A 115343-nucleotide genomic window follows, 5' to 3' on the forward strand; every position below is an offset into this window, starting at 1 on the left:
ACCTACCAATTGCGCTAAGACGCATCGTTAATGCTACGAGAGGATATATCAATGGAACGTAGAAGTTTTTTAAAAGCCAGCGCCGCATTAAGCTGCGCAGCAACGGTAACTGGTTGTAAAACCAGTTCAGATGATGCCAATGTGACCCCAACACCGCCACCTGTTGATGAGAAAATAGATTGGTCTTGCTGCACTTGTAACTGTGGCCATAACTGTCCATTAAAAGTTATTACCGTTGACGGTAAAATTACTCGTGTTGAAACCGATGATGTCGGTGGTGATGAGTTTGGTACGCACCAAGTGAGAGCCTGTTTAAAAGGTCGCTCAAGCCGTAAAAAAGTTTACTCTCCAGACCGACTTAACGGTCCGATGAAACGTGTTGGCCCACGTGGTCATACGAGCAGTTTCGTTCCTTGTTCATGGGATGAAGCTTTCAGCACCATCGCTGAAAACCTTCAAAAAGTGTACAACGAAGCGGGCCCTTCAGCGGTATATCCTCATTACGGAACCGGCCGCCTATACGCTAATTATTCTGGCGGTGACTGGCGCTGGGCAGGTCAATGGGGCGCTAAATTATTATGTGAGATGGGCGGCTACTTAAGCCACTACGGTACTTATAGTTCATCACAACAATTAGCTGCTATGTCGCATACTTATGGTGGGAATGCTTCAAGTACTTACACTGAAATGTTCCACAGTGATTTAGTGGTCGCATTTGGTTTTAACCCTGCTGAAACTCGTATGAGTGGCGGTGGCGGTACTTATGATTGGAGTACTTGTACAAAGGGTAAAAAGGTCATCATGATCGACCCTCGCTACTCTGACTCATCTTTGGGAAAAGAAGACAAATGGCTGGCGATTCGTCCAGGTACTGATGCAGCGCTATGTGAAGCTGTTGCCTATGAGATTATTAACCAGGGCAAAGCTGATAAAGCCTTCTTAGACAAATACAGCATCGGTTTTGATAGCGATACCTTACCTGCAACTGCAAAAGCTGGGAGCGATTATAAGTCACACATCCTAGGTTTAGGTGAAGATGGTATTGCGAAAACCCCACTTTGGGCTGAAAAAATTACCGGTATTGCAGCTAGTGATATAGAAGATCTAGCACGAGATTTGATGAATGCATCAACCCCATTTATCTGCCAAGGCTTAGGTCCACAACGCCATGCTATTGGTGAGCAAAGCGTACGTTCAATTGTAATGCTACCTCTACTACTAGGTAAGGTGGGCATTCAAGGTACAAACTCTGGTACCTGGCCTGGTCACGGAAGAAGTTCAATTAGCCTTTCTCCTAAAGGTAATAATCCTTACCCTGGCAGCATTTCGTTCTTCACTTGGAGTGATGCTATTGAGCGTGGTACTGAGTTCACGCCTGAGAAAGATGGCTTAAAAGGCGTTGATAAACTTGATAGTAATATCAAATTCATTTGGAACTATGCAGGCAACGCACTGATAAATCAGCATTCAGATTCATTTGCAACACATGAGCTTTTAGCTAGCAGAGAAACGGATGAGCTATTTATTTTAGTACACGATGTCTTTATGACACCAAGTGCAAAATACGCCGATATCCTGTTACCTGATTTCACTGATTTAGAACATACCGATGTCAGTGCATTTGGTGGGACTAACCAAGAGACGGTTATTCCTATGACTACTTCTGTAGACAGCCCTGTAGATGCTAAAGGCTGCTTTGAAGTGACCTATGAAATAGCGAAACGCTTGGGTAAAGAAGGCGCTGTATTTGAGGGTAAAGATTACAACCAATGGTTAACTGAGCTTTATCAGCGCGATCAAGCTAACAATACCAAACTACCAGATTATAAAGATCTTGTAGAAGGCGGTTTATATAAAATAGCCAACCCTGAATTTAAAAACATCGCATTTAGTGCATTCTTCTCGGATCCAGATGCAAATAAATTAAACACGCCAAGCGGTAAAGTTGAAATTTACTCAGAAACATTAGCTGAAATGTCAACGAGTTGGGATCTACCTGAAGGTGACTCTATTCCAGCTATCCCTATGTATCATAAAACTTGGGAAAGCTACGAAGACACTGAAACACGTGAGCAATACCCGCTACAGCTAATTGGTCATCATACCAAAAGTCGCACTCATTCTAGTTTCCATAATATTAAATGGCTTCAAGAGTCCTATGAAGATGCCGTGTGGATCAACCCTAAAGATGCAGCTGAACGCGGTATCACTGATGGCGCTAAAGTTGAAATTAAAAATAGTCGAGGCAGTGTCATTATTGCCGCTAAAGTCACTCCATTGATCATGCCAGGTGTCACCTCGCTGGCTCAAGGTGCTTGGTTAAATAGCGATAACTTGACTGGCAAAGTCGACATTGGTGGCAACGTTAACTCATTAACCAAATATCACCCAACACCTATTGGTAAATGTAACCCACAACACACTAACTTAGTTGAAATCCGCCTAGCATAACTGACGGTAACGAGAAGATATTATGAATAATTCTACCCAATATGGTTTTCATATAGATACACAAAAATGTAGTGGTTGTAAGACATGTCAAATTAGCTGTAAAGATAAGAATGATATCGATATAGGGCCACTTTTACGCCGCACTTATAAGTATGGCGGCGGTAGCTTCCAAGAAGTCGCTGATGGCGTATACATTAATGACGTATTTGCTTACTACGTTTCTATTAGCTGTAACCATTGTAATACTCCTGTTTGCGTAAAAAGCTGCCCAACAGGTGCGATGCATAAGCGCCGTGAAGATGGTTTAGTCGACATTGCAACAGATCTTTGTATTGGTTGCTCTAGCTGTGCACGTGCTTGTCCATATGATGCACCACAGCTGGATACTCGACGTAAAGTAATGACTAAATGTGACGGCTGTAAAGACAGAATTGCACTTGGTAAAAAACCGTCTTGTGTTGAGTCATGCCCACAACGTGCGTTGGACTTCGACACTATTGACATCCTAGAGCAAAAATATCCAGAGGCTGTAAGAGGTGAAGCAAATCCACTACCAAGTAGTAGCATTACTGACCCTAACTTACTGATCACCGTTAATCGTTATAATGACCGCTCTGACGGTTCGATTCAAAACATAAACGAAGTGTAAGCCTTGTAAGTAATAAAGCATGGGTGGGTATCACCCATGCTTACTTTAAGTGAAAATAACTACAGAGATAGAAATGAACCAAGTCGACTTTGAAAATTCAGCTGCTATCTGTAATGTACTATCTTGTATGCTATTAAATACGCCTACTGAAAATATGTATCAACGCATTAACGATGAAATCATCTTAAACTGGCCTCAGCTGATCACGCCTACAGAAGATATTTGCGATGAAATGAAACGTTCGTTGAACAAACACAGTTTCACTGAATTGCGAAATGATTTTAACCAACTCTTTGTTGGTCCTGGCGTTAAATCGGCTTACCCATGGGGCTCTGTTTACACAGATAAAGATAACCTAGTTTGTGGGCAAAGTTGTGTTGAATTTGAACAGTTTTGCAAACGAAATAAAATCGACGTCACACCACCTCAAAAAGGGCCAAGTGATCATATTGGGTTAATACTTGCGGTACTTGCAAATTTGCTCAGTGAAAATAGATCCGATTTGGCATCTATGCTCATCTGCGATCACTTAAAGCCATGGTTACCTCAATTTATTCGATGTGTCGATACACATTCACAAACTGAGTTCTACCGCGGAGTCGGTCTGTTAATCGGTATCACTCTGAACGATTTACAAATAAAACTCCAAACAGAAAATTCATAAACCAGCGTCATAAATCAGAGTCATAAAACATTGGCTTAAAAAACAGCCAACAGATAGGACTACCATGAGAGCAATTAACCAAATTTGATTGCTCTTAATATTTTAAAAGCAAAGCTCACAGCATGCCATTCTGCGCAAATGTGGCCCAGACATAACCTAAAAGAAATGACTTGTAGCCATTATCAGCTAATGCATACTGTCCAATTTGGATCTGGATGCACAGCCAGTAAGCCCCCCCCCTCTTTCATATCACAACTAAAAATGGCTATGTAACGTATAACTTCGTAAAAATGCGTTTGCTGTCGTAAAAATGTTCACCTGCTAAGCTATTTTCATAAACTCATCATTACGCCATTGGCGATCCTCTTAATACCCAGTATATTTACCATTCGTTGATTCATTTATTCAAGGCTAGCAACGTGAAAACCAATCTCATCACCCCTGAAGGGATAACTAAACTCAAAACTGAGCTGAACTATTTATGGCGTGAATATCGTCCTGAGATCACCAAAAAAGTGGCTTGGGCGGCGAGCCTTGGAGACCGCTCAGAAAATGCCGATTATAAAGAGAATAAGCGCTTATTACGTCAAATTGATGGCCGAGTGCGGTTTTTACGTAAGCGTATCGAAAACTTAAAAGTGGTTGAGTATGCTCCTGAGCAAGAAGGTAAAGTGTTCTTTGGCGCTTGGGTCGAAATTGAAAATGATGCTGGCGACACACTGGCATTTCGTATAGTTGGTCCCGATGAAATTTATGGCGATGCCAAAGGCTATATCTCCATTGATTCACCCATGGCGCGGGCATTATTGAAAAAAGAAATCGATGATGATGCCGTTGTTCCCACCCCCAATGGCCCCCAAGATTGGTATATCAATAAAATATCCTACACCGTTTAGCTAATAGAAAACCTCAAAGCCTCAAACAAAAGTAGAATTTTGCACTGCAAAGCATGCAGTTTAAGGCTGTTTTAGCGACTAAAATTTGCCCTATAGATATATTTAACTAGACTTAAAGTTGTATTTATTTAGCTGGCCTTAACGATATATAGTGCTTTAGCGCTTAGTTTTTAATCTTGGTTCAAGCGCTGATAATAGTACTGTCTATAGCCAAATCGCTGAGCTTTCAAGCAAAAGTCCATTCTCCCCCTAATACCTGCATGGAAGCGAGCTTTGAATAAGATGAATAAAAGGATTTTTTATGTACAGTAAAATCTTTTGGGCTGTTGGACTGCTTGTTGTTAGCTTTAAGCTAATGGCGCTGAGCTATGTACCGCAAAATATTGTCGGTAACTGGCTCAATCAGCAAACAGATTACATTGAGCTATTACAAATCAATGAAGACGGCTCCTACCTGCAACTGGGGCTTGACCTACTCCAGCCTGAAAATAGCTTTGCCGAATGGGGCAGTTATACCTTATCTGAAAGCAGCAACTTTGCTGACTTACCGCTGATCATTAGTTTTAACCCCACCTTCAGTAATAATCCTGCAGAAGGCTTGATAACATTGCTCACTGACCGTAGTAAAAGCCATGTCTATATCAATGCCAGTGCCGAGCGCTTACAGCTCAATATGGACTCCCAAAGCGACAGCTCAATTGATGTCATTATTGAATATCATCAGCTGCAGGCTCAAAGTATTGAAGGTTATTGGTACAATCAGGAGTTCGATGATTTATTTGCGGTATTGATGCTCAATAATGGCTTGTATGTGCAATTACAAATCAACTTGGATCATGATGATGAAAATACCGGCATGGAGTGGGGTCAATATCAACACCAAATGGACTCAGGCGAAGTCTACTTTCAAGCTGAATACGATGATAACCAACAAATCGGCTTTAACCGCTTAAATGATATCGCCGCTGCCGCGTTTAATATTAAGCTGCACGATAACCAGCTTATTTTTTTATTGGACAGTAATGATGATGGCGTGATTGACTCCTGTTCAACCTTATTGCGTAAAAACTGATTTAGTTACAATTTCCCTTAATCAATTTAATGCCATTAAAATCACTTTTTTTCATAGACTTAATCCTTGTTATTGATCATATTACCCCTCACAATTAGCAAACAATTCATCCAGCGCTTGTTTGCACTCTTATAAAGTCGCTATATTTAGCTTAATAACTGTATTTAGTGCCGAAATTTAGCCAAAGGATATGTCATGGGCCAAGAAACATCTAAAATTCTCGTTGTCGATGATGACATGCGACTCAGATCATTATTGGAACGTTATCTGCTGGAGCAAGGTTACCAAGTTCGCAGTGCAGCAAATGCCGAGCAAATGGACCGCTTATTAGAGCGAGAAAACTTCCACCTGTTAGTGTTAGATTTAATGCTTCCCGGTGAAGATGGATTATCGATTTGTCGCCGCTTACGCCAACAAGAAAATCCCATTCCTATTATTATGCTGACCGCCAAAGGCGACGAAGTTGACCGTATCATTGGTCTAGAGCTTGGCGCTGATGATTACTTACCTAAGCCGTTTAATCCGCGGGAATTGCTCGCACGTATTAAAGCCGTTATGCGCCGTCAAACGGCTGAAGTACCAGGTGCGCCAGCGCAACAAGAAGAAGTCATTAGCTTTGGTGAGTTTTCCCTTAACCTCGCCACTCGTGAGATGTTTCATGAAGATAAAAGCATTGCCTTAACCAGTGGCGAGTTTGCGGTATTAAAAGTGTTGGTTTCACACCCTAGGGAGCCACTATCGCGGGACAAACTAATGAACCTTGCCCGTGGCCGTGACTACTCTGCACTTGAGCGCTCAATTGACGTACAAGTATCCCGTCTGCGCCGCTTAATTGAAGTCGATGCTGCTAATCCCCGCTATATCCAAACGGTTTGGGGTTTAGGTTATGTGTTCGTGCCTGACGGCACCGCTCGAGGTTAAGCCTTATTAGCCAAGCTCAAGCCATAAAACTGAAATGGTGGCAGCGTTTCCTGCCACGTAATTCATTCAGTCAAACCGTACTATTAATTGGTAGCTTGCTACTGATTAATCAGCTGGTGTCTTACTTATCGGTGACGGTTTATTTCATTAAACCCAGTTACGAACAAATCAATCAACTGATCGCACGGCAAATCAACTTATTATTTATTGATGGCGTAGAGATCAGCCGTGAACACCTCACCATTGTCGATGCCCTAAACGCCAAAGTGCGTGACGATGAGATGAAAGTCTATAACCAACAAGGCGCCATTGAAGCTGGGGTAGACAGTGCGACCTACTATGGATTTTTATCTGCACAAATGTCTGAGTATTTAGGCGGAGAAGCAGAAGTGCGCTTTTCCCAAGGGACTCAGTTAGAAGTGTGGATCCGTCCACCTCAAGCCACCTCGGTGTGGATTAAAGTACCGCTGACTGGCCTAAACGAAAATGATTTATCGCCACTGACCTTATATTTATTGGTTATTGGCGCCTTAAGTGTCGCTGGAGGCTGGTTATTTGCTCGGCGTCTTAATAAACCACTTAAACGCCTACAGCGAGCGGCCTTTACAGTATCAAAAGGGGAATTTCCTGCGCCATTGCCCTTAAGCGGCTCTTCTGAAATCGTTGAAGTGACTCACGCCTTTAATCAAATGTCTCACAGCATGAAGCAGTTGGAGCAAGATCGCGCGCTATTGATGGCGGGGATTTCCCACGATTTACGCACACCACTGACTCGTATTCGCCTAGCATCTGAAATGATGGTGGAAGAAGATCAATATCTAAAAGATGGCATCATCACCGATATTGAAGACATGGACGACATCATTAATCAGTTTATTGCCTATGTGCGCCATGACCAAGAAAGCGCCCGGGAACCCAATGATATCAACCGCCTTATTCGCGAAATCGCCCAACAAGAAATGCATCGACAAGGTGATATCGAGCTGCAATTGCAAGAAGGCCCTATGGTGTCCTTTCAAAGTGTGGCCATTAAACGGGTATTAAGTAATCTTGTTGAAAACGGCTTTCGCTACGGTGGCGGCTGGATAAAAATTAGCTCAATCCATAAAGCCAAATACGTCAGCTTTATTGTTGAAGATAATGGCCCTGGTATTAATGAAACTAAAATTGATGAACTATTCCAGCCATTTACCCAAGGCGATAGCGCTAGAGGCTCTGTGGGCTCGGGGTTAGGGTTAGCGATAGTTAAACGTATTATCGATAGGCATCACGGTAAGATCCTCCTTAAAAACCGCCCAGAAGGCGGGCTGCATGCCCAAGTGTGGCTGCCTATTAGCCGTCATTAATACCCAAAAATAAGCATAAAAAAAGCGACTCATAGAGTCGCTTTTTTAGTTAAGCCTCAGCCATTATAAATCAGCATGAGGGCCAAATACTTCATAATGCAGTTGTGATTCTGGCACATTAAGCGCTAATAATTGCTGCTTAACGGCTTTCATAAAACCAATAGGACCACAGAAGTAATATTGCCCATTGGGTAACATATGCTCAGCGATTTTTTCGAGTTCTACAGTACCTTCAAAATCAAAATCTTCTGCTGGTAAATCCTGTGCTGCTGGCTCACGATACCAAACATAGCTTTGCAGCTGCTCATTAGCGATTGTCTTTGCCTTAATTACCTCTTTAAAGCCATGTACTGCGCCATTATCACAAGCATGTATCCAAGTGATGTTATTTGCGTATTTTTGAGCAATAAGCTGGTTTAACATGCTCATCATCGGCGTTTGACCCACACCTGCTGAAATCAGTATCACAGGGCTTTCTTCTGCTATCAGCGAAAAATCGCCCGCTGGCGCAACCACCTCAATGACATCACCTTGCTGATAATGATCATGGAGCAGATTAGATACTTTACCGCCCGCTTCTCGCTTCACACTGATGCGATAAGTATTGCGATTAGGCGCATCTGATAACGAGTACTGACGAATTTCTTTAAATTCAAGTTCATCATGCTCAAGCGATACACTCAAGTATTGACCAGCAATAAAGTCGATCACTTCTTTACCATCTTCAGGCACTAACAAAAACGAAGTGATCAGCGTTGACTCTGGGGTTTTCGACTTTATGACAAAACGGCGAGTCCCTTCCCAGCCACCTTGAGCCTGTGCTGTTTGCAGGTAAAGCTGAGCTTCACGGTTGATGAAGATTTCAGCAAGGAAACCATAAGCCTTACCCCAAGCTGTTAAGACTTCTTCAGTAACGGCATCGCCACCTAACTCTTCTAGGGTTGCTAATAAGTGGCCACCAACAATGGCATATTGCTCAGGTTTAATTAAAAAACCCGTATGCTTATGAGCAATGCGCTCCACTGCTGAGCCTAGCACGGCAAGATTATCGATATTTTTTGCGTATGCGGCCACCGCACTGAATAAGGCAAGCGGTTGTCCGCCAGAATGCTGATGGGTCAAGTTAAATACATCTTTTAACTCGGGATTATGTTCAAACATACGTTGATAAAAATGCGTCGTCAGCGCAGGACCAGCTGACTCTAATAAGGGAATGGTGCTTTTAACAACGTCAATCGTATGTTGATCTAACATAAACAACCTCTAATATGTATTCATAATGCATGTTTTGATAGATATTAAACATGCATTTGATTTAGATCAATGTTTTTCGACTCTTTTATCCTTGAGTGATTAGAAAAATAGCAATTCAGTATAAGCCAAATAAAAAAACCAGCGACATCAGCGCTGGCTTCATTAATTGACGACTCATAGCTACAACTCAGGCATACAAATCAGCCAAGCTGATAGAAGCATTCTTACATGCAGTTTTACAGAGCGCTCAATATCGCTTCTGCAGTACTGACTTCAAAAGACTTTGGCGCTTCCACATTTAAGCTGGTTACCACACCATTATCGACAATCATCGCATAACGCTGGGAGCGAATACCGCCAAAGCCTGCGGTATCCATATCTAAACCTAATGCTTTGGTAAAACTTGCATCGCCATCTGCTAGCATCATGAGTTCACTGGCATTTTGCGCATCCCCCCAGGCTTTCATTACAAAGGCATCATTGACAGATACACAAGCAATGGCATCAACCCCTTTAGCTTTAAGTTGATCAGCAAGCACCACAAAACCCGGTAAATGCGCTTCTGAGCAAGTGGGTGTAAAAGCACCCGGTACAGCAAATAACACCACCTTTTTACCAGAAAATAACGTACTAACATCATGACTTACCATGCCTGTTGCGGTTAATTCGCCTAAGGTGCCTGCAGGTAACGTGTGTCCTTGTTCAATCATGGTAAATCCTTATTTATTGAATAATGTGCTCAACAGCATAGCGCTAAAGCAGCATTACAAACACTGAGTAACTGTATGGGCTTTAGCTGTTGTTCGCGTTGAGCTTATTGTGAGTTCACTTTAACCGATGTCGGTTTTAGTGCTCGATATGCATGTCGACAGCCTTTGCCACAACCCAGCAAACAAAGTTCACATATCAGTGATAATAAAAAACCGAGCACTAAACCTATGGTTATCGCCCGTGTATCGAGCATGATGGTATGGCTAAAGTTGTGCCATACCTCTTGGCGTATATCTTTCATTGGCTCAAATGCCACCTGTTCAAAACCACTAAAAGCCGTTTGATTGAACTGCATAAGTGCCCCATTTAGCAACTGATAACGTTGATAAATGGCTTGAATACTGTCGCCACCTGCACTAAAAACTTGGTCAGGGTTATGCTGATAATGGGCTATGAGCTGTTGAATATCACCAGCAAAAAATCGATCTGCATCTTGCTCAAACTCGGCTAAACTCAATTTTGCTTCTTGGGTATGAGCTTGCAATCGCTGACCATACTGATCAACAAAAGCAGGCACTTGCACGCCAAGTAATACCCCTGAGACAAATAGTATTAAGCGTAAATAATCGAATACAGATTTCATAATAGATCACGGCCTTTAAATGAGTATGACGGCTAAAAACTATATCTACCAGATTAGCCACAAATAGAAAGCGCTTTATCATTAAAAGCAGTTTACAGCCGCAAGCTTACCCGTGAAGGCACCTGCTCATGATCTTTGTTTAACCCATAGGATTGATACGTCACTCAAAGCAAACCAACATTACATAATTTTATTGTTCCTATAAATATTGATAATTTTTCATTAAAACCTTGTCTGTATACAATTCGCTCATCAAATTTACACCAGTTAATGAGGAATGCACCATGAGCAACCACGATGACAGCAGCAATGCTAAAAGTAACGACTTAAACCTAGGCCGCAGAAACATGCTAAAAACAATGGGCGTGGGCGTTGCAGCCGCTGTTGCCGCCACTACTGCCGCATCGGTTATGGCAGCCACAGGCACTGAGCCAACCAAGCTTGCTGGCGCTATGGGTAATGATAAATTCAATACCAATAATCCATACCCACGTACTTTTTCTCATATCGGGGTGTCAGTACCTAATCTAGAGGAAGCGGTTAAGTTTTATAGTGAAGTCCTCGGCTGGTACGTGATCATGGAGCCTACCGAAGTAAAAGAAGATGACAGTGCAATCGGGGTTATGTGTACCGACGTATTTGGCGCAGGCTGGGAACGCTTCAGAATCGCTCACATGTCTACGGGCGATCGCATTGGCCTTGAACTGTTTGAATTTAAAAATCAGCAAAACCCTGAAGATAATTTTGAATATTGGAAAACTGGTATTTTCCACTTTTCAGTTCAAGATCCAAACGTTGAAGAATTAGCGGAAAAAATTGTTGCTGCTGGCGGTAAAAAACGTATGAAAGCACCACGTTATTACTTCCCGGGTGAAAAGCCATACCGCATGATTTATATGGAAGATCCATTCGGAAATATCATCGAAATTTATAGCCACAGCTATGAACTACAATATTCTAGCGGTGCTTATAGCTAAATCGAGCTAAAAGCCAAAGCTCGGTAAAGGCTAAATCTAGGTAAAAGACAAAGGAGGCATTATTATTTGCCTCCTTTTTTGATTGTTAGCTAAACGGCTAAAGCTTAGCCTCGACGCTTATCTTAAGCACTTATCTTAAGCACTTATCTTAAGCACTTATCTTAAGCGCTTATCTTAGATGCTTGGCAATTCACTAAAAGATCCATTGGTAAGCAAAACCAGCCAACATCGCCATAGATAAAATTACCACTAAAAATGCGGCAATCATCTGATTTTTAAATATCGATTTCAGTAGAATAACCTCAGTTAAACTCGCCCCTGCGCTGCCGATAATTAACGCCATAACAGCACCTAAACCCATCCCTTTGGCTGCCAATGCGGCGCTTAATGGGATTACCGCTTCAGCGCGAATATACAGTGGAATGCCAACCACTGCCGCTATTGGAATCGCAAACCAGTTATCTTCGCTAGCCACACTAGCCACAAACTCCGTAGGCATAAATCCGTATATTATCGAGCCAACAGCGATACCACCGATAAGATATGGCAATACTTTTTTAAAGTCAGACCAAGTGGTGTTCCACAATGCTTTACTGAAAACTTTATCCCATTTACTGAGAGGTTTTGCCGCTTTACCATTACACGAACTACCGCATCCACCCTTCACTTCAGCTGTTAGATAGGCTTCAGCTTTGACATATTTTTCAAAGCCTAATTTTTCAAGGCTGTAACCTGCAATAACCGACACTCCCATTGCTATGACAAAGTAAAATAAGGTCACTTGCAGCCCAAAAGTCACTGCGAATAAACCAATAATAATGGGATTGAGTAAGGGGCTTGCAAACAAGAACACCATCATGGTGCCAAAGCCTGCTTTTGCTCTGAGTAAGCCCTTTAAAAATGGAATGGTAGAACAAGAACAGAAAGGGGTAATCGCCCCTAAAAAAGCGGCAATGATATAACCTTTACCGTTTTTACCACTCAATATTTGCTGAATTTTTGCTGGCGGAATAAATTGCTGTAGCACCCCAACAAAGTAACTGATAGCCAGAAACAGCAAGGTCAGCTCTACCGCCAAAAATAAAAACATGTGCAAAGTTTGTTTAAGCATATCTGAATTAATTAATAGTAAATCTTTCATGGCTTATAAATCCATATTTCTAGAATAGTCGAAATATAGATTATGGCACTGGCGAGATCAAGATATTTCTAGTAATATCGAAATATAATTTTAAACAGGATTGGACATGGATATCGAAATTATAGCTAAAGCATTGAAAGAATTAGGCCATCCAACAAGATTAACCATTTTCAATAAAGTCGTACGCGCAGGGTATCAAGGTATTGCTGTCGGTGGACTTCAACAAAGCTTAGCCATTCCGGGTTCGACGCTCTCGCATCACATTTCGAGTTTAGCCTCTGCAGGGCTAATCACCCAGCGCCGTGAAGGACGCACCCTATTTTGTGTCGCCGAATTTGACAAACTGCAAGCTGTAATCAGCTTTTTACAAGATGAATGCTGTGCCGATGAAAAACTTCAAACTAAGTAGTCCACAACAGTTACACAAGCTAGCCAGTATTATATTTAGTAAACAGACATATGCTCCACCAGCAAGTCGATAAAGCGGCGAACTTTTGGGGATAAATGCTTACGGCTAGGATAAACCGCATATATGTCGATTTGAGGTTGAATGTAATCTTCAAACAGTATGCTGAGCTGTTGCTTTTCAAGCGCTGCTGTTAAGTAAAATGAGGGTAAGCGGCAAATACCGTGATGATCGAGCACCATCGCCAGTTCCATATCGGCATTATTACAACCAATCACTTGCGCCACAGTTACCGTTTCTGAGCGACCATCAGCATGTTCAAACAGCCAGCGACCTGGCTGCTTTAAATTGCTATAGCAAATACATTGGTGCTCAGTTAACTCGCTGGGTACTTGCGGGGTTCCGTGTGTTGCAAGGTATTGCGGTGTTGCCACAACATGCGCATGAAATTGACCAATACGTTTACAGATTAAACTCGAATCAGTTAATTGTCCGGTGGCTCGAATCGCTAAATCATAGCCCTCTTGCACTAAGTCCACATGGCGATCGCTAAAATCAATGTCTAGCTTTACCTCGGGATACATGCGCATATACAAAGACAAAATGGGTTGTAAATATTGCAAGCCAAAGGTCACTGGGCAGCTAATCTTTAGAGTGCCGTTGGGGGTCATTAAGCTGCTATCGATCATATTGATTGCCGCTTGGGCATCGGCGACCATTTGCTGACATTGCTGATAAAACAGCTTGCCCTCTGCGGTTAAACTCAGCGAACGCGTGCTGCGATGCAATAATCGAGTATGAAGCCGCTGCTCTAATTTTGTGACAGTTTTACTGACATAAGAAGTGGAATGGCCGGTTTTTTCTGCCGCTAACGAAAAGCTCCCAAGCTCGATCACTTGGGTAAAAATCACCACACCATCAAATAGCTTTGTATCTTGATCCATCACGCTCGGCCATTGTTACTGTATTTGTGCCACTATAACGGCGTAATTCATTCCAATAAAGATTAAAATAGCTTAAAAAACCACTATTACGAGTTATATGGAAACAATAAATATCCAACAACTAACTTAATCAATCCGCAAAAAAGCCGTACAGTAGCTGCATAAGTTAATAGCAAACACACTTTAGTCATCCATCGCTTTGGTTTTAGGTGTTTACAATATCAGCGATTTAAATAAGGCAATAACATGAAAATATTAGCATTTGCAGCAAGCAGTAGTCGTCATTCAATCAACAAAACCTTGGCACATTATGCCGCTAACTTAGCCGCTAATTTAGTCGATGGCGCGGAAGTAGAATTGTTAGATATTAACGATTATGAAATAGCATTATTTAGCGAAGATAGAGAAAAAGAGTTAGGCAAGCCTGCATTGGCACAAGCCTTTTTTGATAAAATCACCCAGGCAGATGCTTTAGTGATTTCATTTGCAGAGCATAATGGCTCTTACACTGCAGCCTACAAAAACCTGTTTGACTGGACATCACGTATTGATCAAAAACTGTTTCAAAATAAACCAACGCTATTATTAGCCACCTCACCAGGCCCTGGCGGTGCTAACACGGTATTAACCGCCGCAACCACATCAGCGCCCTACTTTGCCGCTGATGTAAAAGGCACTTTGTCGGTACCCAGCTTTTATCAAAATTTTGATGTAGAAACAGGTACATTAACGAACCCAGAACTTGCCGAAAAACTCACTCAAGCCGTCAGCCAGCTCGCGAGTTAACTCTAATTCAAGATACTCGATAGCGCTGTATTATTGCCGCAGCGTTATCTTGCTGATTTTTCTCATTGCTTTGAGTATCTAATTCAATTTCAGAATCAAGCACCCCACCATTGGCGATGATCATTTTTGCCGAGGCAAGATTGTGCTTATAACAATGAATATGCAGCTCATTGATGCCTTTACCCTTTGCCAATGCGATAGTTTGCGCCAGCAATTCAACCCCTAAGCCTTTACCTCGAAAACGCGGTCGAATACCGAGTCCAATATGGCCGCCACAATAACGAATATTATCATTGAGAGTTAAGCGTAAATTGGCGACACCTAAGAGCTCATCACCTTCCACTAACCAATAAGTTTCACTGGCCACATAACCTGCAGGTAAATTCTGCCCTCGGGCAAAGTCACTGATTTTTTCGAGCATTGCGCCAAAATCACTGTGGTCAAAATAAAGCGGAAACGGGTAGCGCTCTTCATCCCCTAGCTCGGTAATATAATCAATATAGCTTTGCTGGTAGTAGCCACTTGGTTTTACGAGTTGCAACAGGCTTCTCCTTGGATGATCTGACTGACACCAACAGCGCCTTATGGCTCTGTTGGTGTTGCCTTACTCGATTTTACTTACGACCCAGAATACGCAAAATTCTAAGGAACAAGTTAATGATATCCATATACAGGGCTGCAGCACTATCAATAGCATTATCTACTGTTTTCGGAATTTGATTGGCACGGCCCCAGTCATAGCCTATGTAGCCACAAAAAATCAGCACCACAATCCAATCTAATATGCCGTGATGAATACCAAACACGTATATTTCAATCAGCTCAACGACAATCACTAACAATAAAGCAATGGTTAGCGCACCAGCGATTTTGCTAAAAAACGCCGGAAATAACGTTCCTAGACACATCATGCCGATAGTCACTAGCCCTGTAATCCGAATGGCTTCTGATACTAATGCGGCATCATATTGGCTCACCACTAAATTAATAATGAAGCCAAATGGCACCACCACAAAGTTGTAGCCAGCAAAACTAACAATGGGTTTATCAGATGAGGAAAATAGATAAACACCCAAAAAGCATGACGCAAAATACCCGATAAAAAACACCCACGAATTAATATCTGCAATTGCTTGCGGTGAAATATTTGTCACCATCCACCAATTAACGCCAAAGCCCCAGCAGAGTGTTAAGCCAATAACAAGATTATAAAAAGTGGGACTGATCAGGGTGTCGTCTGTATTGCGACGGTCAAAAACATTACTTTCCACAACAATATCCTTTCGTTGTTAATAGACGTTATTGAGCCATTAATGGCTCAATAACTGACAGCAGATTTACTTAATTAATCGCAAAGTATATGGCACGCGAAAGTTATCACCTTTTGATGTGGCAATCGCGCCCATAATGCAAAAGACCAAATGACAAACGCCCAATACCAAGGTAAATAACACCCCAATTAAAATGAAAGTAAGAATGAACGAAATGAAATAACCAATGGTGGCAGTAATTGACCAGTTCAGCGCCTCTTTAGACTGCTCTCTAAGGTATGCATCATCTTCTTTGACTAGATACAACACCAACGAGGGGATAAACCCAAAAAAGATGGTACCAATCCAGCACAACAGCGCCATATTTTTACTATCTTGTGAAATTTCATTTATCACTACGTCGGTATTTTCGCTCATTATTCATTCCTTTATAGACACCCAATGAACCCACTAAAACTGGGTGCAAGACTTTAGCGGTATTTAGTATTTAGTATTTAGTTCGTAGCAAATAGAAAAAGTAATAAACACTATCCAGCAGATCTGAAAGGATATGATTGATATCCATATCAGGGCTTAAAATAGTTGTCCTTTACTATCTATATTGATACTTAATGCCCAATAACAGCTTGATTAAAGCATCACAGTGGCACTCAAGGTTTAAAATATAACCACGATTGATATTAGCAAGTCAAATTAACCTTTTAAAACAGAACGATATAAACCATATTATCGCTTTATGAGTTAATAATTTCAGCCTAGGTCATCGATACTGGGTAATTGATACTGGGCATTTAATACTACTGGGCATTTAATACTACTGGGCATTGGATAACAGCATCATAGTTTGGCTTTTTACTATAAAAAGCTGGCGAAAAAGATAAATATATTTCATTGATGCAAAAGGGAATACCGCCTAAAACGCTTGCTTTGCTCCTCCGCACAAAATAAACAAGATGTGATGTTAAAGTCTGCATAATTCAATTAATGTATCATCACTTATACCAAGTTATTTACCCCACTAAAAATAAAAAAGGTAAACAATAACAACGTGACCAATAATCAAATCAATAATAATAAAATCCACAATAATAACGTCGCAAAATCAGCGGCTTTAATGGGCACGCCAACAGCACAACTATCCGCATTACGGCTCATTTATTGGCTATTAAAAATAGGCTTGATCTTATTTGCGACTCAGTTATTTGGCTTAACCGCCCCACCAATGGAACTCAACTTTATTCTTGCTGTTGAAGCTGTCTATGTCGCTATTGGCTTTCGCGTTCGTTACGCCATTAACCAAAACCAATTATTGTTTGCCACCTTATTGCTAGATACCCTATTTTGGATTATATGGCTGTATTGTACTGGTGGCTCAGCTAATGCCTTTATTTCATTGCTTTTATTGCCTATCGCCATCGCTGCTGTCATGTTGCCACAATGGGCCCCTTGGTGTTTGGCGCTTATTTCTACCGCCGCCTACAGTGCGATGATTTTTACTCAACCCGATCACAGCATGCACCATGGTATGGACATGAGTTCCCACTACTTAGGCATGTGGTTTAACTTTGTTATTTCAGCATTAGTACTCACCACCACGGTGGCGTTTATTGCTAAAAAAATTCGCCAAAAAAACGCCCAATTACATTACTTGCGCGAAGCGCAAATGCGCCAAGAAAAGCTATTGGCGCTGGGCACAGTATCAGCACAAATGGCTCACCAATTGGCTACGCCACTGGCCACTTTAAGGCTATTATTAGAAGAGCTTGGCGAAGATAATCAAGCGGGTCACTTACAGCTTGAAATGAATAAGGCGCTGAATCGCTGCGAGAAAAGCCTAACAGATTTAAGGCAGGCCACCGAGTCTATTCGATCGGAAAAAATGCACTCGCAAACCGTGAATAATTTAACCAGTAGCCTGCAAGAGCAAGTTAATTTACTCATGCCTGAAATTCAGCTGTCTTTAACCCTGGCTGACAACGCTGACCGAGTAGAAATTCTCACCGATATGAGTCTATTACCGGCATTATTGGCATTAATTGAAAATGCCGCCAGAGCCAGTCAGGAAAATATTCAAACCCAAAAAGTAGCGATAAAAATCACCTTAGATAAACAAGTTGGGCTAAGCATTGGCATTTACGATTTTGGTGAAGGTATGTCTGAAAGTTTGCTGGAAAAACTTGGCCATAAAATGATTGAAAGCCCCAAAGGCTTAGGGATTGCAGTGTTATTAAGCCATGCCAGTTTTGAGCGCTTAGGCGGCAAACTAACCCTACAACCCAACCCAGAGCAAGGCATGATTGCCACTGTAACCTTACCCATAGAAAAATAGGCTTATTAGGTATGAATAACTTACTCATTATTGAAGATGATAGCGCCTTAGCCGCCGTGCTCGCCAGCCGCTTAAGCCGTCATGGGTTTAACTGCGTGCAATGTAACAGTGCGGAGCAAAGCTTATTAAAAGCCCGCCAGCATGCACCGAGTCATATTTTATTAGACATGAAATTGGCCGATAAGAATGGTTTAGCGTTAATCACCCCGCTGCGCCAATACCTGCCTAACGCATTAATCGTATTACTAACGGGCTACGCCAGTATTGCCACTGCAGTTAAAGCCATCAGATTAGGTGCCGACAATTACTTAGCCAAACCCGCTGATACCCAAACCTTATTAAACGCCCTCAATGTTAGCCCCAATGAGCAAAATGAGCCGTTATTGTCTGAGCAGCCGATTTCGCCCAAGCTACTAGAGTGGGAGCATATTCAACAGGTTCTGACCGCCAATAATGGCAACATTTCTGCCACGGCAAGGCTATTGGGGATGCACAGAAGAACGCTGCAACGTAAATTACTGAAAAAGCCCATTACTGACACGCGATAAAGGCCCTAGTGGCTGCTATATACATTTTTCAGCCCCTAAAACTGTCACCATGGGATTTGACTTCAGTTTACTTAATTAATCGCAGGCTAAGGGCACGCGGAAACTGTCGCCTTTGGAGGTGGCTAAAGCGCCTATGGTACAAAAGACCAAATGACTGATAGCCAATACTAAAGTAAGCATGACTCCCATTAAGCTAAAGAAAAGCATAAACCCAATGCTATAACCAATGACACCAGTGAGAAACCAATTCAACGCCTCTTTTGATTGTGCTTGGATATAGTCATCATCTTGTTTCACAAACAACAATACCAGCGCCGGAATGAAGCCGAAAAACAAGGTGCCAACCCAACATAGTCGCGCCATATTTTTCGCATCTTGGGTAATTTCATTGATGACTAATTCCGTGTCTTGGCTCATGGATAATTCCTTTATACACATTCAATGAGCACTGTGAAGCTGGCTACATGATTGGTGTATGAGTTTAATGGTATTTAAAAAATTAAAAAAAGTGCATGAAAACAGCAATGAAGGTCTGACAGGATGTCATCGATATCCATACCTGGCTTAGAATAGTTATCCTTCACTATTTGTACTTTCACCTGTACCTGTATTTATAATTATTTTTGCGGCCTAATGACAGCTTGCGACAAAGTAGCTAATAAACTCTGTTTAAAATATAAGCAGCGCCACTAACAATAAGTCAAACTAGCAAATTTAACCCAACATAATAAAATAAACGCCCTAAATATAAGCGCTTAATTTATCTTTAAAGCTAATTGTCTCGCCAATTTTGCCCTCTGTTTTGCCTCGGATATAAACAAGATTACCATTAAACTTTTACCGCCAATTGCCGATATGTTTGTATGCGGCGGTCTTTTAACAATAAGGCAAATAACGCCAATCATTCAACACTGGGATTAGCGTCAATTTATTTTAAAGCTATTCCTTTTATATCAGTTACATACCAAGACTAAGGCTTACGCCGAGGATTTCAAATGAAACAAATTAGTTTTCGCAAAGTCGATGCCGTACTAATTAAGCTGAGCCTAAATGGTAAATTTTGGGTTATTTGTACCCTAGTCACCTTTTTTACCGCAGCTATAGCACTGACAAATTACCTTAATAGCAATAGCCAAATAAGCCAGTCATCACAGCAATTTGCCCAAACAACCATTGATGCTTACGCGAACAGTGCCAAGGCTCAAAACTTATCAGACGATGCACTTGCTGACTTTGCCCGACAAATAAATGCGTCTGTGGGTTATATGAGCGCCGCCAAACGTAGCGGCGATAACATTACCGTCAGTGCTGCGGTTGGCAATCAAGCACTTGTAACCACTATTAATGTCACCCAAATTGAAATGGCAGCAAAATCAGCTACTAAAAACATAATGATGATAGCCTTATTGAGCTTATTGCCCTTATATCTGGTTTGCTATTGGATCTCGACCTCCCTTGGTGGCGGCCTGTGGGATATGTATATTGCCATTAAGCGCCTTGCAGACGGTGATTTAAGCCAGCGACTGAATTTTTTTGGTAGCGATGATTTCAGTGTTATTGCCCGTGAAATTGATCGCAGCGCCGATAATATGAGTGAAATGGTGTCAGCCATTGCAGTTAATGCTGAAACACTAGCTGGTGCTGCGGTTGAGTTTAATCAACAGGCGCAACAAAGTGAGCAGTTAACCCAGTACCAACATGATTTTTTAGATACGGTATCAGTTGCTATGGCGCAAATGACCGCAGCCATTGAGGAAGTATCCCACAATGCCTCGAATACCTCTGAGCAGACTCAGCTCAACTCAGCCCAAGCTAATAACAGCCAGGTGCAAATTACTGAAGCCGTTACCCGTATTAGCACCTTAACAGGCAGAATTTCAGAAGCCTCAAGCTCTGTCGCTGAGTTATCTACCGCCGCCGCTAATATCGGCGCTGTGGTCACCACCATTAACAGCATTTCAGAACAAACCAACCTGTTAGCCCTAAATGCTGCTATTGAAGCGGCTCGCGCCGGTGAGCAAGGTCGAGGCTTTGCCGTGGTTGCTGATGAAGTGCGCACCTTAGCCAGTCGCACCCAGCAAGCCACGGTTGAAATTCAAACCATGATTGAGGGACTACAGCAAGACACTAATACTCTTTCGCACATCACCACCGATATTGTGGCGCAGGCAGATAAAGGCCGTAATGCCATTGAGTCTGTCGGTAACGATGTGGATCAAATGGTTGGCTCTATTAGCCATGTGTTTGATATGAGTAGCCAAATAGCAACCTCATCAGAGGAGCAAAGTGCGGCAGCGCGGGATATTGCCGGCCAGCTTAAAGATATTCGCGGTCAAGCAGAAAGCATCAAGGATAGTGCGCAGCGATCAGTTAATATCGCCACCAATTTAAATGAATCTTCGAATGGTTTAGAAGGTATTTTAAAGCAATATACTTTAGCTAAGTAACAGCACTTTAGCTAAAAAATAACGATATAAACAGCTAACCTAAAGCAAAGTTAGCCCTTTGCTTTAGGTTGCTGGTTTTAAGTTGTTTTATTTTTAAACTATTGTTTTTTTCACTAAGCCACGTTACTGATCCACACCGTTTGATAGGGCTCAAGTAACATCACTGCGTTAATGTCTGCAATCACCTCACCATCAATGAGATCAAACCAGGTTTCAGTGCCAATTAAATTCAGTTCAGCCAACGGCAGCTCCATCACTTGATCGGTAATATTACTGATACAAAAAATACTTTGTCGTCTATCACGGCTTTGGCGCCAGAAACCAAATAACTGTAAACCTAAATGCAACGTAAACTGGGTCGCATTAGGGTTAAATGCTCGCTGCCGTGTACGAATACTAATTAGCTTAGTTAATGATGCCAGCACTTTACTGTGATGATTATTATCATCGGCTAGTAATCGACTTAGCTCTTCATAGTCCCAGCGATGACGGTTAATAGCCCGGTTATGGGAGGTATTGGCTAGCTTTTCATAATCATTACCAGTGCCTAACAAGCTATGAATATAAATACCTGGTATGCCCTCAAGCCCCAGCATAATCGCGTGGGCGCAGCTAAAGCGAGCTAAACCAAACTCATCTTTACCTTTCACTGTGCCTTGTAAGGCGTCAATTAAAGCAATGTTCATTTCATAGGGCTTTTGCTCCCCCTCTTCAGAGGTGCGGCTAGATATTTTGCCGCCAAATGACACCATGGTTTCCACTAGGGTGTTAATTTCATCCTCATCTAATAAGCCTTCAGCAGGTCTTAGCCCTACACCATCGTGGGAGGCAATAAAGTTAAAGTAAGTGGTGCCGTCCTGCGCGGGCGGCATACTCATCTGCCAACGTTTAAGGTATAAACAACTGCCAGTGATCAAGGTATTAATCAATAACGGCGGCAATGAAAAGTTATAAATACAATGGGCTTCGTTAGCATTACCAAAATAGGTTAGGTTTTGGGTATTGGGTATGTTGGTTTCGGTGATCACCACCGCATTATGTTGCGCATGCTCAATAAGGGTGCGTAGTAATCTAATCACTTCATGGGTTTGCACTAGATTAATCGATTTAGTGCCGACGATTTTCCATAAAAACGCCACTGCATCTAAACGGAAAATATTCACGCCTGCATCAAGGTATTGTCTGATGATCTTCACAAACTCCAGCAGCACTTGCGGGTTTCTAAAGTCAAAATCCACTTGGTCATGACTAAAGGTGCACCACACATGCTGCAGACCTTTAGCGGTATCTGTGGGCCTTAGTAAATCAGATGTCCGTGGCCGCACTACCGCAGATAAATCATCCTCAGGCTTAGCGGTAAAAAAGTAATCATGACCTAGGCCCTCACCTTTAATGAAGTTTTGAAACCACGCGCTACGGCTAGAGCAGTGATTAATCACTAAATCAGACATTAATCTGCGTTTGTTGGCAATTAACTCAATATCCGACCAATCACCTAAGGCATCATTGACACTTGAGTAATCAATTACAGCAAAGCCATCATCCGAACTATAAGGAAAGAATGGCAAGATATGCACCCCATTGATGCACTCAAGGTAGTTATCCATAAATTCTGCAAGAATGGATAACGGCTTTTGCCCCTCTTGAATAATGCTATCACCATAGGTGATCATGATGACATCGTGCTGCGACCAATGATTGGCATAGGGATGTGGCTCATCACAATCGACACTAATATTCATGGTGTTAATCAATTGCTCAGCAAGATCATCCACTGACACATCTAGTGTGATATCTTGATAAATACAACCTAACTGCTGAATTAGCTTTTGCTTAAGTGCATTAATGTCTGCCATTTTGACCTCTTCAAACCTGCGAGCTTGCCCTGCTCGCGGGTATCCTAAAATCTCACTCATAATTACATAAACTCTGCATTATCAGCCTCTACCGCTTCTTTGAGCTGCTCAAGCACATCAGGCATAGCGCTGATCACCCGGCTCCATGTTGGCATAAAAGGGGTTTCCATTGGGTTATCAAGAAAACGCTGCCCAGCGGTCACAATATTTTGGGCAAACATTTCTACGGCTTTTTCTTCAGTATGGATATCGGTGGTGAGCCCATTCATAAGCGCATCATTATGGTAAGTTTCCACATAATCGAGGGCGATACGATAATAGGTCGCTTTTAGGGTTCTAAAGGCTTCGGTACTAAAGGTTTCCCCTTGGGTAGCCAATTTACGATAAAACGCCTTGGTGATATCAATCGACATTTTTGATAAGCCCGCTTCCGCATTATCTAGGGATAAATCCTGATGTTTGTGATCGTAATTATCCGCAATGTCCACCTGACAAATACGGTTATGAGCATAGTTACGATGCATCTCACTCAGCACCCCAATCTCTAAGCCCCAATCACTGGGAATACGTAAATCGTTTAACACATCACGTCTAAATGAAAACTCACCGGCTAATGGATAACGAAAGCTGTCCATATATTCTAAATAATCATTATGACCCACCACTCTTTGTAAGGCTTTAATCAATGGCGTGACCAATAGTCGAGACACGCGGCCATTAATTTTGCCGTTGGACATGCGGGCATAAAAACCTTTACTGAACTCGTAATTAAACTGTGGATTGGCCACCGGATATAACAATCTTGCCAGCAGGGATTTTTCATAGGTGACAATATCGCAATCATGCAGTGCCACTGATTCCGTTTTGCCGGACGCCAAAATATAACCCATGCAGTACCAAACGTTACGGCCTTTACCGAGCTCTTTCGGCGCAAGGCCCAACTCACTTAATTTAGCATCAAGGGCTTGCAGTCTGGGGCCGTCATTCCAAAGTACTCTATGGTGTTGTGGCAGCTGATTAAAAAAACCCAGCGCCTGTTTATATTGCTCTTTATCGGCCCTATCAAGCCCAATCACAATTTCATTTAAGTAAGGCACGTCTTTTAATTTACTAATAATTGCAGGTAAGGCTTCACCCTCTAGCTCTGAATACAGCGAAGGTAAAATCAGCCCTAACGGCCGCGTTTTAGCAAATTTAAGTAAGTCCTGCTCCATCTCTTCATGGGTACGCTGGGTCAGATTATGTAGGGTAGTCACTATGCCATTTTGGTAAAAATCAGCCATGTTATGCCTCCTCAAGCTTCAATGATGTTGAAGAATTTGGGTTTAAAAACAAAGCTTCTAGGCATTCTGCCCAGCCTTTAGGGCCGTATTGGCTACTTTGAATCGGTGTTGATGTGGTATCGATTTTTGGAAAAGTATGAGTGGGAGATTTAATTTGAATGGCAATATCAGCCGCCTCTAGCATGGCGCTGTCGTTACCACTGTCACCGAGGGCAATGGTTTGCACGCTGGTTTGATAAGCATTGGCATATTGCTGGGCTAACCAGTCCATGGCGCAGCCTTTATCTGTATGGCCGCCAACATGTAAGAAACGCCCGCCTTGGAGCATATTCGCGCCTAGGCTATTCATATGGGCCATAAAGGCTTGCTTTCGAGTGTCATCACCGGTCCACAATAACGGCTCAGAGTAATGCCTTACCAAGGCCAGTGTGGCTTTTTCTGGGGTTAAATCCGTTAGCTCACAAAGCTCTTCGGCTGTCAGAGATGAAAAACCAAGGTAATCTTCTGCAAATGCTTTGGCCTCGGTTTCCAGTAAGGTTAACCAATGGCTTCTTGGCTCACAAAATTCTTTTACCCAATAATACCCTTGGGTAAAGGTGTCTTGAGGCTGAGTGTCAAAGTAACCAATGGGAATGTAGATCACTGCGCCATTTTCTGAAATAAACGGTGAGTTAAAACCAATGGTTTGCTGAAACTTTTCCATTTCGGCAAACGTTTTACTGGTATTAGGGATAATAGGAATTTGCTTTTCATTTAATCCTTCAATTACCGCTATTGCGCTGGAGAAACTGTAATCAAAGTGATCAAGTAAAGTACCGTCCATGTCTGTAAATATTAGCGGTCTTGTGGTCATATTTATTCCCTTCCATTACCTAAACAATTATTCAACTGCCTAAAAATGTTTCAGGTTACATGCCAGCTTTTGGCGCTTTGCACTAAAATGGTTAGAAACTAAACATTAGACACTGAATTTATTGATTAAATAATTTATCCGAAGGGAAAGAACACATTAAAAAAAACACAGAAATGGATCATAAATGCAGGATTTTGAAACAAACTTTGCACCATTACGGTGCAAAGAGAGCGTTAAAGGTTAGCTAATTACACTTGCTAATAGGACTGCATTAGCCAAGCTGTTTTTGGTAAGGGTTATGCGCACTCAGCAGCAAGGTGCACTTTATTTTTACCTGCATATTTAGCTCGGTACAGTGCTTCATCTGCTATTTTTGCTAAATCAAATAATGACTTAGTGCTATCAATATTATTTACCACTCCCATGCTCACCGTTAAATCAAGACTAATATCGTCAAAGTGAAACGCTCGAGATGCTATGCCGTGACGCAAACGCTCTGATATCGCAAAGGCTTGATCCATATTAGTATTGGGTAACACTATCAAAAACTCTTCACCGCCGATCCTACCTATCAAGTCACTGTTTTTTAATAAGGCTTTTACTCTTTTTGACAGCGATTTTAGCGCAAGATCGCCCACATGATGCCCATAAGTGTCATTAATGGTTTTGAAGTTATCAATATCAAACAGGATCACTGCCAAAGGTTGCTGTTTTTTTGCCGCTTTTTCAACGAGGCTCTGACCTTGGGTAAAGGTTTGGCCACGATTATAAAGCCCGGTAAGAAAGTCAATTTCTGCACGAAATTTTAACGATCGCCGCGAGAGCAATAGGAAAATAATCAAGGTTAATAACACCACAGCAGAAACAAAAAGTAGCATCAGATTAAGCTGATAAATACGCTCTTTATCTTCAACTGCTACCAAGTTTAATTCATTAATAGCAAGCCTATTCGCCAGTAATTGATTTTCAAAATTGACCAATTGGTCATTATGACCAAGCGCAGAAATGATAACTTGGTTGCTAATGACGCTTTGGTGCGCCTCCCTTTCTAAATCAATGACATCAAGCAGCGTATTAACGGCCTCAATGGGCTTAGCCTCATCCATCGCAATTATGGCATCGGCCTGTAAAATCATGCTTTGCTGGTTTTGACTAAAGTGTTTATCTTGTTTGAATGCGCGCGCCATTTCAGCCGCTTTTACTGCATCACCAATTCTTAAATAAGCTAACGCCAGATATAAGTAATTGCTGGTTTTAAAATAACTTTCTTTGGAAGTGTGGTGTAATGCAACCGCTTTTTCTAAATGCTCAATAGCAAGGGGAAAATCATTCATTCTTAGCGCCACGCGGCCGCTATTTAGATGCGCGAAAAATAATAAATCTTTGTAATCTTTAGCTTCATTGGCCAAAGTGAACTGCACCGTCAGGCTTTTCTGAGCTTTATCCCAATCCCCTAGCTTTAATGCCTCGCTAAGCATATTGTGTTGCATATTGAACATGTCTTCTTTGTCATTAATACGCTGCCAAGTCAGGTAGGCTTTTTCAAAGTTTTCATACCCTTGTTGATGTAATCCCACACGCCGATAAAGATTACCTGTCGCATTATAAATCAAAGCTTTACGGTTTAAGTTTAGCGCACTACTTTTATCAACGACTGTCAGCGCTTCGCTTAATAAATCAATGCCCTGTTGAACCGTAGTAGGCTCTGTATAACAAAAAGCATTTTGAGTTAATGTCTTAGCGAGTAATTCTGAGTTGTTATGCTGACGAGCATAATGGAGCGCGAGTGTTCTATCTTCACAGTAAACCGCAGGATCGTTAGTTTGGAGATATTTAGCAAAGGAGCGCTCTAAGTAGCTATCAATTAAGATATCAGTCACCGCCAAAGAGCTAACCAGCGCGATACCTTTATCATAACTGGCTATAGCTAATTCCAACTGGCGAGTTTTTTCGTACTGCTGGCCATAAACAAAATAATACTTTGCTTGAGATTCAGCATCAAAGTTGCTGCCTGTAAGATCAAATTGGTCTAATAACGCAATCGATTCTGCAGCAGAAAGCCCTTTAATTGATTGTTCTAATTTGAGGAAAGCATCATTGGCAACAGCACTCAAGCTTGCTAAAAAAAGCATACTGCACAGCCATGGGATAAATCTTCTCATCTACAAACAATCCATTTTTCGTTAGCTAAATAGCACTTTTGTAGTATATCGACTTAGGCGTAATATGGAATGGCTTCGCAACAAAACTCACAACTACCTACAAATTGACACAAATAGACTGACAGAACTGATACACAAGTAACTTAAACCTGATAAGCCCTAAAAAAATGCACTAGGCATAACAGCAAGAGTTAACGATGAATAGAGTCTGGGTTTACTTAGCATTGGCTAATGCTTGAGATGAATTATCTGAGTTTGCGAGAATCGTTTTGTGAGGCCGATAACAGCCATCACAAATTATTTTTTGCCATAAAAATAGTCAAAAATAACGATTTTAATGCTGTAAATTGGCGTTATTTAACAGAGCTTGGTTCGCACGATGAAGAGTAGCTGTCGAGTTCAATTAACCCTTTGAGGATAATGCCGTGATAGCGGGCTTTAATCAGTTGATAATCCATATCTGCAGCAAAATAGTAGGTGACATCTTCATCGCCAGTTTGCTCCACGGGGATCAAGGTTAACTCCCCCCAAGGTGCAAGTGTAACCGTTTGCTTTTGCTGCACATAAAACTGGTAGGGCTCGATGCCATCAGAGGCTTGCCTTACTAAGGCGAATTGCTGCCGACCTTGTAATAAATGCTCCCGAATTTGAATCGCCAAGGTATCCACATCGCGCAAAGGGAGTTCTTTTGACACATAGGTATCCACATCGCCATCAATATCGACCCGCGACTGTCGCCCTGCGTCATCAAAAGTGACTTGCATATCCCGTGAGCGAAATCCTGACACTTGTTGATGAAACTCATCCGTTAACCATTCATTAGTTGCATCAGACCAAGACAGTTCTGCCCGCTGCTGATATTGGGTGCCAATGCCTAAAATACTGGCTTCACTGTTTGACGTTACTACCGCTGATTTGCCTTGCCAATGCTCAGTTCTGGTCATTTCGCCAGTGTGTATCCCATTAAGATAAATGCTGTAATGAGCATTACGGCTGCATTGCTGGTCTGTTTCATTAGCAAGAGATTCACTAGCAAGGGCATCTTTGACGATGGCTTCATTGGCCAATGCATCACTAGCAGCTGCCGCATACAGTATGGCGAGCATCACCAATGACATAGCCACTGACTTAGATGACAGCGCCAATGACATGGCCAATGAGTTAGCCAAAGTTCGCCATCTTGTGGTGCTTATATGCAATTCAGAAATTGTGTTATTCATGCTCGCCTGTTATTGATACGTCAAACAGTAAATTAAAAAACTTCATTCACATTAAGATAGAAGTTAGTTTCATTTTCACCCACACCGACATCAAAACGCAGATTAATATTGTCTTTTATATTGAAGCGAAAACCGGTGCCATAGGATGTCATTAACTCATCAGATAATTGGCTCACTTTAGGCGCAACGCTGCCCACCGCGCCCCAAAAAACCATGCCATAACGCTGAAAAATCGGTAATCGATACTCAACTTGGCCCATCATCATTTGCTCGTCACGGTAACGCCCTTTGATATAACCGCGCATGGCGTTAGAGCCACCTAGATCTGGCAGTAAATTCCAAGGTACATCGCCATCAGTAAAGTGCCCTTGCAGTTGCCAAGCGATTAATCCTGGCGCAGACATAGAGCTTAAATCAATGTAATTGGCTAACTCGACATTGTAAGTTGAAAATGACGATGATTGATCGTTTTGATACAGGCCGGCATCCACTTGAAACAACCAACCTTTAGTGGCATTTAAACGGTAATCCCGCGAGTCGTAAATACTGGTGACGACCACGCCTGAACTAAAATTATTCGGCAATGTTTCAGTCGCATCTACGGCCATTTCAGGCTCAACTAAGGCTAAGTTTTCAGCACTGGCATAGATAAAATCTGCGCCAACACCAATAAAATAGTTGCTGGCAACTTCGGTCATCCACCGTGGCTTAAAACTATAAAGCTGCTCTTCAAACTCATGGTGATTTGCATCGATATTACCTTGCTCGATACCTTGGCCATAATAAACCGCCGCTTCGTTATGCAATTCTAATTGCAGCAATAAACGTTGCTTTCCTTGATTGAAAAACGTCATGTTTTCCACTTCAACGCCGTAAGAATTATTCATCGATACAAATGAGTTCAGTACTAACGATGACGGCTGCTCCTCTGCCGCTGCGCCATCAGTTTTATATAACCCCACCATTAACAAACCTAAGCCAAACTTTTTCTCGGGGGTGTAATAAGCGGTGGGTAAATAGCTCATATCGATGGCTTTAGTGTCATCAAACTCACCATCGGCGCCAAAGACTGACAAAATATCATCAACCCATGTCGGCTGCATATCTTCTGGCGTTTCAAATAAAGGTTCTACTGCGACGCTTGCGTTAGAAAACGCCATAAATACTAGGAATAAAAACCGTTTCATAACAACTCTAATTAATGATGGGAATGGGGAGTTAATAAACACCTTGTATGCAGCCAATTGACTTGCCGAGTGCATTTTAACAGAGTTTGAGCAATAAAAAATGCCGCTATCGTTGCAATAATAGCGACATTTATTATCAATGATGGGTTTTATCTCAAACCCATTAACTCAGAGAGTTACTTACCCCAAGGGTTAGTTGGGTCTTGTGATGGCGCAGGTCTTTTGGCGCCCGACTTATCTGAGCTACGATTTTGCGCATAAGCATCTTGTTGTCTTGGCTTATCGCTACCATAACGAGGACGCTGATTTTTAGCCTTCATCGCTTCGTAATTCTCAGTCGCTTTAGCGCGCTGTTCATCTAACAACTCAACCGTTAACTCTTGTGGCTTACGTGGCACGATACCATCAGCAAACCCGCGAGCTCTTGGCTTTAGTTCAAACTGTTCAGCAGTACCTTTTGGCATTTGCTTAAAACGATAAAGATAGAAAGACTCAACTCGCTCTCTAGCCCATTCGGTTTTTTTAAGAAACTTGATACTCGCTTCCATACTTGGATTAAGGTTAAAGCACTCCAACCTCAGTGCCGCATAAAGTACTTTCCAATCATAAAAATCAACCAGCTCAGTCATCATGATGTCTAAACTCAGGCCGTGAAGTGGGTTATTCTGTTGCTTTTCAATCATGTGAGACTCTAATAAAGGATAGTATTTAAAGGGAATGAAGCGGGTTTTGAACTGCTGTGCACATTATAGCGTTTTTAACTGCCTATATTGAGATATTTTTAATATTCAAGTGCGACAAAACCCCGCGTACAGCAAAAGCATGCCATATATCATCTATTCAGTTAATGAGTAACACACTGTATAAAAGCAAATTTTAAAGTCTGTAAAATTAATGCTAATATCCTCAGCTTATTTTTTAACCTCTATTTTAAATATTACTCTCGAAGAGTTATCGGCTTTTACAACTTAAAATCGATGACCATGCTATGTAAAGTATGAGAGTGAGATGCATTTTTAGTTATCAAGGAAGATAATGTGAAGAAAATTTTTATTTTATGCGTTCTATTCGCCATCTATCAAAATTGGCCATTATTTCCTAAGAAGTACGACCAAACTAACGAGGTGGTGTTATATGCCACTGACTGGTGTGGATATTGTGAAAAAGCGCGAGTATTCTTTGATAAAAATAATATTGCCTATACTGAATTTGATATTGAAAAGTCAGCTGAAGGTCGGCGTCGTTATGAAAATCTAGGTGGGGATAGCATTCCATTACTGGATATTAATGGCACCATTATCAGAGGTTATAATGAAAGAAAAATGGCTCAGCAACTATATGAGAAGCGATAATTTCAATCGTAAACCCCATACTTAATCTAAGTATGGGATTTGATAAAATAGCTGTGTTGGTATCGACTACTAACTAAAAAATCAAACTATAGCTAAAAAATGTGAAGCCCTACTTCATTGCCGCTTTCACATACACATCAAAGCGGTTTTTCTTAGTCGCAATAACCATACTCGGTTTTACTCCATCAAGATCTTCAGCGTAATCAGGGCGTTTTACTGCCACTCGCTTAGTGGCTAATGCCATTGCTGGCGCCAATAGGCCATCGGCATCAAGATCGGCGCCCACTAATGTTTGGAATACGCGCATTTCTTTTTTTACCAAGGCTGACTTTTCGCGGTGGGGATACATGGGGTCTAAATACACCACATCAATTTCTGTCGCGGTCGTTTTAGCAGCATCAGCTAAGGCACTAAGGCTCGAGCCATGAAATAAACTCATGCGCTCACGCATCCACTCACCAATTTCAGCGTCTTCATAAGCACGGCGCAGTCCATCTTCAAGTAACGCTGCTACTACAGGATGGCGCTCAACCATAATCACTTTGCAACCTAGGCTAGCCAACACAAAAGCATCGCGGCCTAAACCTGCGGTGCCATCAACCACTGTTGGGGTTACTCCTTGTTTAAGGCCTACCGCTTTGGCGATTGATTGGCCGCGGCCGCCACCAAATTTACGACGGTGAGCAACAGCACCTGAAACAAAATCGACACTTATACCATCTAATTTAGGTTCATCACGTTTGTGCAGGCTTAAGGTGTTGTGCTCAAAACGCAATTCAAACTGCGCCTCTTTGCTCCACTCAAAACCCCAACGCTCACTGATATCAACCAGTGACGGATATTGCTGATTAAAAAAAATCGGTATTTGCAAAAGTATTTCCAGATATTTAGTAGACTCAAGGCTATTATGCCAAAAGCCCGCCAGAGTGAATACCTATACCTGCTTAGACTTAGCCCCTATAATGTAGCTATCTTGCAGCTTAGACTGCTTATTAATTTTCGGACACTCTCATGTTAAGTTACCGCCACGGTTTTCATGCTGGCAATTATGCCGATGTACTTAAGCACACTATGTTGCTGCAAGTACTTAAATTGATGCACAAAAAAGATAAGCCTATGGCCTATATCGATAGCCATGCGGGTGCAGGCGGTTACTCACTAACAGATGAGTTTTCAAAGAAAACTGGCGAATATTTAGATGGCGTAGCTAAGCTTTGGGGTAAAGATGATTTACCAGAATCATTGCAGCTGTATATTGACGATGTAAAACACTTCAACCAAGGTGAGGAAGAACTGTCTTTTTACCCGGGTTCACCTGCTTTTGTTGATATGAACATGCGTGAAAAAGATCGCATGGTTTTACATGAGTTACACGGTACTGATTTTGCTTCACTTGATGAACAGTTTGCTGATGACAGACATGTTCGTGTCGTTAAAGGTGACGGCTTAAAAGGTTTGATAGCTGCAGTGCCTCCCCTTGAGCGCCGCGCGGTTGCCTTGATTGATCCAAGTTATGAAATGAAAACCGATTATCAAGATGTTGCCCATGCCATTATCAAAGCACACAAACGCTTTGCTACTGGTGTTTATATGCTGTGGTATCCGGTGGTTGATAGAGCTCAAACTGAGTCCATGTTAAAAATACTGGCTGATAGTGGTATAAAAAATCAGCTGCGGATTGAACAATCAATTACCCCTGACAACAATGTATTTGGTATGACTGCAGCAGGCTTATGGGTGATAAACCCACCATGGAAGCTAGATACTACCGCGAAAGAGACATTAGATTACCTAGAGCGCTGTCTTGGCCAAAGCGGTGGTAAAACCGTGGTTAAGTTAGAAGTGGCTGAATAATTTATTTCTCTCGGTGCTTTTAGCTGGTATCTTTAGCGATAATTTTAGTAAAGAAATGCCACTAAAAAGCCCATGTAATGAAAATTACATGGGCTTTTTTGTAATACCAATACTGATGCAATATAAACTATATGCACTCATCGCCATCGTCGCTGAAAGGTCTTACAACCAGCCCAATTAGGGCGGTAAAAATACCAACTAAAATATCACCATCATGTGAATCACTGCTAGTTGCTCCCGGGCTCGAGTCACGTTCACGTCTATCTGAATTACTTTCTGCCGTGCCGCGAACAAAATCACAGCCTGCATTGGTGGCACTTGATGATGAGCAAGCCGTGTTCAACATCATTGGCAGCAATAAACTTGCCAGTAAAATCCTTTTCTTCACCCTAATCCTTTTTTACATCAAAAAAATCTATTAATTGAACGCGCCCGCCGCTCCAGGGAATACCACTGGACTGGTATTACCGTTGTCGCCGACACTGGCAACACCGTAGACATAATTATCTATGACCATATTTTTCATAATAAATTCATTCACGTTACCAACATAACGACTATGACTCCATTCAGATTCTGTGGTTGAGCGCCAATAGACCCGATAACCTAATATATTCTTATTCGGTTGTGGCTGCCATTGCAGTTTGGTATCGGGTTGCATAATACCTTCGATGTTCACCCCTTTTGGCGGCTCTGGTGCCCACGCCATTGAAGCCAAACTAATGGCATTAAGTGCGGTGAGTTTGGCATTAAAGTCAAAATCCACCCCAGCAAGCACATCACCATATTCAATAGCATTTTCAGTGCGAATATCTTGATGCTGACGATCATAATGCTCATTAGCTTCCATCACTCTAACGGCAGGCATACCTGCTTTATTAAACGGTAAATGATGGCCGCCACGGCCAAAGCGATCGAGACGATATACCAACATCACATCAAGGTTAGTCATGTATTGATCAACTAAGGATTTAATTTTTCGTGCCAGATTACGTGAAGCGGAATCATTTTCGCCACCGCTGAAATAACGCTGTTTGGCTTCCTCAGGAGTTTCTGCAATTCTGACCCCTTCAGAAAATACTCTTACAGTAGAATTGTTAATAACCCCGTTAATGCCAGCAATATTGCCAATCATGTCATTGTTCAACACCGCTTGGATTTGCCAGTCATGCTTTTTAGCATAATTAATCAGCACATCACCGCCATATAAACCTTGCTCTTCACCTGAAAGCGCCGCATAAACAATTGTGCCATTGAATTGATATTTCGACAGCACTCGCGCGGCCTCTAAAGCGCCAGCAACCCCAGAGGCATTATCATTGGCCCCCGGAGATACCGAGGTAAAATCCATCGGGTCGGTTACCCGAGAGTCAATATCACCACTCATCATTACCACGCGGTTAGGATCTGTGGAGCCTCGTTGAATCGCAAATACATTTACCACTTCGGTGGGATTTGGGATGCGCTTGCCACTAACCGTTTCGCCCACCATGACAACTTCTAAACAGCCACCACAATCAGCAGATATCCGTTCAAATTCAGCTTTAATCCAGCGCCTTGCTGCGCCAATACCTTGGGTATCAGATTGTGTTTCAGATAAGGTATGACGAGTGCCAAAGCTCACCAGCGTTTCTACATCTGTGCGTAAACGCTTAGCCTGCGGCGCTGTGGCAATATCATATAAACGCAGATCTTCTTCTGATGGCGCGAGATGACTTTGCTGGGCAGCAATCGCATTAAATCCAACAAGATTAACGCTTAATAGCGATAGTATACCAATGACTTGATAGCACTTTTTTATGGTTGTTGTGTGTGTATCCCTGTTCATATCATCCTCTTAAATCTTTAGATTATTAGCTCGCTAATGCTGCTTGATAGCGTTTTAGCAAGATTTTTACCCGCTCAACATAGGCTTGAGTCTCTGGGTATGGCGGAATACCCTGATACTTAGTCACGGTTGTCGGGCCAGCATTATAGGCGGCGCAGGCAAGCTCAATATCATTATCAAATCGTTCAAGTAAGTACGCTAAATATTGGCTACCACCCAGAATATTCTGCCGCACGTTATAAGCATCGGTCACGCCCAACTCTTTGGCTGTGGCAGGCATTAATTGCATTAATCCAATTGCCCCCACCTTTGAGTGCGCTTTGGCATTAAATGCTGATTCTGCATGGATCACCGCCCGAATTAACGCAGGATCTAACTGAAATTGTTTGGCAGCATCCTCGACTAACTGTTTATGCTTAGAGACAAATATGGGAATACGCTGCCAATCAAGCTGCGAGTCTACTTGGCAGGCAAAGCAGTCATACAATAAAACGTCAAAGTCCTCAGTGGTGGGCACGACATTTGAAAAAGTGGTCACGCCATTACGTTGATACTGATAGATTTTACGTTTTGGTTTTTTAGTCTGACTACCTGCGGTCAAGGTACTTTTTGCGGTTAATGCGCTTGAAACCATTGTTGGTGCTGCATTATCCGCTGACGGCTGGCGCGAAAAATACTTCTTCTTTGCAGGAGGCTGATAACGCTCTACAACAGCCGCAGATTTTATCGCAGTTTGTTCAACAATCACTTTGGGCTTTAACACCATAGCAGGTTTTGCTGGCTGCTTAAGCGCCACGACCGGAGGGTGTAATACCTGTTGTTTCTTTGGTTTAACTTGAGAGCGGGGTTTAACTTGAGAGCCAGACTCAGCATCACCCGTGTCACTTGCTAAAGGTAATACCACAATAGGCGCATGCAAGACTTGTTGACGCTTGGGCGCTTGGGCTAGGGGCGTCGGCATAGTCGCCACTTTAATCACTTTAGGCTGCACGTTAGTGCTGGTTGCAAGCTGCTTTTGAGGTTTTATGGGCTCACTTTGCGACGCAGTAATTTTATCCGCTTGCGGCGATTTTTCAGTTAATCCTAACGACGCTGCTGTGGGAGTAAGTTTCTGATTCGGTTTGCTTTGCTCAATCTGCGTTTGTGCTTTGGCAATTATTTGCGGTTTAACTGGCGCAGTCATTGTCAGTTGAATTTTAGCTTTCTGCTGTGCCTGTATTTCAAACCCAGCTCCGGTATTGGCTTGGGTAACAGTTACGGAAGCGCTGAATAAGATCAGTAAACTTACACCGCAACCGCTTATTAAGGCGTTTGCGCAACTCTGCCTGAGTAATCGCTTTATGTATGTGTTGACCGTAAAGGCCAAGTTTGAAGCTAAAATATGTAAAGGTATTTTTATCATTATTATTATCACGTTTATATTGAGCACTGACTAGCTTGCCTCATCATAGCGAAGAATCAACACCCTGTTCACTAAACATACACTCAATGCAGATGTTGTTTTTTGCACGATTTTTTACAACTCATATAGAAACCCGACAAATACCATGGTTAAAACCATTAAAAAGCTTAACTTAACAGCAAGCTTTGACGCTACCATTCAAAAAGGTAAAAAATATAGAACAAAATGATTAAAAATATTTTTTAATTCTTTCAAAACAGCATTTTAAGCAAAAACAAGAATGAGTGTTTTTTATACCAACTTACAACATCAGTACAACTAAATAGCGCTATTTTTCGATAATTAGTTGTTATTGAGTTAGACTCAATGAAAATTTGATGTTAACTAATATTTATCAGCTTTTTCCGCCTAGATTTAAGCTTATTTTAAAATAGGTCATATAGTCTGTAGATTGGCAAAATCTCAAACTCTAATAATTAAGCCTATTTAAGGGATATTCATGAACCTTGATCCATCTAAAGCTGTGCCTAATAAGGGTACGCCTCAGGACCTCGCCTCAAGTGGCACCTTTGTCCGTTTTCTTAACATTGTCGAAAGATTAGGCAATTTATTACCTCACCCAATTACCTTATTTGCCATGTTCTGCTTAGCTGTCATTGCCATTAGTGGTATTGCGGGTTATTTCGAAATGACAGTTGCAGACCCTCGCCCTATGGGCAGCTCAGGTCGCAGTGAGGATGGCTTAATCCATGTGGTCAGCTTGATGAATGCTGAAGGTTTGCGGATGATCGTATCCAACTTAGTGACTAACTTTACCGGCTTCACCCCATTGGGCACTGTATTAGTGGCCTTACTGGGTGTCGGTATTGCTGAGCGCTCAGGGTTATTATCTGCCGCTATGCGTTTATTGGTCATGGGCACTTCAAAGCGCCTTGTTACACTAACGATTGTGTTTGCGGGTATTGTGTCCAATACCGCATCAGAGCTAGGTTATGTGGTGCTGATCCCAATGGCGGCAATGATATTTCACTCCCTTGGGCGTCATCCTTTAGCCGGATTAGCAGCCGCTTTTGCTGGGGTATCCGGTGGCTACAGCGCTAACTTACTATTAGGCACGGTCGACCCTTTACTATCAGGTATCACTGAAGCTGCGGCGCAAATGATTGACCCAGATTATATTGTTGGCCCAGAGGTCAACTGGTACTTCATGTTTGTGTCGACCTTTTTAATCACTATATTAGGCGCACTGGTTACCGAAAAAATCGTTGAACCCAAACTAGGAAAATACGATGTATCTGAAGCGGCTGATGACTTATCTGAACAGAAAATGGATATTGTCACTACAGAAGAAAAACATGCCTTAAAGGTGGCGGGTTTCTCTGTATTGGTCTTATCAAGCTTATTGGCATTGACCATTATTCCTGAAGGCGCCCCACTACGAAATCCTGAAACCGGCTTAGTTTCAGGCTCACCATTTTTAAAAGGCATTGTGGCGTTTATCTTTATCGGCTTTGCTATCCCGGGCTTGGTGTACGGTAAAGTGGTCGGCAGCATGAAAAAAGACACCGACATCATTAATGCCATGTCTCACAGTATGAGTACCATGGGTATGTATATTGTGTTGGTATTTTTTGCCTCGCAGTTTGTGGCTTTCTTTAAATGGACCAATTTAGGCGCGGTATTAGCGGTAACTGGCGCGGATGCCTTGAGCAGTATTGGTTTAACTGGGCCATTAGTATTTGTACTGTTTATTATGTTGTGTGGTTTTATCAACTTAATGCTCGGTAGTGCTTCGGCGCAATGGGCAGTTACTGCGCCGATATTTGTACCTATGTTAATGCTAGTAGGCTATGCCCCTGAAACCATTCAGGCAGCGTATCGAATAGGTGATTCGGTCACTAACTTGATAACGCCAATGATGAGCTATTTCGGTCTAATTCTGGCGGTTGCAAGCCGTTATAAGAAGAATCTAGGTATCGGTACCTTGATTGCCACCATGCTGCCTTACTCAATCGTGTTCTTTATCGGTTGGACGCTGTTCTTCTTCCTGTGGGTATTTGTTTTAGGCTTCCCTGTAGGTCCTGGCGCTGCAACTTATTACACGCCATAACGAATGTCGTTGTCATACCATAATGACTGAAACTGATTAGCTTATTAGCCCTGTATTTACAGGGCTTTTTATTGCGTTTTTGACAGTGACTCTTTCATGGAGGGGTATTCATTGATAGGTATTCATTGATAGGTATTTATTGATAGGAGTATTTCATTGATGGCACTATTTCATTAATAACAGGAATTGGGTTAGTTGCATTTGCTAGCTATAACCGAGGTTCTGCAACCAAAGCATCGAACTCAACTTAACTGACTCGAGTTATTGCAATACAAGGTGCTCCCACTGATCCGGTCGTTCTTGTCATAGCGCCGTTAACCTGCGCCCATGCCATTAAGCATATCTCACTATGCTAGGTCGCAGTAACGGCACAATTCCCCTGAGTAAGCTCATCAACTTAACCCATCGCTAGCTTATTAATTGCAATAAGCCTTAAATAACGAGTAACAAAAAGCCCAGCATCTGCTGGGCTTTTTAAGGATAACTACAGTGATTAGCGCTTATTCAGCTGAATCACTTTTCGTTTCAGGTGGTACATAACCTTTACGCTCTTTCTTATTGAAGATTTTCTCAACCACCACGAAGAACAGTGGGATTAAGAAGATACCAATAAAGGTAGAACTCATCATGCCACCAAGTACGCCTGTACCTAGTGCATTCTTACTACCAGAACCAACACCAGTACTAATCGCTAGCGGTACAACACCTAAACCAAAGGCTAGAGATGTCATCAAGATTGGACGTAAACGTACTCGCACTGCGTGCAAAGTCGCTTCAACCAACCCAGCCCCCTTGTCGTAGAAGTCTTTGGCGAATTCTACAATCAAGATGGCATTCTTGGTTGCCAGCCCTACCGTCGTCAGTAGACCTACTTGGAAAAATACATCGTTAGGTAAACCACGACCATTCATCGCCAGCAGTGCCCCGATAACCCCTAATGGCACAACTAGGATTACCGCAAATGGTACCGTCCAACTTTCATAAAGTGCTGCTAGTACAAGGAATACCACTAAAATAGATAGTGCGTATAACGCTGGTGCCTGGTTACCTGATAGTCTCTCTTCATAAGATAAGCCATTCCACTCGATACCAAACCCTGGTGGTAAATCTTGCACCATTCTCTCGAAATCAAGCATTGCATCACCAGAGCTATATCCGGGCATAGTTGCACCTTGAATATTGACCGCTGGTAAACCGTTAAAGCGTTGTAATTGTGGCGAACCAAATTCCCATGAACCAGTAGTAAAGGCCGAGAAAGGTACCATTTCACCTTTTGAGTTACGCACAAACCAGGTTTCTAAATCACTTGGTTGCATACGGTATTCAGCATCACCTTGTACGTATACTTTCTTAACGCGACCACGGTCGATAAAGTCATTCACATACGAACCACCATAAGCGGTTGCTAGTACACTGTTTACATCATCGATATCCACACCTAAGGCGCGAATTTTAGCTTGATCAACATGGATTTGGTACATAGGTGCATCTTCTTGCCCATTAGGACGTACGCCCACAAGGTTCGGATTCTGCGCTGCCATACCTAATAACTGATTACGGGCTGCAATTAACGCCTCATGACCTTGACCACTACGATCTTGCAGGTACATATCAAAACCATTGGCCGTGCCTAATTCAATTACCGCTGGCGGTACAAAGGCAAACACTAAGGCGTCTTTCATCTGCATGAAACGACCCATTGCACGGTTAGACAAGGATTGAACATCTTGCCCTTCACCACCACGTTCAGCCCAGTCTTCAAGACCGACGAAAGCAATACCCATGTTTTGACCAGAGCCAGCGAAACTGAAACCTGCAACACTAAATACAGATTTAACGATATCGCCTTCTTCTTCCAAGTAATAGTCACTCACATCCTCAAGCACTTTCATGGTGCTTTCTTGAGTCGAGTTAGTTGGCAAAATTGCTTGGGTAAACAAGATGCCTTGGTCTTCATCTGGCAAGAATGCTGTTGGCATGCGCATGAAAATCCAACCAGTCGCGATAACCAGTACAAGATAGACACCCATCATGCGCACAGTACGCTTAAGGATTTTTGCTACACCCGCTTCATAGCGCGAGGTTAACTTATCAAAGTTACGGTTAAACCAGCCAAAGAACCCAGTATTAATATGGGTATGGCCTTTTGGAATTGGCTTAAGCATGGTGGCACATAATGCCGGGGTTAAAATCATCGCGATTAAAACAGACAGCGCCATTGCAGACACAATCGTAATCGAGAACTGACGATAAATAACACCAGTTGAACCTGACATAAATGCCATAGGTACGAATACTGCTGACAGGGTTAAACCAATACCCACAAGTGCGCCAGTAATTTGATCCATCGATTTGCGGGTGGCTTCAAGTGGGCTTAAGCCCTCTTCAGACATAACACGCTCGACGTTTTCCACCACAACAATCGCATCATCTACTAACAGACCAATAGCCAGTACCATAGCGAACATGGTTAAGGTGTTAATAGAGAAACCAGTCGCTGATAAAATGGCGAATGTACCAAGTAATACCACGGGTACCGCAATCGTTGGAATTAGTGTTGCTCTGAAGTTCTGCAAGAACAGATACATGATCAGGAACACTAAAATCACTGCTTCGATAAGGGTATGCACAACACCTTCAATTGATTTCTCAACAAATGGCGTAGTGTCATATGGGTAATAAATCTCTAAGCTGTCAGGGAAATAAGTTTGCAAGTCAGCAAGCATTTCACGAACATTTTTTGCGGTATCAAGCGCGTTAGCACCTGTGGCTAACTGCACACCAATACCAGCAGCGGGTTTACCGTTAAAGAATGATTCCACTGAGTAGCTTTCAGAACCCAGTGCAACGCGAGCTACGTCGCTCAGGTAAACGTTAGCACCAGAGGTGTCAGATTTGAGAATAATCCCTTTAAATTGCTCAGGAGTTTGCAAACGGCTTTGGGCAGTAATGGTCGCATTTAATTCTTGGCCAGCAATTGATGGCGCACCACCTAATTGACCCGCTGAAATCTGCGCATTTTGCTCACGAATCGCGGCCATAACATCAATACTAGTTAAGTTGTATTGCGTCAGCTTTAACGGATCAAGCCAAATACGCATTGCATATTGGGCTCCGAATAATTGCAATTCACCTACACCAGCAACACGGCTTAACGGATCTTGAATATTGGCAGCAACATAATCGGCAATATCGGTTTTATCCAGCGAACCATCTTCAGATACAAACGCTGCAACCATCAAGAAACCAGCACTTGATTTAACCACGTTAACACCCTGAGATTGCACCTCTTGCGGTAACAAGGTCATCGCAGCTTGCAGCTTATTTTGCACTTGTACTTGAGCAATATCCGGATCGGCTTCAGCATTAAAGGTTAAGGTGATTTTTGCATTACCAAAACTATCACTGCTTGAGGCAATATAACGCAGATGGTCAATACCCGTCATACGTTGTTCAATAACCTGAGTTACTGTATCTTCCATGGTCTTTGCAGACGCGCCAGGATAAAACGCGGTTATTTCAACTGTTGGCGGTGCAATACTCGGGTACTGCGCCACAGGAAGATCTTTAATTGCTAAGACCCCTGCCAACATGATTAGAATTGAGATCACCCATGCAAAAATAGGGCGATCGATAAAGAAACGAGCCATAACGTTACCCTATTTAGTTGGAGTGTTTTCGGTTAAAACTTGTGGAGCAACTTCAGCGCCAGGACGAACTTTTTGCAGACCTTCGACAATCAATTTGTCGCCAGCCTTTAAGCCTTCAGTAATACGCCATTGGTGATTAATCACCTCTGCTGTTTTCACCACGCGCGCTTCAGCTTGATTATCAGCATTAACAATCATAGCTACCGCTTCACCTTTTGTGTTACGGGTAATGGCTTTTTGCGGCACTAAAATGGCTGATGGATCTTGTCCGGCATTTAAAATCGCGCGCACATACATACCAGGCAACAACACCCCATCAGGGTTAGGGAATTCAGCACGGATAATCACCGAACCTGTTGCTTCATTGACGCTCACTTCAGAGAACTGCAATGTACCTACGTTCTCGTAAGTGCTACCGTCTTCAAGAATAAGGGTCACTTCAGCATTTTCGCTTTGCTGTAACTTACCTTGTCTAAGTTTTGACTTAAGACGTAATAGTTGTGCACTTGATTGAGCAATATCGATATTGATTGGATCAAGTTGCTGAATTTTCGCCAGTGTATTTGATTGATTAGCAGTAACTAGTGCACCAGGAGTGACACTTGATGTGCCAATACGACCAGAGATTGGTGCACGTACTTCTGTGTATTCAAGGTTGATTTTAGCAGTATTAATTGCTGCCTCAGCAACAGTCACCTTAGCGATTGCTTCTTTGTAGGCTGCATCAGCTTCATCAAAGTCTTGGGCACTAATAGCATTAGTTTTAACCAAGGCTGCATAACGGTCTGCTGTAGCTTTCGCAGAAGCCAAGGCTGCATTCGCGCTGGCTAAATCTGCTTCTGCGCTAACTAAAGCAGCTTTGTAAGTTGCAGAGTCAATTTGATACAGTGACTGACCCGCTTCGACATCTTTACCTTCAACAAAACCACGGTTGGTGATGATGCCTGATACCTGTGGGCGTACTTCCGCTTCTAAAAAAGCACGACTACGACCTGGTAATTCAACATAAATGGCTTGAGATTGCTCAGTCACACTCATCACCCCTACTGGTGCGGGTGGTGCTTTTTGTTGGCCTTGGCCTTGTTCGGCTTGACCACAAGCGGTAATCCATAAAGCCGCAGTGATAACTGAGGCTATTTTCAGTGCTTTGCGCATGACTGCTCCTACTCCTAATGACATCATCAGTAAATTTCACCTTGTTTGAAGGGTAAATATTTGCTGGATATATATTTCAACGTTTTTCAACGTTTTAAGCTTGAAATTTTAATGGACGTTGTTATCCCATACACTTGCGAGCTCAACAACCATTACAACCAATTAAAAAATTATAAATTGTAAACAAATAATAAACTTAGATACTTTGTATACGCTTTGTTGACTTAGCTGTAGCAACAACAAAAAATACACACGAAAGTGTTACAAAAAGGTTAACTGGCTCACTTTTAAAAGTGCGTAAATATACAACATTCTCATTAAAAAAGGTGTGCGCCTAGTATTAAATTCTAAAAAAATATCCTCATACGATATTAATTATTGCGCTTGCATTGCGACAGTAGGCTCTGTCAGCATATCACGCCACCAGTAGGCTGCCTGAGTAGGGAAATCAACTGAAACCCCCTCACCAAATATCGGTGTTAGCACTGGTATATTCGCTTGCTCGGCTAAGGTCGTAATACGCTCTAATGGCTCAAACCAGTCATGTAATGATAAATCGAAAGTACCATTATGGATTGGTAACATGGCGCTTTGCTGAAAATCTGCGCCGTTTAAATCAATATGCGCCTGTAAGCTCTGTTCAGGCATCATATGAATGTCACTCCATAATTCATTATAGGCGCCAGTTTCAATCATGGTGATATCAAATGGCCCATAACGCTCACCAATGTCTTTAAAACCTGAGAAGTAACCGCCATCACCACTAAAGAATAGTTTGTTTTTCTCGCCTTGGATCACCCAACTTGCCCATAACGTAGTATCACGATCGAATAGCCCACGCCCAGAAAAGTGCTGTGCAGGGGTAGCGACTAACGTCAGCCCCGCCAAATTCAGTTCTTGCCACCAAGCCAATTGCGACACTTTACTTGCGCTAATCCCCCAATCAATAAGGTGATCGCCCACTTTTGATGGCGTCACAAAATGCTCAACTTTCTTATTTAAGGCCATAACGGCCGCTTTATCAAGATGATCATAATGATCATGACTAATAATGACCGTCTTAATAGCAGGTAATTGTTCAATACTTATTGGCGATTGATGAAATCGTTTTGGCCCAGCCCATTGAACTGGAGATGCACGTTCGCTAAAGACAGGATCTAACAAGATATATTCACCGTCCAAGCGGATGAGTAATGTTGAATGACCTAATCTAAATATTTGATCTTCAGTACTGAAGCTTAAGCTCAATGTCGTCAGTGGCAAAACAGGCACCGGCTTTACAGGTGTTGGGTGTGCTCTTTTGACGGTAAAATAACTTTTTACTATTTGCCAAATATCACTTAAACCTGATTGATAGTTAATCTCGGTATTTTGAAATTTCTCGTGAGTTTCTTGCGCATTTTTATCATAGCTGCACCATGCTTTTAAGCTAAACGACACCATCAACACTCCAACAATAAATAACCAATATTTCATATTAACGCCAAAAAAAGTAAACTACACGGTGCAGTTTATGGATTTATTGTTGAAAAGTAAACTACTCAGTGTAATATACTTGCACGACTCCCAGCGAAGATTTGTAAACAAGTATGACAATAACCAAGAAAACCCTCAGCCAACAAAAGCATGAAGCCATCGTTGACGCAGCCAAGCGGATGTTCAAAAAACTGGGGGTTGCGGCGACCAGCATGGATAAACTGGCAGAAGAGGCGCAAGTGTCTAAGCGCACTGTTTACAACCACTTCGCCACTAAAGAAGCCTTAGTCATGCACCTAGTTAGTGAGTTATGGTTTGAAGCCATGGCCAGCAATCAAGAGCAATATCAGCCGCAACAAGCGCTGTTTTCGCAGTTATCAGCCATCATTTTGACCGAAATTCAATTCATCAACTCTCAAGAGCATATTGATATGGCCCGAGTCGCTATTGGGCATTTGTTTTACAATAGTGAAGAGATGTGCCGTGAAATAGAAAAAATGAAACTGCATGAAACGGCATTATTACGCTGGATAAAAGCCGCTGCAATTGATGGAAGGATTGAGGTTGAAGATGCTACTTTTGCCAATGAGCAACTATTGCATTTGATCAAAGGCCAGTGTTTTTGGCCGCACATTTTAACCTGTTGCGCACTGTTAAATGATCAACAAAGACAGCATTTAGCCGATGAAACGGCAACAATGTTTTTAGCCCGTTATGAGGTTTAAAGCCTATTTTCACCCACACTAAGTGAAATAATGCGGCTTATTTCAGCCAAGGTTAACCCTGACTCTTGTTGCCAGTGGTTAAAAGCCGCTTGGGATTGGCGCAGCGCGGTTTGCGAGGTAAATCCGGCATCAACCACCTTAGTGGCTTTGAGATATGACTGCACATCAGTGGTTAATAAAAACGTATCCTTACCCACATTACGTAAAAAATACGGCCCAGTATTGCCACCTAAACGACTGCCTTTCTTTTTTAATACTTGCCAAAGTCCTGTGATATCTTCCGATGGCCAATTAGCAATAAACTCAGCAAAGCTGCCATGCTCAGCCGCAATTTGCTGCACCATATAGGCATTATCAACAATAGATTGGGTTTTCTTTTGATGGCGAATAAGCGTTGCGTCAGTGGCGCGCTGCTGAATTTGATCCGGTGACAGCATTAATACTTTAAACGGTTCAAAATCAAAGAAGGCTTTTTCATACGCAGGCCATTTATTCTCAACCACCCGCCACACAAAGCCACTTTGAAACACTTGCTTGCTCATGGCAGACAAAAGTTGTGCATCAGAAAATTGACCAATCTCATCCGCTTCAAGGGTCAGAGGCAATAAATGAGCTAACGCCTTACTGCCACCTTTACGCTCACTGGCGCGGTCAAAAATATCGCAGAATTTTTCTAATTTGGCCACAAGCTAACCCCGTTAAATAAATGACTAGCGCTTATTATGCTACCTGACTCAGCTTAGGGGCAATATTCTGACCTTTTTTTACTTGCAGAAATTGTTTCCACTTAACCACTTCAGCAGTCATTACTGGCATAGCGCCGTCGTAGCCCGCTTCGGCAATTAACTTACTGATAGGCACTTGCTTACCTTTGCAAACAAACACACCACGCACATGGGCAATACAATGAACCCCACGATTAGATACAAAGCGCTGCTCAATATAGAAATATTTCTCATCCCAACCAACTATCTTGGTTTCAATGTCAAATTTCTCCAGCGGCTTAATATCTTTAATAAAGGTAAACTCAGATGCGTTTACAATGGGCAGCCATTTAAGTTTTAAAAATCGCTTCATTAAACCCATTTCAGCAATCATATAAGTACGAGCTAAATCTAAAAAGGCAGGATAGCGAGAATTAGTAAGATGCATATTGATATCGCAATCGAGCGGTAATGCGCGATATGAAATACGACTGGTACCTAAAAAATCGATGTGATTACAGTGACGAATACGCCAGACAAACAACCAAAACAGACGAAAATATAAATTCATGGGGCTACAACTCCTTTGTCAGCGGCAAAGGCTATCAGAGGTCATACCAGCGAGCAAGTTTGTTCACAAAATTATCCAGTCACCCCCTAAAACGCCCCACTCTTGATGACATTTTATATCTAAGACTGTGAGCATAAGCCCTTTTTTTATAGTCATTTTTGCCATAAAATGGCCGCGCTTAACTTTATTAAGCATCACAATTTAAATTCTCAGGGCGGGGCGCAATTCCCCACCGGCGGTAAATCGAGGCGACTAAATGCGCCAAGATGAGCCCGCGAGCGCTCGATATTTTTCGAGGTCAGCAGATCTGGTGACTTAGGCCATGTTTTCACATGAAGTACGCCTAACAGTCCAGAGCCGACGGTTATAGTCCGGATGAAAGAGAATAGAAAACACCACTACTTAGGTATGCTGGTGCATTTCGTTTGGCGTAAAGCCACTCTTCAAAGCCCTGATTCTGGTATTTTTTTAGGAGTAAACCATGAATCAGCTAACACTACTTTCGCCATTTGGTGATCCAATCGAACGTGTTGAAAAAGCCTTAGCCGCCTTACGATTAGGTAACGGTGTGTTATTACTCGATGATGAAGATCGTGAAAACGAAGGTGACATCATTTATTCAGCCGAGCACTTAACCGCAAAACAAATGGCATTAATGATCCGCGAATGCAGCGGCATTGTGTGTTTATGTTTAACGGACGAGCAAGCCAACAAACTTGAACTGCCGCCAATGGTGCAAGACAATAACAGTGCTAACCAAACTGCTTTTACGGTTTCAATTGAAGCTAAAGAAGGAGTGACTACAGGCGTTTCAGCTCAAGATCGAGTAACGACAGTAAAAACGGCTACAGCAGTAAATGCGAAAGCCAGCGACCTCGCTCGTCCGGGACATGTATTTCCACTGCGCGCGCGTGCCGGTGGCGTTATGGCTCGCCGTGGTCACACTGAAGGCACGGTTGATTTAATGCAAATGGCCGGTTTATCTCCTGCAGGTGTTTTGTGTGAAGTAACGAACGAAGACGGCACTATGGCCAAAGCGCCTGAAATTGTCGCCTTTGGTTTAAAGCACAATATGCCAGTATTGACCATTGAAGATATGGTGATGTATCGCTTGCAGCATGATTTGAAATTAGCCTAAGGCTTGTTTATAAAGAGCATCTATTTCAAAGCTCTGTTATAAATAAAATGGTAAAAAGAGACGAATATACGTCTCTTTTTAATTTTCAGCTTTATAAGTTATTCACAAACGCTTTATAGCGGCTCATCGCGTGAGCGTTAACTAGCATTCCTTGGTGACCAGTATTTGGCACCATGATTAACGCTTTAACCTCTGACTGACTCGCATCAAATAATTTTTCAGACAACTCTGCTGGTACTTGATCATCATTCTCTGCGCCAATGACCAGTAATGGGCCTTGGTAGTATTGCGCTACCACTTGCTCATTATCTGCTTTACGGAAATCTTCAGGCATTTCGATACGGGTAAATAATAGATACCAAGGTGTTTTCTCATCAATCCAATCATCAACATTGGTGGCAGAGCCTTGTAATACTAATGCGTCGACACTATTGGTTTTTACTAATTGCGCAGCAATGAAACTGCCTAGAGAATAGCCATGCACAATGACTTTATTTGTTGGGTAATGCTGGTGTAAATAGTCAAGTTGCAACTGTGCATCGGCGATTAAATTTTCAATTCGAGGCTGACCTTCACTGGCCCCTAATCCACGACGATCAACAATGAAAATGTCGGTATTGAGTTCTGATAGTCTGGTTAATATTGATAAACTGTCAGGCTCAATTTTCATGCCGTTACCTTGAAAAAACATCAAGGTCGTATCACTTGTAGGGTTATCGATGTAAAAGCCTTTCAACCTGACTTGTTCGCTGGCATCAATACTCACTGGCGTAATGATATTGTTAGGCATGACTTGTTGTAATTGATCAACAAAATCAGTTTTATAGGCGGCTGGTTGCTCATCACTAACAATAAACGTATCTTCACTGATCCTTATGGTACAAGCGGTTGTCATCAATATCATGCAGCCAACTACGGCCCCAGAGAATATATTTTTAATCAAACTTTTCATCTCATCTTCCTTTATAAAAAACGGTCTAGGTTTCATCCTGATACAGTAAAATATCACCCGGTGAACACGCTAAATGCTGGCAAATCGCATCTAACGTCGAAAACCGGATAGCTTTAGCGCGGCCACTTCTCAGCACCGATAGATTTTGTGGCGTAATCCCAACGAGTTCAGCCAGTTCAGTTGACTTCATTTTCCGTTTTGCCAACATCACATCGAGTTCAATAATTATGGCCATTAAATTGTCAGATCTGCCTCTTGTTGTAATTCAGTCGCATGCTTCATCACCCATGCGATGCAATAAAAAACTAGCCCGAACAAGGCAAACTTAAGTTCATAACTACCAAGGCTAAAGTAAATCGGCACTGCACTACTGAGACCGCTAAAGTGCAGTACAGAAGCCACAATCATCGGGTAAAACAGGCTCAATACAATCCACCAAACAAATACCAGCGCGATATGACGTAAGCAACGGAAGTTGTTTTTTGTGAACACTAAGCCTTGCTGATAAAGGTCAAATAACTGATATAGAAAAGTATAAATAAGTAAGTAGGGTAAAATTTCGACGCTACCTAATATCACTCCAGCATGAAAACCTTCAGCATAAAGTGTCTCGGCTAGGATTTTCCACGGCGCACCAAAGTCGACAGCCAGGTAACTGTTAAACCAGCCCCACCAGTCGATCGTCATTACGTATTCGCCTTCTCGAAACTCACCAAATACCATAGTGGCGCCATAACTACTGATTTGTAGCAAGGCTAAAAATATAATAAGTAATTTAATCCATTTACTAAGTAAAACTATTCTATCCATGATTAATTTAGGGTCGGCTAAAGTTAATTAAACGTTAACAGAATTAATAATTAACAGCAACTAATTACCGTTAAACGATAATTACCTCTGTTGATTAGATAATGATAAAAATTGATTTATAAGCTGCAGTCATAAAAAAACCGACAGTAATATGTCGGCCAATTAGATGAACTCTAAATCATGCTTACAAGTCGATAAATAACTGGTTTAAAAGCTGTTTAATTTTCGGATCATTATCTTCAAACTTAATACCTACATTGACTTTGCCATTTTCAAAACGGCTATTACATACTTTGGCTGGTATGGTGATATTCGTGTCATTGGCGTTGCGAATATTAACGAAAATGTCTTTCTCGTTAACTTTTAGGTTTTCATTGTCGGTCTTAAACAAGAAGCCACATCCCTTGGCAGAAATATCAGCAATAATCCCTTTGAGTTCAGAGCCGAGCTTACCTTCACTGTCTTCTCTTGCCTGTATTGAAGACGGTAAATGGGTCACAAAGCGTTGATGGGTGCGTAATTGACGATTCTCAATTTCTTTGGGATAGGTGAGAAATATGAATTTTTCAGGAAATTTAGTGATGTTTCTAATGGTGGTTTTAAATGCAAAACACTCACCTTGCTGGCCTTCCAACAAATAACGCACGACCACACCATTACCATGAGCAAAAACATCTTGATGATTATTCATCTGAAGCGGAGCTGGATGTTTGAGAATAATATACTTACCAATCTCGTAGCCCACTAACGTGGCTTTAGTTCTAAATTTAACCGGGGAGTTTATTTGTAGATCAACCAAATTACCTGGCATTAAACTAAAAAATATTTGTTCAACTTGTGCGGTCAAAATACGATTCCATTCTAATTTTTATCAGCAACATTCTAGTGCATTCACAACAATAAATTAAGCATATTTAGTGACTTAAAATGAAACTGTGTGATCTTTAAATAATAAAAAGGTGCCCTAAGGCACCCTTGAAATAGTCATAACTCTCGAAAGCTTAACTCACTAGGCGTTAATACCTGAGTGACGCAATAGTGCATCGGTATTAGGTTCACGACCCATAAAGCGTACAAATAAGGTCATTGGCTCTTCACTGCCACCCATTTCTAAGATGTTATTTAAGAAGCTTTTACCGGTTTCAGGGTTAAAAATACCTTCGTCTTCAAAACGAGAAAACGCATCTGCCGATAATACTTCAGCCCATTTATAGCTGTAGTAACCCGCAGCATAGCCACCAGCAAAAATGTGCGCAAAACCATGTTGAAAACGATTAAATGCCGGTGGCACATTCACCGCTACTTGGCTACGAACTTCATCTAAAATGCCTTGAATATCTGCGCCTTTAGCTACATCAAACTCATGGTGCATTCTAAAATCAAACAATGAGAACTCAAGTTGGCGTAACATCATCATCCCAGATTGAAAGTTCTTTGCCGCCAGCATTTTATCCAATAAAGCTTTTGGTAATGGCTCGCCGGTTTCAAAATGACCTGAAATTTTCGCTAATGCCTCTTCTTGCCAGCACCAGTTTTCCATAAACTGACTTGGCAGCTCTACCGCATCCCAAGGCACACCATCGATACCCGATACGCCGCCCACTTCAATTTGAGTCAGCATATGGTGAATACCATGACCAAATTCATGGAATAAGGTGGTCACTTCATCATGGGTGAATAAAGCAGGTTTACCGTCCACTGGGCCATTAAAGTTACAGGTTAAATAGGCCACAGGCTTTTGCAAACCTGTGGATGTAACGCGGCGACCACGACAGTCATCCATCCAAGCGCCGCCGCGTTTGCCGCTGCGAGCGTATAAATCTAGGTAGAAACTACCACGATGGACTTTATCAGCATCATAAATGTGGAAGAAACGCACATCATCATGCCACTTATCAAACTCATGTTGCTCTTCAATGGTTAAGCCAAACAGGCGTGACACTGTGTAGAACAAGCCTGATAGCACTGTGTTTTCAGGAAAATATGGACGTAGTAGTTCTTGAGAAACTTCGTACTTGTGGTGCTGTAATTTTTCTGCGTAGAAACTTAAATCCCACGATGCCATTTCAGTCACATCATAATGCTCTTTAGCGAAAGCTTTTAACTCAGCAAGTTCAGCTTTGGCTTGATCTTTTGAGCGTAGGGCTAATTCATTTAAAAATGACAATACTTGACTAGGATCATTGGCCATTTTAGTTGCTAAAGATTTATCAGCATAGCTGTCAAAACCCAATAGCTGGGCTAACTCATGACGCAACGCCAAGATTTCGTCCATATTGGCACTGTTATCAAATTCGCCTGCATTGGGGCCTTGATCCGATGCGCGAGTCACAAATGCGCGATAGCATTCTTCACGTAATTGACGATTTTCGCTGTAGGTCATTACCGGTAAATATGAAGGGAAATCTAGCGTAAATAACCAGCCTTGTAGCTCTTTGGCCTCTGCCATTGCTTTAGCTGCCGCAATAGCTGAATCAGGTAAACCCGCTAATTCAGTGTCATCGGTAATCAGCTTAGTCCATGCTTGGGTTGCATCAAGCAGTTGATTTGAAAAATTACTGGTAAGCTCTGATAGGCGTTTTACTATTTCGCCATAGCGCAGTTTTTGCTCATCATTTAAGCCAATACCCGATAACTCAAAGTCACGTAAACTATGGGTCAGTAAGGTTTGCTGCGGGGTAGTAAGCTTTGCAAAACCGTCAGATTGTTGCAATGATTTATAAGCTTGGTATAACCCTTGGTGCTGACCCACAAAAGTGCCATATTCAGATAATAACGGTAAGCATGCATCGTGCGCTTCGCGCCATTCATCAGTGCTAACCACTGAGTTCATGTGTGATACTGGCGACCAAATTTTGCTTAATTGATCGTCCACTTCTTCAAGGGGGGCAATTAAGTTTTCCCAAGTGTAAACAGAGTTATTGCTTAGCAATTGTTCAATTTTACTTCGACAAGTTGCAATAGCCTGCTCAACTGCTGGCTGGATATGCTCCGCTTTGATTTTCGAAAACTGCGGCAGTTCAGTGTCACTTAGCAATGGGTTGCTCATCTTTGATTCCTCGGGAAGTCGATTCAATATCACCTTCATTGTTAATAGGGGTTAAAGTGGCGAATTTCAAGGGTAAGCAATCATCATAAGCAGGATAAAAGCATCATAGTGACCAACCATTGTTAACCCCTAAGTGCATTAACTAAATGCCAGCAGCGCAATTATCACTCACTAACTGAAAGCCAACACAATAACTGTGAATAAGATCTCAACCTCAGTCAGCCACTTTTTATAAACAAATATCCGACAAGTTGATCACAAATCGTACTCGTTATCATTTTTATTTGAGAAAGTTAATGTATTCTCATTAAAAATTAATTCCTTTTGAGTCTGATACTAAATATGAAACCAACATTGTCATTGTTAGCTGCATCCCTATTGAGTATTTCCCCTTTTATGTCAGCAGCGAATGCCAGTGATGTTGCTGTCGCAGTTGATTTAGGTTGGGACTCAAAATACATCTCAGAAGGGCGTAATAACCTTGAAGATGGCGGCATCTATTGGGCTGGCGCAGCCATAGAAACGGGCAATCTAACCACTTATGCAGTTGTTGGCCGTGGTGACAGTGTTCATTACACTGAATGGAACTTTGGTGTTGAATATAGTTTGCAGCTCCATGATGACTTAGAAACCTTAATCGGCTACCAACGGCTTGAGTTTTATGGTGATGAGCGCGCAAACGATAATGAATTATTTGCTGAAATTGCCTATATCGGCGTGCCTTGGTTAATTCCTTCACTGGCTTATACCTTTGCCACCGAGGCCAGTGGTTATTTTGTTGAACTGAGTTTACATAGCCCCTGGCAAATCAGTGAACGTTTCTCTGTTACGCCCTATGTGACTCAAGGATTTGATTTTCGCTATGCCAGCCAAGACAACGATGGTGCCAATCATTTTCAGTTCGGAGTTGAAGCGGGTTATGAAATCAGCTCAGAAATTGCTATTAGCGCCCATGTTAGTCACTCGATTGCAATGGAAGATATTAAGCAGCAAGCCCGCAATGAAGGCGTCACGGGCAGTTTAGATCAAACTTATGCAGGGTTTAATTTAAGCTTTAGTTTCTAAACCTTTAGTTTCTAAAGCTTTATAAAAATAGCGTAAAAAACGCCATAGATTTATGGCGAAAGTCTACCGCATATTCTAAGCTAAGCGGGTGAACCATGACTCACTTGAAGCAAAGGAATGCTTATGACCATATTGAAAGGGATTTTCCCGCTTATTTTTGTGTTTATAATTAGCCAAATAGCGCCATTATTTATGACCATTGACTCACCTCAGGCCAACGAATTTGAGCAATTAGTCAGTAAACCGGCCAGCGAGAACAAGCAACCCAACCAAGCATCACTATCAATGAAGTCATTGCCGATGAATGTGGTACTTGATCATCAAGGTCAAGCAATCGAGCTACCCGCCACACAATCAGCGCTGGACTATTCTGCTGATGAGATGCTGCTAGAACCGTCGTCTACTCAGCAAGCAGTAAAGCGTGATACAAGCACCGCAAACAATAAAAAAGCCACCAGCAAAAATAAACCGCTCAGACTAGCAAAAAAGACCGCTAACGACCCCAGTTGTCGCTGGCTAGGTAATCGGATTAAACAACTGAGGGTGCAATTAAAAAGGCACTACTCAGAACATGTTGAAACTGAGCTATCTCATCGACAAACTGAGTGGGATTGCTTGCAATGCTCAACCTCAGGCCCAAGCCAAGAGCAATACTCCCAATGTCAGTATCGGCGCTAAACAAACCATAAAAACTTTTTAGCCTCCGTAAAACCAATTCCCGACTTAAGCGGTCAAGGAGACTAGCTTGTGGCTTAATTCCCCCCTACAATGGCTGCAAACGAAATATTCGTATCCTAAGAAACCACTTGTTCGAGGTAAAAACCTCCAAATAACAAGCTGTAAAAATACAATTAGAGAGGGTTAACATGGCTCAACATTTTGACTATATCTGCCTAGGCGCAGGTAGTGGCGGTATCGCTTCAGCAAACCGTGCCGCACAGCGCGGTGCTAAAGTATTAATTATTGAAGCCAAGCATGTTGGCGGTACCTGTGTAAATGTGGGTTGTGTACCTAAAAAAGTCATGTGGTATGGCGCACATGTCGCCGAAGCAATGAACCTATATGCAAAAGATTATGGTTTTGATGTTACGGTAAATAAGTTTGACTGGAATACCTTAGTTGATAATCGCGAAGCCTATATTAGCCGTATTCACGATGCCTATGGGCGCGGCTTTGCTAACAATAAAGTCACCTTAGTAAATGGTTACGGTCGCTTCATTAACAGTAACACTATTGAAGTGAACGGCGAGCAATACACCGCTGACCATATTACTATTGCCACTGGCGGCGCGCCGACTATTCCTAACATTCCTGGTGCTGAATACGGTATTGACTCTGACGGTTTCTTTGCTTTACGTGAACAACCTAAACGCGTTGCTGTTGTTGGTGCTGGTTACATTGCGGTAGAAGTTGCCGGTGTATTACACGCCCTTGGCAGCGAAACCCATTTATTAGTGCGCAAACACGCCCCGCTACGTAATTTCGACCCTATTTTAATTGAAACCTTAGTTGAAGCAATGGCAACTGATGGCCCTAAACTTCACACTCATAGTATTCCAAAATCAGTGACTAAAAATACTGATGGCAGCTTAACGTTAGAGCTTGAAAACGGTGAGTCACTCACGATTGATTGCTTAATTTGGGCCATTGGTCGCAGCCCATCAACTGGCAACATTGGTCTAGAAAATACTGATGTCACCCTAAATCCTAAAGGTTACGTGGTTACCGATGCACAGCAGAATACCACCGCAAAAGGTATTTATTGTGTTGGTGACATCATGGAAGGCGGTGTTGAACTGACGCCAGTTGCAGTTAAAGCTGGGCGCTTATTATCAGAGCGTCTATTTAACGGCATGACAGATGCCAAAATGGATTACTCGGTTATTCCTACCGTGGTATTCAGCCACCCGCCAATTGGCACTATGGGCTTAACTGAACCAGAAGCTATTGAGCAATATGGTGAAGCCAACGTTAAGGTATACAGCTCAGGCTTTACCTCTATGTACACAGCGGTTACCGCCCATCGTCAAGCTTGTAAAATGAAGCTGATTTGCGCTGGCGACACCGAAGTGGTTGTGGGGATTCACGGTATCGGTTTTGGTATGGATGAAATCTTACAAGGTTTCGGCGTAGCCATGAAAATGGGCGCAACTAAAGCTGACTTTGACGCCGTGGTAGCGATTCATCCAACTGGTGCTGAAGAGTTTGTTACTATGAAGGGTTAGTGTAGAAAAGCAACCCCTACCACTTGACTATTCAGGAAAATCTTATAGGCTGTCGCATATAAAGCTATGCGACCGCTTTCTAAAACGAGGTAACATTCTGTTCTTTTTAAAGAGCAGTGTATTTCATTTTTTAGATAAGAGCCTCACATGGTTAAGTTAATACATTCTAGTTCTGTTTATAAAAAAACAAATTTACAAATCCATAATAATGGTACATATAATTGCCTTCCATCTGAACGTAATATTGGTTCACTTCCAACTTTATTTAGTAAAGATGGCCTATTCCTCTACGAACCAAACAGCTACTTTTTTTATCTAAAAGCCATAAAACAAGCTAAAGACCTCAACTCATGCAGTCGTGCTCTCCTCAAATACTATCAGTTCCTAGAAGATGAACAGCTAGATTGGAATAACTTTCCTCCGATAAAAAGATTAAAACCGACCTATTTGTTTCGATCGTACCTGCTGAAATTAGTCAAACAAGATCATCTGGCATATAGCACAGCTAACGCATACATGAATCACGTTAAGAATTTTTACCTGTGGACGATGCACGAAAGATATCTAACTATTCATCGAGAGCAAGAAGCCCCCTTTAAAATAGAATTCGTACAAGTTAAAAGCCAAGGAATGTTAGCGCATATCCACCCCACCTTCACAGTACAAACAAGCGACTTACGCATCAAAGTGCCAAGAGACGCCAATAGTAAAAATATTCGCCCACTATCCGCTCTTAGTCGTGACTCTCTTTCACTCCTGATTCAATTTCTTCCAAAAGTATCGGAGGAATTACGTCTACAGGTATTGATTTCAATTGATACCGGCATGCGAATTGAAGAAATAGCAACATTAACTCTTGAAGCATTGGACACCGCAACTGCCATTGCAGAAAGTGAGCACCGTTTTGAAATATTGTTGTGCCCACAAATAACAGGGGTTCAAACAAAGTTCGGCAAAACTCGGAATGTTGAGATCTCTGCTGAATTATTACACTCATTGAACAATTACAAAATTTCAGAGCGTAGGCTTAGCCAAGTAAATAAGTTAAATAGAAAAATTAAACAGCTTAATACTGAAAGCCACAAACTTAAGCAAGCTCAAATTGAAGTATTAGAGCGAAGTAAACGTCACGAACCACTCTTTGTTAGCCAACAAGGTAATCCTGCATCGTCCAAATCCATAGAAGCTAGGTGGGGCGAGTTCAGGGCTAAAATTATACGAGCTGGAGCCGCATTTTCGCATAGATTTCATGACTTACGCTCCACATACGGAACATACCGCCTAAGTGATTTGCTAGAGGCTAAACTGCCTGTAGCCGATAGCATGGAACTCTTAATGGGGTGGATGGGACATAATCATGAGAGTACAACTTGGAAGTATCTAAAATTTTTAAAACGCAAGGAAGCCTTCAAAGTTAAGTTTGGCCTCTTAGATAGCATCATGCACGAAGCGCTAGGTGGTTTAAATGACTAATTTAACCTACTTGAGTGGATGGAAGCCAGAGTTGTGTATTCAACTTAATGACGGTCATAATCGTAAAGCAGATTTTAATCGCCTCTTAGTAAAGAACTTTCCTAGTACCAAAACAATGCAAGAAGAAAGTGAATTTATCGATGCCAATCGAGAAAGCGTTATTCTTAAAATGAAAGACGACTTTCAAGAATCCATTGATGAAGGGGGAAGCCATAGTTCACTGTATTTCACCTTTAATACCACCTATACATACCTGAGATGGTGTGACAAAGAAAACATCAGAGCATTTACTCAATTATCCATTGAAGAGTACATGGCTGCGTTGTATAAAAAAGTGCTTTTAGGTTCACTAAAGAAAAGTACTTATAGAAAGAATCGCTCACGATTATTTATCACATTCACACTACACCTTGATTTACCGGCAAATTGGTTTGATAACATTACAGTCCTGGATTCAAGTGATACAGAGTCCTTTGAGTCATACTCACGAAGCGATTTAAATCAATTACTTCCTTTTTTAATGAAACTTTTTAATCAAACATATGAACAATTTATTGAAAACCCCAGCAAACACATTGAAGCACACAAGTTAACTGAAACGATGGTGTTTCGGTGGAAAGGAGATACATACAAGCTATGTGCTGGCATATCGAAAATGATGTGCTCGGCAACCTTTTTATTAGCTTATTACACATATACTAATACAAGTGATTTGTTCAAATTAAAACAACCTAAAAACACCTCATTCTCAGTAGGTGAAACCTGGTACACCATGCCAACTGATAAGCGTAGAGCATTTAAAATGATTCAGGTTGAATTGGGTGATCATGGTGTCTTGGAAATACCTAAGCATTCAATAACCTTTTTTGACAAGTTGCTAAAAGCTTCAAGAATTTTAAATAAAGATGATGACGCATTGCTGTTTAACACTATCGCCTATAAACAACTAAGACCTATGAAAGCAGCAACACTCCAAGACTTTATAAGACTATGGATAGAGAAACATTTTATATTTACTGACCAAACAGGAAGACGGCTAAGGCCCGTCATCAGTCGCTTTCGTGAAACAGGCTCTCAACTTACAGCTTATCATCAGGGAAAGTTAGCTAATGATATTATGCTGAATAATACCCCTAATACACGTAAAAAAAGCTATTCAACTGGCAATAAATACACCAACATTGGCATGATGCAAGATACGCTTTCCATAAGGCAAGAACAAGCACAAGCAAAGGTCAGTACAAAAGAAGCACAACAAAATATAGCTATTGACGTGTTAGTCATTGAGCAAGAGTATAAAGCCCATATACCTAATCTCAGTAATACTCCAAATGGCGGAAGTTGCGCCAACCCCTTTAATACAAAAGCCGAGAAGTATACCAGAAAGGCTTTACGTCACGGACTAGCTAAAGAAGGTGAGAGGCTTGCTTGTGCAGATTTACTGGCGTGTTTTGGCTGTCCAGAACAAGTTATTGTTCAATCTGTGAACGACATTTGGTCTTTACTCTCATTTAAACTCTGTATTGAAGAAGCAATGTATCTGCATCTAGATGCTCACCATTATCGTAAAAATTTTGAGGATATCATTCGCTATATTGAAAATCAGATCCTCCCCAAAATAAAAAAAACAGTTATTAAACAAGCTGAATTACGCATAAGTAATGAGGGTCAACATCCTCTGTGGTCAGATTCGGACTCAATTCTTGAGTTAGCTCCATCACAATCCAATAAGGAGCATTCATAATGGATACTTCACAACTTTATCTTGTCGACTTTCCTGAAGAGCTAAAAATAAAAGACCTTGATATTGTGTCGCTTTACCATCAAAACCGATTTGAGGAGCTTGATGCGGTTATCGTTTGCAGAGACAGTAATGGCGATATTACCGCAACGTTTGAGGAAGATACTTGGAAATTAATGCCATTTGCTCGACGAAAGATTAAGACTAGTTTTAACTTTAGTGAATTCAAACATTCTCCTAGATTAATGAATGAACTAAAATTAGTCACCTACGGTCGGTTATTTAATAAAAACCCACAAGGGCGCAAGGCCTCTTCTTTCTCTGCAATAGAGAGTGAATTGTCAAAAAATAAAATAGCCTATCGTTTTTTACTAGAAAACAATTATACATCTTTATCACAACTATCAAACCCTAAGACTTGGGAGGCATTTGAAGAGTACTTAATCAATAAATCGTATGCTCAACGTACTCTAGAGGGAATGTTTGTAGCGATAAATAACATACTAAAGCTATCAGGCTGGCACCATTTAAAACTGGGATTCAATCCAATAAAACAAGAGTTATCCTCAAAATTAAGTGACAAAAAACTCCAACAAACACTGGTTATTCCTGAACGCCTTTCTGATGCAATTTACGGTCAAGCGATTAAATTAGTTAATGCAGCACTTCCCCATAAAGAGTCAATTGCAGAAACAGAAAAAGCATTGCAAGACAACTACCTTGAGGGTAAACGAACCCTAGATGAGAAACTTAAGAACGGCTCAACGTTTACGTTTTTGGGCGAAAGTAAAAATATAGTAGATCACCGCAAATATGTTATCGCAATTGCAGATAACCAACCACAAACGCTAAGTGATATCATCGCACCACTGGCTAGAAAAATAGAAAATACTGAGCTTAATAATGGCAATGACTTTCATCGTTACCTTGGGCAACTAATCACATCATGCTACATCATTTGTGGTGGGTTTAGTGGGATGCGTGACTCCGAACTTGATAAGTTAACACCGAATAGCTACTACAAGGATACCTTTGAGGGCCGTGACTATCACATGTTGCAATCACACACATTCAAGCTAGGTGAAAAGCGAGAAACCTGGGTAGTAGCACCGGCAGCACAACAGGCTATCGAGTTAATAACAGCTATCACAAAATATTGGCGTAAAGAGGTTAGATACCCTGACACAAAGTACAACAATACAGTCTGGGTAAATCAACCTTACCGATCTAAAATTCCTCGTCTCATCAACTATTGGAACAAACGCCTTCAACTCTTCTGCAAGCAGTTTGATTTTGTTGTCACGCAAGAGGACTATCAGGAGTGCTTAAACTCGAACTCTGCATCATCCAACAAGATAAAAGAGACAGTTAAGGTAGGAGAGCCCTGGCCTATGGCAACACACCAGTTTAGACGATCTCTAGCGTTCTATTGTATTAAGAACAGACTCGGTACAGCCATTGCCCTAAAGCAACAATTTAAACATTTATATCTATCCATGACTGAGTGGTATACCAATGGAGGTAAATTGGCGAGTATTCGAGGTTTAAGGGTCGATGATAAAATTCAAAAAGCCTTGAATATTGTTAATGCTGAAACAGTTGCCAATAAGATATTTAATCAATGGCACTCAGATATTCAATTATCTGGTTCTCACGGCAAAACGATTATGAAAATGCGTGATGATGTGCCACAAATTTACAGCTCTTGGGATGTTATCTATCAAGCGATAAAAGATGGAAGATTAACCTTACATAGCACTGCACACAGTTATTGTAAGGCTGGATATGACTGCGATATGGATGGCATTATCACTCCCCAATTCTGCGTTGACTGTTCATCAGGTAGCAGCATTATTGATGACAAACAAGCTATATGGTGGCAGAAAAAACACAAAAGTTTGGTGGCTTATATAGCGTTAGGTGATGACATTTCGGTGACAGATAGAAGCCATTTCATTACCCAAATTCGAGCTGCAGAAAACGTCATGTCTGACTTTGATATGCCTTTTACCCCTTTTGAGGCTGAATTAAAGGTGACTGAATTATGAATAAGAGCGAAAACACACTGCTAGCATTAGAGTCTGCACTAGATCGTATTTCGCAGGGTAAACCTAAGCGCATTCTGGCTACACGAAAGCTAAGTGTTCGAGCTGTTGAAGAAGAAGCAAATCTAGGAAATGGTAGCGGTTATTACTACCCTGATTTTGTGGAAAAGGTTAAACAGGTCAAGGTAGATATTGCTGAAGCAAAAGGCGAATACGTTCAACCTGAAATTCAGTCAGTACGTCTTAAACTCAATGAGCAGAAGCGTATTAAGCAAAACTATAAAGAGAAGTATGAAGCGGTAAGAGAACAACAAGCCAACTTTGCAGCTGCACAGCATCACCTCAATGATAAATTAGTGCAAGCTCTAGCGAAGATAGATGACTTAGAGTTTGAAAATACGAGCCTTAAGGATGAGCTTGTTAAACTAAAACGAAGTAAAGTCGTATCGATTAAGTAACATAACCGAAGCCCATACCTGAAACATTCAGGGTGGGCCGAGGAAGCTATTAGGCATTACTTATTTAGGGATGTACCACTTACCCGTACGTATCAAGTTAGAAGATATCCCTTGAAGTTATAGTCGCTTGTTAGTTTACTTCGCCTTTACCATCATTTTTTAGCAATTTTCTATATTTCGAGTGTAAATACGCCTTTAAAAAACCGCTAAGCACTAACCTAACAACAAAGCCTGTAAAGATGTAAATTGCTATACCGCTAAACGCCTTGTTGTCAAAAAAGAAACCATATAGCCCAGAAAGCAGAACCCCCATAAACAGAAAGTTAATTACTATTGATACTGGGTGTACTCTACTTACCATATCCACAGTTAAATCTAATTGTTCATCGTCCATGCAACTCCTACCTATAAATTATTGAACAGCTAGCCACACTTGAGTCCATTGAAAAAAATAGAGTTTTATTATGTAAACTCATCTTGATACATTAGCAAAATCAGGTCAAAAAACAAATTTTAAAAGTGTTAAGACCAACGACTCAAAGTGATCTTGAGTACATTGCCTTACCAGTTAAAGCTTGCCTCATTTACACCAACAAATTAATGTAACTTTACTAACTAAATTTTTAGATTTTTAAGAGGTGTTTATGGATGAACCCAATATTGAGACGATACGAAAGAACTTGGGGGTGGAAAAACATATTCCATTCTTTGGTTACTTGATTTACCGCGCAGACTCAGATGAGTTTTTAGCAAAATTCGACATTTCATCTGAGCGTATACTTAAGGGATGGCATAAACTCCCTGACCAAGCCAAGCCATTTAAAAAAGTACTCGAAGCCAATCGGGTATGCCAACAGCTTGAGCTAGACCCTAGTATTTGCGAAATAATGATAGGATTCGATTTGGGTAAGCAAATCGCAGTAGGGCCACTGGATAACGATATAGTAAGTGAGAATTAAAAATGTACTTCTTGATAACTATGCACTCTGATCCAAGATTCTATGACCTAAAATGCCAGCAAGTTCTCCCTGAATTAGATTACATTGAATCACTCACAAAGACGTTTATTCATAACGGTGAAGTTCGTACAGTAAAATTAGCACCCACAAGCTTCATGAGTGGTGAAAATGATTGGATGGTTTCTTGCCCAAGAAACGCAATTGAACAGTTACGAGAGCTTGATATACACCCTTTTAAGACAAAAAATGAGGCGCGAGAGTTTGCAAAACTCAACCAACTAGACTCATTTCGATATCTAAAAATTTAGCTCGCCCTAAAGTAAGCTGGAGCATAAGGAAAATAAAAGTATACCCTTTAGCTAATTGGTAATCACTGAGCGTTGCATCCATTACTCATATAATTGGATTTCTAATTCAATTGCAATAGCCTCTCAAGATTGAAAGCTAGATGTCTACCCTGAGGCAAATAGAGATGCAACTCAATACTTCCTGCTATCAGTTTACATAAGAAGAAGAATTTCCGTCGGTCATATCAATACCAACTATGACTGGAGTACAATTAGCCTCTTCACAGTACTGAGCTCTAATAGTCATCCCTCTAAAACCGACTGCTATTGGGCGATCGTACACCCTTCTCAGACCTATCGCGCTTTCACTGCTATGTAGTACTTGTATTGTTCCACCTGGTACCGTGCTAGTGTTTGTAAGATTCTCTTTAAGCTTTGAAAGATAGTTACCAGAATCGGCAGGAGTACTTGAGTCTATAACTCCATTGAAATATGAATAATCCTCAGAGTTTTCATTTATAGCCTCACCTGAAGTTGTCGCTTCTGGAGGTTTGGCATAATTGAGTGAACCACCAAAAGAGCTGTTCGCAAATATGGATATGTCGAACGCTCTTGCATAATAAACCTCTGTGATAACTCGAAGATAAAAGTACTCCTCTTTCGATTTACTAGAGCTTTTTTCCTGTAGAAATTGAGCAACCTTCAGATAACCAGCTAAGACTGTATCTGGTCCAATCTCACCTGTACTATTATCAATCGTGAACAGTTTTTTAAAAACAGTCTCCGTAGAAAGACTATATGATTCTGCCGCTGGTATTTTAAGGCTCACAGACTCAACTGAAGATGCTGTAATGTTCAATGATAAAGCTTCTGCCGGAATAAGAGCCGACAAATCACTCTGGCTTACTGTTGTGCTAGAAAACTCAGGAAATGCGACTAGCCTTAGTCGATTAACTCTGGTCTGTTCGTGGGTTCTTGTGCATTTACTCAGATCATCTGCATCAGGAGTACATAAAATTTCTGCGTTAAAGACGTTTGTATTTTTGTAGCTTGGTTGTTTGAATAGTGTTTGTGAGCCAACAAGAACTAAGCTCTTTTTAGTCTCTTTAAGCTCAGTGAGCTTAGTCTCTGCAACGGTTTTCTTTTCTGTTTTTGCTGAAATAATTGCATCATTACTCTCGTCGCTTTTAGCTTTATCACGCTTAGCTACTAGTAAATCTCTATCCGCTTGATCTTGCGCTACTACAGCTTGATCGTAAGCGGACTGCTCAGTTTCAGGATTATATGGAGTGCCTTTGAGGTTGTTTTTATCTTCTTCGAGCCTAGTAATTTTGGTGTTTGTTTTAGCTAGCTCAAAATCTGCTTTTCTTTTAGCCGTATTTGCTATGGCTAATTTTCCTTGATCAGTACCTGCTTCTACAACATCAAAAGCGGCTTGAACTACAGCATCCTCCTGCCTACGTTTAATCACATTTTGATCTTGAATTTGTTTATCAAGATCAGATGTATCTGCAGGAGTATCAGGGCGTTTTTTGGCATCTGATAAGACTGCGTTTGCTTTTATTGCGGCAGCAGTTGCATCTTCTTTCTTATGCGTTAATGATAATAAGTTATTAGCATCTTGAGTCTTTTTATTTTTTGCATTGGTGATTGCAGTATCAAAAGCTGCAACTTCGCTAGCTTTGGCCGATATTTTACTATCCATTGCAGCTATTGCGGGGTTATCAAGGATATCATTATAGTCTTTGCTGGTCGCAGGGGCTGATAAGCTTTTTTCGTACTCATTATTAAGCTCTGTTTCTAGATCGAATCGTGCAAGCCTTGGCGACATGCCAAGTTTATTGATAATCGCTTTTTCATGAGGCTCTAACTCATCGTAATCGGTATTCAGTAGTGTTGTAAGCTTCTCATTTTCAGGGTTGTAGTTATAAGAATAAATATCACCAACTAATAGATCTTCTCTGGGCGGAAAAACAGGGACAATTCCTAATTGCCTCATATTCTGAGACCATTTAGCTTTGACCTCTCCAGGCTCAACAGGAGTTGAGCTGCAACTGGCTAGCAGGATACAAGTAGCAATGGATACTGTGACAGTAGCAGTGACTTTCATCGTTAATTCCTTTTATTTTACTTACTTTCCGTAGCAATAACCTTGGTAAGTCCAATCAGGCACACTTCCAACTTACATTAGGTAAAAATGAAACACTATAATTAATATGGTTGAAACTTAGGTCAATCGAGCCTCTTTCAAAGAAAGAGTCGCATTGTCTTCAATCGCAAGAACTGGTTTCTATTCGTTAGATTCCAACTGAGTTTATAGCAGGTTAATACCTCGAAAACTTAAGGTAGTATCTCCCTTACATCACAACCCAAGGCTTCTGCCAATTGGTATGCTTTTTCAAGCGTGATATTGACTTCACCACGTTCGATTCGACCTGCATAGCTGCGGTCAATCTCAGCTAGAAGCGCCAGTTTATCTTGAGAAATCCCCATTTCTTTCCGCTTACGCCGTAACTTTATGCCAAATTGGATTGCTAAGTCTTTCATTTTTCATCTCGTTAAAGATAAAGACTATCCAAAGTTGCGGCTTATAAAGCCACGGATTATAATCCGCATTTAGTTTATAATGTTCTTTTACTCCTTAGAACTAACGATTAACCCCTTGTGAGAAAGTAATGACAAAAGTTTCAATTAAAATATGCCCTAATTTGCATACTATTCTCCAGGACGAGAACTTTAATAATTTCCAAGTAGTGCAGCTGCGCGATGCATTTCTTGCAACTTCAACTAATAACCAAAGTGTCGGTGAAACCTATAAGTTTATTTACAGGCAGGTCAGCAGGCTTGTAAAAAAAGGGGGCTTAAGAAAAGTTAATAGCAAAAACTCGAAACCTATGGCTTACCAAAAAACAGAATTATTCAATCAAATTCATTTCGTTATAAACGAATCTAGTGAAGACATTAAGCTATCACCAAAGTTAAAAGCTAAAGCCGAACGTGACGATATCCAGCAACTAAAAGAACGCCTCAAACAATCTGAAGTTGATCTACTAGCCTGCATTGGAGAGTCAGAAGAATATATGCGGTTATATAAATCCTTCCCAGAGATGAAGGAACACCTTGAGTCTCAATACATGCTTGCTCGTGAAAACAGCTCAAAACTTCTTGGGCAGATCAAAGCTATCAAGTCCGTAATCGCGCATCAGCAGAAGTAACTTCAATGCAATTAAGACAATGGCAATCAGAGTGCGTCAATCGCGCTCTAAAGCATTTTCATGCCAATCAAAGGCACTTCCTCTGCTTAGCAACTCCTGGAGCAGGTAAGACGATTATGGCAGCAGAGGTCGCTGCTAGATTATTTGAACAAGACCTTATTGATTTCGTGCTTTGCTTTTCACCTTCAGTGAATATTTTGCAAGGGATTCAAAAAACATTTTCACTCCGGCTGGAATGCCGCTTTGATGGTGTGATTGGTTCTGTTGGCTGCTCTTATACCTACCAAGGTATGCTGTCTTTTAAAGAAGACTTCTGGCAGTTACTAAAAAGAAATCGAGTATTGGTAATCTTTGATGAAATCCATCATTGCTCTGGTAGTACTCTTGAAGATGCCAATGCTTGGGGGGAAGAGATCTTACTCAACATACAAGATCAAGCGCAGTACACCTTAGCTTTGACAGGTACGCCTTGGCGCTCAGATCAAGCCCCTATTGTCTTATCTCGATATCTAGACCCTGATAACCAAATTCAATGTGACTATGTTTACGGTTTAAAAGAAGCCGTGAAAGATGGTGTTTGCCGGAATCCAAAAATAGTATTAATTGATAACGAAGAACTATTAGTTACAAACCAAGATAATGAGATCCAAACATTCAACAGTTTTGACGCTCTTTTCAAAGGCTCATCAATTTCATACCAATCGGTCATCAAAAATGACTTAGCGATCCATCATGTTTTAAACCTAGCAATTGATAAGCTAGAGAGTATCAGACAACTAAACCCTAGTGCTGCTGGATTAGTCGTAGCATCCTCAATTGAACATGCATTCTATATTTTAAAAACACTCAAAGATACGTTCCAGCAAACAGCAACAATCGTGACTTATCAGGAAGTAACTCCATCGGACACAATCAACAAATTTAGGCATGATGATTCACAATGGATAGTTAGTGTAGGGATGATAAGCGAAGGTACTGATATTCCAAGGCTACAGGTTTGCTGCCACCTAAGCAGAGTTAAAACCGAATTGTACTTTAGGCAACTTCTAGGGCGCATTTTGCGGATAACTGAGGATATTGACCAACAAGCATGGCTCTTCATTTTCGCAGAACCCAAACTAGTCGAGTTTGCACATAGAATTGAGCTTGAGCTCCCAGAGAGCCATGTTGTAATCAGAGAGTCGAAACCTAGCAGAGGTATGGAATTAACCACATCTACCTATGAGAAAGAATCCTGTCTGCTTCCCAACCAATCTCGTTGTTTTACACTTGATATTGGTGATATTTTCGAAAAGAAACAGGCTAGTTCATTACCAAACCGAACAATTAAAGATGTTCAATTCACCACTTCAAACCTATCAATAGAGATCTTAGGCAGGTTTAGGGAGAAGGTTATTTCGACTTTTGACTCTCCTTTCTAACCACAAATAAGCTTTTTTACATTGATTATGTGCAAGTGACATTTATCCATATGACTCGGGGCTGTCCATAATGAGGCTAAAAGTCGTCTAGTGAAACTAGTGGCGGCTCAGAGTGTTAGCGATTACTGCTTTAGAGAGTTTTTCTGATCAGCCATTTCTGTAGTTTGTTTGTGGTTTTTAACTTCCAACTTCAACTGTGAGAACTGCTTTTGCTCTTGCCTAAGTTTATAAATTGTTTGGTTAAGTTCTTTATTTGCACTATGAATTTTAGCTAACAACAACTCCAGCTGTTCAGCTGTTTCGGCGTTTTTAGTTGCTATCTCAAGATCGATTTTTGCATGTACTGCTTTATCTGCATCATGTGTGTTTTTGGCAAAAAATGAAGCTGTTGCACACAAAAAAATTAGAGCCGCTACACTGAGATAAAAAATGTTGGCTTTGTGAGTGCTATGTAGTTTCTTATCTTTTGTAAGTTTATGAAAAAATAATATTTTTGAAGGACTTTCCTTTCCGATTCTATGAGTTAGGTCTATGTTGGGAAACTCACTTTTTAGCTCATCTTCTATTTCAACTCCTTTTCTTACCGCCCCTAATAGTAGTGGGTGATACCAATATGTATCGACGAAATAAAAGCACAGCCATAATAAGGCACTAGCTATTAGAAAAAAGAAAGCTAGTGAAATACCCCATAAAAAGTAGCCGGACTTTAAACTAACCCCGGCCGCACCAATTAAAGCCGAGACAATTAGGATGCCATAGTTTCTAACCTTCATTTCCAAGTCGTTGAAATGTTGCTGAGTTTCAATTACTTGCTTCCATATTTCGACTTTTAGCTTTAGCATTTCCATGCTTTGATTACTCATTGTTATCCTTTAAATTTTACAAAGTTATAATGTTCCATGATCTCACTAAATGTATTAACTTCAATGCTAGCCTTTGCCCCGCTTGAGCTCTCTTTTATCTCTTTTTCACGCGCAACATCCTGGTCAGTCCAATGGGTAACAGATCTGAGTAGATTGTAAGCTTCTTCGTCATCATTAAAATGCTCAGTACCATATTTTGCAAAAACATCATCTACACCAGCTTTTTGCGCCATTTCAATGTCTTTCATTTCACTATCTCCGATATAGACGCAGTCAGATATTGATGAACCAACGTTTTCAATAATATCTTTCAATAGCTGAGGGTTTGGCTTTAGTTCACCTTCTGGAGTTACATGCTGAATTACGTTTTGGAAATTGAAAGAGCTTTTGTACTTGTCATCGGGAAGCTTATGATCTGGTGGTGTAAATAGGTAATCAATATATTTATCGAGACCAAGCTTATTAATTCGGTAGCTTGAGTAATAGCTTTTAGACTCCGTGTAGACGACCACAAGCGCACCTGATTCTTTAATTGCTTGCAGAGTACTTTCAACTGTAGGGTAAAGTTTTAAAGTACTAACCCTAGCCTCTCTAAAAGCCTCAATTGCAGGTGTCATAGCTTTTCTGATTGCTTCACTGGTTCCATATTTTGCTTGAAGTACTGGGATACTCTCAAGTAAGAATGCATATTCAGCAGTGCCATGTTCTTGATGAACTGCCTTAATCTCAGCGATAAGGGCTGCACTATCAACTTCACTGATTTCAAGAACTTTATCAAACATTGGTTTGAAGCTTTTATACCAGATGTTAAACCAGTCGAAGAGCGTATTATCTAGATCTGTGATAAGGACTGATTTATTGGGTTTCATTTATGTTGAGCTTCTTGTTGTTCAAGTTAACCAGAATTATTAACTAAAAAGAAATTGAAAGATAGCTATCGAAGATATTCGTCTACCATGTCTTGCTGCTGGAGAAGCATCTAAGAGCAGCATGTGAGTATAGTAGACAGGTGTATAGCAGTACCTTAAACGGGTCATTAAGCACAACACTCAACACAATCAACAAATTTAGGCACGACAAATCAGTGTTGGAATGATTAGTGAAGGTACTGGCATCCCCAGATTACAGGTTTACTACCACCTAAGCAGAGTTAAAACTGAATTGTACTTTAGACAAATCTTGGGGCGTATATTGAGAACCACTAGAGCTTTAGATCAACAAGCATGGCTGTTCACTTTTGCTGAACCAAAACTAGTCGGTTTTGCGCATAGAATTGAGCTTGAACTCCCAGATAGCCATGTTGTTATTAGAGAGTCCAAACCTAACGGCAGTATGGAATTAACAACATATTCTTATAAGAAAAAATCTAGCCTGCTTCCCAATGAATCTCGTTCTTTTACCCTTAGTATTGGTGATATTTTCTATAAAAAACAGACTAATGCATTACTGAATCGAACAATTAAAGATGTTCAAGTTACCAGCTCAAGCAACCTATCAATAGAGCTTTTAGGCAGATTTAGAGAGAAGATTATTTCGACTTTTGACTCACCTTTCTAAAGAGAGAGTAATTTAGATGGTGTCACCATTTATAATTTTGACACCTATTATATTTAAACAAAGTTTTTGGACTTATTTAGCTATTCAAATTACACACACTAAATATGAATAGCAGCCTAACTCTCGATAAAATCACAAGTAAAGTGAACAAGTTGGCAGAAATTCATCTATAAATTTGTTTCCATTATAAGTTTTAGCATCTCTGCATTTATGAGTTTGAATTTGAAAAATTGTTTATTCTTCTTATCAGAGTTTACCTTTTTTTCAATGAACCATTGTTTTTCAACAATCCACATAATGGCACATCGCACCTCAATAGTTAGCTCATCGGTAGTTTCCGCTATGCCAAAGTCATTGCGAATCCTATCTGCATCTTCAGGAGTTCGATCTGGATGGATCTTTAGTTGCAAAGGTAAAATTAAGTTCCATCGTTTATCCGCTTCAAGAGTTTCTTCAGGCTTTGCTTTATATTTATTGTCTTGAGAACACTCCACTATTTCTCTAACCCTAGAGAAATGAAAATTCTTGTAAAATATGTTTCTAGAATCATTCCGGTGATAACCTCTAAACATCCATTGTGAACCATCATGCATAATTCCAAGAGGAACAATTTCTCGCCTATCATGGTTTTCACTATTTTCAGATATATAACAGCAGCTAATAGCGTAACCTCCATTAATAGCTCTTGTAATCATTGCTACTGAATCTGCAGACAGATTATTAGGAACTCGTCCTATTTTGGCAAAAGGGATTGCTGTCCTCGCAGGATTGGACAACTTATTTTTATTAAAACCATTTGCAAGCATTCCCAAAGCAGTCTCAGAGTCTAAATCTAATAGCGATTGAAAACTTCCCCTAACTATAGCATTAGCTCTAACTGTCCGATTATATTCAATATTACCAGGCTTTAACTCACTATACTTTGCTATAATTTTGGAAGATGCTGCATCAGAAAGGTTAAAAATTTCACTTATATCCGAACGTTTTACTACGCCTGTAAATCTAAGCATAAAATCTATAAAAGCCAGTCTGTCTGCGATTTTTGGGTAGGTATTTTTTAATGTTTCGAATGTAATCATAAATAGTATCCATTCTTTATTTTTGTTTTAATTTTAGATTATAGATTGGCACATGTACACATTAATGACATCAAAAAACAGAATGACAACAAGATAGTTTACGCAATAACTATATTTGACATCTAGTTTTTATCAGTGCCTGTTGATCCCGAACGGTGATCGATCGTATAATGAGCAAGAAGGACAAATACCCAACAAACTTACGTTATAAATTAGGAGGCCTTATGGCTACAAATGGAAAATCAGGTGATAACCGTCGACACGGAATGGTCCGTGAGCGTTCGCAAACACAAACACTATCGGGGCATTGGGTGAAAAGAGATGCAAACACTGGACAATTTATGGATGTAAAGCAAGACGGCACCCCATTTAAGGGGGTTAGAAAAGAGAAATAAAAAAGCACTTTCAGTTAATACTAAAAGTGCTCTTTTACTATGACGTGAATTATTTACTCTGCGCCAACAGACTAAATAAGGCCCAACATAAAGAGGTTTCAAGCCCACAGAAAGGCAAGATTGCTCAGATTTGTTTCGCAATCATACCTTTCAAATGTGTTCACCTCAATAGCAGAATTCCCTCTTCAATCTTTTTTGGGAGGAAACTCATATGAGTATTCGACAAAAAGATGTGCTGGTTTGTGCATATATTCGTCGCCGTAACGGTCGACAAGAATACGTAAGCAGCCACCTGCGATCCCTTCCTCGATAACCGAGAAGCGATCAATAGATGCTACTGAATTGTCAGTAGCATCACTCAATAATTTTGTTAACGCTATTCGGAGAATTGAATATGTGTAGAAAAACGCTTTTAAAAGATATATCAACCACTTTTGAAAAAATGGGCTTTGTGCCAAGTAACACTAAAGCACCTTTCACTTATCAATCTAACATTAAATATCCGAGTATTTTTGCGGATAAAAGTGATCATGCTCATTATATCCTGTACACACCTAAGCGAACGCTACAAATCGTAGCTAAGTATCAGGAGTCTACAGGTACTACAATAGAAAAACTCGGCTATACAGCTCTAGATGCGGCTCGAACCACACATGATAACTACTTGGTGGTTTGTGGTGGTGGCGAGCTACTAAAACATAGTAGAGCAATTAAGTTTCTCAATGGGCAAAAGAGCATAGCTCCTCGACTGCATGCATTACGAGTTGAAGATATTGAAAGCTTTTTAAGCGAAGATATAAAACTTAAAGCAGCTTAGTTTTGCTTCATATTTTAAGTAAATATCTCTTGCTTGCACGGTTATAAGTAAGAGATATTACTATTCATTTTAATAGCGATTAAAACCCATATCAGTATTAAACTAATGATATGAAATACCTTAATACAGAGCTGTTCATCCTCCCAGAATTTATCTATACCACTTCATTGGGCCTAATTTGAACTGCTTTCTCACCAGATCAATGTTCAAGGACATAAGGCTTAAAAATGAAATTTAATTACCTTGCCGAGTTTCCGATACCAGAGGAATCACTGCCGCCAAAGCTTCGTGAGCTCTTAACTCCAGTTAGTCTTGCAGCAAATATAAGAGTAGAAGTTGCCGCCATGCAAGAGACCGATCAATATGGTCCAAATGCTGAGCACCTTCACCTACAAATGGCCGTAGTCAGCGGCATTGAAAATCAACCAATTGAAACTCTGCGAGAAGCAGCAAATGGCGTTGTTCAATTTTCAGTTCCTATTAATGATCACATAGGGTGCACAAGTAATTTCACCCCTTCTTTATCTGGCCACGATTACATCGTTGCGGCATGGGGCTGTAACTCATTTTATTCATATAGTCTGTCTGAAAAAGTTTGGATGACTCTTGGGTTATCACCACGCTGCGTTGGCAATGATGAGCAACGCTTAATTTACGACGATTTAAGTCTTCCTGAGTTTGATGTGGCAGATGGTGACATTTCAACCAACTATCACCGTTCACTAAAAAGAAACGTATGCTGGCGAATGTCGAATGAATATCTAAGGCGATATTTGTGGTTAAGGGGAGCTCGAGGCGTTCGAGTGTTTTTCTATCAAATACAACTAGAAGATACAGCTCAAATTCGTGAAGTCATGGATGGTAAGTCTCATGTCGTCTTAAAGCCTACTGAAGGTGTAAATTGGTATGAATTGGACATTCATGAGCATAACAATGGGCTTCTTCTTCAACTATGGGCCTCTGTTGAAGCAGTAATGCCGGAGCTGTGTAGTGAGCAAAATGCAGATGACCTCCTCTGGCCTGGAGAGGAACAACCTATGACTCATACTCTAGCAAACTCATTGGTACGCCATAACCCAGTTTATCTTAATGATAGATTTTTAGAAAAATACGAACAAAGTAATTTTTACGATACAACCCCCTTCAAAGCATGGGCGAAATGGAATTGCAGCCCTTCCTATCAAGGACAGTGGAGTTTCACTGAATGCCAACGGGTCGGTAGAAATCTAATAAAAATTCCAATGAGAGAATTATATAAGCCTAAACCAGACCGTGAAATTGTTCATGCATACGAGCATGTCATTGATCCCACTGATTTGGAGCATATTGACTTAGATGAAGAACATATCGTCAATAAGGTGCAACGGTTACTAAATGCACTACTAGATTTGGGTGATGGCCTATCACAACTAGGAGATAGTATAGGGCTGATGAACTCTGCCGAAGAATTAACAGGATTCAGTCGTAGAGAATTTGAAGCGAATGGGTGGCTAAAATATCCAATGCTAAGCCGCCTAGCGCAAGTAGCGCCTGTCGATATGACCCAGCAAATGTTTTTAACTCGCTGTAAAAGTATGCATGAGCTATTACAAAAAATTCCAAAAGGTTACCTTAAGTCTCTTCTTGTTCACGCTGGTTGCCCTCGGGCCAAAATAAAAGATCTAGGCAATCTAAAACTCATTCAATCTTTGTTAAACATACTAGAACCTTTAAACAGTCAACAGGAAACCGTTAATGACTTTTCATCCAAGCATGAGCCTGAAAGTTGGAAAGATCTAAACCCGAAATTAGCTCCCCTCTTTTTAAACAATGACCTTAGAATAGCTGATGCACATGATGCAATGGAGAAGTGTATAGATACCTTGCAAAAGCTTGGTTTTGATACGGCTAACCTAAGTAGCGGTTATGGAAAGGCACTTGATTTCGTAATGGACGGTGTAATTGCTTCGCTAGATCTCATCGCCAATGAATTACAACAATTACTGCTTCGTAATGAGTAAAGAGCTTGATAAATAGAGTAAGCAACTCCTCAGTTACTCATATGTGATTTCTATAAGGGAACCAAAATTTTGATCGATTTTTCTACCATCAATGCATTTAACAAAGGACCAAGAGAATCCTTTGAAGATCTTATTTGTGTACTTGCTCGCCGTGAAAAACATGAAAACGGAATTGAGTACCAATCCAATGATGGTTGTGGAGGTGATGGTGGTGTAGAAGCTATATGGATTTTAAATAGTGGAAGAAAAATTGGTTATCAGGCGAAGTATTTCCTTTCTATTGATGACTCCCAGTGGCAACAAATGGACAAGTCTGTAAGACAGGCTTTAAAAGTACACCCAGAACTACAAGAATATGTTTTTGCATTATCAAAGGACCTTACTCCCACTCGAGGAACGAAAGGTAAGTCTCAAAGGGAAAAGTGGGATGAGCATGTTATAAAGTGGAAAGGTTGGGCAGCGGAAAAAGCTATTGAAATTAATTTTAGACTTTGGTCAGAAACCGACCTGCGAGACATGCTTCTCAGAGAAGGGAACTCTCCTTTGGTCAAGTATTGGTTTGGCAAAGTAGTTTTAAACGATGCTTGGTTTCAAAACCAAGTCGATGTTGCTAAAAGAACACTAGACGATCGTTTTAACCCTAATGACCACGTAGAAGTAACGATTGAAGCCTTATTTGATACTTTAACTCGTGGTCCTCGAATTACTAAGCAGTTAATAAATGCTTTTAATGAACTAACAAAAACAAGAATCCCGAATGCTGAATTCTTATCAATAGAGCCTGTACCAGGTACTGATGCATTTTCGCTAGCCACTAAAGCGTTGAGTGAATTAATAGAACATAAAGACGCATTTCAGTGTGTCTTTAGTCAAACGTGGGACACTGACTCTACAGTCAATGCAATAAATTCTCTCCGTGAAGCTGTAAGCTCACTCGAAAACCAATACAGTTTAATTTACAAAAATGAACTATATGAGAGTGATAGTGAAAAACTCAAAGGCGCATTAGGAAGCCTGCGTGCGATTTATTCAGCTGTCAGTTCGTTGAATGACATTCTTTGCCATCCCAATGTTGAAGCTGAAGCACAACAATGTGCGATGATTCATGGACCAGCAGGAGCTGGAAAGTCTCATATTCTTGGGCAGATCGCGGAGCAACGAGAAAGCGAAGGCTTGCCAACAATTCTAGTTCTAGGTCAGAGCTTTTCAAATTCAGCATTTTGGGTACAGCTCGCAGATCTATTAGGTATAGAAGGAAAATCGGCTGGCGATGTATTGGGGTTGCTTAACGCTGCAGGGGAGCGAATAGGTAAGCGAACTCTTCTTCTATTTGATGCGATTAACGAAGGTGTGGGTGCCCAGTACTGGAGACAGAACTTAGCCGAGTTTGTTAATGAAATTAAAAAGTTTCCTTATTTGGCAGCAGTGTTCTCATGTAGGGAAGAGTATCTACCATACTCACTCCCTGGCTCCCTCAAGGCAACTTTACCAAAATTTAAGATAAATGGATTTTCGACACCTAAAGAGCTGGAGCGAGCAGCGATTAGATATCTTGATACCAAAGGAATAGCTCGACCAAATACACCATGGTTGTCACCAGAGTTTAGTAACCCTCTTTTTTTAAAAAGTACCAGTGAAGCTTTGCTCGCGAAAGGTAAAAAGGAGTTCCCACGTGGCCTAACTGGTATATCTCAAATTATGGTGCTCTATTTGGATGCTTTAAGTTGGCGTACAGGAGTAGAAACAGCTGACTCTAGTACTATTTCAAAATCAATTTTGCAGTGTGTCAGGTTGATTGCAAATAAAATGGCAGCAGATGCTTGCGACTATGTAGAACTTGAACAGGCTACAACCCTTGCCAAGCAAAGCTTTAAAGATAGAACCCCACCAGAAGGAAAAACTTGGCTTGAGGTTCTGATTCAAACAAGTTTGTTTCGTCGCGATCCTCCTCCTTATTCAGAAGAAATAGACCCCTTTAATCCTCCATCAGAGTTGATACGCTTTGCGTTTCAAAGATTTCAAGATCATCTCATGGCAACGGCTTTGGTTGAAAAGTTAACTAAAGAACAAGCCAGTAAAGCCTTCAATGAAGATGGACCACTTAATTTTTTATTTTACAGTGGCAACTTAGAGCATGCCGTTAAATACAAATATGCGGGATTGGTTAGCGCGTTATCTACAGTCTACCCAGAGAAGCTTAAATTAGAATTTGCCAAAACATTGCCCAATTGGGAACAACACTGGCAAGAAGAACAACTACTTCAAGTGGGATTTGGAGAAAGTTTTAAATGGAGAAATCCTGATGCTTTCACGGATTCGACAAGGGAATTATTAAATCGACTCGACGACCATTACGTAGAGCCATTAGGGCTTTTATTAGAAGTATCGATGACAATTGAGCATCCATTTAATGCTATGCGTTTACATACTCATCTAGTGCAGTTCTCAATGCCAGAAAGAGATCATCACTGGACTCGCTGGATAAATTGGGCTTCAAGAGAAGAATTTAGCCAAATTGATCGAGTAGTATCGTGGGCATTATCAGTATCAGGACGAACTGCCGATGTTAAGCACATGGAGTTGGCATCTATCGTATTGGTATGGTCGTTGTCATCGTCACACAAGACCTTACGAGACCGAGCGACAAAGGCATTAACCAAGCTATTTCTATCAAATTTAGGAATATATGGCTTTTTACTCGATAAAATGCATGACTGTAATGATCCATATGTTATTGAGCGGCTGTATGCTGCTGCATTTGGTGCGTGCTGTATAGAGCAGAGTAATGAACGATTAAGTTCCTACTCAGAGGACACTTATACAAAGATTTTTGCAGATAAAAAACCACCAGTAGCTTTGCTTACCAGAGACTACGCATTGGGGATAATTGAACTAGCCGATGCAAAGGGTGCCCTATGCGATGAAGTTATTTTAGAAAATTGCTATCCCCCATTTAAGAATAATGTACCTAAGTTTGATCTGAATAATGAAGAAGTTGAGGCGATTGCTGAAGCGTGCGGTGGGAAACAAATCTTCGATTCTGCATCTAGTGAATGGGGGGATTATGGGAAATACAGTATTCCAGGACGCGTCGATAGCTTTTTGACTACAGCACTTGATAAGCCAGCACCTATATCAAAAGAAAAACGTAAACATCGTTTTATCCAAGATGTAATTCAACCTTATAGTGAGCGTATTTGGGCTAGAGATGAATTAGAAAAAGCATCACTCATGGCCATAATGTCACAGTTTGCCAATAATGAAAGGGAAGACTACTCAGAAGACACTCATCTTGAAGAAGAAAAAAACAATGCCCTACGTCATTTAGAAGATCTACTAAATGAAGAGGAGCAAGCAAGACTTAAGACTGAGTATTTCGATGAAGGTGACTACGAAGAATTTAACAAAGTAGATGTTCAGCAGTGCCGACTATGGATCACAAAGAGGGCTTATGACCTAGGTTGGAGCTCTAAGTTGTTCCCTAGGGATGGAAACGGTTCTACTAATTCGAGACATGAAAATGACTTGGAACGAATTGGCAAAAAATATCAACGTATTGCCCTAGATGAACTACAAGCTCGTCTGGCCGATAACTTCTGGTATCTGCAAGGCTGGCCTGAACAACCATATATCTATCGGTATAGCCACCAAGATTTCCGTCGTAATATTGAGCCTACAATTTTGCCTAATGGGAATCAAAGCATAATTCCTAATGCTCACTCTAACATCTGGATGACAGAGCCTAATATCAAACTCCCAGAAGTTAATGAAGAATATCTTAAGCTCTGGCCTTTTGACGAAGATCCAACTCAGTCTATGAAGAAAAAAATTGTAAAAGTTGATAAGGAAGGTAAGAGCTGGCTGGTCTTATATGAGTTCAACTTAGATAAACAAAAGTATGATGAGCCTTGCTCGGGTGAGCATGGACTTCGATATGAAGAATTCAGATTTTTCTATTGTTTATTCGTAAAACGAGGCAAAGCAGAGGAGTTTTCGGCACAGATTAAGTCAAAGCAGTCAGTATGTGGTCACTCTTACCGACCAGTTGAATTTACTGATGGACCTTACTTGCGTGAAGCATATTGGCGTGAAACTTGGCCATCGGAAAAATATACAGAACGCTCATCTGATGAATGTGAATTTGCAATTCCTGTAGTTAACTACATTTGGGAGAGCCACCTTGATAAATCTCTTCCTGATGGGTTTTCTCTTTATATGCCACAAAAGTGGCTTGCTGATGAGCTGAAAATTTCAATGTCTGAAAAGAACCCTCATCAGTGGATAGATCATCTTGGCAATATAGTAGTGCAAGCAAATAGCTCATTCGAAGAACAAACCTCAGTCATTATTGATGAAGACGTTCTCAACTCTTATTCTGAAGAATTTGGAGTCGAACCAGTTTGGCTTATGATTGCTGAACGGAGTGCTTTTCCCAATGGAAGCAACAAGAATTTTTGCGGACGAAGAGCTGAAGGAGTTGTTTGGAAAGAGAACGGTTGTTGGAAGCAAGTTGAGTGGAATAAAGATACTAAAAAATAATTCGATTAATGATAAATAATCTGGAAAATGATATGTTGATATCTACATTTTTAGGAAAAAATAACTTTCAAAACTCATTTTTCTGGGAAATACACACACGCCTTGTTGTTAAAGGCTTTACAGAAATCTTCCAGATTCCACGTGTGGCAGTACTTGTGTACCATGAGATAAGTCATCGTTAAATAATGATTTAAAGCAAAGCGAGAAGTCATTTCTCGCTTTTTTATCGCTTTTTTTAACTACAAAATCAAAATCGCTTATTTTTGACAGCTTAATGTGCAGTATGCACTTTGGTTTTCAGCCAGCTTTTAAAATCTTTTTCTGTGGGGATACGTTTTGCTGAGTGACCTAGCAATTGCGTTAACGCATAACTAAATTGATGATATAACTTAGGATCGTCATGCTGCTTATGGCCATCATCGATATTAATTACTGCGCCGCGTAAGTAATTCATCACCAACTCAACCCGGTCAAAGCCTGCCACTTCACCTATTTCACGTATGGTATTTTCATTCCAGCGATAAGACTCAGCGGTCAATTTCTCATAACGTTGACGATAATAATCGCTGCAATTATTCAGTAGAGTTTCATTGGGCAGAACCCGCTCAATGACAAAATGTTGCTCAGATAAAATACTAAACAAACGCTGGCAGTGATGGAAAATAAAACGTTGATAGGGATCGGGGTACATTGCTGTATCTGACTCAATTTGCGCTAACCACTGCTCGAACTGGGCACAGCCAACTGCCACGATTAAATCAGCCTCAGTGGTGAAGTGATTGTAGATTGTCCCTTTGGATATTTGACTTGCTTTCACCAAGTGAGAACGGCATAAATCAAAGATTTTATGTCCTTTTAAGCACCTTTGAGAAACCTCAACTAAATAGTCTCCCCGCTGATCCCAACTGCTCATCCTGACCTCGGTATACTTTATGTAAATTTATTGTTTCAACTTCACATTCAAACAATAACAAGCTTTAAGGAAACCCTATACTGAGTAATACTAATACCACTATGAACAATTGTAATAGCCAATGTTAAAAGTTGAATTGTTAGAAAGTTTTATTGCGGTTGCCGAGTGTGGCAATTTATCTAAAGCTGCAGAAAAAATTTGCCGCACCCAATCAGCTTTAAGCCTACAAATCAAAAAGCTTGAAGAAAGTGTCGGTCAAACTTTGCTACTTAGAGATAACAAAGGGGTGTCACTGACTGAATCCGGTGAAACCCTACTTAATTACGCCTATAAGATGATCCAACTCAATTCACAAATATTGGATGAACTTAAAGATAATTCCAACAAACAAACTATTCGCTTTGGCGTCCCAACTGATTACATTAAACGTTATTTAAATAGTTGTTTATTAGAATTTATTCGTGAATTTACCCGCATTGAATTAGTGATCGATACCGATGTTAGCGGCAACTTATATAAGCGGCTGCAACAGGGTGAATTTGATGTGATTGTGGCCACCCACTGGCAGGCTCCCGTTAATGGTGAGTTGTTATTTGAACGCCAATTTCATTGGGTCGCAGCTAAAAATGGCAATGCCCATTTGCACAGTACCATTCCAATGGCGCTGTATCCTGAAAACTGCCCAATTCGAGCGCAAGTTTTTGCTAATCATCAATTATCGATGCGACCAATCAATGTATTGCTGTCTTCACCCTCACCTAATGCGCTGTGCATGGCGGTGGAAAATGACTTAGCCATTGCCCCTATTGCTGAATTTCGCATTAACGATAAGATGCAAATATTGGATCCTATTGAGCATGGTTTGCCGCCATTGCCGGTATTTAATGAGTCGGTGTACGTTAATCCAGAAACTCAAAGCCCTGTCACGGAGCAATTAGTCAACTTGATCAAAGCCAATGTGGTATCACTGGCATCTGCAAAGGTTTAACCCTCTCTTAAAACGTCTTTTTAAACACCTGCTACCGAAATAAAAACATAAAAAAGGAGCGATAAACGCTCCTTTTGTTTGGGGATAACACTAAGCTGTAAGCTTATTCTTTATGCTTGCCGTACTCAAAGGTGTGACAATTACTGCACAGTGGCTTTTTCGCTTTATGCTCGCTGTGACACTCTTGGCAAGGTAGCTCTTTACCATAGTGCAGATTGTTATGCGGGTTTTGCCACTTATCTTCTTCACTGCGAGCAGTTTGTTCAGCTAAATCATCTACATTGTGGCACGCTAAACACGATTCATCAGATGGATATTGCTTCATGCCTTGGTCATGGCACGCTTTACAATCTTTACCGATAACGTCTTTATGGTAGTCACGTATTTCTACTGATTGAGCTGATAAGCTGGCGAAACTAAGCATAGCCAGTGCAAGCATAATCTTTAATGTTTTCATCAATAATTCCTCTTGTTTACTTGCTATGTTAAGCATTCATCATGCTACGAGCGGCAGTCATACCCATCACCATACATTCAGGTATCGAACAACTTCCTAAACGGCTGACCCCATGGATCCCACCACACACTTCACCTGCAGCAAATAAACCTGTTATCGCTTGTCCTGTGAAACTGTCTTTCACTTCAGCTTTAGTAGTAATTTGCACTCCACCTTGGCAGTAATGCACTTTTGGCCATAAACGCACCACGGTAAATGGTGCTTCAATGTACTTACCAGCAGCCTTGGTCATGTTCTTACCAAACTGCTTATCCTCACCAGATTTAACATATTGATTATATTCTTTAATCTGCGCTTTGAGTGCTTTAAGTGGCACATTGAAATGGGTCGCTAATTCATCAACCGACTCAAACTTCCAACCGACGTTATACTTAATCACCTTCTTGGTATTTGGATGCTTTTTAGAATCCTTATAGCTGGTGATCAGCAATGGAGGATATGGATTACCTTGCTCGTCACGACAACTTAACTCAGCATCGGCGCGGGTTTTACGGTCCGCAATTTCATTCATGAAACGCTTACCGGTTAAGCGGTTTACCGCCATTGAATGTGGGAAATTATAAATTGAGTAGTTAGACACATAGCCAAAACCCCCTTCATCAGGAGATGCCCATGGGCCAGATTGAATATGAGCTAAATGAACTGGCACCGCGCCTAAGCGGAACATTTCGTACATGCCTTCACCTGTTGCGCCGGGTGCGTTGGTACAACCCACTTCAGCAGTAAGTGTTGGATCTTGCGCCATACGTAAATTAACATTTTGAGCAAAACCACCAGTGGCCATGATCACCCCACGTTTCGCTCTCACATTAATCACTTTGCCTGGTTGGTCTTCTTCAAAGTGATAGTTTTGACGCATTTTAACGCCTAATACTTCACCTTTTTCACCGACTAAGAAGCCTTCAAACTTCGAACGGTTGTGGGTGTTAACACCTAACTCGCGGCATTTTTTAAGTAATGGCTGAGTGATCCCCGCGCCGCAACTTACGGTTGTTTGATAAGTACGAGCTACTGAGTGACCACCAAGTTGTTGTAAATACGGATGATATTCAGAACCTGCATCTAAGGTCATTTGCAGTGCTTCAACAGCATGCTCTGCTACATGACGTAACAAGGCTTCATCTGCAATACCACGACCTGCTTTCATTTGATCGCCTACCATGCGCTCAACTGAATCGTCAACGCCTTCTTGTTGCTGCATTGGCGTTCCCGGCGCAGCAAACAGACCGCCATTAATGGCGGAGTTACCACCAAAGTAGGACATCTTTTCAAAAATATGCACATCTTTGGCGCCAAGCTTTTTCGCTTCGATTGCTGCTGCTAATCCGGCAAAGCCCGAACCAATAATCACAATTTCAAATTCTTCATCCCACTTAACACCTGCAGCTTTTTCTGATACTGCCATCGCAGGAGCAACCATTGCCGCGCCAGCTGCTACGCCTAAACCCGTGATAAATTTACGGCGTCCCAATAAGTCTATTTTAGTCATCGGTCATCACCCTTTTGTTTTGATTGACACCGATATAATAGAACTGGAATCGATTCCAAAATGGGAACCAATGTTAAATTATGTCGAAAGTGGTTATTTTTATGTCACTAATCAATTGTAGGTAGGATTTTCAATAAAAATGTAACAGGTGAAGTGTTTTGGAATGGTTTCCAAATTGAGTGAATAACCGACATATTAATGCTCAAAAACCCTAATGCGCTTTGCTCAGATAATCACACAAATTAAGCCGTTAACCTGCTAGACCAAATGTGACCGAATAGTCGTTTTCACTGTAGATAGTGTTTTGTTCAACATAGCTATGTAATGATGTAAATCTGAATATGCTTATTTTCAAAAGATAAATACCTCAGCACCACAAAGGATAACCAATGACAGAGCCCGCCGAATTAACTTACATGAGTGTGAAGCAAGTATCAGCGTACCTTTCTCTCAGTGAAAAAAAAGTCTATTCAATGGCCAATGACTGCATTTTACCGGCAAGTAAAATTACCGGAAAATGGTTATTCCCTAAGATACTCATCGACAGATGGATAATGGAATCTTGTCACAGTGGCATATTGTCAGACCGTATGCACATTACTGGCAGTGATGACCCATTATTGTCAATGCTAGTTGCAAAAGTGATGTCGCAGGTGGGCACCAGTGAACTGGTCAGTTATAGCTCGACGGGTTCTAGCTTAGGCTTAGATATATTATCCCGTGGTTATGCGGATGTGTGTGCTTTGCACTGGGGTAGGCTTGAAGACAGCAATGAAAGCCATCTTGAATTATTAAAAAAATATCCAAACCACCAGCAATGGCTAATGTTGCATGGCTTTAACCGTAAACAAGGTTTAATGATGCGCCCAGAAACGCACCTTAAATACGAAACGCTAACTGAAGCCTCTGCGAGTACCTCTTTACCATCCTGGCGCTGGATAGCCCGTCAGGCAGGATCTGGCAGTCAGCAACACCTTGAGCAATGGCTAGCAACAAAAGACATCGATTTTGAAGAGGTTAATTCGACCATCGTAGCCCAAAGCGAACGTGAATTGGCAGGTTATATTGCCCGTCATAATGGTGATATCGGCTTTGGTTGTCAGTCTGTAGCCTTTGAAAGCGGACTAAGCTTTGTCCCCATTCTTACTGAGTCTTTTGACTTTGTCATGCCGCAAAGCATCTACTTTAGACGCCAATTACAACAACTTTTATGTATGTTTCAAGAGCCAAAATCAATTCAACTCGCCGCTACGCTTGGCGGCTATGATCTCACTGATTGCGGTAAGTTGCTTATGTAGACGATGGTAATCGTTACATTATGCTGTAGTAGAAATTCAATATTGGTAATACTAAATGAGCTACGTTGCTGAAGTAGAAGCTAGCAATGCGCGCTTGTTATATGATTTGTCATGAGCGACCCCGAATATATCAGTAAACAGGTATTTTCAAATACTCTGATAAATGCTGTTAGCTGTCATCCATTGGACGTTTACTTTGCCATTATGGGGCTGCATCAAAGTAACTATAGCCGATTAAAAATTAGTAAACGGCCCTGAATCGCTTTATCATCACGTTCGAAGACCGTCCTAAAAAACTACATTTAAAACTGCAATTACACAGAGTTATTTACAAGCTCAGTTTAGCGGGAACTATTATTGATCACATTAGCGGCTTCATTACCCGCTAAACGACCAAACACAACCGTGTCTGCTATCGCATTACCACCAAGGCGATTTTTACCATGGACGCCACCAGTCACTTCACCTGATGCGTAAAGGCCATTTACCTTTTTACCGTTATTAAGATAAACCTCTGCCTTTTCATTGATAGCAATACCTCCCATTGTGTGATGAATCGCGGGTGCAACATCAACAACATATATGGGAAACTTAACATCCGTTTTCATAAATTTCTTTTCGAATGCGAGATCCTTACCATTCTTTTGAAATTCGTTATATTTATCGAGGGTGTCCTTAGTCTTCTTCGCTGGCATTCCTGTCAATGCCTCGAGTTCATCGTAGCTATTGACGATATCAACTAACCCTAGAATTTCTAAGCCTTTTAGCTGGCTGAGTTCATTAAGCACATCTTGATCGTAAAGCATCCAAGAGTGACTATTTGATTGATCTATTATCGCTGCAGAAACAACATCTCGCGTCCCAAGCTCATCAACAAATCGCTCACCTTCATCATTCAGTAAAATTGCACCAGCACCGCGTATCGTACCCGTGATGAGAATTTTACCTTTAGCAGCAGTAGGGAACAGCTGGATCTCTTTCACATCCTTAACTTTTCCATCAATCTCTTTCACTAGCGTAATACCATCACCCTGGTTGCCCTTATTATTTGTGGTAGCCACACCTTTTAAATCTGGGCGAAAGCTTGACACCATATCGTTATTTGCAGCAAAACCACCTGAGGCAATGACCACACTCGAAGCGCCTACCATGTAATATCCTTGATAGCGACCTTTAACGACAACACCCTTAATTTGATCATTATCATCGACCACAAGTTTGACGACGGGAGCATTAACTCTGGTTTCAATATTGTGCTTCTCGGTCGCTGCAATAAGGGTTTTCATTATATGTGGACCCGCTTTTGCGCCACCTGTTGGACGGTGAACCCGCTCAAAACTATGCCCGCCAGGTCGACCAACAGAATTAAGATCAGCTCCCAAAGACTTCAACCATTCAACTCCATCCGCGCCATTATCACTTAATGTTCTAGCCAACTTAGGATCATTATGTTGATAGCCTCCTTTCATTGTATCTTGATACCAAACCTCTTTTGAGTCGGCTATATTTAGTGATTTTTGCGTTGTAGATTCTGCAGAAGCCATGCCCCCAGCCGCCAACATAGAGTTACCTCCAGGTAAAGGCTCTTTTTCTAAAATCAATATGTTATCGACTCCTGCTTCTGCAGCAGATACAGCTGCAGTAGTGCCTGAGGCGCCAGAGCCTATAACCACAATATTAACGGTTTCTATAGGGCCCGCTGCAATCGCTTTATCCACCTGTTTTTGGTCAACCGTTAGTGCTGTAGGGCGCCATTGATTATCACCAAAAGGCATTTTTAAATCGAAGTCATGGCACGAGTTACACATCAATGACGACTCTTTGTGACCTGAGTGACAAGTCGTACAATTAAGAGTGCCTAAATCAATGTGCGAATTGTGTGGGTCTACGCCGTGACTCTCTTTCAATGCAAGCTCTTCATAACCACCATGGCAATCAATACACGCAGCATTTTCCAACGTTAACGCATCATCAATCTTCATATCTTCACGGTGACATGTTTGACAGCTAGTAAAATCTTTATGCTTGGTCACTAACCCTTGTGCGCTAGCGGTACCGGCACTTAAAAATAAGGTGCTGGCTAGAATTATATTGAGCTTTGTCAGTTTCATGTAGGTTTCCTATCATTTGGGTAAGTATCGTCATAATAGGCGCTTAAATGCATAGGGAATAGAGAGGAGCACTGCAAAATATTGCTTCTGTGTGGCTAGCGTTATAAATAGTTGGTATAAATGTAAGCTGTTAATTTAAAACTAAAATTGTTTTTTTGCAATTCAACTCCTCAATAGTGAGGCGTCGGGTGGATTGCTATCATCGCTTTCAACGTTTTGGAATAAATATGCTGACAGTCGTCCCTATATTGAGCTGGGATTCAATCTCCATGTACCCCTGATGCTCTATTATTATTCGTTTACAAATGGCCAAACCCAGCCCCATTCCTCCCTCCGTTCTTCGCGTCGTAAAAAAGCCTTCATCGGCTTGAGATAAAGTATGTTCAGACATGCCATGCCCGTTGTCACGTACACTGATAACATTATGTGTAGACGACTGGGTTACAGCCAAATAAATAACGCCACCAGAGGTTGGGCAAGCATGAATGGCGTTTTCAATAATATTAACTAACACTTGCTCTAGTCGTGCTTTATTACCGTAAATATTGATTGCACGCTTAAGGGAGTTATCGTAGAGCTCAACATTATAGTTTTTACTTAAAGGTGAGCATAAAAGCAGGGTTGCCTGACAAAGTTCACCGGCACTCATATCATGAAACTCAGTTGCGGGCGTTGGCCGTGCATAGTCTTTCAGCTCTTTAACAATATTACTTATTTTTTTACTCGACTGGGTTATTTGACACTGCTGTTGTGTCATCTCAATGCTAATTTTATTGAGATCAATATTATGCAACAACAAGTCCATTTCTAATCCGGGAGTTTGCACGGTAAAATTAAGTAACCGCTGTGCATTTTTGCCTAACTCTTCACCTGAACGAATAATAATTCCGTTTGGGTTATTGATTTCATGGGCTATACCTGCAGAAAGGGTACCTAGCGTGGCAAGTTTTGCTTTTTCTTGTGCTATTGCAGATTGAATTTTTAACTCTCTAGTACGGCAATTTACAACATGTCGTAACGACACCACCCATACCATTGCAGCGATAAATATCAGTATGCCAAAAGTGGTGATATTGATAAACCACGTTTTCATTGTTGCGTAATTTCTAATTTTATCAGTCGTACCAAACCAACTTTCACGAAGTTTAAAAAGCTGACCATTATTGCTCAAATGAATAAGAGAATCATGGATCTGCTTTTGAATTTCCACAGCGTCATTCCGACTAGCAAAGGCATAGGTTCTTGGGAACAAGGGCAATCCACTTACTTTTAGATTGGTGATGCGATTGCTCCCTAATGTATCATGGCCAACCTTGGCATTAATGATTGCCGCATCAGCCTTTCCTTCACTCACCAAGTTTAAAGCCTGCTTTTCAGATGATGCATAAATTAATTCAATGTTCAGATCTGCAGTAATCAATGCCAACTCCGTATAGGACCATTGATTTATAGCGACCGTTAAGCCGTGTAAATCGTTTAAGTCATAAATATCAGCACTCGAAAGTCGAGTGTAGATATGGCTATATGCAAGTGAAAAGGGTTCCGCTTTAATCGCCTTAGTGACGATTGAATTTTTTGAACCATCTGATGCAATACCAATGGTAATAACATCGATTTCACCAGCATTAAAGGCATGAACGATGCTCTCCCAATCAGAACTAACAATCGTTAGTTTAACCCCGTGAATACTTGCAACCTCCTGCATCAACTCAACATTAAAACCTCTTGGTTGACCTTTGTTGTCCACCCACTCATAAGGAGCAAAGTCTTTATCTATTCCATAGATAATCTCGGCATTGACGATTGATGGCAGTAATAACAGCAACAGCATAACTAGTTTCATCGTTTAGCTAACCGTCGGCATAAAGCCGCCGGGGAGAGCCCGAGTAATATAGCTGCATTTTTTTGAGAGTGGTTGCTGCGAGCCAATGCTTCTTGCACCAGCTCTTGGTTTACTTCTGCAATCGTAGGTAAAGGATCTGGAAAAACGATTTTATGACTGATAACAACTGGCTGTTTTACGTTCGCTGACATGCAGCGCCGCTTTGCTGTATGTAATGAAAGTTGTTGATCTACATCTAACGAATCTGAAACCAAGCTTGCCAATTCGGTAATATTACCCGGAAAATCGTAGCTCTTAATAACGTCGATAAAGGTGTTTACCGCGTCAACGTTACAAGTCACATCAAATGAATCCGGTAGGAAATAAGGAACTAAAAGCCCTAAATCTTCAATCCTTTCACGTAACGGGGGTAACTCGATATGGTGATTGCACAACTTATAATACAGATCGGCTCTGAAACTGCCCTCTTCGACCATCTTTTTAAGATCTACTGAACAAGTACAAATAATCCGAGCGCTAATAGGAAGTTGACAATGAGTTCCCAATGGTGAAAAACTATAACGATTAAGCAGTTCAAACAGGACACTTTGTGCGTATAAACTTAGGTTTTCGACCTGTGAGATCACTAAGTAGCCACTGTTAATCTTATGCAAAATGCCTAACTGTGGCTCTAAATGCCCCTGATAACCTCTACTACAGCCTAATAACTGGATTAACCAATGTTCACTGTCTGGGTGACACTGCAATTGTTCTAACTCTGCCTCTTTTGCAATACATTTTGCCAACGTTTTTTTGCCTGTTCCTGTTTCACCGCTAATAAGAATAGGTAAATTACTTGACTCTATTGTTTTGGCATAGCCAATGACTTGCTGCACTTTTAATGAGCGCGATATGATTGTTGAATAACCAATATCAAAATTTGGTTTATGATTGAAATAGAGCTTTACCATTGAGCGGTAACTTTTTTCTAGATTTCTTTTCTCAATAATTGTTTGTAATCTTTTCTCTAGTAAAGGACCTTCAGTCCCTTTGACGAGAAAATCAGCCGCACCTGCTTGCATACACTCAACAGCCGTATCTAAATTATCCATACCCGTTAACACTATTAATGTAATATCAGGGTATAGAGAATGAACTTCCTTTATTATATGTAGACCACTTATGGTCGGCATAATCAAATCAAGTAAAATTATGTCAATGTCTATTTCATTAAGTATCGCAGAACATTGTGTAGGGTCGGATAATTTAATTATATTAATATCGAGAGGTAAATTGTCGACAAGTTGAGCTATATTATCCACCCATACTTTTTCATCATCTAGTATTAAAGCATTTAATTTCGTCATATCACAGTCTTACTGCTGAATTTATTAACAAGAGTACTGAGTTGTTCAGAACAAATACGTTAGGGAGGTCACACAACTTTCTAATAGCTATTACTCATCGGCTTTATGTGATCGATTACACACAATGAAGCGAAGTTGATTGCGTTACCACAATCAACTTAATATAGGTAGTTTTAGAAAAAGTAAGCCATATTGACGTTAACTCTACTGTTCCATTTGTCATCAAGATCAACTAAACCAATCCCTTGGTCACCTAACCATAATGCATTCTTAGCGAAATAATGGTCGACATAAAATCGAAACTTATCCACAGCAATACTCACGCCAGTGGTGTTCAACTGTGTATCGTGCTGAGCAATGTCAGCAGTATCCGGCGTCACCATGCTATAGTCATTGTAGACAGTAAAATGCCCCCAATCACGGGTAAATCTCTTCGCGATATTGACAGTGTATATTTGACCTTTACTGGCAACTTCAAAACTACTATTGAGCATTTTCATGCCATAGTAATTAGTATCGTTTTGACCATCATTGTATTGTTCAAAGTGATAATCGACCATCTGCAACTGTATGTTTAGTCCTTTATAATTTGCATCAACATGAGCAGCGTAAGCCTTTGAAGTACCATTGTCATCAGCTTGTGCGTTATAGAGTTGTCCGTGCTGCAATGACGCACCAAGCTCTACATTTAAGTCGCCTAGCTCCATAAGGTAACTTTGCCTTATGTTGATGGTATTGGCATCTTCGTTATTATAATCAGTCCCATTTATCGTGCCGCTATAAGCTGCTGCCGAGAACCCACGCTTATCCGAAGCACCATATGCTGCACTCTTAAAGAAAGCGTACTCCGAGGTCCAACCCCCTTTAGCATAAGTGGCTTTTGCCCCAACCTCATAAGCATCTTCAAAACCTAAATAGTAATTAAGGCTGTACCACCAATTATGAGAGGCATAATTACGGTTGCCAAACGGCTTACCCACCAAACCGACATCAAATTGCCAATTTTCAACACCTTTATAATAAACATAACCGAGCTTTAAATAGTCATAACTATTCATAAATCGATAAGTTATATTTGACCCCCAAGCATCCCACTCTCCTTTAGCCACAAGCTCAAAACTATTAAAGGCAAGGTCGCCACCTTTTGATTGTGAACTGGTGGAATAATCTTGATATGAATAGTTATATTTGATGGAGCCACCAATGTCGATGGTATCATCCTGTGCCTGGACATAAGTAGAAGCTAAAAACACCACAGTTATCAAACTGAGGCTTTTTGTATTTAATTTCAAACGTTTCCCCCTTGGGCTGGGTTTGCGCCCAGCTCCACATGTGTTGTTATTTATTACTTGTCTTCATATAACCAGTTAGCAGCATCTTCTCCTTTAGCTGCTGGAATTTTTTGTGGAGGAGTGAGGCAATGTTTTTGGGGGTCTTCATCGGTCCAACACTCTTCAGGCATGAATGGTAAGCCACCCACATGGATAGAATCTAGGGAGGCATCATCCTCTTTCCACCAGAACCAGACAACTTCCATTGGTACGTCACCAGTATTTTTGATCGCATGCACATCGAATGGTCTTGTTAAAACAAAAGTGCCAGGGGTAGCTGTAACCACTTGATCATAATTATAAAACTCGCCTTCACCACTAACAACAACGTATGTTTCCCAGCTAGGATGCTGACCAACAGCGTAGACAGCACCTGGTTCAAAGGTAAAAGTACCAGCCATGATATTCTTAACATCTAGTGGGGCGCCTGGACCTAGAGGGTAGGTATAAGTGTAATTTGGATTAGCTTCAATTTTACTGGAATCAACTCCATGATCATCAGCCCATTGCTTATATGCTTTAAATCGAGCCGTCTTCATTTGAGGAAGGTCATCATAGGCATTAATATGCCATTGCAATCCATCACGAAAACCATTTACTGGATATTTAGTGCCGTACTCGTTATAACCACCTTTTTTCATTTCTGCACCAGATATGTATTTACCTTCCCACTCCCATTGTCCTTTCTCTGGGATATTGTGTGCCATTGCAGAACTTGAAAAAAGTGTAAATAAAGCTAAAGCTGTATATTTTATTGTCATTCTTATTTCTCTATAGGTAAATGTATAGACAAACAATATCAATAACTAATTACTAAATAAGTGACTTGGCTCAATTGAAAATAATAATTTTATTTTACTTATTGTTTTTGTGCGTAACATCTGCACCACTAAATAAAGAATTAACAAATTGCAATAGTTTATTATAATTGCAATTAATCAATTAAAATCACAACTTTCTATTACCAGAAAATTAAATATAACCGATTTTTATTCAATATATCTAATACAAAGAAATATTTCATCATGCTATTAATCAATATACTTATCTAACAACGAAAAATCTTTTTATTCGCTTCTACTATTGTCTTTATTATAAAAATCAGCCCCCTGTTACTAATAAATTAAAATTGAAGAGTTCGCATTCTAATTCGCTTATAGTAGAATTGAATTTCGAGGACGACCTCGATTCATATTCTTATCAGCTAAATCGAATGCAACAATGACAGTATTGTAAGCACTGATATAGCTTGAAAATAAACATATGAACACTTTCGGGGACGGCCCCATCTGATTTAGACAGATAGGAGCCACCATGTTCAATCCCGCTTATACCTTGTTAATATTTACCCTCTTTTTCAATATATTTACCTCCGTTCAAGCCGTTGAGAAACAATCAAACCATTATGGTGTGCATGGTATGACGTTGTTTGGTGGGAAAGATGGTTTATTTGCCTCACATTTACCTATGTACCATCAACCCCACAATGTACAAATGGTCATGCAGTTTCACTTTGCCAATGAGAAAGTTGAAAACTCAGTTAGGCAACAACTTCAACAACAATCATCGAGCCCACAACAGCTTTGGACTATCGTCCCTCAGCCATTTGATTTAATGACCTTACACCCTAAAATGTCAGATGAATTACCGCAATTACACATTGAGGTAGTTAAAGGACATTTTGAACGAGGTGGTAGCACTCAGTTCAAAGCACAAAAAATTATCATTGAAAAAGTGATATTATTTTCCACCTTAAACATCGAAAAAGAACAGCCCAAATCAGCCTCGGCGCAATATCAGAAAATTGCAGTATCACCCAACAGTCCCAATCAATTTTTGATTAAACGACTAGGCAACCGACCTGAAGCTGATCATTTATTAAGAGTGCTTAACTACGATTTATCCAAAGTGACACAGTTATCAGTGCCAATTAAATCAGGATTAACCGAATCAATTCACCCTTCAACGACAGCAATAACTGAAGCATTAGGAAAACAAAACCATCATCATGAGTTATCCGCAGCAAGTGTCATTGAAATTTATCTAGAAACCAGAGAATTACAATAATGGCGGTATTATCACTGGCAGTGATCCAGCATCACACTGCCGAAGGTCCTGGACGAATACAAGATTGGTGTGATCACCATGGACATCAATTGTCATGCTTCATGGCGCCTGCCGATGTTCTACCTAAGCTCACTGATTTTGATGGTCTCATTATTCTTGGCGGCCCAACCGATGTCGTAGAAAATCCCCCTTGGATGCAAGCTGAACTGAGTTTAATAACCGATGCTATCAAGATTGATATGCCTATATTAGCCATTTGCTTAGGCGCACAATTATTAGCAACCACATTGGGTGCAAGGATTTACCCATCAGAGAAACCTGAGCTAGGTTGGCTTGAGATTGAACTGACGAAAGAGGCTGTAACGACTGGTAAATTAGTAGTACCACAATGGCACTTTTATGGATTTGATTTTAGTCAGGCAGAACAAGAAAAACGGATGATAAACCCCGTCAGCATTGAGGCAAGATCAGCGCTATGTGAACAACAAGTATTTCGTCATCAGCGCCAACTTGGAGTGCAGTTTCATCCCGAGTGGGATGAAACGCAAATACTCAGGTTAATTGAGCATTTTAAACATGAATGCCCTTTCATAAAACATGAACAACAAATACTTCCTCAACAAGCACTACGACAATGGCTTAGCCGTGAGCTCTCTATATTGTTCGCTTAACTCACCAGCAAAGCACTATTGAGTGCTTTGCTGTCTAAGCTGATACTGGGTTTTAGCTAATTGGTTATATTGCTCTAATAGGCTTAATGCTGAACCATTATTGCCCAGCGAAATGAGGTCAATTTTCAATACACCCTGTTGATCATACTGGCTTGCAAAAGTGCCCATAGCAATCATATCAATTTGCCAGTCAGTCAATTTACCCACCACATAATTACCAAACTGGAATGCTTCATATTCATTCAGCAAGGTCAAAAAATCACTAAACCCTAGCCCTTTAAGTTGTTTCTGCGCTGAAAATGCAGCCCAATAGCCATTAGCAAGCTGGCTATCTTGCTTTGCTGCAAGCTGGAATTGAAAAGAATGACGGGTTTCATGGACTAATAATGCCAAAGCAGCATAACGGTCTTCAGTCGCTAATTTTTGAGGATTTAAATAGACTATGCCACTATCTGGTTGGGTTATATCGAAATCAAAATAGACCATTTTATTTGGGTAGCTATGATTATCAATCAACAGTTTAGGCGCGATAAAGCTTGGTAACTGCTGCTTAAACGTCTCGATTTCTAGTGTGAATACTTTTCTTAACCAGGGAATTTGTTGTTCAAAGGATAAAGTAAACCACCGCTTAATCGCATCCGATAACGCTTTGTCATCAGCAATTTTTAGCAGTAATTCATCGGCATGATGAATGGTCATGTCATAAGCTGGCGCTAGAAAATTCTGACTTTCTGGCTGCAGTGCGAATGCTGTTGGTGCTTGCTGTTGAAATTCATTATTAGCATAAAAGCTATTGGCACTCACCACTGTAGACACCAAACAAAGACCAATACAGCAAGTAAGTGATTTAATGATTTTGATCATGCTCTATTATTACCTTAAGAATTTAACATCCCAGTTTATTGAACCATGTTAACAGCCGCAGCAGTAATCTGAGCAGGCTTAGCTGCACCATAACGAATGGTCACTTGTTGCATTGTATTTGGCTAGCGGAGACACAATGAGTAAGAGATTTTAAAAAGAACAAAAAAGAGGATTATTAATCCTCTTTTTTAGGTTTAGATGCTAGCCCAAGTCTGAGCTAGTACAGTTAATTAGCCTTCGGCGCTAAAGCCTCTGAATTTTTACTACCATTTGCTGTTACTGGAGGCATATTACTTTGCTTAATTGCGCTGCGAGTTGTATCAGTTAAGAAGTTTTCACCACTCACTAAGTCATTTAACGTGCCAGATTTTGAGTCTACCAACCCAAGCTCTTGCAGCATTGAGTCTACCAGTGGTGCATTGGCACGATAATTAAGCGCTGCCGAGGTAATTTGCTCCGCCATACCTGACGTTCCTGTTGCTACGCTAGCATCGTTACCAGGCCCAGCACCATGGTAGCCTTGAAGAATCTTAATACCATCTATATTTTCTAAAGGTTTAACGGCATTAGCCACGATTTCAGGCAGTACTTTTAATATCGCGAGGGCTTTTTGCAGCTCAATTTGCTCATCTTTCAAGGTGTTTTCAGCTTCATACAAAGCTTGTTTACCAGCAGCTTCTACAGCAAACACTTTTTCATCTGCTTCGGCTCGCAGTTTCTTTGAATCTGAATCTGCCCTTGCATCAGTTAATATCGCAATGGCTCTATCTTCAGCAGCTTGTTTCTCTGCCGCAGCTTGAACTGTCACCCCGACAGCTTCTCGCTCAGCTTCTTTCTTAGCGTCAATCACTTCAATTTCTTTACGACGGTTTGCTTCAGCAACCTGTCTTGCAGTAATAACCGCTTCTTCTTTTTCCACTTTGTCTTTTTCAGCACCTGCAGCTTTGGCTCTTGCTGCCGACTCTTCTTCTGACTTCACTGCGACTGCAATTTGTTTTTCTTGTTCAGACACTTCAATGTCGCGTTGTTGTTGAATTTGTGCCTGAGCAAGCGTCCTTTTCTTATCAATCTGACGAGTTTCAATGTCTTTTGATTTCTCAATTTCAGCGGCTTCAATGGCTTGTTCTTTTGCAATTTCAGCTTCACGCTCTTCACGCTCATTACTCTCACGGGTTTTGGCAATTTCAGCTTTTTGATCCGCACGTTTAAAAGCAATTATTTGCTCTTGGTTTAGGCGCGCTTCCTCTTCTTCTTTTTTAATTTCTAGAGATTGGCGCTCAGCTTCTAAGTTTCTGCGCTGGATTTTTACGCGGTTTTCTTGTTCAATATCATTGGTTTCTTTACGTTTTTCTTCAATGATTTTAGCCAGTCTTGCGCGGCCTTCAGCATCAAAGGCATTATTTTCATTAAAGAATTGCAGGTCAGTTTGGTCAAATCCTGTTAGTGATACTGACTCCAGTTCTAAACCATTTTTCTCTAGATCATTAGCAACACTTTGTTGTACTTTTTGCACAAAATCAGTTCGTTGTTCATGCATTTCGGTCATGGTCATTTCAGCAGCAACGGCGCGTAGTACATCAACGAATTTGGACTCCATTAGCTTCTTAAGCTCTTCCACACGCATGGTTCTTGTACCCAGCGTTTGCGCTGCCATAGAAATGCCTTCTTGGCTTGGGGCCACACGCAAATAAAAATCTGCTTTAACGTCCACTCGCATTCTGTCTTTGGTGATCAACGCATCTTTTTGGGTTTTCTCGACTTCAATACGTAAGGTATTCATATTGACTGGAATGGTTTCATGCAACACAGGTAGGCAAATAGTACCGCCGTCTTTTACGACTTTTTCGCCACCAAAACCGGTACGTACAAAGGCAATTTCTTTTGAGGCGCGAATGTATAATTTAGCGAAGATTAATCCGATGGTGATAAAAGCAAGGACTGCTATACCGGCCATGATTAAGATAAACATGGTATTTGAACTTGAAGATATTTCTAGGGCGTCCATTTCTATTCCTTTAATAATTACAAATGATGGTTCTATCCGTGATTTAATTTTTGAAGCTTATTGATATTTCAGTGTTGAAACTTATTGCTTAAAACGGCTCAAGCCTAGCGACTAGCCAAATACTGCCAGACTTACGTAGCAATACGACCTGTTCATTTTGACTAAAGCTTTCTTCTGCGAATTCTGGCGCCACCATCACATAATGTTTCTGAGAATGTTGATCTACCAGTACCGCTTCTGCAGGACTATTTAGTTTGGCGGTGCCGACTGTAATTTTGGCTGACAGACCACTAAAACTGTCTGTAGATACCGCTAGTGACTCATTTTTAGGGAGAATTCTTGCCAAAGGTCGCCCAAGTATTGAGGTACTAAAAAGACTCGCGATCAGCACTATAGGCGTACTGATTATTGGGGAGGTTAAGTGGCCAGCATAAACGTAGCTCAAGAAATTTAAACTGTAGCCTAGGAGCGTAAAACTGGTTAACAACAGCACTAACCAAATAAGTAATGGCAACTTATTAAGGCAAAGCCAACCCAGTAACGGCGTTAACCCTGTTTGAGCAACATCAATGCCTGCATCAAAATCTAAATCGATTGGGGATATGTGATCTAACAGGCTGGAAATACTGAAACCAATGACTAAGCCAACTCCCTCTAAAACAGCTAGGGTCAGCACTAAAGTCAATGCTATCGCATAGGGTGTATTGGCATTGATTAATAAAAATTCGAGCATAACTGTATTCCTTTACAGCAAACACCAAGCATCTAAATAGCGAATAGATGGTGTTAAATGAGGGTTTAAAGTCGTTTTGCATTAAAACGCTATTAACTCTCCAAAATTCAAGGTTAACAACAATATCAGAACAAAAGTATCAGAACAAAAGTATTTGTAAACAGTCACCTAATTGATTTATCACTCAAGTGAATCTGCAAGTGCTAGCTAAAGCGGTCAAATTGCCCTTTGCAGAGAATTTGACGCCTATTAACAACAGCGCTAGCTTTCTTCACACAAGGCTTTACCCGCAGCGTAGCAGCTTGGCTGGCGTGGACACACGGCGCCGCGAGAGCAAATAACCCGAGCATCATTGTCTATGCCGCGCTCAATCCAATTGATATTCAGAATTTTAGCCACACTGGTTAAATCAGCTTTGATGTGTTTTGGAATGGCCACCAAACCGCCATTATCAACACAGGCTTTCTTTAAATCGGCGGTAATGGATTTTGCATCCTTGCCTTGGGCTTCAATGGCAGGGTTGAGATCAATGCCCGCACATAGCACATGTGGATTGCCTGCAGAATCATCAACTTTGATTGATTCGCAACAGTAAATTCGCGGCTCGTTACCGACATTTAAAATCGAGATCTGCGCCGAGGTGCCATCAGTGCTAGGTTCATTAATTTTTCTAAACACTGCCCAGTGATGACATGGATCTTCAACAATGCGCATATTGCCCCACGGCAGTGGAATACCATTGCCACGATAAACCGCTTTTAGCTTTCCTGGCGCATAGGCATCAAAGTAATGCCAGTGTGGATAAGGTGACACTACCGTCATGCGGCGCATTGCCACTGATGCTGACACTTGCAGTTGTTTATGTACCGCAATTTCATAGCCATGACGGTCGAGTAATTGTCTAAATGGCACCTTGGGACATAATAAAGCGCCAGCAAAAAAGCTCGATTCAAAATCACGCCATGCATGCAAAATATCTTGAGCATTAAGGGTATTTGATTGCATTGAGCTGTCATCATCAATTTCTACCCGACGCCCTGAGGTCATCACACTTTTAAGGCCATCTTTATTGTGTAAAACACAATGGCCAATATGCACCGCCAAGTCATATTTTAATCGCGGTACATTGGCTTTCAGGGCTTTATTAATATAAATCGTCGCTGGCGGCTCAAAAAATGAGGTGGTTAATCGGGCTGAACTTGCGCCAGTTTCATCGATCACTTCTGTGGGGATTTCATCAATCCACTTGATTTTAAGCCCCATACTTTTAGCGATATTAAGCATTTCTTCAGCCGCTAGAGGCAGTTGTTTTTTACCAATATCTTCAGCGGCTCGTTCTAAATCTGGGAAGTGATTTTGATGATGCTCTTGATGGGCGCGAATAAGTAACTGGGCAAATTGCCTGCCTGATGTACCTGTTTGCGATAACATTTCTGGAATGGCAATTTGCAATATATCATTTGAAAATAAGAAACTAGGCTCAAGCGGCATGCCGCTAACACCGCCATGACGGCCTTTTTCAGGGGTGATTGACTGCTCTTCTGGCATGTCATCTAAAAACCATTCCACATCTTTTTGAAACACGGTTGCGATCACGGCCAGCATTCCTGCACTGGGGACACGTTTACCGCGCTCTATCATCGAAAGGTACGACACTGACGGCGCCGAACTGGAATCCACTCGAATACATCGAGCGGATAAATCTTCCATGGTCAGGTGATTGCGTTTACGTAAATTACGAATCTTAGTGCCAAGGAAATGTGACTTTCTCATCAAGCTTTGATCATTGCGCATTTTGTAAAATTCACAGTGTAAAATTTTTATTGTGAAATTGTAGTGAAAAATACACTAGACTACAAATTAAGCAATCGGGAAACAGTGTTTGTTTTAACAAAACCCGTTTAAGCCAGTAAATGTTAAACCAGTACGCAGGGCATTAATTGCTGAAAACAACCAGCAAGTGCCGACATCAAACGAAGAGGATAAGGTTATGATTATGACTACTATGAACCACAACACAGCCGCTCACGACCTTAACAGCTTCATTGAAGAACAAATTGTGGCCACCAGCACTAATGCAGATAAAATCACCAACGCGAAAATATTTTTAGATAATAACTTTCCATTGGCTAGCGGGACTCATGCCGATGTAAGTAGCTACGTGATTTACTACACTCATCTGCTAGCATTTATGAAAGATGGCAGCCAGTGTGGATTGCAAAATCCTTGTCAATTTGTGGCGTTAACTGGTCATAAAAGCGACCCAACATCTATCGTGTTAAAAAATAACGATACCCATGTTGAAGTGAGCTTTGACCGAAACGGTGAACTGGGTGCTAACGACCCAGCGCATATTGAAGATATTCAAGTGGCACTGCCGATTAAGAATTTACCGACACCTTACAAGCAATGGGTAAGCATGCTGCATTCACGTTGTTTACCAACTGAAGGTAACTGCAAAGTGTTTACCGCCAAAGATGGCAGTGACTACGCTATGCATCAGCGTTAATTGTTACTCTCTATATCGCTTAAGATAGCAAAAATAGCCCATTAAAAAAGTCCAAGCTGTATTCATACAGCTTGGACTTTTTTATTTCTGGCATTTGTACTAAAACTAAACTCAAGCTTTAAGCCAGATTCAAGCCACACCGAGTTTAGAGCTATGCCAGAGTTAAGTAAACCCTAAAACTCTTGGTTCATCTTTGCTAAGCAGCTTTGTAAAACCTGTAGATGTTCTGGGTCGATATTGCGGCTCAAGTCAGCCACTAAATCTAAATGTAATTGATTATGCTGGCGATGAATCACTTGCCCGGCTTCTGTTAACACCACCACTATCGAACGTCTATCATCGGGGTGAGCGCAGCGTTCAATTAGCTGAGCTTGGACTAATTTATCCACCTGAACAGTTAAGGTGCCTGTGGTTATCGCCAGCTTTTGCGCCAACTCCTTCATGCGTAAAGGACCATGATTGCCCAACACTTCAATGGTATGGGTTTGCGCCAGTGAATAGCCGGTTTCTTTTACCACCGATTGCTCCCAAGAAGCCATCTTGTCGTAAAATTCAGTTAGTAAGTGATTTAGGTTTTGTAGATTTTTCATTATTTAACAGGATGAACCTCAAGGGTGAGATGATTAATTTTATCAAAATTCGCCAATAATTGTTTGTATTCAGCAATGCTTTTATCAACATGAGACTCAAGAATGATAGCCGCCGAGTAATGATCGCCACTGATTTTCCATATATGCATATCTTTGATGCTGGCAAAGGGCTGTAATGCTTGTGTTATCGCCTGACGATAATGCTGATCAATATTTTCATCCAGTAACACTGGGCTAGTTTGCTTTAATAGCCCTAAGGTCCACTTACAAATCACCACAGCGCCCACCATACCCATTACCGCATCAAGCCAGTTCCAGCCATAAAACTTACCAAAAATAAGCGCCACAATAGCCAGTACTGAGGTCAATGCATCGGCTAACACATGTAAATATGCCGCCCTTAAGTTGTGATCGTGATGCGGCTTATGTTGGTGATCATGCTGATGTTCTGCTTGCGCGGTTTCATCGCGGGAATGGTTATGTGAGTGCTGATGTGAATGATGATGTGAGTGGCTATCGGAATGAGCATGCCCGTGGGAATGATCATGGCCATGATGATGATCGCCAAGCAAGAACATGCTGACAACATTTACCGCCAAACCAATAAAGGCCACCATAATCGCTTCATTAAATTGAATATTTTGCGGGTTAAACAGACGGTGAATCGACTCTGCCATCATCAATAACGCCACTACCCCAAGCACTATCGCACTGGTGTAACCACCTAATACACTGACCTTGCCAGTACCAAAGGAAAATTTATCACTGCCAGCATGTTTTCTGGCATAGCGATAAGTAAATAAGGTGATACAAAACGCCGCAGCATGTGTGCCCATGTGCCAACCATCGGCTAGTAAGGCCATTGAACCGTAAATCGTACCGGCGACAATTTCAACCACCATAGCGGTAACGGTTAAGATCAACACGTACAGGGTGCGCTTCTCACCTGTATTGTGCAACGAACTAAATTGATGATGATGTTGATTTAAAAATTTCAAAAGCCACCTTTGTTTGACAATCAAACTATTTGTCATAAATAGTATTTTGACCATCAAGCAATGTCAATATACTCGTGAACAATAAAGCTGTGATTTTAGCGGCGATTAACAACAGGTAGCCGTTGAAATGCAGCATAATTAAAAACTTTCAGTTCAATTTAATCGTGCCATGGCAATCTAGTTGTTACACTCAAGCATCGACGCTGCGGGCAGACTTGGTGACGGCTGTCACAAGAGTTCGCCATAAACCGCTGCAACATTTAATTTCAGAGATCATCAAAGCCTCATGACAACTGCTTTTTCTTCGCGCTTTAAACTGTGGCTATTTATTGTTGTTGGCTTAGTTTGCTTAACGCCTGTTATCTCTTCTCCTGTTGCCTTGCTAATGGGTTTCACCCTTGCCAGTATTGGCATGGTGCCAAGCCATATTGACTTAAATAAGCTCACTAAAAAGTTATTAGCCTATTCAATTGTTGGTTTAGGTTTTGGAATTAATTTACCTGAAGCGCTTGCTGCCAGTAGCCATAATCTTGGCTTAATCGTCGGCTCTATTTTTTTTACACTCATGCTCGGCATTGGTTTAACCCGATTAATGAAATTAGAAGTTAAGACGGGCCATTTAATCAGTTGCGGCACAGCGATTTGTGGCGGTAGCGCGATAGCCGCAGTCGCGCCTGCTATTAATGCTAAGAACGATCAAATTGCGGTTTCACTGGCATGTATTTTCCTACTCAACTCTGCTGCATTATTTTTATTTCCCACCATTGGCCATGCGTTATCACTTAGCCAATATGATTTTGGTGTTTGGAGTGCGATTGCCATTCACGATACTTCATCTGTGGTTGGCGCCGCCTCTGCTTATGGTGATGAAGCCCTTAAAACCGCCACTACCATTAAACTGGCTAGAGCGCTTTGGATCATTCCTATCGCGTTATTGAGTGCAATAATTTTTGACGGTGATAAATCAAAAATATCTATCCCGTATTTTATTGGCTTTTATTGCTTAGCCATTCTTATTGCTTACTTTATTCCACAAGGCCAGCCCGTTTATAACGTGCTGTTTAGCGTATCCAAGCAGTTGCTTATTGTGTGTTTGTTTTTAATTGGCGCTGGTATCACGGTCAGTAAAATGCGCGCTAATGGGCCAAAACCGTTAATGTTGGGGATCATATTATGGCTGGCGATTGGCAGTACATCACTTGGGTATATTTTATTGACGGGAGATTAACTTGAGTAGCTGTTGCGGCAATGTCTGCGCGAAATGCTGTTAAAGGTCTTGTTGGTTATTCTGCTGCTTAATAACCTCTGACTGTTCTTGCTGAATATCAGGTTTAGCTAACGCCAGTGCAATCAGGCCACTAAATGCTAGTAGCTCAATCACAGCGCGGGTTAAACCCGTTGTTTGCACCGAGGCAACAATGGCAATAATGCACAGGCAAACTATCGCGCAGGCTTTAATGATTTTTGAATTTAGCAGCCGAAACATAATAATGAGATAACAACCTTTCTGAATATGAAAGGTTATTATCGGAACTGTCAGTGTAAGCCGCCAATATCTATTTTTACTATGTTATACAATTACAGCGACGGTTTACTGGTATGACGCTTGTTAACGCTACTGGCCATTAACCAATGACTGGCAATTGAAAACACACAATAAGCACTAAAATAATAAAAGCCTATTTCAAAGTGGGCAGTGGTTGTCAATAGTTCGCCCATACCGGCAGAAGCATTGCCCGCCATATAAACTATGATTAGCGCCACCACAAATACATCTGCCATTGACCACTTTCCAATCGCACCAATGAATCTCATTAATCCATATTGCAACGGCTTAAATATTGGCAGATTGACCATCAACATAGTCAGTAACTTAATCGCCGGAAAAACGATACTGAATAAACCCACTAATGCTGCAACTAAAATATTATTGGATTGATATAACTCATTGACGGTATCAACAATACTGCGGGTTTTATAAAAAACCTCTACCTCTCCTTCAATATTATCAAACCCGAGCATACTCACCGCCATATCCAGCATACTGCGGGCATTACTGCGGTTATCTTCAGATAAGCTTTCGGTAAACATGGTCACGCCGGCTTCAACTAACTCCGACTTTTCGATGGAGCCTTGGATGGTCAAAATGGGTTGAGTCACCCCGGGAATTAATAGCGCCAGCGACAGGATTATCACAACAATGCTCAGTAGCGACTTCATCTACAACTCCATGGTATTGAGATTGGTATTGGCTAATAAAAAGGGCTTGGGTCCACAGCTAATGACCGTGGCGATACACCGCGGTCAATATTGAGGTTACATTTGCGTAAATCAACTAAGGTGACTTCGGTATAGCGCTGATGCTTTTGTGAATAAAAGCATTTTACCACTGGATGTAACGCATCTCTGCCTGTTGACTCCCATACAATGCCCACACGTTCATCAGACAATTGCACCAACGAGCCCACAGGGTAAATGCCCACACAGCGGATAAATTCGTACACCAAAGTTTGATCAAGATGGAACGGGGTCAAACTCATTAAAATTTTAAATGCAGCAGCTGGGCTCATGGCTTCTTTGTAGCAGCGGGTCGCGGTAAGTGCATCATAAATATCCACAATACAACTCATACGCCCATGTTGCGGGATCTCGTCGCCTTTAAGGCCTTTGGGGTAACCTTTGCCATCAAGCTTTTCATGGTGCATCAAACACACATCTTTACTCACCTGAGATATCTCTTGGGTATCACTCATGATGTCGATGGCATACACCTGATGCATCTTAATCAGTTCAAACTCTTCTGCCGTTAATTTTCCTGGCTTGTTGAGTATTTTGTTATCCACTTGCACCTTGCCAATATCATGCAAGATCCCACCCACAGCAAGCTCTTTAAGCAGTGAGGCATCAAGACCTAGGTGCTTACCAAAGGTCACTAGCAAAAATGCCACGTTAACTGAATGCTCAAGCAAATAAGCGTCTTTGGTTCTTAATGCTGACACACACCTAAGTGCATCGGCATCATCCATCACCGACTCGAGCATTTTGTCGGCCACATCTTCAAATGGTGCCACCTCGACAGCCTTGCCTTGGTAGGTTTCAGACAAGACTTTACGCACTAATGTTTTTGCTTCAGTGAGGATTTTTTTAGCTTGAGTTTGTTTATATTCTCGGGTGTTGGTTATCTTTTTTACCAGTGGGGAATTGGGCTTTTTCTTTAAACCGCAGCCATCAGCTGAACGCTCAACATCAACCCATACGGTTTTAATACCGGCTTTGGCAAGCTTTACCATGGCATCTTTATGCTTAATCTGACCAGCATTACTGATGGCCACTTTGCTATCATTGCGATCAATCGCCACCACAAACATACCCAGACTTAAGCGCTCTACCGGGATACGGATTATGTCTTGGGACTCAGGTAATACCGTCATTGATGGGGAACTCTCCTAAAAACCTTAATATCATGTAAATAATTGCTAACATGTTGAGTTTTATGTGCCCGACATGTAATTATTTAAAATGCATTTTATCCTTTTTAAGCAAAATTAACTAAAATAAATATAGCAAAGTGTAAGCTCATGTAAAAATAACGCAGCCAATGATAAGTAAGTTTAAAAACAGCCTAGTAACTGATGATATAAGCCATTATGATCACAGCATCGATGCCTGAAGATTGACAGTTTTTGAACCCTTAACTAACTTAAGGCATAATTCATATAAATCCTTTTACGCTTTTTCATTTCAATTATTTGAGATATTGACTCTGGAGTCTGCATTGGCTGGTCATATTTTTTTTGAGCACTTTAACGAGTTAATCAAAAAGTTACACGCTATGAAGTTGGCTCACGTCAAAGAGCCGATTGTGCAGGTCTCAGTAGAAGCTAAATCCTTGCCGTTATTATCTTGGTTAGGGGCGCAAACTCAATATCCACGCATATATTGGCATGCCCGTGACAAACAAGAAGAAGTGGCCGCTGTAGGCGCCTGCAAAGACTTCAAGCAAGAACAAGAAATTAATGACGAGCTACTGGCATCGATTTACCAATCCCAGCGTGGAAAAAGCAGTAATCAAGATATTCGCTACTACGGCGGCGTCGCCTTTGACCGCACCGTAGAATGCTGGCCTGAATTTGGCCGCACTCGCTTTGTACTGCCTCGCATAGAACTGCGCCGTCATGACAACATCATCAAAATTTTAGTAAATTTAAATTTTGAAGATAATAGTCAAGATGATGAGTGTAATGCGGCCATTGAAGCCATCAATCAGCTCAAACCAGCCAAACCATTGTCACCACCTAATAAACTGCCTTTAATGGGCCGCAGTGACTTGCCAAATTACCCACGCTGGAAAGAATTGGTTGAGCAAGTGACTAACCCTAAATTTAATGCCACCACCCCTAAAGTGGTGCTATCGCGCCAAACTCAGTTAGAAATTAATGATGTGGTCGATCCTTGGATGGTATTAGCCTGCTGGCAAGGGCGCAACCCCAACAGCTTTCAATTTGGGTTTCAATTTAGCCCTGAGCGCACCTTTATTTCATGCTCGCCTGAGCGTTTATACTTACGCCGCCAAAAAGAGTTATTTACCGAAGCCCTTGCCGGAACGACTGTGCGTGGTTTAAACCAAGAAGAAGATGATTTTCTTGCCAATCAGCTACTAGAAGACAGTAAAAACAGCAATGAAAACCAACTGGTTAGGCAGCAAATTGTTGATGTACTCACGCCATTAAGCCATTACGTTGGTGCGGATGAGTCTGCCAAAATTTTTAAATTAACTCATATTCAGCACTTACACCGCTCTATTCGCGCTGAATTAAAAGCCGGTGTTAATGACTTTCAATTACTTCAAGGTTTACACCCAACCCCTGCCGTGGGCGGGTTACCGCGAGAATCAGCATTAAACTTTATCCGTCAACGTGAAGGCTATAATCGCGGCTGGTATGCGGGCGCATGTGGTTATTTAAATAAGTACGAGAGTGAGTTTTCTGTGGCCATTCGCTGCGCCTTAATTGAACCAGGGCGAATTAATCTGTTTGCTGGCGCGGGGATTGTTGCCGGTTCAGATCCACTGGCTGAATGGCAAGAATTAGAAAATAAACTCACCACTATTTTGTCTATTTTAGTTGAGCTGTAACCCAACTAAATAATCAACCAATTAAACAATCACTTAAAAGTCTTTCTGCACATAAATGTGCCGCTGACGGCTGGGTTTTAGTCACAAATAGCGCATTTGCGCTCCCTTGCTAGTTGCATCTTATTTTTTGCTCACTATAATGCGTCCTCCTTGGCGAAAATGACACCACTCAATAAACTCTTTGAGCAAGTTAAAGTCAGCTAAAATATATAATCAGCAACGCCAAGTACATACATATACGGGTTCCCTCACCCCGTCTAACCCAATAAAAAAGGCCATAACATGTTAATGCTCTCTCAGGCGCAATGTCGCCGTGCACTGATGTTTCTTGTCAGTTTTCATATCATCATTATTTGCGCAAGCAACTATTTGGTACAACTCCCGTTTCAGATTTTTGGTTATCACACCACTTGGGGGGCGTTTAGCTTTCCCTTTGTCTATTTAGCCACAGATTTAACCGTCAGAATATTTGGCCAACAAGCGGCTCGCAGTATTATTTTCAAAGCCATGTTACCTGCATTGGTGATCTCCTATGTCATGGGGGTGATTTTCCATCAAGGGGTTTTCCAAGGCGCTGATTCATTAGCCCAGTGGAATCAATTTGTGTTCCGTATCGCACTTGCCAGCTTTGTGGCTTACTTAGTCGGACAGTTAATGGATATCACTGTATTTGCTAAATTGCGTAAAGCTAAAGCCTGGTGGGTAGCCCCTGCCGCATCGACTCTATTTGGTAACTTGGTTGATACTGTCGTGTTTTTCAGTATTGCATTTTACGCCTCTTCAGACCCATTTATGGCAAATCACTGGCCTGAAATAGCCACTGTCGATTACGCCTTTAAACTTATGGTTAGCTTAGGGTTATTTTTACCTGCATATGGGGTATTACTGAAAGTGCTCACCGATAGGTTGGTTTTATCTGATACAACCCGCACCTCGACTGCGCTCTAATGTTACTAAATCACCGCGAGTCACTGCTGACAAAGCACACTTTCTAGTGAGTTTTTAAGCTATGCCGCATTATTAACTGGTACGATGAGTTAATATGCGGCCATATTTTTGCTGTTGTCAGCTCAATATCAGCCGTTCTGATATTGAGGCGGCATGGCCCAACCAAAAGTAAACCTTACATGCTAACTATCCAAATTGAAGCTCATACTGAGCTAAGTGCTGAGGTGGCTATTCATATTGCCGCTATCAGTGCCCGCATTAACGAACTCGATCGCGCTCAAACTGTCGAATCATTACATAGCAAATTAGACAATCAAGCTTGTTTGATTTTATTAGCTTATGTTGAAGGTGAACTTGCTGGGTTTAAAATAGGATATCAGCTCGATAATCAGCGTTTTTACAGCTGGCTTGGCGGAGTTGATGCTGATTTCAGGCAACTTGGTTTAGCAAAATCTATGCTCGAGTACCAAGAAAAGTGGGCGACAGAGCAAGGTTATCAACGCCTTGAAGTTAAAACTCGCAACCAATTTAACGCCATGCTGACGATGTTGGTTACTAACCAATACCACATTACGCAGGTTGAATCAGCCACTGACTCGGCAGATAACAAGTTGTTTTTGCATAAAGAATTAGCTTAACAACCAAGATAGACAGTGTCGATTTGAACGATAAAAGTTAGTCGACTGCCCCAAAGAGCTTGCAGAGCATTTGTAAGGGGTTTGTAAAGTTGAAAATAATTTTATCAACAAGTTGCAAATCTAAATGATAACGATTACTATTTATCTGCGTTCCAAAACTCAGTTCTTATTAATAGCTTCATCTCCTATTAATACCCTCTGAGTCTGCAAGCACGACATTGCTCATACACTCTTAGTGGCCAGGCTCATCACCTGGCTTTTTTTTATCTGCGATTGACTCAATTACACTATTAATCCCAAACCAAGAAACTAACGCAGACTATCTAGTCGTCACTGCTTATAACAATCCATATTCAATGTCATATGCAACTAACGCTATAAGCAGCTAATACGATAAACAGCTAAGCGTCAGTATCTACGCGGCTATTATCTTCAAAATGCAGTCCATCATAGGGATTATTTTCCTGTTCTTCTTTCGCCTTATGATAAAGCCCGATAGTAAATACCGTACCTTTACCTAAGGTCGACTTCACCTCAATGGTGCCACCAATGCGCTTAATAATGCCGTAACTGAGCGATAAGCCTAAGCCTGTACCGTCTTTACGGGTAGTGTAAAAAGGGTCGAAGATACGGCTTAAGCGCTCAGGTTTAATCCCCATGCCTTCGTCTTCCACTTCAATTTTTACCCCGACAACCTCGTCATTTTCAAGCCAATCATTGGCTCTGACCCAAATTCGGCCTTTATTTTCAATGGCGTGGGCAGCGTTAACCACTAGGTTAATGAGCACTTGTAAGATTTGCGGCTGATTCACTTGTACCGTGCATTGGGTATTAATATCTTTGATGAGTTCGACTTCTTGCTTTTCAATCGAGTGCCTAACCAGTACTAACATTTCTTCGATCATCGGTTGCACTGGGTGCATTTCAAGCGGCGCATTAAACTCACCGGGGCGACTGTACTGCAACAAGCTGCGAATAATGGTGCTTATTCTACCTACCTGCTGAATAACCAGTTCAATTTCTTCTTCAACAGCAACAGCCTTACTGCCAAGCTCATACTTCATTAGTTCCATATTGCCTAAAATTACCGCGGTAGGATTATTAATTTCATGGGCAATACCGGCTGTAAGCTCCCCTAAGGCGGTTAACTTTTCATTGGTGACCAGTTGATGTCTTGTTTCATTTAGCAAGGCCACGTTACGTTGCAGCTCTTCGGTTTTATCTTGCAAGCTACGGGTACGTTGCTCCACTTTCACTTCAAGCTGCTCTGCCGCTAGCTGAATTTGGTTATTACGCCGCTGCAGTAAGTCCAGCATGTGGTCAAATTGCTCAGCCAAATTAGATAGCTCATTATCATGCTCTAATCCCAGCTCGCCGATACGTAAGTCTCGGCCTGACTGCACCGCTTTTACCACATGATGAATGCGCTCAATGGGCTCAAGTAAGCTATTAGCCCCTCGATAAACCAAGAAACCAGACACCAACAACACCAGCATTAAAATGGTGCCAAGCTCGAGGATATTGAGAATATAGGTGTGTATAAAAGGCGACTCAGAAAAACCTGAATAAATCATCCCAATACGTTTACCACGAATATCTTTAAGGGGTGAGTAGCCTGAAATAAACCAGTCATTTAATACAAAGGCACGGTCAACCCACGACTCCCCTTCAACCAAGACTCTCTGGCGCACATCTTCTGACACTAAGGTGCCTAATGCCCTCGATTGGCTCGCTGTTTCATGGGTCGAAAATAGATCCATAGGCACATTGGTACTAATGCGGGCATTATCAAGAAAAATAGTCACAGTACCAATTGAGCGCTCAGGCAAGGTGCCCTCGTCGTACACCAAGTCTCGAATATGATCGACTATAACCGTGTTGCGATTAAATAAAATCCCACCATCGAGATACCAATTCACTTGGCCATTTTCATTTAATATGGGCAATAAACTCCGGCTTAACATGCCACGTGTTTCTTCACTTTTGGTGGGCTCTTGCGCCCTTAAAGTAGCCGATATAGGAATGCGGGCGATACTGGCTAAATCGGGGTCGAGACGAGCCAAACGCTTGGCTGATAACACCATCAAACCAGACAAGGGTTGTTGCTGTTGGATTTTGGGTAACATTATCCGCAAATCGGGATCGGCTGCGGCTTGCTCAACTCTGATTAACCTTAATATATCGAGTTGTAGGATCTTTTTTTGTTGCTCCAGATATTCATTAACCTTATCAATCTTAGAAGAGTTACCCTGCTTTATTTGCTGGAAAGCATTCTGAAAATCCCATGATTGACTCACGTTAAGTAATTGAATTTCTTGTTGGCGCTGAACCTCTTCTAGGGTATTGGTGGCCACTGTCAAATCAGCCTTCACCTTCATAAACAACTGCTTACCGGTATAACTAATATTCCAGTAAATAGTGATGAACACTAGGCTTATCAGGGTCAGTAAGATGGGTAGCAATGTCAGGATCAAAATACGATAGCGCACTTTGGCCTGCATTTGTTGCCAGCTGACTCCGAACATTTGACGAAATACCGACACGACTTAAGCTCCCTTATCCGGTTCAGTATCGAACCATTCTTTATATTTACGATCTAGGGTTTTTCGAGAAACACCTAAATCGCGGGCGGCGGCTGATTTATTACCATTGTTAGCATCAACCACGCTCATAACATGTTGTTTTTCGACTTCTTTGAGTGGCCAACTCAGTGGGTAACCAGCTTGGGTTATCACCTCTTCTTCAGGTGCTTTTTTCCAATACTCTGCAGGTGGCTTACCCAATAAAATACAACGCTCAATCATATTACGCAGTTCACGAATATTCCCAGGCCACTCATGTTGTTGCAGTACCTGTATATCTTCATGGCTCCAAATCACTTCTTTAACCCCTAACTCTCGGGCTAATTGCCAAGTAAAATGATGAGTGAGTTCAATCACATCCTCGGGACGTGTGCGTAAAGGGGGGATCAAGATATTGAGAACATTGAGTCGATAATATAAATCGCTTCTGAAGTTACCTGCTGCCACTTCTTCAGATAACAAACGATTTGTTGCCGCAATAACTCTGACATCAATGGCGACTTCTTTTTCACTGCCCACGGGTCTGATCGATTTTTGCTCTAAAACCCTTAATAGTGCCGTTTGCATTTTCATTGGCATTTCACCAATTTCATCTAAGAAAATCGTTCCGCCTGACGCAAAACTAAATAAGCCTTCACGCACCCCTTTCGCGCCAGTAAAGGCGCCTGCGGTATGGCCAAAAAGTTCACTGCTAAGCAGCTCTGGTGCAATGGCGCCACAGTTAACAGGAACAAAAGCTCCTGTGCGGCCGCTGAGCAGATGTAATTGCCTTGCCACCAACTCTTTACCAGTTCCAGACTCACCTTCGATGAGTACCACTGCATTAGTCGGTGCAACGCGTTCAATGACTTGTTTTACTTCCATCATGGCATCGCTGTTACCAATCATGGTGGTTGAGTGACCGGTTGAAAGCTCACGGCGCAACATGAAGTTTTCACGCTTTAACAACCTTCGCTCAATACAACGGTCAACCGAAGTCATCATTTGTTCTAGATGAAACGGCTTCATAATAAAGTCTGAAGCGCCCGCTCTTAAGGCTTTAATCGCTACATCCATATCCGCATAACCCGTCATAAAGATAATGTCCGATTGGCGGTCAGGTTCATTTAGCGCCTCATGCCAATCGATACCAGAGCGATCAGGCAAGCGAATATCGACAATTAATAAATCAAAATGGCCACGGCTACGCAGCTTTTCTGCCTCGCCAATGGTGGAGGCAGTTTCTACTAAAGCGAATTTTTTTGACAACGCCTTTTTAAGAAAGCTACGCATTCCAGGCTCATCATCCACAATCAATACCGAAACAGCAGTTGGTAACGATTTTTCGTTTGAGTCATTGGTGTTCATATGAGGGCCTACTTTGGACATTTTGACTATATTTAAGCTTATCGTATCACTAAAAATCTATTGCTGGGTCAGTTTGCCCACCAGAATTAGCTTACTGGGACAATATGTCTGTAAAAACATAATTCGCACGCGATCTAGATCACAATTTTAAATTTAGTCGTGATCCAAATTTTCAGAAACGCCCTTGGCATATTATTTGCTGTATCTATTTGTAACTAAGATAAGTTAATGTAAATGTTGTTTTTTTAACCATAAATATGATGTTTTAATGATTATCTCTTCAAGGAATTAAAAATGTTTAGTCTAAAATCAGCTTTAACGGCAACATTCAGTGTCGCATTATTAACTAGCACCATGATGAGCGCGACAGTAAATGCTGAAGAAATTATTAAGCTTGCGACCACCACCAGCACTGATAATTCAGGTCTTTTACGCGCTATTTTGCCGACATTTGAAGCTGAATCTGGTTATAAGGTACAGGTTATCGCCACAGGTACTGGTAAAGCACTAAAACTGGCCAGTCAAGGTGATGTAGACGTGGTAATGACCCATGCACCTGCTGCTGAAGCTAAGTTTGTTAAAGACGGTTATGGCACTAATCCTCGCGGGATCATGGAAAACGATTTTGTGGTTTTAGGCCCAATTGCTGATCCCGCTAAACTAGCAACAAGCGATGATGTCGTTGAAGCGTTTCAAAAAATCGCAGCATCGGGCAACAGTTTTATCTCACGCGGTGATAATTCTGGCACCAATATGAAAGAGCTCGCAATTTGGAAACAAGCTTCTGTAACGCCAGATTTTTCAGGCTATACTTCAATTGGCCAAGGTATGGGTAAAACGTTACTGATGGCCAATGAGAAACAAGCCTATACACTGACAGATCGTGGAACGTTTGTTGCTTACAAAGCTAAATTAGATTTGGCAATTACATTCGAAGGCGGCGCCGATTTAGCAAACCCTTATCAAATTATCCTAATTAACGCAGAAAAATACCCTGAATTGAATCATCAAGGTGCTAAGGCATTAAGCGATTGGTTTATTAGCCCAGCGGCTCAGCAGATGATTAATGACTTTAAAGTTCAGGGAGAGCAATTATTTAAGGCAACATATAAGTAATGAATGAAGGCTGGTTAGCCCTACTGCAGCAAGCATTTAGCTTGCTGCTTTCGTTAGACCCTGATGTATGGTCTATCATAAGTGTATCTTTTTCCGTCTCTTTTGCGGCGCTGCTCATCACCTTGATCCCATCAATTGTGTTGGGCTTTTTGCTGGCATCTTACCAATTTCCTGGTCGCTGGTTTGTCACCAATATTGTGCAAACCTTACAATCAATCCCCACAGTTGTGATCGGCTTACTGGCTTATTTGCTGCTCACCAGAAATGGGCCAATGGGCGACTTACGCTGGTTGTTTACCCAACAAGGAATGATCTTAGGACAAATGATGATTTGTGCCCCGGTACTTATCGCATTATCCCAAGCGGCATTTAGTAGTGTAGACCGCCGTGCATGGGAAACCTCCCGCACCCTTGGCGCATCGTGGCAGCGTGCTATTTGGACCGTATGTCGCGAACTTCGCGTACCGTTATTATTGGCCATTATTGCTGCTTTTAGCCGAATTTTGACTGAAGTGGGTTGCTCAATGATGGTGGGGGGCAATATTTTACACCACACCCGTAATATTCCCACCGCCATTGCCTTAGAAACCAGTAAAGGCGACTTTGCCCAAGCTATCGCACTAGGATTAGTGCTGCTGATTTTAGCGATTGTGATTAATTTTGCCATCGGCTCACTGCGTGGCAAAGCCATGCCAAGGAGTCAGTAATCATGGTTAAAGTGACCGCGAAAAACATTCAGGTGCAATTTAAAGCAAGAAAGTTGTTTGCTTTTGACAGCCTAAGTTTTTGTGAAGGCGATGTCATATACCTGCAAGGGGACAATGGCAGTGGTAAATCCACCCTTATGAAACTATTAGCGGGGATCGTAAAACCGTCATTAGGTAAGGTAACAGCTGAAGGATTTGCCGCGCCAAAATGGTGGCAACCAAGTACCTTACTAGGCAAAGCGGTTTATCTTCACCAACATGCCTACCTGTTTGATGGTAATGTGGACTACAACTTGCGCTACGCCTTACCAAAGGACAAGTTTAGCGCCGAGCAGCTTCAACAGCGTATTCGTCAAGCTATTGATATGGCGCAGCTGGGGGCATTATTACACAGTAATGCCACTGATTTATCTGGCGGTGAACGCCAACGATTAGCGCTAGCCAGAGCTTGGATAAGCCAACCCAAACTGTTAATGCTAGACGAGCCAATATCTAATATGGATAAGCAATCGCAAAAACTGGTTTTAGCGATGATTAACCAATTAAAACAAGAAGGCACAGGTCTAATTATTAGTAGTCATCAAACCTGCGGCTTAACAGCCTTGTGCAAAAAGCATTGGCATATTGCTGACAACAACGTTGTGGCCAGCAATCATATCCCTAGCGTTGAACAATCACAGGAGTTTCAATATGTCAGTGCAAATTGATGCCGTTATTTTAGCCGGCGGCATGGCCAGAAGAATGGGCGGCATAGATAAAGGCTTAGTTGAGCTCAATAATAAGCCAATGATCAGCCACACCATTGAGCGAGTTCAACCACAAGTGAATCGCATCATCATTAATGCCAATAGAAGCCAGCAACAATATGCTGAGCTAGGTTTTGAGGTTATCAGTGACAATGACAGTGGTTATTTAGGCCCACTAGCAGGCATGGTGACCGCGATGGCGCACACTGATGCCGAGTTATTATTAGTGGTGCCTTGTGATAGCCCAATGCTACCAACAGATTTATGTGAGCGCATGTATGCCTCGTTAAAAGAAGCCGATGCTGATATCGCGGTAGCCAGCGATGGCGAACATCACCAACCTGTGGTGATGTTATTAAAACCTGAATTAAAACAATCGATGCAGGCCTTTTTAGATGCCGGCGATCGAAAAATATTTTTATGGTATGAAAAGCAAAAACACGTTGTAACCAGCTTTGCCGATCAACCTAATGCATTTGTTAATGTGAATACACTTGAACAAAAACTTGTCATCGAGAATGCCAAGTAAGCTGTGGCAACACAGTAACAAGCCAACAATGAGGTCTTTATGAGTATACCGTTTTCCAATCCGCTGAGTATTCCTGTTCTTGGATTCTGTGCCTATAGCGGCACCGGTAAAACCACCTTGTTAAAACAACTTATTCCCGAATTAAATCGTCGAGGGTTACGTTTAGCAGTAATTAAACACGCACACCATAATTTTGATGTGGATATTCCGGGAAAAGACAGTTACGAAATGCGTAAAGCAGGTGCTAAGCAAATGCTGGTTGCCTCCCATATTCGCTGGGCATTAATGACTGAAGATGCGGTTGATGGTGACCCACAATTACCGCACTTACTAAAGCAAATTGAAACGGACAAAGTGGATATCGTGCTTGTTGAGGGCTTTAAAAAGCTGC

Annotated in this window: 101 protein-coding genes, 1 pseudogene and 1 riboswitch (1 of these 103 running past the window's edge); of the genes and pseudogenes, 47 read left to right on the forward strand and 55 right to left on the reverse strand. The window is 41.3% G+C overall.

The genetic code is table 11. The features are described from left to right. The first annotated feature begins 51 nt into the window (after positions 1 to 51). The 7 genes from Q4591_RS06805 (at position 52) to envZ (ending at position 7999) form a co-directional block, all read left to right on the forward strand. Positions 52 to 2451, forward strand: a complete 2400-nt coding sequence (locus Q4591_RS06805) for a DMSO/selenate family reductase complex A subunit (RefSeq protein WP_102530987.1) — start codon at positions 52 to 54, stop codon at positions 2449 to 2451. Positions 2452 to 2473: 22 nt separating this feature from the next. After that, a complete protein-coding gene (locus Q4591_RS06810; RefSeq protein ID WP_102475946.1) occupies positions 2474 to 3100 on the forward strand; it encodes a DMSO/selenate family reductase complex B subunit in 627 nt (208 codons plus the stop codon). Between the two features lie 73 nt (positions 3101 to 3173). Then, a complete protein-coding gene (locus tag Q4591_RS06815; protein ID WP_102475947.1) occupies positions 3174 to 3764 on the forward strand; it encodes a molecular chaperone in 591 nt (196 codons plus the stop codon). A gap of 419 nt (positions 3765 to 4183) precedes the next feature. Beyond that, positions 4184 to 4660 (forward strand): transcription elongation factor GreB, encoded by a 477-nt coding sequence (gene greB, locus Q4591_RS06820; protein ID WP_303460093.1) that lies wholly within the window; start codon positions 4184 to 4186, stop codon positions 4658 to 4660. A 301-nt stretch (positions 4661 to 4961) separates the two neighbouring features. Beyond that, positions 4962 to 5732, forward strand: a complete 771-nt coding sequence (locus Q4591_RS06825) for a hypothetical protein (protein WP_303445879.1) — start codon at positions 4962 to 4964, stop codon at positions 5730 to 5732. 195 nt (positions 5733 to 5927) lie between these two features. After that, positions 5928 to 6653, forward strand: coding sequence for a two-component system response regulator OmpR (gene ompR / locus Q4591_RS06830; protein ID WP_102475949.1), 726 nt, complete (start codon positions 5928 to 5930; stop codon positions 6651 to 6653). A gap of 23 nt (positions 6654 to 6676) precedes the next feature. Continuing rightward, on the forward strand, positions 6677 to 7999 hold the full coding sequence (gene envZ, locus Q4591_RS06835; RefSeq protein ID WP_102439411.1) for a two-component system sensor histidine kinase EnvZ: 1323 nt from the start codon (positions 6677 to 6679) through the stop codon (positions 7997 to 7999). Positions 8000 to 8062: 63 nt separating this feature from the next. Here the strand turns inward: envZ and hmpA are convergent, their stop codons facing one another. The 3 genes from hmpA to Q4591_RS06850 form a co-directional block, all read right to left on the reverse strand. After that, a complete protein-coding gene (hmpA, locus tag Q4591_RS06840; protein ID WP_102530986.1) occupies positions 8063 to 9253 on the reverse strand; it encodes an NO-inducible flavohemoprotein in 1191 nt (396 codons plus the stop codon). A 236-nt stretch (positions 9254 to 9489) separates the two neighbouring features. Beyond that, entirely contained in the window at positions 9490 to 9963 is a 474-nt protein-coding gene (locus Q4591_RS06845) for a peroxiredoxin (protein ID WP_102439409.1), read from the reverse strand. 104 nt (positions 9964 to 10067) lie between these two features. Next, positions 10068 to 10607, reverse strand: coding sequence for a DUF2937 family protein (locus Q4591_RS06850; protein ID WP_303445876.1), 540 nt, complete (start codon positions 10605 to 10607; stop codon positions 10068 to 10070). Between the two features lie 452 nt (positions 10608 to 11059). Here Q4591_RS06850 and Q4591_RS06855 point away from each other — a divergent pair, with 452 nt between their 5' ends. Continuing rightward, entirely contained in the window at positions 11060 to 11584 is a 525-nt protein-coding gene (locus Q4591_RS06855) for a lactoylglutathione lyase family protein (RefSeq protein WP_076538443.1), read from the forward strand. Between the two features lie 193 nt (positions 11585 to 11777). Here the strand turns inward: Q4591_RS06855 and Q4591_RS06860 are convergent, their stop codons facing one another. Then, positions 11778 to 12725: a permease gene (locus tag Q4591_RS06860; RefSeq protein WP_303460098.1), complete on the reverse strand. Its 948-nt coding sequence runs from the start codon at positions 12723 to 12725 to the stop codon at positions 11778 to 11780. 106 nt (positions 12726 to 12831) lie between these two features. Between Q4591_RS06860 and Q4591_RS06865 the strand changes: the two genes are divergently transcribed. Further along, a complete protein-coding gene (locus Q4591_RS06865; RefSeq protein WP_303460101.1) occupies positions 12832 to 13134 on the forward strand; it encodes a helix-turn-helix transcriptional regulator in 303 nt (100 codons plus the stop codon). Positions 13135 to 13169: 35 nt separating this feature from the next. On the opposite strand, the gene Q4591_RS06870 is transcribed toward Q4591_RS06865, so the two are convergent. Next, entirely contained in the window at positions 13170 to 14075 is a 906-nt protein-coding gene (locus tag Q4591_RS06870; protein ID WP_303460104.1) for a LysR family transcriptional regulator, read from the reverse strand. A 246-nt stretch (positions 14076 to 14321) separates the two neighbouring features. Between Q4591_RS06870 and Q4591_RS06875 the strand changes: the two genes are divergently transcribed. After that, the gene (locus Q4591_RS06875) at positions 14322 to 14861 is read left to right on the forward strand and encodes an NADPH-dependent FMN reductase (RefSeq protein WP_102439405.1); all 540 of its coding nucleotides are present in this window, start codon (positions 14322 to 14324) and stop codon (positions 14859 to 14861) included. A 7-nt stretch (positions 14862 to 14868) separates the two neighbouring features. Here Q4591_RS06875 and Q4591_RS06880 read toward each other — a convergent pair whose 3' ends face one another. The 3 genes from Q4591_RS06880 to Q4591_RS06890 all read right to left on the reverse strand — a co-directional run bounded on the left by Q4591_RS06880 (position 14869) and on the right by Q4591_RS06890 (position 16549). Next, a complete protein-coding gene (locus tag Q4591_RS06880) occupies positions 14869 to 15402 on the reverse strand; it encodes a GNAT family N-acetyltransferase (RefSeq protein WP_303460109.1) in 534 nt (177 codons plus the stop codon). 73 nt (positions 15403 to 15475) lie between these two features. Next, on the reverse strand, positions 15476 to 16138 hold the full coding sequence (locus Q4591_RS06885; protein ID WP_102439403.1) for a Bax inhibitor-1 family protein: 663 nt from the start codon (positions 16136 to 16138) through the stop codon (positions 15476 to 15478). A 60-nt stretch (positions 16139 to 16198) separates the two neighbouring features. Continuing rightward, entirely contained in the window at positions 16199 to 16549 is a 351-nt protein-coding gene (locus tag Q4591_RS06890) for a DUF4870 domain-containing protein (protein WP_102439402.1), read from the reverse strand. Positions 16550 to 17180: 631 nt separating this feature from the next. On the opposite strand from Q4591_RS06890, the gene Q4591_RS06895 reads away from it, so the two are divergent. Both Q4591_RS06895 and Q4591_RS06900 read left to right on the forward strand, forming a co-directional pair. Continuing rightward, the gene (locus Q4591_RS06895; protein WP_347230803.1) at positions 17181 to 18461 is read left to right on the forward strand and encodes an ATP-binding protein; all 1281 of its coding nucleotides are present in this window, start codon (positions 17181 to 17183) and stop codon (positions 18459 to 18461) included. Positions 18462 to 18472: 11 nt separating this feature from the next. After that, complete coding sequence (locus Q4591_RS06900) at positions 18473 to 19009, forward strand: response regulator transcription factor (RefSeq protein ID WP_303460112.1); 537 nt, start codon at positions 18473 to 18475, stop codon at positions 19007 to 19009. A gap of 75 nt (positions 19010 to 19084) precedes the next feature. Here the strand turns inward: Q4591_RS06900 and Q4591_RS06905 are convergent, their stop codons facing one another. Next, positions 19085 to 19426 (reverse strand): DUF4870 domain-containing protein, encoded by a 342-nt coding sequence (locus Q4591_RS06905; RefSeq protein ID WP_102520294.1) that lies wholly within the window; start codon positions 19424 to 19426, stop codon positions 19085 to 19087. Between the two features lie 578 nt (positions 19427 to 20004). On the opposite strand from Q4591_RS06905, the gene Q4591_RS06910 reads away from it, so the two are divergent. Continuing rightward, positions 20005 to 21456 carry a methyl-accepting chemotaxis protein gene (locus Q4591_RS06910; protein ID WP_303460116.1) on the forward strand — a complete coding sequence of 484 codons (1452 nt, stop codon included), beginning with the start codon at positions 20005 to 20007 and terminating at the stop codon, positions 21454 to 21456. Positions 21457 to 21569: 113 nt separating this feature from the next. Here the strand turns inward: Q4591_RS06910 and Q4591_RS06915 are convergent, their stop codons facing one another. The 7 genes from Q4591_RS06915 to Q4591_RS06945 form a co-directional block, all read right to left on the reverse strand. Continuing rightward, a complete protein-coding gene (locus Q4591_RS06915) occupies positions 21570 to 23312 on the reverse strand; it encodes a sugar phosphorylase (protein WP_303460119.1) in 1743 nt (580 codons plus the stop codon). Between the two features lie 62 nt (positions 23313 to 23374). Then, positions 23375 to 24595 carry a glycosyl transferase gene (locus Q4591_RS06920; protein WP_076538328.1) on the reverse strand — a complete coding sequence of 407 codons (1221 nt, stop codon included), beginning with the start codon at positions 24593 to 24595 and terminating at the stop codon, positions 23375 to 23377. A 1-nt stretch (position 24596) separates the two neighbouring features. Beyond that, complete coding sequence (locus Q4591_RS06925; protein ID WP_303460122.1) at positions 24597 to 25448, reverse strand: mannosyl-3-phosphoglycerate phosphatase; 852 nt, start codon at positions 25446 to 25448, stop codon at positions 24597 to 24599. Between the two features lie 296 nt (positions 25449 to 25744). After that, entirely contained in the window at positions 25745 to 27580 is a 1836-nt protein-coding gene (locus Q4591_RS06930) for a GGDEF domain-containing protein (protein WP_303460125.1), read from the reverse strand. Positions 27581 to 27963: 383 nt separating this feature from the next. Next, a complete protein-coding gene (locus tag Q4591_RS06935; protein ID WP_368501204.1) occupies positions 27964 to 28830 on the reverse strand; it encodes a hypothetical protein in 867 nt (288 codons plus the stop codon). 32 nt (positions 28831 to 28862) lie between these two features. Further along, a complete protein-coding gene (locus tag Q4591_RS06940) occupies positions 28863 to 30017 on the reverse strand; it encodes a BamA/TamA family outer membrane protein (protein WP_303460126.1) in 1155 nt (384 codons plus the stop codon). Between the two features lie 176 nt (positions 30018 to 30193). Beyond that, positions 30194 to 30700, reverse strand: coding sequence for a VF530 family DNA-binding protein (locus Q4591_RS06945; protein WP_102439395.1), 507 nt, complete (start codon positions 30698 to 30700; stop codon positions 30194 to 30196). Between the two features lie 354 nt (positions 30701 to 31054). Here Q4591_RS06945 and Q4591_RS06950 point away from each other — a divergent pair, with 354 nt between their 5' ends. Next, a complete protein-coding gene (locus Q4591_RS06950) occupies positions 31055 to 31369 on the forward strand; it encodes a glutaredoxin family protein (RefSeq protein WP_198590430.1) in 315 nt (104 codons plus the stop codon). Positions 31370 to 31478: 109 nt separating this feature from the next. On the opposite strand, the gene Q4591_RS06955 is transcribed toward Q4591_RS06950, so the two are convergent. Continuing rightward, positions 31479 to 32246 (reverse strand): class I SAM-dependent methyltransferase, encoded by a 768-nt coding sequence (locus Q4591_RS06955; protein WP_198589950.1) that lies wholly within the window; start codon positions 32244 to 32246, stop codon positions 31479 to 31481. 134 nt (positions 32247 to 32380) lie between these two features. Between Q4591_RS06955 and Q4591_RS06960 the strand changes: the two genes are divergently transcribed. Further along, a complete protein-coding gene (locus Q4591_RS06960) occupies positions 32381 to 33223 on the forward strand; it encodes a 23S rRNA (adenine(2030)-N(6))-methyltransferase RlmJ (protein ID WP_303460127.1) in 843 nt (280 codons plus the stop codon). Positions 33224 to 33350: 127 nt separating this feature from the next. Here Q4591_RS06960 and Q4591_RS06965 read toward each other — a convergent pair whose 3' ends face one another. The 3 genes and pseudogenes from Q4591_RS06965 to Q4591_RS06975 all read right to left on the reverse strand — a co-directional run. Beyond that, complete coding sequence (locus tag Q4591_RS06965; protein ID WP_102520287.1) at positions 33351 to 33611, reverse strand: hypothetical protein; 261 nt, start codon at positions 33609 to 33611, stop codon at positions 33351 to 33353. A gap of 30 nt (positions 33612 to 33641) precedes the next feature. Beyond that, positions 33642 to 35051 carry a M28 family metallopeptidase gene (locus Q4591_RS06970; RefSeq protein WP_303460129.1) on the reverse strand — a complete coding sequence of 470 codons (1410 nt, stop codon included), beginning with the start codon at positions 35049 to 35051 and terminating at the stop codon, positions 33642 to 33644. Positions 35052 to 35076: 25 nt separating this feature from the next. Further along, positions 35077 to 35622: pseudogene (locus tag Q4591_RS06975) on the reverse strand (lytic transglycosylase domain-containing protein); the annotation flags it as partial. A 1330-nt stretch (positions 35623 to 36952) separates the two neighbouring features. Between Q4591_RS06975 and Q4591_RS06980 the strand changes: the two are divergent. Next, a complete protein-coding gene (locus Q4591_RS06980; protein WP_102439386.1) occupies positions 36953 to 38563 on the forward strand; it encodes an AbgT family transporter in 1611 nt (536 codons plus the stop codon). Between the two features lie 500 nt (positions 38564 to 39063). Here the strand turns inward: Q4591_RS06980 and Q4591_RS06985 are convergent, their stop codons facing one another. The 3 genes from Q4591_RS06985 to Q4591_RS06995 form a co-directional block, all read right to left on the reverse strand. After that, the gene (locus Q4591_RS06985; protein WP_102439385.1) at positions 39064 to 42213 is read right to left on the reverse strand and encodes an efflux RND transporter permease subunit; all 3150 of its coding nucleotides are present in this window, start codon (positions 42211 to 42213) and stop codon (positions 39064 to 39066) included. 9 nt (positions 42214 to 42222) lie between these two features. Next, the gene (locus Q4591_RS06990; RefSeq protein WP_102439384.1) at positions 42223 to 43368 is read right to left on the reverse strand and encodes an efflux RND transporter periplasmic adaptor subunit; all 1146 of its coding nucleotides are present in this window, start codon (positions 43366 to 43368) and stop codon (positions 42223 to 42225) included. A 375-nt stretch (positions 43369 to 43743) separates the two neighbouring features. After that, the gene (locus Q4591_RS06995) at positions 43744 to 44844 is read right to left on the reverse strand and encodes an MBL fold metallo-hydrolase (protein WP_303460131.1); all 1101 of its coding nucleotides are present in this window, start codon (positions 44842 to 44844) and stop codon (positions 43744 to 43746) included. Between the two features lie 113 nt (positions 44845 to 44957). On the opposite strand from Q4591_RS06995, the gene Q4591_RS07000 reads away from it, so the two are divergent. Further along, positions 44958 to 45569, forward strand: coding sequence for a TetR/AcrR family transcriptional regulator (locus Q4591_RS07000; RefSeq protein WP_303460133.1), 612 nt, complete (start codon positions 44958 to 44960; stop codon positions 45567 to 45569). Here Q4591_RS07000 and Q4591_RS07005 read toward each other — a convergent pair. Then, on the reverse strand, positions 45566 to 46255 hold the full coding sequence (locus tag Q4591_RS07005; protein ID WP_303460135.1) for a DNA-3-methyladenine glycosylase I: 690 nt from the start codon (positions 46253 to 46255) through the stop codon (positions 45566 to 45568). The two genes, Q4591_RS07000 and Q4591_RS07005, sit on opposite strands and share 4 nt — an antisense overlap. Before the next feature lie 34 nt (positions 46256 to 46289). Then, positions 46290 to 46844, reverse strand: a complete 555-nt coding sequence (locus tag Q4591_RS07010) for a thioesterase family protein (RefSeq protein ID WP_303460137.1) — start codon at positions 46842 to 46844, stop codon at positions 46290 to 46292. A gap of 201 nt (positions 46845 to 47045) precedes the next feature. Next, positions 47046 to 47235, forward strand: a riboswitch (FMN riboswitch). Between the two features lie 90 nt (positions 47236 to 47325). Here Q4591_RS07010 and ribB point away from each other — a divergent pair. After that, on the forward strand, positions 47326 to 47982 hold the full coding sequence (gene ribB / locus Q4591_RS07015) for a 3,4-dihydroxy-2-butanone-4-phosphate synthase (RefSeq protein WP_102439380.1): 657 nt from the start codon (positions 47326 to 47328) through the stop codon (positions 47980 to 47982). Between the two features lie 91 nt (positions 47983 to 48073). Here the strand turns inward: ribB and Q4591_RS07020 are convergent, their stop codons facing one another. The 5 genes from Q4591_RS07020 to prlC form a co-directional block, all read right to left on the reverse strand. After that, positions 48074 to 48934, reverse strand: a complete 861-nt coding sequence (locus Q4591_RS07020; RefSeq protein WP_303460139.1) for an alpha/beta hydrolase — start codon at positions 48932 to 48934, stop codon at positions 48074 to 48076. Positions 48935 to 48959: 25 nt separating this feature from the next. Continuing rightward, a complete protein-coding gene (locus Q4591_RS07025) occupies positions 48960 to 49169 on the reverse strand; it encodes a helix-turn-helix transcriptional regulator (protein WP_102439378.1) in 210 nt (69 codons plus the stop codon). Then, positions 49169 to 49744, reverse strand: a complete 576-nt coding sequence (locus Q4591_RS07030; protein WP_102475968.1) for a DUF2975 domain-containing protein — start codon at positions 49742 to 49744, stop codon at positions 49169 to 49171. The genes Q4591_RS07025 and Q4591_RS07030 overlap by 1 nt, the downstream gene beginning before the upstream one ends. 184 nt (positions 49745 to 49928) lie before the next feature. Beyond that, on the reverse strand, positions 49929 to 50591 hold the full coding sequence (locus Q4591_RS07035) for a flagellar brake protein (RefSeq protein WP_241904035.1): 663 nt from the start codon (positions 50589 to 50591) through the stop codon (positions 49929 to 49931). 162 nt (positions 50592 to 50753) lie between these two features. Beyond that, entirely contained in the window at positions 50754 to 52793 is a 2040-nt protein-coding gene (prlC, locus tag Q4591_RS07040) for an oligopeptidase A (protein WP_303460143.1), read from the reverse strand. Positions 52794 to 53135: 342 nt separating this feature from the next. Here prlC and Q4591_RS07045 point away from each other — a divergent pair, with 342 nt between their 5' ends. The 7 genes from Q4591_RS07045 to Q4591_RS07075 all read left to right on the forward strand — a co-directional run bounded on the left by Q4591_RS07045 (position 53136) and on the right by Q4591_RS07075 (position 61800). Next, on the forward strand, positions 53136 to 53858 hold the full coding sequence (locus Q4591_RS07045; protein WP_303460145.1) for a hypothetical protein: 723 nt from the start codon (positions 53136 to 53138) through the stop codon (positions 53856 to 53858). Positions 53859 to 53981: 123 nt separating this feature from the next. After that, on the forward strand, positions 53982 to 54536 hold the full coding sequence (locus Q4591_RS07050; protein WP_303445858.1) for a hypothetical protein: 555 nt from the start codon (positions 53982 to 53984) through the stop codon (positions 54534 to 54536). Positions 54537 to 54724: 188 nt separating this feature from the next. Further along, the gene (gene gorA / locus Q4591_RS07055; protein WP_303460148.1) at positions 54725 to 56083 is read left to right on the forward strand and encodes a glutathione-disulfide reductase; all 1359 of its coding nucleotides are present in this window, start codon (positions 54725 to 54727) and stop codon (positions 56081 to 56083) included. Between the two features lie 147 nt (positions 56084 to 56230). Beyond that, complete coding sequence (locus Q4591_RS07060) at positions 56231 to 57556, forward strand: tyrosine-type recombinase/integrase (RefSeq protein WP_303460151.1); 1326 nt, start codon at positions 56231 to 56233, stop codon at positions 57554 to 57556. Continuing rightward, positions 57549 to 59300 (forward strand): hypothetical protein, encoded by a 1752-nt coding sequence (locus Q4591_RS07065; protein ID WP_303460153.1) that lies wholly within the window; start codon positions 57549 to 57551, stop codon positions 59298 to 59300. The genes Q4591_RS07060 and Q4591_RS07065 overlap by 8 nt, the downstream gene beginning before the upstream one ends. Next, entirely contained in the window at positions 59300 to 61345 is a 2046-nt protein-coding gene (locus Q4591_RS07070) for a hypothetical protein (RefSeq protein WP_303460155.1), read from the forward strand. Before Q4591_RS07065 ends, Q4591_RS07070 begins: the two co-directional genes overlap by 1 nt. After that, positions 61342 to 61800, forward strand: a complete 459-nt coding sequence (locus tag Q4591_RS07075) for a hypothetical protein (protein ID WP_303460158.1) — start codon at positions 61342 to 61344, stop codon at positions 61798 to 61800. The genes Q4591_RS07070 and Q4591_RS07075 overlap by 4 nt, the downstream gene beginning before the upstream one ends. Before the next feature lie 130 nt (positions 61801 to 61930). Here the strand turns inward: Q4591_RS07075 and Q4591_RS07080 are convergent, their stop codons facing one another. Next, entirely contained in the window at positions 61931 to 62194 is a 264-nt protein-coding gene (locus Q4591_RS07080) for a hypothetical protein (protein ID WP_303460160.1), read from the reverse strand. Between the two features lie 250 nt (positions 62195 to 62444). Between Q4591_RS07080 and Q4591_RS07085 the strand changes: the two genes are divergently transcribed. Then, positions 62445 to 62759 (forward strand): hypothetical protein, encoded by a 315-nt coding sequence (locus Q4591_RS07085; RefSeq protein ID WP_303460162.1) that lies wholly within the window; start codon positions 62445 to 62447, stop codon positions 62757 to 62759. Between the two features lie 495 nt (positions 62760 to 63254). Here the strand turns inward: Q4591_RS07085 and Q4591_RS07090 are convergent, their stop codons facing one another. Then, positions 63255 to 65156 (reverse strand): hypothetical protein, encoded by a 1902-nt coding sequence (locus Q4591_RS07090; protein ID WP_303460163.1) that lies wholly within the window; start codon positions 65154 to 65156, stop codon positions 63255 to 63257. Positions 65157 to 65386: 230 nt separating this feature from the next. Further along, complete coding sequence (locus Q4591_RS07095) at positions 65387 to 65593, reverse strand: helix-turn-helix domain-containing protein (RefSeq protein ID WP_303460166.1); 207 nt, start codon at positions 65591 to 65593, stop codon at positions 65387 to 65389. A 128-nt stretch (positions 65594 to 65721) separates the two neighbouring features. On the opposite strand from Q4591_RS07095, the gene Q4591_RS07100 reads away from it, so the two are divergent. Together Q4591_RS07100 and Q4591_RS07105 are read left to right on the forward strand one after the other, a co-directional pair. Next, positions 65722 to 66261 (forward strand): response regulator, encoded by a 540-nt coding sequence (locus Q4591_RS07100; RefSeq protein WP_303460168.1) that lies wholly within the window; start codon positions 65722 to 65724, stop codon positions 66259 to 66261. A gap of 5 nt (positions 66262 to 66266) precedes the next feature. After that, on the forward strand, positions 66267 to 67682 hold the full coding sequence (locus tag Q4591_RS07105) for a DEAD/DEAH box helicase (protein WP_303460171.1): 1416 nt from the start codon (positions 66267 to 66269) through the stop codon (positions 67680 to 67682). A 122-nt stretch (positions 67683 to 67804) separates the two neighbouring features. Here the strand turns inward: Q4591_RS07105 and Q4591_RS07110 are convergent, their stop codons facing one another. Both Q4591_RS07110 and Q4591_RS07115 read right to left on the reverse strand, forming a co-directional pair. After that, positions 67805 to 68545 carry a hypothetical protein gene (locus tag Q4591_RS07110; protein WP_303460173.1) on the reverse strand — a complete coding sequence of 247 codons (741 nt, stop codon included), beginning with the start codon at positions 68543 to 68545 and terminating at the stop codon, positions 67805 to 67807. Between the two features lie 2 nt (positions 68546 to 68547). Beyond that, positions 68548 to 69414 carry an HAD family hydrolase gene (locus Q4591_RS07115; RefSeq protein ID WP_303460176.1) on the reverse strand — a complete coding sequence of 289 codons (867 nt, stop codon included), beginning with the start codon at positions 69412 to 69414 and terminating at the stop codon, positions 68548 to 68550. 322 nt (positions 69415 to 69736) lie between these two features. Between Q4591_RS07115 and Q4591_RS07120 the strand changes: the two genes are divergently transcribed. Beyond that, on the forward strand, positions 69737 to 70102 hold the full coding sequence (locus Q4591_RS07120) for a hypothetical protein (RefSeq protein ID WP_303460178.1): 366 nt from the start codon (positions 69737 to 69739) through the stop codon (positions 70100 to 70102). A 167-nt stretch (positions 70103 to 70269) separates the two neighbouring features. On the opposite strand, the gene Q4591_RS07125 is transcribed toward Q4591_RS07120, so the two are convergent. Then, complete coding sequence (locus Q4591_RS07125; protein ID WP_303460181.1) at positions 70270 to 71181, reverse strand: WYL domain-containing protein; 912 nt, start codon at positions 71179 to 71181, stop codon at positions 70270 to 70272. A 224-nt stretch (positions 71182 to 71405) separates the two neighbouring features. Between Q4591_RS07125 and Q4591_RS07130 the strand changes: the two genes are divergently transcribed. The 4 genes from Q4591_RS07130 (at position 71406) to Q4591_RS07145 (ending at position 78932) form a co-directional block, all read left to right on the forward strand. Further along, positions 71406 to 71576, forward strand: a complete 171-nt coding sequence (locus Q4591_RS07130) for a hypothetical protein (protein ID WP_303460184.1) — start codon at positions 71406 to 71408, stop codon at positions 71574 to 71576. Between the two features lie 394 nt (positions 71577 to 71970). Further along, the gene (locus Q4591_RS07135) at positions 71971 to 72393 is read left to right on the forward strand and encodes a PD-(D/E)XK nuclease superfamily protein (protein WP_303460186.1); all 423 of its coding nucleotides are present in this window, start codon (positions 71971 to 71973) and stop codon (positions 72391 to 72393) included. A gap of 227 nt (positions 72394 to 72620) precedes the next feature. After that, complete coding sequence (locus Q4591_RS07140) at positions 72621 to 74393, forward strand: hypothetical protein (RefSeq protein ID WP_303460189.1); 1773 nt, start codon at positions 72621 to 72623, stop codon at positions 74391 to 74393. A gap of 69 nt (positions 74394 to 74462) precedes the next feature. After that, positions 74463 to 78932, forward strand: coding sequence for an ATP-binding protein (locus Q4591_RS07145; protein ID WP_303460191.1), 4470 nt, complete (start codon positions 74463 to 74465; stop codon positions 78930 to 78932). Between the two features lie 271 nt (positions 78933 to 79203). Here Q4591_RS07145 and Q4591_RS07150 read toward each other — a convergent pair whose 3' ends face one another. Continuing rightward, positions 79204 to 79845, reverse strand: a complete 642-nt coding sequence (locus Q4591_RS07150) for a TetR/AcrR family transcriptional regulator (RefSeq protein ID WP_102439372.1) — start codon at positions 79843 to 79845, stop codon at positions 79204 to 79206. 121 nt (positions 79846 to 79966) lie between these two features. On the opposite strand from Q4591_RS07150, the gene Q4591_RS07155 reads away from it, so the two are divergent. Beyond that, a complete protein-coding gene (locus tag Q4591_RS07155; RefSeq protein ID WP_102439371.1) occupies positions 79967 to 80833 on the forward strand; it encodes a LysR family transcriptional regulator in 867 nt (288 codons plus the stop codon). Between the two features lie 103 nt (positions 80834 to 80936). Here the strand turns inward: Q4591_RS07155 and Q4591_RS07160 are convergent, their stop codons facing one another. Beyond that, the gene (locus tag Q4591_RS07160; RefSeq protein WP_303460194.1) at positions 80937 to 81290 is read right to left on the reverse strand and encodes a cytochrome c3 family protein; all 354 of its coding nucleotides are present in this window, start codon (positions 81288 to 81290) and stop codon (positions 80937 to 80939) included. A gap of 28 nt (positions 81291 to 81318) precedes the next feature. Further along, entirely contained in the window at positions 81319 to 82839 is a 1521-nt protein-coding gene (locus Q4591_RS07165; protein ID WP_303460198.1) for a flavocytochrome c, read from the reverse strand. 389 nt (positions 82840 to 83228) lie between these two features. On the opposite strand from Q4591_RS07165, the gene Q4591_RS07170 reads away from it, so the two are divergent. Beyond that, a complete protein-coding gene (locus Q4591_RS07170; RefSeq protein ID WP_303460201.1) occupies positions 83229 to 84137 on the forward strand; it encodes a helix-turn-helix transcriptional regulator in 909 nt (302 codons plus the stop codon). Positions 84138 to 84478: 341 nt separating this feature from the next. Here Q4591_RS07170 and Q4591_RS07175 read toward each other — a convergent pair whose 3' ends face one another. The 5 genes from Q4591_RS07175 to Q4591_RS07195 form a co-directional block, all read right to left on the reverse strand. Next, complete coding sequence (locus Q4591_RS07175) at positions 84479 to 86248, reverse strand: flavocytochrome c (protein ID WP_303460204.1); 1770 nt, start codon at positions 86246 to 86248, stop codon at positions 84479 to 84481. A 208-nt stretch (positions 86249 to 86456) separates the two neighbouring features. Further along, positions 86457 to 88091 carry a transporter substrate-binding domain-containing protein gene (locus Q4591_RS07180; protein WP_303460206.1) on the reverse strand — a complete coding sequence of 545 codons (1635 nt, stop codon included), beginning with the start codon at positions 88089 to 88091 and terminating at the stop codon, positions 86457 to 86459. After that, entirely contained in the window at positions 88088 to 89437 is a 1350-nt protein-coding gene (locus Q4591_RS07185) for a response regulator (protein ID WP_303460209.1), read from the reverse strand. Before Q4591_RS07185 ends, Q4591_RS07180 begins: the two co-directional genes overlap by 4 nt. A gap of 173 nt (positions 89438 to 89610) precedes the next feature. Then, entirely contained in the window at positions 89611 to 90729 is a 1119-nt protein-coding gene (locus Q4591_RS07190; RefSeq protein ID WP_303460211.1) for a hypothetical protein, read from the reverse strand. A 53-nt stretch (positions 90730 to 90782) separates the two neighbouring features. Continuing rightward, on the reverse strand, positions 90783 to 91529 hold the full coding sequence (locus tag Q4591_RS07195; RefSeq protein WP_102530961.1) for a cupin domain-containing protein: 747 nt from the start codon (positions 91527 to 91529) through the stop codon (positions 90783 to 90785). Positions 91530 to 92082: 553 nt separating this feature from the next. On the opposite strand from Q4591_RS07195, the gene Q4591_RS07200 reads away from it, so the two are divergent. Then, complete coding sequence (locus tag Q4591_RS07200) at positions 92083 to 92835, forward strand: hypothetical protein (protein WP_303460220.1); 753 nt, start codon at positions 92083 to 92085, stop codon at positions 92833 to 92835. After that, entirely contained in the window at positions 92835 to 93506 is a 672-nt protein-coding gene (locus Q4591_RS07205; RefSeq protein ID WP_102530634.1) for a type 1 glutamine amidotransferase, read from the forward strand. Before Q4591_RS07200 ends, Q4591_RS07205 begins: the two co-directional genes overlap by 1 nt. A gap of 15 nt (positions 93507 to 93521) precedes the next feature. Here the strand turns inward: Q4591_RS07205 and Q4591_RS07210 are convergent, their stop codons facing one another. From Q4591_RS07210 to Q4591_RS07225, 4 genes are all read right to left on the reverse strand, one after another. After that, on the reverse strand, positions 93522 to 94370 hold the full coding sequence (locus Q4591_RS07210) for a hypothetical protein (protein WP_102530635.1): 849 nt from the start codon (positions 94368 to 94370) through the stop codon (positions 93522 to 93524). 226 nt (positions 94371 to 94596) lie between these two features. Beyond that, positions 94597 to 96375 carry a flotillin family protein gene (locus Q4591_RS07215; protein ID WP_102520418.1) on the reverse strand — a complete coding sequence of 593 codons (1779 nt, stop codon included), beginning with the start codon at positions 96373 to 96375 and terminating at the stop codon, positions 94597 to 94599. Positions 96376 to 96463: 88 nt separating this feature from the next. After that, a complete protein-coding gene (locus Q4591_RS07220) occupies positions 96464 to 97108 on the reverse strand; it encodes an OB-fold-containig protein (RefSeq protein ID WP_102475978.1) in 645 nt (214 codons plus the stop codon). Positions 97109 to 97369: 261 nt separating this feature from the next. Beyond that, positions 97370 to 98902 (reverse strand): DUF3612 domain-containing protein, encoded by a 1533-nt coding sequence (locus Q4591_RS07225; protein WP_102475979.1) that lies wholly within the window; start codon positions 98900 to 98902, stop codon positions 97370 to 97372. 202 nt (positions 98903 to 99104) lie between these two features. Here Q4591_RS07225 and Q4591_RS07230 point away from each other — a divergent pair, with 202 nt between their 5' ends. After that, positions 99105 to 99617 (forward strand): malate synthase, encoded by a 513-nt coding sequence (locus Q4591_RS07230; RefSeq protein WP_241901072.1) that lies wholly within the window; start codon positions 99105 to 99107, stop codon positions 99615 to 99617. A gap of 173 nt (positions 99618 to 99790) precedes the next feature. Here the strand turns inward: Q4591_RS07230 and Q4591_RS07235 are convergent, their stop codons facing one another. Further along, on the reverse strand, positions 99791 to 100207 hold the full coding sequence (locus tag Q4591_RS07235) for a MarR family winged helix-turn-helix transcriptional regulator (protein ID WP_102439355.1): 417 nt from the start codon (positions 100205 to 100207) through the stop codon (positions 99791 to 99793). Then, a complete protein-coding gene (gene dmeF, locus Q4591_RS07240) occupies positions 100207 to 101205 on the reverse strand; it encodes a CDF family Co(II)/Ni(II) efflux transporter DmeF (protein ID WP_303460227.1) in 999 nt (332 codons plus the stop codon). The genes Q4591_RS07235 and dmeF overlap by 1 nt, the downstream gene beginning before the upstream one ends. A gap of 286 nt (positions 101206 to 101491) precedes the next feature. Here dmeF and Q4591_RS07245 point away from each other — a divergent pair, with 286 nt between their 5' ends. Continuing rightward, on the forward strand, positions 101492 to 102433 hold the full coding sequence (locus tag Q4591_RS07245) for a YeiH family protein (RefSeq protein WP_102475981.1): 942 nt from the start codon (positions 101492 to 101494) through the stop codon (positions 102431 to 102433). Between the two features lie 39 nt (positions 102434 to 102472). Here Q4591_RS07245 and Q4591_RS07250 read toward each other — a convergent pair whose 3' ends face one another. The 3 genes from Q4591_RS07250 to Q4591_RS07260 form a co-directional block, all read right to left on the reverse strand. Then, positions 102473 to 102691, reverse strand: a complete 219-nt coding sequence (locus Q4591_RS07250) for a hypothetical protein (RefSeq protein WP_102439350.1) — start codon at positions 102689 to 102691, stop codon at positions 102473 to 102475. A 92-nt stretch (positions 102692 to 102783) separates the two neighbouring features. Further along, positions 102784 to 103425 carry a paraquat-inducible protein A gene (locus Q4591_RS07255; protein WP_303460230.1) on the reverse strand — a complete coding sequence of 214 codons (642 nt, stop codon included), beginning with the start codon at positions 103423 to 103425 and terminating at the stop codon, positions 102784 to 102786. Positions 103426 to 103457: 32 nt separating this feature from the next. Continuing rightward, positions 103458 to 104636: an HD-GYP domain-containing protein gene (locus Q4591_RS07260; protein ID WP_102439348.1), complete on the reverse strand. Its 1179-nt coding sequence runs from the start codon at positions 104634 to 104636 to the stop codon at positions 103458 to 103460. 401 nt (positions 104637 to 105037) lie between these two features. On the opposite strand from Q4591_RS07260, the gene Q4591_RS07265 reads away from it, so the two are divergent. The 3 genes from Q4591_RS07265 (at position 105038) to Q4591_RS07275 (ending at position 107925) form a co-directional block, all read left to right on the forward strand. After that, complete coding sequence (locus tag Q4591_RS07265) at positions 105038 to 106339, forward strand: isochorismate synthase MenF (RefSeq protein ID WP_102439440.1); 1302 nt, start codon at positions 105038 to 105040, stop codon at positions 106337 to 106339. A gap of 282 nt (positions 106340 to 106621) precedes the next feature. Beyond that, complete coding sequence (locus tag Q4591_RS07270) at positions 106622 to 107287, forward strand: 7-cyano-7-deazaguanine/7-aminomethyl-7-deazaguanine transporter (protein WP_102475983.1); 666 nt, start codon at positions 106622 to 106624, stop codon at positions 107285 to 107287. Positions 107288 to 107466: 179 nt separating this feature from the next. Beyond that, entirely contained in the window at positions 107467 to 107925 is a 459-nt protein-coding gene (locus Q4591_RS07275) for a GNAT family N-acetyltransferase (protein ID WP_102475984.1), read from the forward strand. A gap of 401 nt (positions 107926 to 108326) precedes the next feature. Here the strand turns inward: Q4591_RS07275 and Q4591_RS07280 are convergent, their stop codons facing one another. Both Q4591_RS07280 and Q4591_RS07285 read right to left on the reverse strand, forming a co-directional pair. Beyond that, the gene (locus Q4591_RS07280) at positions 108327 to 110450 is read right to left on the reverse strand and encodes a cache domain-containing protein (RefSeq protein WP_303460287.1); all 2124 of its coding nucleotides are present in this window, start codon (positions 110448 to 110450) and stop codon (positions 108327 to 108329) included. A 21-nt stretch (positions 110451 to 110471) separates the two neighbouring features. Then, entirely contained in the window at positions 110472 to 111854 is a 1383-nt protein-coding gene (locus Q4591_RS07285; RefSeq protein WP_303460232.1) for a sigma-54 dependent transcriptional regulator, read from the reverse strand. Positions 111855 to 112208: 354 nt separating this feature from the next. Between Q4591_RS07285 and Q4591_RS07290 the strand changes: the two genes are divergently transcribed. The 5 genes in view from Q4591_RS07290 to Q4591_RS07310 are tightly spaced (at most 39 nt apart) and all read left to right on the forward strand, a layout consistent with a single transcriptional unit that may run on beyond the window. Further along, positions 112209 to 112970, forward strand: a complete 762-nt coding sequence (locus tag Q4591_RS07290) for a substrate-binding domain-containing protein (protein ID WP_241903543.1) — start codon at positions 112209 to 112211, stop codon at positions 112968 to 112970. After that, positions 112970 to 113677 carry an ABC transporter permease gene (locus Q4591_RS07295; RefSeq protein WP_076542090.1) on the forward strand — a complete coding sequence of 236 codons (708 nt, stop codon included), beginning with the start codon at positions 112970 to 112972 and terminating at the stop codon, positions 113675 to 113677. The genes Q4591_RS07290 and Q4591_RS07295 overlap by 1 nt, the downstream gene beginning before the upstream one ends. Positions 113678 to 113679: 2 nt before the next feature. Next, positions 113680 to 114384 (forward strand): energy-coupling factor ABC transporter ATP-binding protein, encoded by a 705-nt coding sequence (locus Q4591_RS07300; protein WP_102475987.1) that lies wholly within the window; start codon positions 113680 to 113682, stop codon positions 114382 to 114384. Beyond that, on the forward strand, positions 114368 to 114952 hold the full coding sequence (mobA, locus tag Q4591_RS07305; protein WP_102475988.1) for a molybdenum cofactor guanylyltransferase MobA: 585 nt from the start codon (positions 114368 to 114370) through the stop codon (positions 114950 to 114952). Before Q4591_RS07300 ends, mobA begins: the two co-directional genes overlap by 17 nt. A 39-nt stretch (positions 114953 to 114991) precedes the next feature. Continuing rightward, positions 114992 to 115343: the 5' portion of a bifunctional molybdopterin-guanine dinucleotide biosynthesis adaptor protein MobB/molybdopterin molybdotransferase MoeA gene (locus Q4591_RS07310; RefSeq protein ID WP_102475989.1), read on the forward strand. Its footprint extends 1463 nt past the window's final position; only the first 352 of its 1815 coding nucleotides appear in the window; its start codon is at positions 114992 to 114994; its stop codon lies off the right edge, out of view.

It is taken from the genome of Shewanella sp. 3_MG-2023, from assembly GCF_030548765.1.
GTDB lineage: Bacteria > Pseudomonadota > Gammaproteobacteria > Enterobacterales > Shewanellaceae > Shewanella.

What these genes read in the sequence shown, in the direction of transcription:
- Q4591_RS06805 (WP_102530987.1), top strand. Translation starts at nt 52, where the DNA reads ATGGAACGTAGAAGTTTTTTAAAAGCCAGCGCCGCATTAAGCTGCGCA.
- Q4591_RS06810 (WP_102475946.1), top strand. Translation starts at nt 2,474, where the DNA reads ATGAATAATTCTACCCAATATGGTTTTCATATAGATACACAAAAATGT.
- Q4591_RS06815 (WP_102475947.1), top strand. Translation starts at nt 3,174, where the DNA reads ATGAACCAAGTCGACTTTGAAAATTCAGCTGCTATCTGTAATGTACTA.
- Q4591_RS06825 (WP_303445879.1), top strand. Translation starts at nt 4,962, where the DNA reads ATGTACAGTAAAATCTTTTGGGCTGTTGGACTGCTTGTTGTTAGCTTT.
- ompR (WP_102475949.1), top strand. Translation starts at nt 5,928, where the DNA reads ATGGGCCAAGAAACATCTAAAATTCTCGTTGTCGATGATGACATGCGA.
- hmpA (WP_102530986.1), bottom strand. Translation starts at nt 9,253, where the DNA reads ATGTTAGATCAACATACGATTGACGTTGTTAAAAGCACCATTCCCTTA.
- Q4591_RS06845 (WP_102439409.1), bottom strand. Translation starts at nt 9,963, where the DNA reads ATGATTGAACAAGGACACACGTTACCTGCAGGCACCTTAGGCGAATTA.
- Q4591_RS06850 (WP_303445876.1), bottom strand. Translation starts at nt 10,607, where the DNA reads ATGAAATCTGTATTCGATTATTTACGCTTAATACTATTTGTCTCAGGG.
- Q4591_RS06855 (WP_076538443.1), top strand. Translation starts at nt 11,060, where the DNA reads ATGGGTAATGATAAATTCAATACCAATAATCCATACCCACGTACTTTT.
- Q4591_RS06860 (WP_303460098.1), bottom strand. Translation starts at nt 12,725, where the DNA reads ATGAAAGATTTACTATTAATTAATTCAGATATGCTTAAACAAACTTTG.
- Q4591_RS06865 (WP_303460101.1), top strand. Translation starts at nt 12,832, where the DNA reads ATGGATATCGAAATTATAGCTAAAGCATTGAAAGAATTAGGCCATCCA.
- Q4591_RS06870 (WP_303460104.1), bottom strand. Translation starts at nt 14,075, where the DNA reads ATGGATCAAGATACAAAGCTATTTGATGGTGTGGTGATTTTTACCCAA.
- Q4591_RS06875 (WP_102439405.1), top strand. Translation starts at nt 14,322, where the DNA reads ATGAAAATATTAGCATTTGCAGCAAGCAGTAGTCGTCATTCAATCAAC.
- Q4591_RS06890 (WP_102439402.1), bottom strand. Translation starts at nt 16,549, where the DNA reads ATGAGCGAAAATACCGACGTAGTGATAAATGAAATTTCACAAGATAGT.
- Q4591_RS06900 (WP_303460112.1), top strand. Translation starts at nt 18,473, where the DNA reads ATGAATAACTTACTCATTATTGAAGATGATAGCGCCTTAGCCGCCGTG.
- Q4591_RS06905 (WP_102520294.1), bottom strand. Translation starts at nt 19,426, where the DNA reads ATGAGCCAAGACACGGAATTAGTCATCAATGAAATTACCCAAGATGCG.
- Q4591_RS06910 (WP_303460116.1), top strand. Translation starts at nt 20,005, where the DNA reads ATGAAACAAATTAGTTTTCGCAAAGTCGATGCCGTACTAATTAAGCTG.
- Q4591_RS06915 (WP_303460119.1), bottom strand. Translation starts at nt 23,312, where the DNA reads ATGGCAGACATTAATGCACTTAAGCAAAAGCTAATTCAGCAGTTAGGT.
- Q4591_RS06920 (WP_076538328.1), bottom strand. Translation starts at nt 24,595, where the DNA reads ATGGCTGATTTTTACCAAAATGGCATAGTGACTACCCTACATAATCTG.
- Q4591_RS06925 (WP_303460122.1), bottom strand. Translation starts at nt 25,448, where the DNA reads ATGACCACAAGACCGCTAATATTTACAGACATGGACGGTACTTTACTT.
- Q4591_RS06930 (WP_303460125.1), bottom strand. Translation starts at nt 27,580, where the DNA reads ATGCTTTTTTTAGCAAGCTTGAGTGCTGTTGCCAATGATGCTTTCCTC.
- Q4591_RS06935 (WP_368501204.1), bottom strand. Translation starts at nt 28,830, where the DNA reads ATGAATAACACAATTTCTGAATTGCATATAAGCACCACAAGATGGCGA.
- Q4591_RS06940 (WP_303460126.1), bottom strand. Translation starts at nt 30,017, where the DNA reads ATGAAACGGTTTTTATTCCTAGTATTTATGGCGTTTTCTAACGCAAGC.
- Q4591_RS06945 (WP_102439395.1), bottom strand. Translation starts at nt 30,700, where the DNA reads ATGATTGAAAAGCAACAGAATAACCCACTTCACGGCCTGAGTTTAGAC.
- Q4591_RS06960 (WP_303460127.1), top strand. Translation starts at nt 32,381, where the DNA reads ATGTTAAGTTACCGCCACGGTTTTCATGCTGGCAATTATGCCGATGTA.
- Q4591_RS06970 (WP_303460129.1), bottom strand. Translation starts at nt 35,051, where the DNA reads ATGAACAGGGATACACACACAACAACCATAAAAAAGTGCTATCAAGTC.
- Q4591_RS06980 (WP_102439386.1), top strand. Translation starts at nt 36,953, where the DNA reads ATGAACCTTGATCCATCTAAAGCTGTGCCTAATAAGGGTACGCCTCAG.
- Q4591_RS06985 (WP_102439385.1), bottom strand. Translation starts at nt 42,213, where the DNA reads ATGGCTCGTTTCTTTATCGATCGCCCTATTTTTGCATGGGTGATCTCA.
- Q4591_RS06990 (WP_102439384.1), bottom strand. Translation starts at nt 43,368, where the DNA reads ATGCGCAAAGCACTGAAAATAGCCTCAGTTATCACTGCGGCTTTATGG.
- Q4591_RS06995 (WP_303460131.1), bottom strand. Translation starts at nt 44,844, where the DNA reads ATGAAATATTGGTTATTTATTGTTGGAGTGTTGATGGTGTCGTTTAGC.
- Q4591_RS07000 (WP_303460133.1), top strand. Translation starts at nt 44,958, where the DNA reads ATGACAATAACCAAGAAAACCCTCAGCCAACAAAAGCATGAAGCCATC.
- Q4591_RS07010 (WP_303460137.1), bottom strand. Translation starts at nt 46,844, where the DNA reads ATGAATTTATATTTTCGTCTGTTTTGGTTGTTTGTCTGGCGTATTCGT.
- ribB (WP_102439380.1), top strand. Translation starts at nt 47,326, where the DNA reads ATGAATCAGCTAACACTACTTTCGCCATTTGGTGATCCAATCGAACGT.
- Q4591_RS07020 (WP_303460139.1), bottom strand. Translation starts at nt 48,934, where the DNA reads ATGAAAAGTTTGATTAAAAATATATTCTCTGGGGCCGTAGTTGGCTGC.
- Q4591_RS07025 (WP_102439378.1), bottom strand. Translation starts at nt 49,169, where the DNA reads ATGGCCATAATTATTGAACTCGATGTGATGTTGGCAAAACGGAAAATG.
- Q4591_RS07030 (WP_102475968.1), bottom strand. Translation starts at nt 49,744, where the DNA reads ATGGATAGAATAGTTTTACTTAGTAAATGGATTAAATTACTTATTATA.
- prlC (WP_303460143.1), bottom strand. Translation starts at nt 52,793, where the DNA reads ATGAGCAACCCATTGCTAAGTGACACTGAACTGCCGCAGTTTTCGAAA.
- Q4591_RS07045 (WP_303460145.1), top strand. Translation starts at nt 53,136, where the DNA reads ATGAAACCAACATTGTCATTGTTAGCTGCATCCCTATTGAGTATTTCC.
- Q4591_RS07050 (WP_303445858.1), top strand. Translation starts at nt 53,982, where the DNA reads ATGACCATATTGAAAGGGATTTTCCCGCTTATTTTTGTGTTTATAATT.
- gorA (WP_303460148.1), top strand. Translation starts at nt 54,725, where the DNA reads ATGGCTCAACATTTTGACTATATCTGCCTAGGCGCAGGTAGTGGCGGT.
- Q4591_RS07060 (WP_303460151.1), top strand. Translation starts at nt 56,231, where the DNA reads ATGGTTAAGTTAATACATTCTAGTTCTGTTTATAAAAAAACAAATTTA.
- Q4591_RS07065 (WP_303460153.1), top strand. Translation starts at nt 57,549, where the DNA reads ATGACTAATTTAACCTACTTGAGTGGATGGAAGCCAGAGTTGTGTATT.
- Q4591_RS07070 (WP_303460155.1), top strand. Translation starts at nt 59,300, where the DNA reads ATGGATACTTCACAACTTTATCTTGTCGACTTTCCTGAAGAGCTAAAA.
- Q4591_RS07075 (WP_303460158.1), top strand. Translation starts at nt 61,342, where the DNA reads ATGAATAAGAGCGAAAACACACTGCTAGCATTAGAGTCTGCACTAGAT.
- Q4591_RS07080 (WP_303460160.1), bottom strand. Translation starts at nt 62,194, where the DNA reads ATGGACGATGAACAATTAGATTTAACTGTGGATATGGTAAGTAGAGTA.
- Q4591_RS07085 (WP_303460162.1), top strand. Translation starts at nt 62,445, where the DNA reads ATGGATGAACCCAATATTGAGACGATACGAAAGAACTTGGGGGTGGAA.
- Q4591_RS07090 (WP_303460163.1), bottom strand. Translation starts at nt 65,156, where the DNA reads ATGAAAGTCACTGCTACTGTCACAGTATCCATTGCTACTTGTATCCTG.
- Q4591_RS07095 (WP_303460166.1), bottom strand. Translation starts at nt 65,593, where the DNA reads ATGAAAGACTTAGCAATCCAATTTGGCATAAAGTTACGGCGTAAGCGG.
- Q4591_RS07100 (WP_303460168.1), top strand. Translation starts at nt 65,722, where the DNA reads ATGACAAAAGTTTCAATTAAAATATGCCCTAATTTGCATACTATTCTC.
- Q4591_RS07105 (WP_303460171.1), top strand. Translation starts at nt 66,267, where the DNA reads ATGCAATTAAGACAATGGCAATCAGAGTGCGTCAATCGCGCTCTAAAG.
- Q4591_RS07110 (WP_303460173.1), bottom strand. Translation starts at nt 68,545, where the DNA reads ATGAGTAATCAAAGCATGGAAATGCTAAAGCTAAAAGTCGAAATATGG.
- Q4591_RS07115 (WP_303460176.1), bottom strand. Translation starts at nt 69,414, where the DNA reads ATGAAACCCAATAAATCAGTCCTTATCACAGATCTAGATAATACGCTC.
- Q4591_RS07125 (WP_303460181.1), bottom strand. Translation starts at nt 71,181, where the DNA reads ATGATTACATTCGAAACATTAAAAAATACCTACCCAAAAATCGCAGAC.
- Q4591_RS07130 (WP_303460184.1), top strand. Translation starts at nt 71,406, where the DNA reads ATGGCTACAAATGGAAAATCAGGTGATAACCGTCGACACGGAATGGTC.
- Q4591_RS07135 (WP_303460186.1), top strand. Translation starts at nt 71,971, where the DNA reads ATGTGTAGAAAAACGCTTTTAAAAGATATATCAACCACTTTTGAAAAA.
- Q4591_RS07140 (WP_303460189.1), top strand. Translation starts at nt 72,621, where the DNA reads ATGAAATTTAATTACCTTGCCGAGTTTCCGATACCAGAGGAATCACTG.
- Q4591_RS07150 (WP_102439372.1), bottom strand. Translation starts at nt 79,845, where the DNA reads ATGAGCAGTTGGGATCAGCGGGGAGACTATTTAGTTGAGGTTTCTCAA.
- Q4591_RS07155 (WP_102439371.1), top strand. Translation starts at nt 79,967, where the DNA reads ATGTTAAAAGTTGAATTGTTAGAAAGTTTTATTGCGGTTGCCGAGTGT.
- Q4591_RS07160 (WP_303460194.1), bottom strand. Translation starts at nt 81,290, where the DNA reads ATGAAAACATTAAAGATTATGCTTGCACTGGCTATGCTTAGTTTCGCC.
- Q4591_RS07165 (WP_303460198.1), bottom strand. Translation starts at nt 82,839, where the DNA reads ATGACTAAAATAGACTTATTGGGACGCCGTAAATTTATCACGGGTTTA.
- Q4591_RS07170 (WP_303460201.1), top strand. Translation starts at nt 83,229, where the DNA reads ATGACAGAGCCCGCCGAATTAACTTACATGAGTGTGAAGCAAGTATCA.
- Q4591_RS07175 (WP_303460204.1), bottom strand. Translation starts at nt 86,248, where the DNA reads ATGAAACTGACAAAGCTCAATATAATTCTAGCCAGCACCTTATTTTTA.
- Q4591_RS07180 (WP_303460206.1), bottom strand. Translation starts at nt 88,091, where the DNA reads ATGAAACTAGTTATGCTGTTGCTGTTATTACTGCCATCAATCGTCAAT.
- Q4591_RS07185 (WP_303460209.1), bottom strand. Translation starts at nt 89,437, where the DNA reads ATGACGAAATTAAATGCTTTAATACTAGATGATGAAAAAGTATGGGTG.
- Q4591_RS07195 (WP_102530961.1), bottom strand. Translation starts at nt 91,529, where the DNA reads ATGACAATAAAATATACAGCTTTAGCTTTATTTACACTTTTTTCAAGT.
- Q4591_RS07200 (WP_303460220.1), top strand. Translation starts at nt 92,083, where the DNA reads ATGTTCAATCCCGCTTATACCTTGTTAATATTTACCCTCTTTTTCAAT.
- Q4591_RS07205 (WP_102530634.1), top strand. Translation starts at nt 92,835, where the DNA reads ATGGCGGTATTATCACTGGCAGTGATCCAGCATCACACTGCCGAAGGT.
- Q4591_RS07210 (WP_102530635.1), bottom strand. Translation starts at nt 94,370, where the DNA reads ATGATCAAAATCATTAAATCACTTACTTGCTGTATTGGTCTTTGTTTG.
- Q4591_RS07215 (WP_102520418.1), bottom strand. Translation starts at nt 96,375, where the DNA reads ATGGACGCCCTAGAAATATCTTCAAGTTCAAATACCATGTTTATCTTA.
- Q4591_RS07220 (WP_102475978.1), bottom strand. Translation starts at nt 97,108, where the DNA reads ATGCTCGAATTTTTATTAATCAATGCCAATACACCCTATGCGATAGCA.
- Q4591_RS07225 (WP_102475979.1), bottom strand. Translation starts at nt 98,902, where the DNA reads ATGCGCAATGATCAAAGCTTGATGAGAAAGTCACATTTCCTTGGCACT.
- Q4591_RS07230 (WP_241901072.1), top strand. Translation starts at nt 99,105, where the DNA reads ATGACTACTATGAACCACAACACAGCCGCTCACGACCTTAACAGCTTC.
- Q4591_RS07235 (WP_102439355.1), bottom strand. Translation starts at nt 100,207, where the DNA reads ATGAAAAATCTACAAAACCTAAATCACTTACTAACTGAATTTTACGAC.
- Q4591_RS07245 (WP_102475981.1), top strand. Translation starts at nt 101,492, where the DNA reads ATGACAACTGCTTTTTCTTCGCGCTTTAAACTGTGGCTATTTATTGTT.
- Q4591_RS07250 (WP_102439350.1), bottom strand. Translation starts at nt 102,691, where the DNA reads ATGTTTCGGCTGCTAAATTCAAAAATCATTAAAGCCTGCGCGATAGTT.
- Q4591_RS07255 (WP_303460230.1), bottom strand. Translation starts at nt 103,425, where the DNA reads ATGAAGTCGCTACTGAGCATTGTTGTGATAATCCTGTCGCTGGCGCTA.
- Q4591_RS07260 (WP_102439348.1), bottom strand. Translation starts at nt 104,636, where the DNA reads ATGACGGTATTACCTGAGTCCCAAGACATAATCCGTATCCCGGTAGAG.
- Q4591_RS07265 (WP_102439440.1), top strand. Translation starts at nt 105,038, where the DNA reads ATGAAGTTGGCTCACGTCAAAGAGCCGATTGTGCAGGTCTCAGTAGAA.
- Q4591_RS07270 (WP_102475983.1), top strand. Translation starts at nt 106,622, where the DNA reads ATGTTAATGCTCTCTCAGGCGCAATGTCGCCGTGCACTGATGTTTCTT.
- Q4591_RS07275 (WP_102475984.1), top strand. Translation starts at nt 107,467, where the DNA reads ATGCTAACTATCCAAATTGAAGCTCATACTGAGCTAAGTGCTGAGGTG.
- Q4591_RS07280 (WP_303460287.1), bottom strand. Translation starts at nt 110,450, where the DNA reads ATGTTCGGAGTCAGCTGGCAACAAATGCAGGCCAAAGTGCGCTATCGT.
- Q4591_RS07285 (WP_303460232.1), bottom strand. Translation starts at nt 111,854, where the DNA reads ATGAACACCAATGACTCAAACGAAAAATCGTTACCAACTGCTGTTTCG.
- Q4591_RS07290 (WP_241903543.1), top strand. Translation starts at nt 112,209, where the DNA reads ATGATGAGCGCGACAGTAAATGCTGAAGAAATTATTAAGCTTGCGACC.
- Q4591_RS07295 (WP_076542090.1), top strand. Translation starts at nt 112,970, where the DNA reads ATGAATGAAGGCTGGTTAGCCCTACTGCAGCAAGCATTTAGCTTGCTG.
- Q4591_RS07300 (WP_102475987.1), top strand. Translation starts at nt 113,680, where the DNA reads ATGGTTAAAGTGACCGCGAAAAACATTCAGGTGCAATTTAAAGCAAGA.
- mobA (WP_102475988.1), top strand. Translation starts at nt 114,368, where the DNA reads ATGTCAGTGCAAATTGATGCCGTTATTTTAGCCGGCGGCATGGCCAGA.